This is a genomic window from Burkholderia sp. BCC1988 (assembly GCF_905339895.1).
GTDB lineage: Bacteria > Pseudomonadota > Gammaproteobacteria > Burkholderiales > Burkholderiaceae > Burkholderia.
Genome location: NZ_CAJPHA010000019.1, coordinates 1 through 113,208, shown reverse-complemented (window position 1 = coordinate 113,208; position 113,208 = coordinate 1). Strand labels below are relative to the sequence as shown.

Below are 113,208 nucleotides of genomic sequence, written 5' to 3'. Positions count from 1 at the left end.
CTGCGCACGACCGGCCTGTGGCGCGGCGCGCTGTCGTGGGGCGCAGGCGCGCTGGTCGCGTGGGGTCTCGTTTATACGCTGCTGCTGCCGTGGCTCGACGTCGCGAAGAGCTACCGATCGGTGTTCGACGACCTGAACGCGCATCTCGCGCTCGAGTGGAGCGACGGCGACTGCATGGCGAGCCTGCACGGGCTCGGCGAATCGGAAGCGCCGATGCTGTACTACTTCTCCGGTATCCAGCACACGCCGATCGACGACGCGAAGACGACGCGCTGCACGTGGATGATCGTCCAGGGCGTGCGGGCCGTCGATCCGGCACCGGGCAGCGAATGGAAACTGTTCTGGACCGGCGCCCGCCCGGGCGACGACGAGGAGCTGCTGCGCGTCTACGTGCGCACGCCCGAAGCGCACGAAACGAAGTAATGCAAGGCGGCGCCGCGAAACGGCGCCGTCGTCATTTCCGCAAGACCAGGCAAGCGGCGCGCGAGCGCGGCTTCATGCCCGCCATCCCGCCACCCTGCCCGTCAAAACGACGAGCCGGGCTCGCGCAGGAATGCCGCCTCCGCATCGGTCGATGCACGACCGAGAATCGCGTTCCGGTGCGGAAAACGGCCGAAACGCCCGATCACGGCCGCATGACGCAACGCGAAGTCGTGATAGCTCGCACACCCGGCCTCGCCGCGAATGCCAGCGCACAGGCGCACGGCCTCGCGCTGGCTCGCGTCCGACTCGTCATGTTCGAACGGCAGGTACGCAAACGCGCGGTGATGGCCGCTCGGCAACTGCGCGTCCCACCCGGCCGCGACGACGCGCCGCGCAAGCGCCAGCGCTCTCGGATCGGCGGCGAACGCGCGCGGCGTGCCGCGATGAATGTTGCGCGAGAACTGGTCGAGGACCACGATCAGCGCGAGCGCGCCGAGCGGCGTGTCGGCCCAGTGATCGCACGCGCCGTCGCACGCGGCGTCGAGCACCGCACCGTAGCGCGTACGAAGCACGTCGTCGAACGCCTCGCCGCCGTTGAACCACACCTTGCGCGCGTGGCCGAACGCCGCCGAATCCGGTTCGCCGAACCAGAAATCGAGAATCTCGCGCGCTTGCGGATCGAGCGCCGCGGCGCTGTCCGTCAGGTTGTCGATCGTCATGCAAACTCCAGCACGAGGCGCCGTGTCCGCGCACTCTTCTTTTCAAGTCTGGCGACCCGCAGGTCGCCGATTTCCGACGTATTGCGCACATGCGTGCCGCCGCACGGCTGCAGATCGACACCTTCGATGCGCAGCAGCCGTACGCGGCCCAGCCCCAGCGGCGGCTTCACGCTCATCGTGCGCACGAGTTCGGGGCGCTCGGCCATCTCCGCGTCGGTGATCCATTCGGTCGTGACCGCATGCGCGCCGTGGACCAGTTCCGCGAGACGGCGCTCGACGTCGACGCGGTCGATCGTGTCCGACGTCGCGAAATCGAGCCGCACGTAGTCGGCCGTCACGCTGCAGCCGTCGACCGGGTAAGGCAGCACCGCGCACATCAGGTGGGCGGCCGTATGCAATCGCATGCGCCGGTAGCGGCGCAGCCAGTCGATGTCCGCGACCACGCGCGCGCCGGGTGCGAGCGCCGCGACGCGCGCTTCCTGGCCCGCCTCGGGCACGTGCACGGCATCGTCGGGGGTTGCGCCTTCGAACTTCGCCTTGCGCGTGTCGACGATCGCGATCGTGCTGCCGTCGGGCAGCGTCAGCGTGCCGCTGTCGCCGGCCTGCCCGCCGCCGAGCGGATAGAACACGGTGCGGTCGAGCCGGATGCCGTCTTCGCCGACGGCCGCGACGACGGCCTCGCACTGCGTCAGATAGGCATCGTCGCGAAACAGGGCCTGGGTCATCATCGGGCGAACCTCGTATCGATGGGGAAACGACCAGTGTCGCGCTGCACCGCGCCGGCCGCCCAGACGCAGTTCGCCCGGCGTCCGGACAGCGGCGTACCGGTCGATCAACCGGGCCGGTTGCGCATCCAGTCGGCCGTGTCGTAGAACGAATGCATGAGCCGTTCGCGCAGCGGCTCGGGCAACCCGACGTCCTCCATCGCCCACGCCATGCAGCGCAGCCACTGATCGCGCTCGACCGACGCGATCGGGAACGGCAGGTGCCGGGCGCGCAGCCGCGGATGGCCGAACCGGCTGATGTAGTGATCGGGGCCGCCGAGCCAGCCGCACAGGAACCAGAACAGCTTGTCGCGCGAGCCGTCGAGCGACGCCGGATGCAGCGCGCGAATCTCCGCGAACTCGGGCTCGAGGTCCATCAGGTCGTAAAAACGGTCCACCATCTCGCGCACGCGGGCTTCGCCGCCCACGAGCTCGAACGCCGTCGGCTGCGACGGCGCTTCATCATTCACATCGGTCATACGGATAATCGGAAACGGGATAGTCGGGGCCGCCGGCGACGCTCAGGCGTCGCGCAGCGACTGCAGCGCCGGGCGCCGCAACACATTATGCAGGCTCAGCCAGCCGGCCGCACCGGCGCACGCGACGCCGGCCGCGATGCCGGCCGGCACGAGCCACGGATCGACGGCGAGCCGGAACTCGAACACGCGCGACGCGAGCACCCAGCCGACCGCGATCGCCCCCGCCGCAGCCAGTGCGCCGGCCAGCGCGCCGACGACGATGAATTCCGCGCGCTGCACCGCATTGACCTGCGCGCGCGACGCGCCGAGCGCGCGCAGCAGCGCGGCCTCGCGCACGCGCTCGTCGCGCGAGCCGGCCAGCGCCGTGTACAGCACCAGCACGCCCGCCGCGAGCGTGAACGCAAACAGGAACTGCACCGCGCCGACGACCTGCAGCATCATCCTTTGCAGCTGCGCGAGGATCGGCGCGATGTCGATCGCGGTCAGGTTCGGGTAGCGCGCGATCAGCGGATCGAGCAGCGCCGCCTGCTCGGCCGGCAGGTGGAAGCTCGTCAGGTAGACGGCCGGGAAATCCTTCAGCACCGGCGGCGGCATCAGCACGAAGAAGTTGACGCGGGACGTGCCCCAGTCGAGCTTGCGCACGCTGGTGATCGGCGCATCGACCGTCAGCCCCGTCACGTCGAAGCGCAGCGTGTCGCCCGGCTTCACGTTCAGCGTCTGCGCCAGCCCGGCCTCGATCGAGATCTGCGGGCTGGCCGAATTGCCGAACCAGTCGCCTGCGACGATCCGGTTGTCGGGCGGCAGCTCGGTCGTATACGACAGGTTGAACTCGCGGTCGACGAGCCGGCGCGCCTCGTCGGACGGATACGCGTCCGGGTTCACCGGCTTGCCGTTGATCGCGACGAGCCGGCCGCGCACCGTCGGCGCGGGCACCGCATCGCGCACGCCGTGCGCGGCGAGCCACGCCGCGACGTCGTCGCGCTGGTCGGGCTGGATGTCGATCAGGAACTGGTTCGGTGCATCGGGCGGCATCGACTGCCGCCAGCCGGCGACGAGATCGTTGCGCGTGATCGCGATCAGCAGCAGGCACATCAGGCCCAGCGCGAGCGCGGTGATCTGCAGCGCGCTCGCCGTGCCGCGCCGGTGCAGCGACGCGAGCGCATAGCGCCAGCCGATGCCCGCCGCCACGCGCGCATCGCGCACCGCGCGCGCCGCCGCGTACAGCACGAGCCGGGCGATCAGCGAGAAACCGACCAGGGCGCCGGCGAACCCGCCCGTGACGATCAGCCCGAGCTTCAGGTTGCCCGCCGCGACGATCAGCAGCCCCGCAAACAGCACGACACCGAGCGCATACGCGGCCCACGCGGTGCGCGACGCGTCGCCCCAGTCGCGCCGCAACACGCGCACCGGCGGCACGCGCGTGAGCGGCGCGAGCGGCGGCAACGCGAAGCCGAGCAGCAGCACGAGCGCGGTGCCGATACCGACGAGCGCGGGCCAAAGCGTCGGCGGCGGCAGCGCGACGTCGATCAGGCCGCCGAGCGCCGCCAGGAGCGCCCAGTGGCCGCCGTAGCCGAGCACCGCGCCGGCGACGCCCGAGACGATGCCGAGGCCGGCGAATTCGAGCGCGAACAGCGCGCCGAGCGTGCGCCGGCTCACTCCGAGGCAGCGCATCGTCGCGCAGCCGTCCAGATGGCGCCGCATGTAGCGCTGCGCGGCCATCGCGATCGCGACCGCCGCGAGCAGTGCGGTCAGGAGCGCGACGAGCGTCAGGAAATGGCGCGCACGATCGAGCGTCTGGCGCACTTGCGGCTGGCCTTCCTGCAGCGATTCGAGACCGACGCCGCGCAGCTTGCCGCCGTCGACGCGCCCGTGCGCATAGGCCTCGAAGCGCGCGACGGCCGCCGGGTCGCCGGCGACCAGCAGCCGGTACGTGACGCGGCTGCCGTAGCCGGTGAGCCCGGTCGCGGCAAGCTCGTCCGCGCGCATCATCAGCCGCGGCGAGAAATTGACGAACGAGAAGCCGCGATCGAGTTCGCGGGAGATCGACGCGGCGACCGTGAACGTGCGCAACCCGACACGCACGGTATCCCCCGCCTTCAGATGCAAAGCATCGAGCAGCGCGGGATCGGCCCACACGGTGCCGGGCGCGGGAATCGCGGCCGCCTTGTGCGCGGCGGCGGTGCCGGCCGGCACGATCTCGACCGCGCCGCGCAGCGGATAGCCGGGCGACACGGCCTTCACGGCCGCGAGGCGCGCGGGCGCCGCGTCGCTCGCCTGCCCGCCGGCGGCCGACGCGATCATGCTCGGGAAGATCGCGGTCGTCGCGGTGCGCAGGCCGAGTGCGCGCGCCTCGCGATCGAACGACGGATCGACGGGATGGTCGGCACGCACGACGAAATCGGCGCCGAGCATCTGGCGCGCGTCGCGCTCGAGCCCCTGGCGCAACCGGTCGGCGAGGAAACCGACGCTCGTCAGCGCGGCGACCGCGAGCACCAGCGCGAGCACCAGCAGCGTCAGTTCGCCGGCACGCCAGTCGCGTGCGGTCATCCGTGCGGCCTGGCGGATCAGGTCGTGCCAGCCGAAGCGGCCGGCATGGCCGGGCCGCCCGGCCGGCGAAGGGTCAGGATGCTGCCGCTCGGCGGTTGACGGCGCCTTCAATCGCGCTTGCCCCCGATCGAGTTGAGCCGCGACACCATGTGGTTCGCCATCCCGCGGAAGCCGCCCGACACGCCGCGCCACAGACGCGGCAGCGCCCAGGCCGACGCCGCGATGAACGCCGCGAGCAGCACGAGGAATGCGAGCGGAACGAAGAACGCGAGTGCGAGGCCGCCGAACACGAGGCCGTCTTCGGTGGACGATGCGACCCAGTTCGAGATCGGCTCGGGAGACAGGTTGATCAGCGCGCGCGTGCCGGCCTTCGCGACGTGCGCGGCACCGGCGAGCGAGCCGCCGGCCAGCCCGGCGACCGCGAGCACGGTCGGGTCGGCATGGCCGAGCGCACCGGCGGCCAGCACCGCGCCGGCCGGAATGCGGATGAAGGTGTGGACGGCGTCCCACAGCGAATCGAACGCGGGAATCTTGTCGGCAAGGAATTCGGTGACGGCGAGCACGGCGGCGGCGCCGATGACCCACGGCGACGTCAGCACCGCCAGCGTGTCGGGCAAATGGAGCCAGCCGACCCGCGCGAGCACGCCGGCGATCAGCACCGTCAGGTAAAGGCGCAGCCCGCTCGCCCACGCGAGCCCCGCGCCGAGCGAAATGGCTTCGATCATGGCCCTCTCCTTGCACTTTCCGTGCGCTTTGCCGATTGATCGGATCGAGTCGGTATGACCGGCCGCGCGGCGCGTGGCAACCGGTGCCGCCTGCCGGGAACGGCGCAGCGGCATTCAGGCCCGAATGCGTTCCATTATAGACAGGCTGGCAGGCGGGCCGCCGCAATTCCGCAGTGCGTCACGGCCGGGCGCGGGCGCCGGCCGGCACGGCGGCGTCACGCAGCCGACGACAGCTTCAGGCCGATCAGCCCGAGCACGATCAGCGACGCGCTCGCGACGCGGGCGGCGGTGAGCGCCTCGCCCATCATCACGATCCCGAACACGAACGCGCCGACCGCGCCGATGCCCGTCCATACCGCATACGCGGTGCCGAGCGGCAACTGGCGCATCGCGACCGCGAGCAGCCCGAAGCTGGCGAGCGCCGCCACGATCGTCACCACCGACGGTCCGAGCTTCGTGAAACCCTCGGACGATTTCATGCCGGCCGCCCAGGCCACTTCCAGCAAACCGGCGATCAACAACCATACCCACGCCATCTCGACGTACTCCGGATCGGATGGGGCCGTCCCCGTTGAAGCGAATGGCCCGGGGTCGTCCCCGGGCGGCGCCGAGTATAACAAGACGCTTACGGGCATGCCGGATGCACCGGCCGGGGGCGAACGGAGGGATCGCTGCGACGCATGGCCCGCGCGCCGCCGCCCGGCCTGCCCGGTCTCAGTTCGACACGCGTTTGGCGCCGCCGCCGCCGACGCAGCGGTCGTCGCGGTACAGCGCCCATTCGTCGCACACCCGGCCGTCCTTGAACACGCACATGCCGACCTGCCCGCTCGACAGGTTGCGGATCACGTGGCGGCCGCCGAGCTTCTCGCAGTTGACCGACGCGGGATTGGCGAGCGCCTGTTGCGGCGCCGAAGGCTGCTGCCCGGGCGGCAGCGGCTGAGCAAACGCGCCGGGCGCAGCGAGCGCCAGCGCACAGATGACGACCAGACGGACGGACATTGCACGCTCCTCGATTTCGTTCGCGGAACGGTCAGCATAGCGGGGAATCCGTGGCCGGTGTGCGCGGCCCGCTCATGCGGCGGCAATGTCGCGCCGAAGCAACTTCACCGGCGTGCGGCCTTGCATTCCGGCCGCATCGCGCGGCATGCCGCGGACGTCACGCAGCGCCGACGAGCCGGTAGCCGACGCCCGTTTCGGTGACGATATGCTCGGGTTGCGCGGGATCGCGCTCGAGCTTCTGGCGCAGGTGCGCCATGTAGATGCGCAGATAGTGATGGCTCTCGACGTGCGACGGCCCCCACACGTCGCGCAGCAGCTGGCGATGCGTGAGCACGCGCCCCGCGTGCCGCACGAGCGTCGCGAGCAACCGGTACTCGAGCGGCGTCAGGTGCACGATCTCGCCGTCGCGCCACACCTGGCGCAGCGCGAGATCGACGCTCACCGTGCCGAAGCTCACCTTCGGCGACTCGTTCGCGCCGCCCTGGTTGCGCCGGCGCAGTTGCGCGCGGATCCGCGCGCGCAGCTCGGACACGCCGAACGGCTTGGTCAGGTAGTCGTCGGCGCCGGCATCGAGCGCGGCGACCTTCTCCTCTTCCTGGGTGCGCGCGGACAGCACGATCACCGGCACCTCGGACCAGCCGCGCAGCTCGCGGATCACGTCGAGGCCATCGGTGTCGGGCAGGCCGAGATCGACGATCACGAGATCGGGCTTGCGGGTCGCCGCGTCGATCAATCCCTGCTTGCCCGTCTCCGCCTCGAACACGGCGATGTCCTCCTCTTCGAGCGCGGCGCGCACGAAGCGGCGGATCTGTTTTTCGTCCTCGATCAGGACGACGGTCAGGCTCGGTTCACTCATGATCTGGCAATGGCTCGGAGGGAGACGACGCGCCGGGCACGTCGATTTCGTCGTCGGGTACGGCAGGCACGGCCGGCGGCGTGTCGACCGGCAGCGTGAACCAGAAGCGCGCGCCCGTCACGCGGCCGTCGGGCGCGGTACGGTTGAGCGCGCCGATTCTACCGCCATGCGCCTCGACGATCGCGCGGCAGATCGCGAGGCCGAGCCCGATGCCCGGCGTCGCCGATTCCTTCTCGCCGCGCGTGAACTTGTCGAAGATCCGCGTTTCCATCCCGGCCGGCAGGCCCGGGCCGTGATCGTCGACGTGCACGCGCACGAAGGGCTGGCCGTCGTCGGTCACGCGTTCGGCGCCGATGTCGATCGGCGCGTCGGCCGGTGTGTACTTCGCCGCGTTCTCGAACAGGTTGGTGAACAGCCGCTCCATCAGCACCGCGTCCATCTGCAGGAGCGGCAGGTCGGCCGGCAGCGACACGCGCGCCGGATGCCGCGCGAGCACGCGCTTGCATGCGGCGAGCGCGGCGCCGACGGTTTCCTCGAGCAGCGACCACTGGCGCTTGAGCTGCAGGCTGCCGGCCTGCAGCCGCGCCATGTCGAGCAGGTTGGTGACGATGCCCGTCATCCGCAGCGCCTCGTCGTGGATCGCGTCGACCAGCTCGCCCTCGCGCTGCGCGAAGCGTTCGGCCGCCGCGGCGTCGCCGTCCTGCGCGGCCGCGCGACCGTTCGCGAGCATCGACGAAAAGCCGACGATCGTCGTGAGCGGCGTGCGCAGGTCGTGCGAGATCGCCGACAGCAGCGAGTTGCGCAGCCGCTCGGATTCCATGTTGACGAGCGCGTCGCGCGCGATCTCGACGTAGTGCACGCGTTCGAGCGCAAGCGCGATCTGCGCGGCGAACGCGTCGAGCATCCGCTGCTGCTCGGGCACCTCGAGTTCGCGCGGCTCGCGCGACGCGACCGCGAGCACGCCGCGCGTGCGCATCGGCGCCTTCAGCGGCAGGTACAGCGCGGCGGCGGCGGGCAGCGTGTCGGTGCCGCGGCCGGCCGGTTTCTGCTGGTCGTACACCCACTGGCCGACGTCGCTGTCGAGATCCGCGCCCGTCAGCGTGACGGCCGCGTCGGGTTCCTCGATCTTCTGCCGCACCTGGTCCGCGCTGTCGGGCAGCAGGAACGCGACGCGCGCGCGGAACACCTCGCCCACGTGGCGGCTGCCGATCTCGACGATCTGCTCGGTCGTCAGCGCCGCGCCGAGTTCGCGCGCCATCGCGTAGATCGCGCCGGTGCGGCGCTCGCGGCGCTGCGCGATGCTCGCCTGGCGCGTCAGCGTCGACGTCAGGTGGCTGATCACGAGCGACGTCAGCAGCATCCCGAAGAAGGTCAGCAGGTACTGCGTGTCGCTGACCGAGAACGACATGCGCGGCGGCACGAAGAAGAAATCGAACGCGGCGACCGACAGGAACGACTGCAGCACGCCCGGGCCGCGCCCGAGCCGCACGGCCGAGAACACGACGCCGAGCAGGTACAGCATCACGAGGTTCGTGAGGTCGAGCCGCTCGGACACGACGCTCGCGACACCGGTGATCGCCGCGCAGATCGCGGCGGCGTACAGGTAGTGGCGCGGCGGCGAACGCCGCAACCCGAATTGCGCGAACGCGTCGCGCCAGTCGCGTGCGCGCGCGTCGAGCGGCGCCGCGCGCACTTCATCGCTCGCCGACGCGCGGATCAGCATCAGGTCGACGTCGCCCGCGCGTTCGGCGAGCTGTTCGCCGAACGGCCGCGCGAAGCGGCGCGCGAGCCCGACCTTCGGCGAGCCGCCCGCGACGAGCTTCGACACGTTGCGCACCTTCGCATAGCCGATCAGCGCGGCGACCGCGTCGTCGCCCGCGAGCGTGGCCGTCTCCGCGCCGAGCTCGGCCGCGAGTTTCAACGCGTCGAGCGTGCGCTGCCGCCGCGCGTCGGGCAGCCGCTGCAGCCGCGGCGTCTCGACGTACACGGCGATCCAGTCGGCCTTCAGGCTCGCCGCGAGCCGCGCGGCCGCGCGCACGAGCGTCGGCGCCTCGGGGCCCGGCCCGACGCACACGAGCAGCCGCTCGCGCGCCTGCCAGATGCGCTGGATCGAACGGTCGGCGCGGTACTCGCGCATCTGCGCGTCGACGCGATCGGCCGTGCGCCGCAGCGCCAGCTCGCGCAGCGCGATCAGGTTGCCCTTGCGGAAGAAGTTGCGCACCGCGCGCTCGGCCTGCTGCGCGAGATAGACCTTGCCGTCGCGCATCCGCTCGAGCAGCTCCTCGGCCGGCAGGTCGACCAGCGTGACTTCGTCGGCCGCGTCGAACACGCGGTCGGGCACGGTCTCCCACACGCGGATGCCGGTAATCGCGCCGACCACGTCGTTCAGGCTTTCGAGGTGCTGCACGTTGACCGTCGTATAGACGTCGATGCCCGCGTCGAGCAGTTCGTAGACGTCCTGCCAGCGCTTCAGGTGGCGCGCGCCCTGCACGTTCGAATGCGCGAGTTCGTCGACGAGGATCAGTTGCGGCGCGCGCGCGAGCGCGCCGTCGAGATCGAATTCGGCGAGCGTGCGGCCGCGATACTCGATGCGCGCGAGCGGCAGCACGTCAAGGCCGTCGAGCAGTGCGGCGGTTTCGCCGCGGCCGTGGGTCTCGACGATGCCGACGACGACGTCGACGCCGTCCTGCAGCCGCTGGCGCGCGGCCTGCAGCATCGCATAGGTCTTGCCGACGCCGGCGGAAGCGCCGAAGAAGATCTTCAGCTGGCCGCGCCGCTGCTTTTCTTCGTCGCGCTGCAGCTTGTCGAGGAGTTGGTCGGGATCGGGGCGGTTCATGCGTCAGGAAGGCGAAACGCGGGATGGCGAACGAGTACTGTCATTGTGGTTCCAAATCGACGCAAAAGGCAAAGACGGCGCATGCGCCGTCGGACAAGCGCGTGCGGCGCGGATCGGGCCGCGCCGCACGCCGGTTGCCGCGCCGGGAGCCCGGCCGCGCGTTCAGTGCGCGGCCTGCGCCGCGTCGAGCGCGAGGTTCAGCTTCAGCACGTTCACGCGCGGCTCGCCGAGCACGCCGAACTGGCGGCCCGCCGTGTTCGCGGCGACGAGCTGCGCGACCGCGTCGGCGGTCAGCTTGCGCGCCTTCGCGACGCGCTCGACCTGGTACGCGGCGGCGGCCGGCGTGATCTCCGGATCGAGGCCGCTCGCCGACGCCGTCACGAGGTCGACCGGCACGGGCTTCGACATGTCGGTGCCGGCGTCGCGCAGCGCGGCGATGCGCGCCTTCACCTGGTCGGCGAGCGACGGGTTCAGCGGGCCGAGGTTCGAGCCGCCGGAGCCGGTCGCGTTGTACGGCATCGGCGCGGTGGCCGACAGGCGGCCCCAGAAGTACTTCGGCGCGTCGAACTGCTGGCCGATCAGCGCGGAGCCGACCGTGCGGCCGCCCTGCTCGATCAGGCTGCCGTTCGCCTGCGACGGAAACACGGCCTGGCCGAACACGGTCATCACGGCCGGATAGGCGAGCCCCGTCACGGCGGTCAGTACGACAAAGATCACGACGAGCGGGCGAATCAACGTTTTCATGATGGTTCCTTCAAATGCGGCGCATCAGGCCCAGCCGAGCGCGGCGAGCGTCATGTCGATCAGCTTGATGAACGGGAACGGCAGCAGCACGCCGCCGAGGCCGTACACCAGCAGGTTGCGGCGCAGCAGCGACGCGGCGCCGAGCGGCCGGTAAGTGACGCCCTTCAGCGCGAGCGGGATCAGCGCGACGATGATCAGCGCGTTGAAGATCACCGCGGACAGGATCGCGGAGGCCGGCGACGTCAAATGCATGATGTCGAGCACGCGCAGTTGCGGGTACGTCGTCACGAACGCGGCCGGGATGATCGCGAAGTACTTCGCGATGTCGTTCGCGATCGAGAAGGTCGTCAGCGAGCCGCGCGTCATCAGCATCTGCTTGCCGATCTCGACGATCTCGATCAGCTTCGTCGGGTTCGAATCGAGGTCGACCATGTTGCCGGCTTCCTTCGCCGCCTGCGTGCCGGTGTTCATCGCCACCGCCACGTCGGCCTGCGCGAGCGCCGGCGCGTCGTTGGTGCCGTCGCCCGTCATCGCGACGAGGCGCCCCGCCGCCTGATGCTCGCGGATCGTCGCGAGCTTGGTTTCCGGCGTCGCTTCCGCGAGGAAGTCGTCGACGCCCGCTTCCGCCGCGATCGCCGCGGCCGTCAGCCGGTTGTCGCCCGTCACCATCACGGTCTTGATGCCCATCTTGCGCAGTTCCGCGAAGCGCTCCTTGATGCCGCCCTTCACGATGTCCTTCAGCTCGATCACGCCGAGCACGCGCGCCACGCCGTCGTGCAGGTCGGCCACGACGAGCGGCGTGCTGCCGCGGCGCGCGACGTCGTCGACCGCGCGGCGCACTTCATCCGGGAAGCGGCTGCCGTGCGTCTCGACGTAGCGGCGGATCGCATCGGCCGCGCCCTTGCGGATCTCGCGACCCGGGAGATCGACGCCGCTCATCCGCGTCTGCGCGGAGAAGCCGAGGAAGGTCGCATGCAGCTGCGCCATGTCGCGCTGACGGATGTTGAAGCGTTCCTTAGCGAGCACGACGATGCTGCGGCCTTCCGGCGTCTCGTCGGCGAGCGACGACAGCTGCGCGGCATCGGCCAGTGCCTCCTCGCTCACGCCCGGCGCGGGCACGAACATCGACGCCTGGCGGTTGCCGAGCGTGATCGTGCCGGTCTTGTCGAGCAGCAGCACGTCGACATCGCCGGCCGCTTCCACCGCGCGGCCCGACGTCGCGATCACGTTCGCCTGCATCATCCGGCTCATCCCGGCCACGCCGATCGCCGACAGCAGCCCGCCGATCGTCGTCGGGATCAGGCACACCAGCAGCGCGACGAGCGCGGTGATCGTCACTACGTGGCCGGCCTTCATCGCTTCGACCGAGAACATCGAGAACGGCAGCAGCGTCGCGGTCGCGAGCAGCATCACGATCGTCAGCGCGACGAGCAGGATCGTCAGCGCGACCTCGTTCGGCGTCTTCTTGCGCTTCGCGCCTTCGACCATCGCGATCATCCGGTCGAGGAACGCCTCGCCGGGGTTCGCGGTGACCGTCACGACGATCCAGTCGGACAGCACGCGCGTGCCGCCCGTCACCGACGAGAAGTCGCCGCCCGACTCGCGGATCACGGGCGCGGATTCGCCGGTGATCGCCGATTCGTCGACCGACGCGACGCCGTCGACGACTTCGCCGTCGGCCGGGATCACGTCGCCGGCCTCGACCAGCACGACGTCGCCTTTACGCAGGTCCGACGCGGTCGTGATGCGGATCGGCGACTTCGGATGCGGCTCGTTGAGCTTCTTCGCCATCACGTCCTTCTTCGCGCTGCGCAGCGACGCGGCCTGCGCCTTCGAACGCCCTTCGGCGAGCGCTTCGGCGAAGTTCGCGAACAGCACGGTGAACCACAGCCACAGCGCGATCGCGAGGATGAAACCCGCGGGCGCCTCGGCCTGGCCGGCGAGCGCCGCGATCCACAGGATCGTGGTCAGGATGCTGCCGACGTACACGCAGAACATCACCGGGTTGCGGAACTGCGTGCGCGGCGTGAGTTTCTTGAACGAATCCACGATCGCCGGGCGCAGCAGCGCCGGATCGAACATGGACCGTGTTGCGGAATGTTGAGTCATTGCGATCTCTTCAATCTCTTCAGTCTTTGCAAGGTGTCGCCATGCGCTCGTGCGTCATGCGCCCAGCCACATCATCAGATGCTCGACGCCCGGGCCGAGCGCGAGCGCCGGCACGTAGGTCAGCGCGCCCACCAGCATCACGGTGCCGAGCAGCAGCACGACGAACAGCGGGCCGTGGGTCGGCAGCGTGCCGCTCGTCACCGCGATGCGCTTCTTCGCGGCGAGCGAGCCGGCGATCGCCAGCACCGGCACGATCGTGCCGAAGCGGCCGAACCACATCGCGATCGCGGTCATCCAGTTGTAGAACGGCGTGCCGACCGTCAGGCCCGCGAACGCGCTGCCGTTGTTGTTCGCGGCCGAGCTGAACGCGTACAGGATTTCCGAGAAGCCGTGCGGGCCCGGGTTCGCGATGCCGGCCTTGCCTGCATCGGCCAGCACCGCGATCGACGTGCCGACCAGCACCAGCAGCGGCGTGAGCAGCACGACGATCGACACCATCTTCATTTCGTACGACTCGATCTTCTTGCCGACGTATTCCGGCGTGCGGCCGATCATCAGGCCCGCGACGAACACCGCGAGCAGCGCGAACACCAGCATCCCGTAGAGACCGGACCCGACACCGCCGTAGATCACCTCGCCGAGCTGCATCAGCAGCATCGGCACGAGACCGCCGAGCGGCGTCAGCGAATCGTGCATCGTGTCGACCGCGCCGCACGACGCGGCCGTCGTCGCGACCGTGAAGATGCCGGTCTGCGCGATGCCGAAGCGCGTTTCCTTGCCTTCCATGTTGCCGCCCGGCTGCAGCGCGCTCGTCGACTGGTCGACGTGCAGCGCGGCGAGCGTCGGGTTGCCGGCCTGCTCGGCGCTCACCTCGACGCCGATCGCGACCGCAAACGCGACCGTCATCGCCGCGAGCACCGCGATGCCCTGCCGGCGGTCGCCGATCATGCGGCCGAACACGAGGCACAGCGCCGCGGGAATGATCAGGATCGCGAAGATCTGGATGAAGTTCGCGAACGGCGTCGGGTTCTCGTACGGATGCGCGGAGTTCGCGTTGAAGAAGCCGCCACCGTTGGTGCCGAGCATCTTGATCGCTTCCTGCGACGCGACCGGGCCCATCGCGAGTGTCTGCTTCGTCAGCTGCGTCGGCACCGTGACCGCGTTACCCTTGTCGTCCTTCATCGGGTTGCCCTGCGCGTCGAGCTTCGGCGCCGCATAGGTGCTCGTCTGCAGCACCGGCACGTCCTGGTAGGACTTCATGTTCTGGATCACGCCCTGGCTCATCAGCAGCGCGGCGATCACCACCGACATCGGCACGAGCACGTACATCGTCACGCGCGTGAGGTCGACCCAGAAGTTGCCGATCGTCTGCGCGGTGTGACGCGCAAAGCCGCGGATCAGCGCGATCACGACGACGATGCCGGTCGCGGCCGACAGGAAGTTCTGCACGGTCAGGCCAAGCATCTGCGTCAGGTAGCTGACGGTCTGCTCGGGCGTGTAGTCCTGCCAGTTCGTGTTGGTGACGAAGCTGACGGCCGTGTTGAATGCGCCGTCAGTCGTCATCGCGCCGAACTGCTGCGGATTGCCGGGAAGGAAACCCTGCAGGCGCAGCAGGCCGTAGAGAAACAACGCGCCGAGCGCGTTGAATGCGATCGTGGCGACTGCGTAGCGCTTCCAGTTCATCTCGGTGCCGGCGTCGACGCCGGCGATGCGGTACAGCGCGCGCTCGAGCGGTCCGAACACGCGCACGACGCGCGAGCTGCCGTCCATCACGGCCGTCAGGTAGCGCGCGACCGGCACGGCCGCCGCAAGCAGCACGACGATGAACAGCAGCGTCTGCAACAGGTTGTTCGCGTTCATTCGATGTCCTCCGCGCGCAGCAGCGCAAAGACGAGATACGCAAACAGCAGGGCCGTCGAGGCACCCGCCAGCCAAAGCATCCAGGTCATGCGCGCCCCCCGCGGCCGTATTGCACGAGCTTCTCGCAACCGGCAAGCAAACCGAGGATCAGCGCTGTGAACAGCACCAGTGCGCCGATGAAAACCCCATCCATTTTTGTGTTCTCCGTCGTCGAAATCGGACGACTAGAACCTTATGGGAACGCGCGTAAAGGACGGGTCAAAGGTCATCGGGCCGGTATAAAAAACGCGTAAACGCGTGCGGCGCGGGACGGCGGGTGGAACGGCGGACGGGACGGCGGCGGGACAGCGGGCGGGACGTCGGGCGGAACAGCGGACCGAACGTCGGTCGAGACGAAGACTGGACGGACGGCGACCGTCGCCGCCCGCCAGGGTGCGCGCCGGCGCGGTGCCGGCGCGAAGGGATGCGTCAGGGAACGAGGATCGTCGAGCCGGTCGTCTTGCGCGACTCGAGGTCGGCATGCGCGCGGCCGACTTCCGCGAGCGGATAGCGCTGGTTGATGCTCGTCTTCACCTTGCCCGACAGGATCACGTCGAACAGCTCGGCGGCCGCGGCTTCGAGATCGGCGCGCTTCGCGATGTACGAGAACAGCGTCGGCCGCGTGAAGAACAGCGAACCGCGCGACGAGAGCTCCTTCGAGTCGATCGGCGGCAGCGGGCCCGACGCGTTGCCGAAGCTGACGAACAGCCCGAGCGGCGCGAGGCAGTCGAGCGAACCGATGTAGGTGTCCTTGCCGATCGAATCGTAGACGACCGGCACGAGCGCATCGCTCGTGATCGCCCTCACGCGCTGCGTGAAGTTCTCGCGCGTGTAGACGATCGGGTGGTCGCAGCCGTGCGCTTTCGCGAGTTCGGCCTTCTCGTCGGAGCCGACCGTGCCGATCACCGTTGCGCCGAGCGCCTTCGCCCACTGGCAGACCAGCAGGCCGACGCCGCCCGCCGCGGCATGGATCAGGATCGTGTCGCCGGCCTTGACCGGATACGTGCGGCGCAGCAGGTAGTGTGCGGTCAGGCCCTGCAGCATCACCGACGCCGCTGCGTCGTAGCTGACGCCGTCCGGCAGCTTGACGAGGCGGTCGGCGGGCAGCACGCGCTCCTGCGCGTACGCGCCGGGCGACGACCACACATAGGCGACGCGGTCGCCGGGCTTGAATGCGGTCACGTCATCGCCGACCGCCGTCACCTCGCCGGCCGCCTCCATCCCGAGCCCGGCGGGCAACGGCTGCGGATAGAGGCCGGTGCGGAAATACACGTCGATATAGTTGAGCCCGACCGCATGCTGCTTGACGCGGACCTGGCCCGCCTGCGGCTCGCTGACCTCGACGTCGACCCACTTCATCACGTCCGGGCCGCCTGCCTGGTCGTATCGGATTGCTTTCGGCATCGTTTCGCTCCTCGCTTGTCTGGAAATTCGGTTCGGCAAATACGTCGCTGCCCCCGAACGGCGAGGCGGGCAGACGCGGGACACTGCGCGTGATTTTCGCGCGTCGCGCGCGCTCGTGCTGCACGCCGCGGCAATCCCTTCACGACCGTAGGGTCTTCGCGAAAAACGATCGGCACGTGACGTGCATTCCGGCGGATGGCGCGGCATCCGGTCCGTCGCGACCTTGCGCTCGTCTCGCGTGCGGCACGTGCCCCACGTGCAACATTTCGCCACGTTCAAGGAATCATCTTCGGGTCGGACGAATGGCTGTCCATTCAGCGATGGCAAAGCGTCGCCACCCATTGCACCGTGCGGTCCCCCCGCGAAATCATGCGGTCCATGGAGATTTCCGGGATGGTGACCGTGCTATTTTGCTTTGCGCCGAATTCACGAACCCCATGCCATGAACGCCCTTTTCATCCGCAATGCATTTGTTTTCGCATCGTTGTCGGCAGGTATCGGCATCGCGAACGGAGCCGCGCTCCCACGCGTCGACGGTGCGCGGCTGCTCAATGGCATCAGCCGTACGGACAACAATCCGTACGCCGACGCCGAGCGCCACGTCATGACCGGTTATCTGGCCGGCGTGGCCGACATGACCGAAGGCAAGGACTGGTGCGACAACGGGCGCATCAAATCCGGAGAGATCGATTCGGAAGTGATCGGCGGTCTTCGAAAACTGCCGAACGATGCGCTGCGCACAAACGCAGCAGGCCTGATCGCCCGCATCCTGCAGCAGAAATATCCGTGCCGTTGATCGGGGACGATCTGCTTGAAACCACACTTCTCATTACTGAACAGCCACTATCCGGACAACAGGACGGTATCCAGGGAAGCGCTATACGAGGAACTAGGCTGGCAAGACCTGGTCGCCAATCCGGCGTATGCAAATACGTGCGCCATTCGGATCAGCCTGGCACTCGTCAAGAGCGGAATGACATTGCGCGGCGGCCTCGTCATTCAGAAGGGGCCGCACCGTGGACGGCGAATTGAAGCCGGCCAGGCGAGGCTGGCCAACATGCTGGCGGAGCCGGCCTATTTCGGCAAGGCTGAAGTGTTCCGGCGAGACGATGCGACGACCGGCATTGCCGCCAGAAAGGGCGTCGTGGCCTTCTGGAACATCCCCGGATACATGAACGGCCGCGGCGGACACATCGACCTGATCGATGGCGCCCGCGCCCTCTGCAGTTCGGATTGCTACTGGGCTGCATCAACCGTGTGGTTCTGGTCGTTACGATGAGCGACCGGCCGCGATCTCGGGCATCGCAATCCGCGCCTGTTTCGGCGCTATCAACGCTCACCGCCATCCGTCACATGTCATCCACACGACGGATGGCGGCAAGCACGCACACTCACGCGTGCAGAACGCCTAGCAAACGTCCTGCATGTTGCGCGCCAGATCGTCGAGCAGCATCCGCGCGGTCGCGACATTCGTCGCGACCGGCACGTCGTGCACGTCGCATGCGCGCACCAGCGCGGTGATGTCCGGGTCGTGCGGCTGCGCGGTCATCGGGTCGCGCAGGAACACGACGATGTCGACGCGGCCTTCGGCCAGCTCAGCACCGATCTGCAGGTCGCCGCCTTGCGGCCCCGACAGCTTGCGCTCGACCTCGAGCCCGTGCGCGGCGGCGATGCGGCCGCCCGTGGTGCCGGTCGCGACCAGCCGGCATTGCGCGAGCGTCGCGCGGTACTGGCCCGCGAGCGCGACGATCTCGTCCTTCTTCGCGTCGTGCGCAATCAGTGCGATGCGGGGTTTGCTCATCTCCGTTTCCTTCGTGGGTCGATTGTTGTCGTATGTTTGAACGGCGGTGCGCGCGTCAGAACGTGCCCGGATACGCGCCGCCGTCGAGCAGCCAGTTCTGCCCGGTGATATAGCCGGCATGCACGCTGCAGAGGAACGCGCACGCCGCGCCGAATTCGGCGCGCGTGCCGAGGCGCCCGGCCGGGATTTCCTTCGCGCGCCGCGCGCGCATCTCGTCGACGCTCACGCCCTGCGCCTTCGCCGACGCGGCGAGCGTCGTCGCGATCCGGTCGGTGTCGAACAGCCCGGGCAGCAGGTTGTTGATCGTCACGCCCTGCCCCGCGACCTTGCGCGACAGCCCCGCGACGAAGCCGGTCAACCCCGAGCGCGCGCCGTTCGACAGCGCGAGCACGTCGATCGGCGCCTTCACGGCCGAGCTCGTGATGTTGACGATCCGGCCGAAGCCGCGGCCGATCATCCCGTCGACGGTCGCGCGGATCAGCTCGATCGGCGTCAGCATGTTCGACTCGAGCGCGCGGATCCAGTCGTCGTGCGAGAAATCGCGGAAATCGCCGGGCGGCGGCCCGCCGGCATTCGTCACGAGAATGTCCGGCTGCGGGCACGCGGCGAGCGCGGCCGCGCGGCCGTCGGGCGTCGTGATGTCGCAGGCGACGGCGGTGATCGACACGTTCGACCCGGCGCGGATCTCCTCCGCGGTTTCCTCCAGCGTGTCGCGCGTGCGCGCGACGATCACGAGGTTCACGCCCTCGGCGGCCAGCGCTTCCGCGCAGCCGCGCCCGAGCCCCTTGCTCGCCGCGCACACGAGCGCGGTCTTTCCTGCGATGCCGAGATCCATCGTCGATTCCTTTATGGCGACGCGCGCCGGACGGGCCGGGTCGCCGACGGGTCGCAGGCCGGTTCGCCGGGCGGGCGAACGGTCGCGAACGCAGGCGAGCGGGCGAACACGGCGCGCGGATTGTCGTGAGACGTCGATAATATCCGGATCACGTGGCGCGCCTTGGTAAAATTGCGGCTATGAGCGGCGGCCGGCCTGGCGCCGGCGCCGCCCCCGATCCCCTTTTGCCGCCAAGGCACTCCGTCATGAAACAGGACAGCCGTTTCCCGAATCTCTTCATCACCGATCACCCGCTGATCCAGCACAAGCTGACCCACATGCGCGACAAGGACACGTCGACGCGCACGTTCCGCGAACTGCTGCGCGAGATCACGCTGCTGATGGGCTACGAGATCACCCGCAACCTGCCGATCACGACCAAGCGGGTCGAAACCCCGCTGGTGGCGGTCGACGCACCGGTGATCGCGGGCAAGAAGCTCGCGATCGTGCCCGTGCTGCGCGCCGGCATCGGGATGTCGGATGGCCTGCTCGACCTGGTGCCGTCCGCGCGCGTCGGCCACATCGGCGTGTACCGCGCGGAAGATCACCGCCCGGTCGAATACCTGGTGCGCCTGCCCGATCTCGAGGATCGCATCTTCATCCTGTGCGACCCGATGGTCGCGACCGGCTATTCGGCCGTGCACGCGGTCGACGTGCTCAAGCGCCGCAACGTGCCGGCCGCGAACATCATGTTCGTCGCGCTGGTCGCCGCGCCCGAGGGCGTGCAGGTGTTCCAGGACGCGCACCCGGACGTGAAGCTGTTCGTCGCGTCGCTCGACTCGCACCTGAACGAGCATGCGTACATCGTGCCGGGCCTGGGCGACGCGGGCGACCGCCTGTTCGGCACCAAGAACTGACAGACGGCGCCGCCGGGCCGCGCGGCCCGGCACGCCGCAACGGCCCGCCCGGCCGTTCGGCCATGCGCGGCGGCCCCGAAGCGACGGTCGCCGCGTGATAAAATCACGTTCCACTCGACACGCGCGGCCCCGCGGCTTCATGCCCGCCCAGACGGCCGCCGATTCAACGACACATTGGCACAATCGCCCGCGCAGCGCGCCCGGGCACGGAGAAAGGTATGGCTGGTCATTCGAAATGGGCCAACATCAAGCATAAGAAGGCAGCGGCCGACGCGAAGCGCGGCAAGATCTGGACCCGACTGATCAAGGAAATCCAGGTCGCGGCCCGCCTCGGCGGCGGCGACGCGAGTTCGAACCCGCGCCTGCGTCTCGCGGTCGACAAGGCGGCCGACGCGAACATGCCGAAGGACAACGTCAAGCGCGCGATCGACCGCGGCGTCGGCGGCGCGGACGGCGCGAACTACGAAGAAATCCGTTACGAAGGCTACGGCATCAGCGGCGCGGCGATCATCGTCGACACGCTGACCGACAACCGCACCCGCACAGTCGCGGAAGTCCGTCACGCATTCTCGAAGTTCGGCGGCAACATGGGCACCGACGGTTCGGTCGCGTTCATGTTCGATCACGTCGGCCAGTTCCTGTTCGCGCCCGGCACGTCGGAAGACGCGCTGATGGAAGCGGCGCTCGAAGCCGGCGCGGACGACGTCAGCACGAACGACGACGGCTCGATCGAAGTGCTGTGCGACTGGCAGGCGTTCTCGGCAGTGAAGGACGCGCTCGAAGCCGCGGGCTTCAAGGCCGAACTCGCCGAAGTGACGATGAAGCCGCAGAACGAAGTCGAATTTACCGGCGACGATGCGGCGAAGATGCAGAAGCTCCTGGACGCGCTCGAGAACCTCGACGACGTGCAGGAGGTGTATACGAACGCCGTCATCGTCGAGGAATGAGATGCCGGCCGCCGAGCGCAGCGTTGCGACGGCGGCCCGACCGATTTCGCGGCCGGCGCGCCTGAGCGTGCCGGCCGCCCTGTTTTCTAGTCTGCGGGGAATCCCATGAAACTACTCGTCGTCGGTTCCGGCGGTCGCGAACATGCACTGGCGTGGAAGCTCGCGCAGTCGCCGCGCGTCCAGATGGTCTACGTCGCGCCCGGCAATGGCGGCACGGCGCAGGACGAGCGTCTGAAGAACGTCGACATCACGTCGCTCGACGCGCTGGCCGATTTCGCGGAAAGCGAAGGCGTCGCGTTCACGCTCGTCGGGCCGGAAGCGCCGCTCGCGGCCGGCATCGTCAACCTGTTCCGCGCGCGCGGCCTGAAGGTGTTCGGCCCGACCCGCGAAGCCGCGCAACTCGAAAGCTCGAAGGATTTCGCGAAGGCGTTCATGAAGCGCCACGGCATCCCGACCGCCGACTACGAAACCTTCTCCGACGCGGCTGCCGCCCACGCGTACCTCGACGCGAAGGGTGCGCCGATCGTCGTGAAGGCCGACGGCCTCGCGGCCGGCAAGGGCGTCGTCGTCGCGATGACGCTGGAAGAAGCGCACGCCGCGGTCGACATGATGCTGTCGGGCAACAAGCTGGGCGACGCCGGCGCGCGCGTCGTGATCGAGGAATTCCTCGATGGCGAGGAAGCGAGCTTCATCGTGATGGTCGACGGCAAGCACGCGCTGGCGCTGGCTTCGAGCCAGGACCACAAGCGCCTGCTCGATGAGGACCGCGGCCCGAACACGGGCGGCATGGGCGCCTACTCGCCCGCGCCGATCGTCACGCCGCAGATGCACGCACGCGTGATGCGCGAAATCATCATGCCGACGGTGCGCGGGATGGAGAAGGACGGCATCCGCTTCACGGGCTTCCTGTACGCAGGCCTGATGATCGACAAGGAAGGCAATCCGCGCACGCTGGAATTCAACTGCCGGATGGGCGACCCCGAGACGCAGCCGATCATGGCGCGCCTGAAGAGCGATTTCTCGAAGGTCGTCGAACAGGCGATCGCGGGCACGCTCGACACGGTCGAGCTCGACTGGGACCGCCGCACCGCGCTCGGCGTCGTGCTGGCCGCGCACGGCTATCCGGACGCGCCGCGCAAGGGCGACCGCATCAACGGGATCCCGGCCGAGACCGAACAGGCCGTGACGTTCCATGCGGGCACGACGCTCGACGGCGACAAGCTGACGACGTCCGGCGGCCGTGTGCTGTGCGTGGTCGGCCTCGCCGATTCGGTGCGCGAAGCGCAGCAGCATGCGTACGACACGATCAACCAGATCAATTTCGAAGGCATGCAGTACCGCCGCGACATCGGCTTCCGCGCGCTGAATCGCAAGAACACGTAACGCCCTGACCGCCGCTTTGCCGTCGCAAACGGCGGCCTCCTCTGCCGGGGTTCGATAGAATGCCCGGCAGATGCCTTTTTTACGGCCCCCGCTTCGCGCGGGGGCAGCCAGTCCAGACATGACCGATTCGACCTACGACGTGGCGCGCGTGCGCACGTATCTCCAGGGCCTGCAGACACGCATCGCCGACGCGCTCGGCGCGCTCGACGGCACGCCGCTCGCGACCGACGCGTGGCAGCGCGGGCCCGAGGAGCGCCTGCGCGGCGGCGGCTGCACGCGGATTCTCGAAGGGGGCCGCGTGTTCGAGCGCGCGGGGATCGGTTTTTCCGACGTCGCGGGCGATGCGCTGCCGCCGTCGGCGAGCGCCGCGCGCCCGCAGCTGGCCGGCCGTGGCTTCGAGGCGCTCGGCGTGTCGCTCGTGCTGCATCCGCGCAACCCGTACTGCCCGACCGTGCACATGAACGTGCGGATGCTGATCGCGACGAAGCCCGGCGAGGCGCCGATCTTCTGGTTCGGCGGCGGCATGGATCTGACACCGGTTTATCCGTTCGAGGACGACGCGCGGCATTTCCACCAGACCTGCAAGGACGCGCTCGATCCGTTCGGCGCCGAGCTCTACCCGCGCTTCAAGACGTGGTGCGACGAGTATTTCTTCCTGAAGCACCGCAACGAGACGCGCGGCATCGGCGGGATCTTCTTCGACGATTTCTCCGAGCCCGGATTCGAACGCTCGTTTGAGATGATGCAAAACGTCGGCGACGCGTTCCTGAACGCGTACCTGCCGATCGTCGAACGCCGTGTCGCGCTGCCGTACGGCGAGCGCGAACGCGACTTCCAGGCTTACCGGCGCGGCCGCTACGTCGAATTCAACCTCGTGTTCGACCGCGGCACGCTGTTCGGGCTGCAAAGCGGCGGCCGGACCGAGTCGATCCTGATGTCGATGCCGCCGGTCGCGCACTGGCGTTACGACTGGCAGCCTGAGCCGGGCTCGCCGGAAGCGCGCCTGAGCGAGTTCCTCGTGCCGCGCGACTGGGTCTGAGCCCGTCGCGCCCCGCCGCCTCAAGAACAGGACACGTTTTTCTGGACACCACCACCCGCCCCGCCCCGCAGCCGCTGTCACGTCGTATCGGCCTGCTGGGCGGCACGTTCGATCCGATCCACGACGGCCACCTCGCGCTCGCGCGCCGGTTCGCCGACGTGCTCGGCCTGACCGAGCTCGCGCTGCTGCCCGCCGGGCAGCCGTACCAGAAGCGCGACGTGTCGGCCGCCGAGCACCGGCTCGCGATGACGCGCGCCGCTGCCGGCTCGCTGTCGCTGCCCGGCGTGACGGTCACCGTCGCGACCGACGAGATCGAGCACGCGGGGCCGACCTATACGGTCGAGACGCTCGCACGCTGGCGCGAGCGGATCGGCCCCGATGCGTCGCTGGCGCTGCTGATCGGCGCCGACCAGCTGGTGCGGCTCGACACGTGGCGCGACTGGCGCAAGCTGTTCGACTACGCGCACGTGTGCGCGTCGACGCGCCCGGGCTTCGACCTCGGCGCGGCGCCGCCGGACGTCGCGCAGGAAATCGCGCGGCGGCAGGCCGGTGCCGACGTGCTGAAGGCGACGCCGGCCGGCCACCTGCTGATCGACACGACGCTGGCGTTCGATATCGCCGCAACCGACATCCGCGCGCACCTGCGCGAATGCATCGCGCGTCACGCGCAAATGCCCGATGCGTCGGCCGAGCATGTGCCGGCCGCCGTCTGGGCCTATATTCTTCAACATCGTCTCTACCATTCCTGATTCCATGGATATCCGCAAACTGCAGCGCGTGATCGTCGACGCTCTCGAAGACATCAAGGCGCAAGACATCAAGGTGTTCAACACCAGCCACCTGACCGAACTGTTCGACCGCGTGATCGTCGCGTCGGGCACGTCGAACCGCCAGACCAAGGCGCTCGCATCGAGCGTGCGTGACAAGGTCAAGGAAGCCGGCGGCGACATCGTCAGCTCCGAGGGCGAAGACACCGGCGAATGGGTGCTGGTCGACTGCGGCGACGCGATCGTGCACATCCTGCAACCGGCGCTGCGCCAGTACTACAACCTCGAGGAAATCTGGGGCGACAAGCCCGTGCGGATGAAGCTCGGCGGCGGCAAGGGTCCGAACGGTCTCGCTACCGCCAGCGAAGACGAGGACGACGAGGAAGAAGCGCCCGCACGCCCGGCGCGCAAGACGGCTGCCCGCCGCCGCTGAGCCGCAGCGAGTCGCCCCGATGAAGCTTTTCATCCTCGCGGTCGGCCACAAGATGCCCGGCTGGATCGCGTCCGGCTTCGACGAATACACGAAGCGGATGCCGCCCGAGCTGCGCATCGAGCTGCGCGAGATCAAGCCCGAACTGCGTTCGGGCGGCCGCAGCGCGGAAAGCGTGATGGCGGCCGAGCGGCAGAAGATCGAGGCCGCGCTGCCGAAGGGCGCACGCATCGTCGCGCTCGACGAGCGCGGCCGCGACTGGACCACCATGCAGCTCGCGCAGGCGCTGCCCGGCTGGCAGCAGGACGGCCGTGACGTCGCGTTCGTGATCGGCGGCGCCGACGGGCTCGATCCGGAACTCAAGGCGCGCGCCGACCTGCTGCTGCGCATCTCGAGCATGACGCTGCCGCACGGAATGGTGCGCGTATTGCTTGCCGAACAGCTTTACCGCGCGTGGAGCATCACGCAGAATCACCCCTACCATCGCGCATGACGTGCCGTCCTCGGGACGCGCGCCGCGCGCGCTCAACGAGATAACGACACCATGCCGTCCAGCACGCCCCCTGCCCTTTTCCCGACCCTTTACCTCGCTTCGCAAAGCCCGCGCCGCCAGGAGCTGCTGCAGCAGATCGGCGTGCGCTTTGAATTGCTGCTGCCGCGCCCCGACGAGGACGCCGAGGCGCTCGAAGCCGAGCTGCCCGGCGAAGCCGCCGATGCGTACGTGCAGCGCGTGACCGTCGCGAAGGCCGAGGCCGCGCGCTCGCGTCTCGTCGCGAGCGGCAAGCCGGCCGCGCCGGTGCTGGTTGCGGACACCACGGTGACCATCGACGGCGCGATCCTCGGCAAGCCGGCCGATTCCGACGACGCGCTCGCGATGCTGACCCGCCTCGCAGGCCGCGAACACGAGGTGCTGACCGCCGTCGCGGTGGTCGGCGCCGACGGCGAACTGCTGCCGCCCGCGCTGTCGCGCTCGTCGGTGCGCTTTTCGGCCGCGCCGCGCGACGCGTTCGAGCGCTACGTCGAGACCCGCGAACCGTTCGGCAAGGCGGGCGCCTACGCGATCCAGGGACGCGCGGCCGAATTCATCGAGCGAATCGACGGTTCCCATTCGGGTATCATGGGTCTGCCCCTTTTTGAGACTGCCGCGTTGCTGCGCACCGCGCGCGTCGCCTTCTGAATCGCACCATGAACGAAGAAATCCTGATCAACCTCACGCCGCAGGAAACGCGGGTCGCACTCGTCCAGCAAGGCGCGGTGCAGGAGCTTCACGTCGAGCGCACGCTGTCGCGCGGGCGGGTCGGCAACATCTACCTCGGCAAGGTCGTGCGCGTGCTGCCCGGCATGCAGTCGGCGTTCATCGACATCGGTCTCGAGCGCGCGGCGTTCCTGCACGTCGCCGACATCTGGCATCCGCGCCTCGCGGGCGAGCCGCAGTCGGGCGCGCCGCACCAGCCGATCGAGAAGACCGTGTTCGAAGGCCAGACGCTGATGGTCCAGGTAATCAAGGATCCGATCGGCACGAAGGGCGCCCGACTGTCGACGCAGGTCAGCATCGCGGGCCGCACGCTCGTCTACCTGCCGCAGGAGCCGCACATCGGCATCTCGCAGAAGATCGAGAGCGAGGCCGAGCGCGAGGCCGTGCGTGCGCGGCTGACCGCCGTGATCCCGCCGGACGAGAAAGGCGGCTACATCGTGCGCACGATCGCCGAGGACGCGACCTCCGACGAACTGGCCGGCGACGTCGCCTACCTGCGCAAGACCTGGACGACCATCGTGGCCCAGGCGCAGCGGCTGCCGGCGACGAGCCTGCTGTACCAGGATCTCGATCTCGCGCAGCGCGTGCTGCGCGATTTCGCGAACGACGACACGACGCGCATCCAGGTCGATTCGCGCGAGACGTACCAGCGCCTCGCGGAATTCGCGAACGAATTCACACCGGCGGTGAGCCCGAAGCTGCATCACTACACCGGCGAGCGGCCGCTGTTCGACCTGTACAACATCGAGACGGAGATCCAGCGCGCGCTGTCGCGCCGCGTCGACCTGAAGTCGGGCGGCTACCTGATGATCGACCAGACCGAGGCGATGACGACGATCGACGTGAACACCGGCGGCTACGTCGGCGCGCGCAACTTCGACGACACGATCTTCAAGACCAACCTCGAGGCCGCGCATACGATCGCGCGGCAGCTGCGGCTGCGCAACCTCGGCGGGATCATCATCATCGACTTCATCGACATGGAGAACGCCGAGCATCGCGACGCGGTGCTGTCCGAGTTGAAGAAGGCGCTGTCGCGCGACCGCACGCGCGTGACGGTCAACGGCTTCTCGCAGCTCGGGCTCGTCGAGATGACGCGCAAGCGCACGCGCGAATCGCTCGCGCACGTGCTGTGCGAGCCGTGCCCGACCTGCCAGGGCAAGGGCCAGGTGAAGACGTCGCGCACGGTGTGCTACGACATCCTGCGCGAGATCCTGCGCGAGTCGCGCCAGTTCAATCCGCGCGAATTCCGCGTGATCGCCGCGCAACAGGTGATCGACCTGTTCCTCGACGAGGAGTCGCAGCATCTCGCGATGCTGATCGACTTCATCGGCAAGCCGGTGTCGCTGCAGGTCGAGTCGAACCTGAGCCAGGAGCAATACGACATCGTGTTGATGTAAGGTCATGCGCGGCGATCTCCGAATCGGGAGATCGCCCCCCACCCTTGCCGCGGGCATCGAGCAAAAATATCAATTGGCACGCCGAGCTTCGAGGGCTCGGGCAACGTAAGCGCCCCCGGGCGAGCGAAGCACGGCCGCTTGATTTCAACTTTGGTCACTGAGCATTTGACGCACCGCAGCAGTGTCACTATAATTCGCGCCGCGGGGTGGAGCAGTCTGGCAGCTCGTCGGGCTCATAACCCGAAGGTCATAGGTTCAAATCCTATCCCCGCAACCAAACATCGAAGCCCGCTTTGCGACAGCAAGCGGGCTTTTTGCATTTCGCCGATTCGCTGGTTCGTATCGCTCGACTCGAAGCCGCCGGCGCTGGCAAAGCCGAAGACGCTCGCCATCCCTGTATCATTCGGTCACGCGTGCAATCAGCCGCCGGCCGAGCCGCACCGCGAAAGCCAAGTCGATCGATTGTTCAACGATGGTTTTCTGATCGGCCGCGCGACAGCACGAGATCGCGACGACGCAACGCTCGCCCCTTTCGCGACCGGCCGGACCGCGCGGCACGTCGGGACAGTGCCCGCAGCGGCCGCCGCGCTATCCTTTCCCACCTCACATTCACTCACCACACACCATGAGCCAACGCCACAACCGCCGCCAGCGCAAGAAACTCCACATCGCCGAGTTCCAGGAACTCGCGTTCAACGCGGCCGCGCAATACCGCAACGAGCTGTCCGACCTCGAGCGTGGCCAGCTGATCGATGCGTTCATCGATTTCGTCGAAGCGAACGGGCTGCTGACCGTCGCCTCCGCTGACGAAGGGATCGGCGCCTACGTGATCTCCGGCGCGCCGCGCGGCACGACCACCGACGCCGACCGCGAGAACGTGCGGGCGTGGCTGGCCGCACGTCCGGAGCTGACCGACGTCCGGGTCAGCGAATTCACCGACGCGTGGTATCCGGACGCCTGACGCTCCGTTTTCTCCCTGCTTCATGCAGCGCCCGCGCCCGCCCGCCATGACGGCGGCGGGCCGGGGCGGCACCCGTGTGAGCCGCCCCTCATCCGCCGGCCTTCCCCGTCGCCCGACTGCGACGCGACGGCCGCCGATCCCTACCTTTCCCCGACAGTCCGCCTCCAGCAAGCCATCGAAATCGGCCCTGAAAGGAAGACACGTTAAACTCTCACCTCGCGTGGTGCGCCGCCCGCACCCGCCATCCATCGCCAGCCGCGCGCCTCCGGGCCCGGCCCCCGACCCATGGAGTGAGTGTCAATGAGCGGCGGATTTCCGTTTCCCGCATCCCGCATGTCGTTCCCGTCCTCGACGGTCTTCCTCGTTCTCGCCGCCGCGCTGCTGTCCGGCTGCGGGCTGCTGCCGACGCAGAATCCGCCCGCGCCGATCAGCGAAGCGCTCGTCGAGCCCGTCGAGGAAACCGCCGGCGAACCGCTGACGATGCCGCCCGTGCCGGCGCCGACGCAGCCGGAAGCGCCGGAAGCACCGAAGAAACCGCACCGCGAAGTGACGCGGCCGAAACCCGTGCAGCGCCCCGAAACACCGACGCCTCCGCCACCACCGCCCGCCCCGATCGTCGCGACGCGCCCGCTCGACCGCACGCAGATCCATGCGCTGCTCGACAGCGAGGTCGCGCGCCGCAACGGCAAGGTGATCGGCCGCGCGGTCGACATGGTGGCCGACGCGAGCGGCAAGCCGCGCGAGATGATCGTCAACCTGCAGGGCTTCATGGGTGTCGGCGACCGCAAGGTCATCTTCCCGTGGAACGTGTTCCGCTTCACGCCGGGCGGCAAACAGGAGCCGATCGTGCTCGACGTGCCGTCGGGCGACCTGCCTCCGGCCGCGCGGCCGAAGGCCGTGCCGCTGTCGGGTTCGGCCGCGGCGTCGCCCGCGACGCGACTGCCGATGCTCGACAGCGATGTCGAGCGCCCGAACGGCACGAAGATCGGCCGGATCGTCGACGTGCTGATCGACCGCGCCGCGCAGCCGCAGGCGGTCGTGCTCGACCTCGGCGGGCTCGTCAATACCGACCGCCGCTCGATCGCCGCGAGCTGGGGCGCGCTGCGCTTCGTCACGCGCGACAAGGCGCTGCATCCGCAGCTCGACCTGAACGATGCGCAGATCAAGGCGTCGCCACCCTACGCGGCCGACAAGCCGATCATCGCGGTCTTCCCGCCCGTTGCCCCGGCACCGGTGCCGGCTTCGTCTGCGAGTGCCACCCGATGACGATCAAGCATTCCGTCAGCGTGCGCAGTCTGCGGTCCCTCGACTGGCTCAACTTTTTCGTTGCAAACGTTCAAACCGGGTTCGGTCCGTTCATCGCGTCCTACCTCGCGTCGCACAAGTGGACGCAGGGCGAGATCGGCATGGTGCTGTCGATCGGCACGATCAGCGCGATGGTCAGCCAGGTGCCGGGCGGCGCGGCCGTCGATGCGCTGAAGAACAAGAAAGGCGCGGCCGCGTGGGCGATCGCGGCCATCATCCTGTCCGCGGTGCTGCTCGCGTCGAGCCCGACGATCGTGCCGGTGATCGCGGCCGAGGTGTTCCACGGCTTCGCGAGCTGCATGCTCGTGCCGGCGATGGCCGCGATCTCGTTCTCGCTGGTCGGCCGTGCCGATCTCGGCGACCGGCTCGGCCGCAACGCACGCTGGGCGTCGATCGGCAGCGCGGTCGCGGCGGGCCTGATGGGGCTCACCGGCGAGTATTTCTCCGCGCGCGCGGTGTTCTGGCTGACCGCCGTGCTGGCGTTGCCCGCGCTGTTCGCGCTCGCGATGATCCAGCCGACCCACGAAGTGATCCCGCAATCGTCGAAACCCGACGATCACGACGAAGGCGAGCACCGCGAGACGCTGCTCGAACTGCTGCGCGATCGCCGGATGCTGATCTTCGCGGCGTGCGTCGTGCTGTTCCACCTGTCGAACGCGGCGATGCTCAACCTCGCGGCCGGCGAAGTGACGGCCGGGATGGGCGAGAACGTGCAGCTCGTGATCGCCGCGTGCATCATCGTGCCGCAGGCGATCGTCGCGATGCTGTCGCCGTGGGTCGGCCGTTCCTCGCAACGCTGGGGACGCCGGCCGATCCTGCTGCTCGGCTTCTCCGCGCTGCCGGTGCGCGCGCTGCTGTTCGCCGGCGTGAGCAGCCCGTACCTGCTCGTGCCGGTGCAGATGCTCGACGGCATCAGCGCGGCCGTGTTCGGCGTGATGCTGCCGCTGATCGCGGCCGACGTCGCGGGCGGCAAGGGCCGCTACAACCTGTGCATCGGGCTGTTCGGGCTCGCGGCCGGGATCGGCGCGACGCTCAGCACGGCCGTGGCCGGCTATGTCGCCGATCACTTCGGCAATGCGATCAGCTTCTTCGGGCTCGCCGCTGCTGGCGCGCTCGCGGTCCTGCTCGTCTGGCTCGCGATGCCCGAAACGCGCGTCGAGAACGGCGACGCACCCGAGGGCACGCCGGCCGCCGCCTCGTCCGAACAGGCGCACTGACACACGCACCGCCGCCCCGCTTCTTGGCCGACACGATGGATACGATCAGGACCCTCAACGAAGCCCGCCAACAGATCCAGCAGTCGATCTTCGATCTGTTCAAGGGGCTGACTTTCGGCGAACGCCTCACGCAAGGCGCGCTGATGGCGCTGCAGGCCGTGTGCGGCGCGTGCCTCGCATACGCGATCGGCCGCGCGTTGCACACCGAGCAGGCCGTGTGGGCGGCGATCACCGCGATCGCCGTCACGCAGCACAACTATTCGGACACGATGTCGCTGTCGCGCGACCAGTTCATCGGCGCGATGATCGGCGGCGTGGTCGGCTTCGCGGGGGCCGCGCTCGGCGGCGATCGCCTCGTCGCCTATGCGATCGCGGTCGCGATCACGATCGTCGGCTGCTGGTGCCTGAACGTCGGCAGCGCGGCGCGGCTCGGCGGCGTCACCGCGACGATCGTGCTGCTGTTTCCGGGCAACGGCCCGCTGTGGGACATTCCGCTGATGCGGCTCGGGGAAGTCGCGCTCGGCACCGTCTGCGCGCTGGCGGTGTGCTGGGCAATGTCGCGGATCGAGCGACGCTGGTTCCGCCGGGCGGCGAAGTCGGACCAGGACAAGTGACGCGGATGCCGGGACGCACGCCCCGGCATCCGGATGAAGCGATGAGCGGCGGCAGGTGTGGCCGGTATGGCAGGTGTTATGGACCGACCCGCAGCACGATGCCCGAGCCGATCTGCACGAGCAGATAGTCGCCGCCGACGCCGACCCAGTGATAGCCGCGCGGCGGCGGGCTCAGCCGATAGCCGCGCCAGTCGTCGACCACGTACTGGCGATCGCGGAATTCGTCCGGGAGCCGGTCGCCCTTGTGCCAGTCGCGGCGCGGCTGGTCGGCCCAGCGCGGCGGTACGTCGTCGTCGCGATGCATCGCCTGGCCGGGCGGCATGTGCTTCGGACCGTGACCGCGGTGCATGCCGTGATTGCCGTGGTCACCGTGGTTGTCGTCGTTGCCGTGCCCCTGCGCCATCGCGACCGGCGCGGCGAAACCCGCCGCAACCAGCGCGGCCAGCATCATCCCGTGCATCTTCCTCATCGTCCTTCCCTCCGTGTTGTCACGTCGAACCGAAAACAACTGGACTTGCCCGATCAAGACTAGCACACGGGTGCGACCCGACTTTGTGTCACGCCGCCTGCTGCTGGTACTGGATCCGGTGCAGGTGCGCGTACAGCCCGCCGTGGCGCAGGAGTTCTTCGTGGCTGCCCTCTTCGACGATCTTGCCGGCTTCGAGCACGAGGATCCGGTCCGCGCGCTCGATCGTCGACAGCCGGTGCGCGATCACGAGCGTCGTGCGCCCTTCCATCAGCCGCTCGAGCGCGGCCTGCACGTGACGCTCGGATTCCGAATCGAGCGCGGAAGTCGCCTCGTCGAGGATCAGGATCGGCGCGTCCTTGTAGATCGCGCGCGCGATCGCGAGCCGCTGCCGCTGACCGCCCGACAGTCGCATCCCGTTGCCGCCGACCAGCGTGTCGAGCCCGTCGGGCATCGCGGCGACCGCGTCGGCGAGGTTCGCGGCCTCGAGCGCCGCCTGCACGCGTGCGCGGTCGGGCGTCTGCCCGTACGCGACGTTCGCGGCGATCGTGTCGTTGAACAGCACGACGTCCTGGCTGACCATCGCCATCTGCCCGCGCAACGCATGGATGTCGTAGTCGGCCACCGGCACGCCGTCGACCAGGATCGCGCCGCCCGTCGGATCGAAGAAGCGCGGCAGCAGGTTCACGAGGGTCGTCTTGCCGCTACCGGACGGCCCCGCGAGCGCGATCATCTCGCCCGGCGCGACCTTGAATGAAATGCGGTCGAGCGTCGGCCGCTCGGAGGCGCCGTAGTCGAACGACACGTCGCGGAATTCGATCTCGCCGCGCGCGTGCGCGAGCGCCCGGCCGCCGCCCTGCGGCTCGGCGGGCTCGTCGATCAGCCCGAAGATCAGCTCGGCGGCCGTCATCCCGCGCTGCAGCGGCTGGTTGACGTCGATCAGGTGCTTGAGCGGCGAAATCACCAGCAGCATCGACGTGACGAACGCGACGAAACCGCCAACCGTCGTCTGGTCGTTGGTCGACTGCACGACCGCGATCGTGATCACGACCGCGAGCGCGATCGACGCGAGGAACTGCGTCAGCGGCTGCGCGAGCCCGCCCGAGATCGTCATGCGCATCGCGTAGCCGCGCAGGCGCTTGCTCATCGTCGTGAAGCGGTCCATCTCGTATGCTTCGCCGTTGTGCACCTTGACGACCTTGTAGCCGCCGACCGTCTCCTCGACGATGTACGACAACTCGTTGGTCAGCGTCTGGTGCTCGCGGTTCAGGCGGCGCAGGCGGCGGTTGATCTTGCTGACGAGCCAGCCGATGCCCGGCAGGATCACCGCGACGATCAGCGTGAGCCGCCAGTTCAGGTAGAACAGGTAGCCGAGCAGGAACACCACGGTCAGCGAGTCGCGCACGAGCGTGACCATCACGCCGGTCAGCACCGACAGGATCTGGTTGACCTCGAACACGATCGCGTTGATCACCGTGCTCGCGGTCTCGCGCTGGAAGAACGACGCGCCGGTGTGGAGCATCCGCTGGAACATCTCGAGCCGCAGCTGCAGCAGGATGCGGTTCGATACGTAGTTGAGCAGGTAATTCGACGTGTACTGCGACACGCCGCGCACGAGCGCGAGGCCGATCACCGCGATCGGCACGTACCATTTCGCGCTGTCGCTGCCGTGCGAGCCGAAGCCGTGGTCGAGCAGCGGCTTGAGCAGCGCCGGGATCCCGGCTTCCGTGGCCGCGACGACGCCCATCGTCATCACGGCGAGCAGCACGATGCCGATGAGCGGCCGGATGTACGGCCACAGGCGCTTGAGGACCGTGAGCGGCGAGGTACCGGTGCCGTCCATCGGTTTGCGAAGAGTGTTCTGGGTTTCCAAGGCAATCCTTCTTGAGCCGCGACGCGGCGCCCGGGGCGTGACTGCCCGGGATCCGCCCCGTCCGGCGGGTGCCGAAAAAGGCCCAACATTATAGCTGGACCGTCCCCGCCGGCATGGCCGTCGCCGAAGCGGCCGGCTGCCTGCGCGCGGGTATACTGCCGCTCACCGTTTTCTCCGCCTTTTCGACGATTTCATGGCAGAACCCACCCTCGGCGTCGCCCTCATCGCCCTCAACGCGGCCGCGCGGCTCGCGCAGTGCCTCGACGCGCTGACCTTCGCCGACGACGTCGTCGTGATCGACGGCGGCAGCACCGACGATACGGTCGAGATCGCCCGCGCGCACGGCGCCCGCGTGATCGTCGAGCGCGACTGGCCGGGCTTCGGCCCGCAGAAGAACCGCGCGCTCGACGCGCTCGACACCGACTGGATCCTGTCGCTCGACACCGACGAGGTCGTCAGCCCGGAACTCGCGCAGTCGATCCGCGCGGCCATCCGCACACCGGCCGCGCAGGTCTACGCGCTCGACCGGCTGTCGAGCTTCTGCGGCCAGTGGATCCGCCATAGCGGCTGGTATCCGGACTGGGTGCCGCGCCTGTTCCGGCGCGGCACCGCCCGCTTCTCCGACGACCTGGTGCACGAACGGCTCGTCTTCGACACGCCCGCGCAGCGGCTGCCGGGCAAGCTGATGCACTATTCATACGAGGATTTCGAAACCGTCGTGCGCAAGCTCGATGCGTATTCGACGGCCGGCGCGCGCCAGCGCCGCGCGGCCGGCCAGCGCGGCGGCTTCGGCAAGGCGCTCGCGCGCGCCGCGTGGGCGTTCGTGCGGACCTACGTGCTGCGGCGCGGGTTTCTCGACGGCCGCGCGGGCTTCATGATCGCCGTGTTCAACGCGGAAACCGTCTACTACCGGTTCCTGAAGCTCGGCCACGACGCGGCCCGCTGAGCGCGCCCCGCCCTGCCGCCACCCTGACGCCGCCGGCATGCGGCCGGCCCGGCGTTACAATGCCGGGCTGCCCGCGCGCCATGCGCGTCCGAGCACGGCGCAGCGCTGCGCGCCGCCGATACGACGACCACCGAATCCGACCGCCATGTTCTCCATCATCATCCCGACCTGGAACAACCTGCCGTACCTCAAGCTCGTCGTCGACAGCCTGCGCCGTCATTCGGCGTACGACCACCAGATCATCGTGCACGTGAACGACGGCGCGGACGGCACGCTCGACTGGGTGCGCAGCGAAGGCATCGAGCACACCGCGTCGCCGGCCAACATCGGCATCTGCCACGCGGTGAACCTGGCCGCCGCCCGCGCGACGCGCGACTACGTCGTCTACATGAACGACGACATGTACTGCTGCCCCGGCTGGGACGCGGCGCTCGTGCGGCGCATCGAGCAGATGCCGACCGACCTGTTCATGCTGTCCGGCACGATGGTCGAGCCGGTCGACACGCGCAACCCGTGCGTCGTCGTCAGCAACTTCGGCCGTGACGCCGAACAGTTCGACGCGGCCGGCCTCGTCGCGGCCACGCCGCGGCTCGCGCGCGCGGACTGGCTCGGCTCGACCTGGCCGCCGACGCTCGTGCACCGCGACTGGTGGAACCGCATCGGCGGCTACAGCAGCGAGCTGTCGCCGGGGATGAGCAGCGACAACGACTTCTCGATGAAATTCTGGGACGCCGGCTGCCGGATCTTCCTCGGCGTGGGCGACAGCCTCGTCTATCACTTCCAGCAGAAGAGCACCGGCAAGATCGTCAAGAACGACGGCCGCCGCCAGTTCCTCAACAAATGGGGCATGACGCAGGCCACGTTCGACCGCTATTACCTGCATCGCGGCGAACCGGCCGGCGCGCGCGTCGCGCTCGACACGCCGGCCGTCGAAGGCCGCCTGAAGCGTGCGCTGCTGCGCTCGCGGATCAAGCGCGCGTTCAGCTGACCCGACCCCGGAAACGGCACGGAAACGCCCGCGGCTTCGCGTATACTGCGCGCTTCGTCCCGCGCGGTGCCGCCGGGACGCGCGGCGCGCAGCACGGTGCCCGCATGCCGCATTCGTCCATTCGACAGGTTCCGATGCTTTCGTTTTCCGCTCCCGCCTCGCGGCGCCTGACCGCCGCCCGCGCCTTCGCCGTCGTCGCGCTCTGCATGGTGCCGGTCTCGACCGCGCTGACCAACGTGTTCTGCGGGCTGTTCGCGGCCGCGCTCGTCATCTCCCCCGAATTCTGGCGCGACCTGCGCACGTTCGTCACCGAACCGGCGTCGCTCGCGGCGCTCCTGATCCTCGCGGCACTGGCCGCGAGCGTCACCTATACGGTCGCGCCGCACCCGAAGGCGTGGAACTGGGTCGCCAAGTACGACAAGCTGTTGCTGCTGCCGTTTGCCGTGCTGGCCTTCCGCCATTCGAACTGGGCGCCGATCGTGCGGCGCGCCTGGTTCGGCACGCTGTGCGTGATCCTGCTGCTGTCGACCACCAACTATCTCGGGCTGACCGCGATCGGGCCCGCGCATTCGAGCGAACTGCCGCTGTCGCGCGCCTGGGTGTTCAAGAACCACATCGCGGCCGGCATGTTCGGCGCGCTGCTGTTCTACCAGGCGGCCGACCTCGCGCTGTCGGCCCGCACCGCGCTGTCGCGTGCCGCGTATGCCGCCGTGGCCGCATGGTCGCTGATCAACGTGTTCGTGATGCTGCAGGGACGCACCGGGCAGGTCATCGCGCTGCTGCTGATCCTTGTCGTCGCGGTGCGCTTCGTGCTGCTGCTGCGCCGCCAGTCGGCGCTGCGCGCGGGGCTCGCCGCCGGGGCGCTGGTCCTGGCCGGCGTCGCGCTCGTCGTCGCCGCGTGCACGGTGCACGACGGCCGGCTCGTGAAGGTCGTGTCGGAAGTGCAGCAGTATCGGCAGAGCGATGCGGTCACGTCGACCGGGCTGCGTCTCGAGTGGTACAAGAAGGGGCTCGAACTGTATCGCCAGCGCCCGCTGATCGGCTACGGCGCCGGCGGCCTCGAGTTCGAGTTCGAGAAGCTCACGGCCGGCAAGACGGCTGCCGAAGGCCAGCTCACGTCGAATCCGCATAACGAATACCTGCTGATGGCCGTGCAGCTCGGCACGCTCGGCGTATTGCTGTTCGTGAACCTGATCGTGCAGATCGCGCGCGGCAGCCGCGCGCTCGACCCGCGCTCGCGGCATGTGCTGCTCGCGTGGCTCGCGATCTTCGCGATCGGCAGCCTTGCGAATTCGCTGCTGCTCGATTTCGCCGAAGGTCACCTGCTGGTGCTGCTCGCCGGGATCCTGCTCGGCTGCGGCACGCGCACGGAAGCGCTGCCGCGCGAAACGTCGGCGATCCGGCGCAGCGCGTAGCGCATCATCCGGCGGGCCGGCGCGCAGCGCGCGTTGCCGCCTGCCGCCGGTTCGGCTTCTACGGCTTCAATGGCGGCGCATGCGTGCCGCTTGTCGGAAGCACGGCCGCGCGGCGCCGACGCGTCGCCACTCCCCGCTTTTCGACTCAGGAAACGTACGGCTTTCGCGCGTCAGTCCGGGCGCGCGCGATGCAGTCGCGACGTGTCGACGACCGCATCGGCGGCGCCTGGCGGATTCAGTCCGAGCATCTCGGCGGCCGCCGCCTTCACGCGCTGCGCGCCGAGATTGACGAGACAGTCGCTGTGGCTGTCGACATGGCGCTCGCAGCCTTCGTGCCGGCACGGCACGCAATCGCCCTCGCCCTGCAGCAGCCATACGTTGCCGTGCCGCGCGGAGCCGCGCAGCGCCCACGGGTTCTCGGTCGCCGGCCAGTGCTGCGGCCACGGCCCCCAGCGCACCGGATCGGACGGACCGAACAGCGCGATCGTGTCGGTGCCCGTCGCGGCCGCAACGTGCGTCGCGCCCGTATCGGGCCCGATGAACAGCCGCGCGCGTCGCACCAGCTCCGCGCTTTCGCCGAACGTGAGGCGGCCGACCAGGTTCAGCACGTCGCCGCCCGCCTCGGCCGCGACCTGCTCCGCGTACTCGCGCTCGCGATCGGCCGGGCCACCCGACAGCGCGATCGCAAACCCCTGCGCGCGCAGCCATTCGATCATCTCGACCCAGCCTTCGAGCCGCCATTGCTTGTAGCGGAACATCGGATACGGATGCAACACGACGAGCGGCTTGCCGTCGCGGATCGCCGGCGATTCGGCGAGCCACGCGTCGAAACGCGCGCGCCGCGCGGGATCGTCGCCGATGCCCGGCGCGACCACCTCGGATACCGGCTCGATGCCGATCACCGGCGCGAGCGCGAGCGTGCTGACGACCGTATGCGCGGACTCGTGATGATTGATCGCGATGCCGTTCAGCATCATTCGAGTCAGCCACGTGACGCGGTTCGGATCGACGAGGCCGACGCGCTTGCGGCCGGCGAACCAGCTATAGAAGCGCGGCCGGTCGGAGCTCAGTGCCGCGCATGCGAGATCGTAGCGGCGCCACATCGACAGCGCATCGCGCAGCCGCTCGCGGAACCCCGCGCGCTGCGCGACGACGATCACGCGCCGCACGTCGGGGTTGTGCTCCAGCACGCCCTCGGTGCCGCGAAACACCAGCATGTCGATCTGCGCATCGGGCCAGCGCGCCTTCAGCGAACGCACGAGCGGCGTCGTCAGCAGCACGTCGCCGATACGGCGCGGGGCTGCGACGAGGATGGTTCGGGGCGGGCGGGCGGAAGAAAACAGGGCCACGGCGATCGTTCCGTCTAGCTGGCTGGACAAGGCTCGCAATGTACAGGATTTTGCGGCCGGTGGCGTGGCGTGGAGTCGGGTGCGGGCGTCGGCGAAGTGCCGCGGTTGGCGGTTGGCGGTTGGCGGTTGGCGGTTGGCGGTTGGCGGTTGGCGGTTGGCGGTTGGCGGTTGGCGGTTGGCGGTTGGCGGTTGGCGGTTGGCGGTTGGCGGTTGGCGGTGGGCGGTGGGCGGTGGGCGGTGGGCGGTGGGCGGTGAGCGGCGGCCAGCGGGCGGCGGCCGGTCGCCGGTGGCCGGCGGTTGGCAACGCGGCAGGCAACGACGCACGGCGGGGCCTGCCGCCGCCGCGCCGCGTGGCCCCGTTTGCGCGTCCGATGGCGGTGCCGGCAATGCAGGCGCCGCCGGCCTTCCGGGGGCTACGAAACGATCGCGCCGACCGCGGGTGCCGCGAGCGTCGCGGCCGCAAGCGGCATCGCACCCCCCATCGCGTCGTCGAGCTGTCCGGCCTGCGTCAACAGATGAAGCACCGCGCGCTCGAGCGCGTCGACGCCGATCGCGTCGACCGTCGCGCCGGCCCGCAGGATCATGTGCGGCACGCCGAGCGGATGCCAGCGCCGGTATTTCTCGGGGCGGTCCTCGAACAGCGCGGCGACCGGCACGCCGAGCGCCGACGCGAGATGCACGGGGGCGCTGTCGGCCGACACGATCGCGTCGAGCAGGCTCGCGGCGGCCACCAGTTCGACGACCGACGACGGCGCGACATGCCGGGCGTTGACGTCCCGCCACGCATCGCGGTCGGCGTCGGCCTCGGCCGACACGGCGGAATCGCGGAACACGATCACGTCGGCGAACGGTGCGAGCCGCCGGCCGAGGTCGCGCCATCGATCGGCCGGCCAGCGCCGCTCGGCCGCCTTGTTCGACACGAACAGCCCGACGCGCGGTTTCGTGCGCGGCCCGAGCAGCCGATACCACGTGTCCTGCAGCGCGCGGTCCGGGTGGACGGACAGCGCGAGACCGTCGAGATCGGCGCGGCCAAGTTCGGGCACGAGCCGGAATCCCGACAGCGCTTCATGGCAAATCGGCCGCGACGCGACATGGTCGGGCTTGCGGTCGTCGAATTCGGAATCGGCATCGTGCCAGCGGCAATCCTTCACGCCGAGCTGCCGCGCGAACCGGATGCTGCTTCGATGCATGCCGCCGTTCGGCACGACCACGAGGTCGAACCGCAGGCGGCGCAGCCGGCGCACGAGCCGCAGCCGGTCGAAGAACGCGCGCATCCGTCCGGGGCGGTCGTTGCGCTCGCACTGACGGCTGTACACGTAGGTATGGACCGTGTGCACGTCCGGGTTGCCGGCCAGCGCGGCCGCGTTGTAGCGGTTCGCGACCACGTGCAGCTCCTTGCCCGGCCAGCGCTGTTTCAGCGCGCCGAGAAAAGCGGTCGTGCACAGCATGTCGCCCAGAAAATCAATCCGGATCACGAGGATCCGCCCCGTCGGTTTCCCGTTGGCCATCGTTGTTGTGATGCTGTCGATTTTTTATCGTCGCGCACCAGCCGGCATCCTGGCGTTCTTTACCGTGCCGGCTTCGTCGCGTGGTCGCTCGCGGCACCGCGACTCATCGCGTGCCGCGCGGAACCGTCCCCGTCTGATTCGCGCGCGCGATGTCGCCGCCGGCCGGCGGACAGACCGCAACCGGCGCCGTATCGGCGTCGCGCGACGGATTGTATAGCGTCCGGATGACGGCCCCAAGCATCCGCCGACATGAAAACGGCCCGCCGCACCGCACGATGGCGATGCGACGGGCCGCGCAGGCAACGACCGTCCGGCGGGGACCGTCAGTACGTGATTTCGACGATGCTGCCGTCGAACGTCGCGCGCAACTCCGCGAGCAGCGTGTCGCTCGGCTTCACGCGCCACGCGTCGCCGAGACGCATTTCCCCTTGCGCGCGCGCGTTGCTGTAGTGAACCTGGACCGCGAGCCCGTTCGGCAGCGGCGCCTGCGGGCGACGCCCGCCGTCGCGCCCGCCGCCGCGCGGCGCGGGTACCTCGACCGCGGGCGCGGCCGAATCGTCCTTCGACACGTGCGGCTCGAGCACGCGGCGCAGCGCCGCCGCATCCGCATTGCCGTTCATCGTGAGCCGCACCGCCTGCGCGTAGCGGCTACGCGCGCGTTCGAGATCCATCACCGTGTCGGCCGTGAAGCGGATGCCGCCGGTGAACGCATCGTTGCGCGCCTGCCCCTGCACGATCAGCAGTTCGTCCTCCTTGAACAGCGCCTTGTTCGCCTCGAACTGCTCGTTGAAGATCGTGATCTCGCACTGGCCCGAGCCGTCGTCGAGCAGCGCGATCAGCATCTTGCCGCGCTGGGTCATCTGCGTGCGCAGCGATGCGATGATGCCCGCGACGAGCTTGTCGCGCCCTTCCTTCAGGTCGCCGACCTTCTGCCGCACGAACCGGCGCACTTCGTCGCGATACGCGTCGAACAGGTGGCCGGACAGGTAGAAGCCGAGTGCGCCCTTCTCCTCCTGCAGGCGGCGCTTGTCGTCCCACGCGGGTTCGTCGACGAGCGCATGCGCGTGCGGCGACTCGGCGCCCATGTCGAACAGCCCGGCCTGCATCGCGTTCGCTTCGGCCTGGTCGGCCGCTTCCATCGCGAGCGGCACCGACGCAATCAGCTGCGCGCGGTTCGCGTTCAGCGAATCGAACGCGCCGGCGCGGATCAGCGCCTCGACCGTGCGGCGGTTGACGACGCGCCGGTCGATCCGCTCGCAGAAGTCGAACAGGTCGGTGAACGGCTTTTCGTCGCGGGCGCGCAGGATCTCCTCGATCGCGTTCTGGCCGCTGCCCTTCACCGCGCCGAGACCGTAGCGGATCGTGCGCGAGCGCTTGCCGTCGGCTTCGGCGACCGGCTCGAACCGGTAATGCGATGCGTTGATGTCCGGCGGCAGCACGGCGAGGTTGTTCACGACGCAGTCGTCGTACAGGATCTTCACCTTGTCGGTGTCGTCCATCGCGAGCGTCATGTTGGCCGCCATGAATTCGGCCGGATGGTGCGCCTTCAGCCACGCGGTGTAATACGCGAGCAGCGCATAGGCGGCCGCGTGCGACTTGTTGAAGCCGTAGCCCGCGAACTTCTCCATCAAGTCGAAGATCTCGTCGGACTTCTCGCGCGTCAGGCCGTTCTTCGCCGCACCCTCGGCGAAGATCTCGCGGTGCTTGGCCATCTCCTCGGGCTTCTTCTTGCCCATCGCGCGACGCAGCAGGTCGGCGCCGCCGAGCGAGTAGCCGCCGATGATCTGCGCCATCTGCATCACCTGCTCCTGATAGACCATGATGCCGTAGGTCTCTTTCAGGACGGGTTCGACGCGCGGATCCGGATAGTCGACCTTCTCGCGGCCGTGCTTCCGTGCGCAGAAGCTCGGGATCAGGTCCATCGGGCCCGGACGGTACAACGACACGAGCGCGATGATGTCCTCGAAGCGGTCGGGCTGCGCATCCTTCAGCATGCCCTGCATCCCGCGGCTTTCCAGCTGGAACACGGCGACCGTATTGGCCTTCTTCAGGATCTGGAACGACGTCGGATCGTCGAGCGGCACCTGCGCGAGCGACCAGTCGGCCTTCGACGCATCGAGGCGGCGAATGTAGCGCTCGGCCCAGTCGAGGATCGTCAGCGTCGTGAGACCCAGAAAGTCGAACTTCACGAGGCCGACGGCTTCGACGTCGTCCTTGTCGTACTGGCTGACGACGCCGCCGTCGTCGCCCTGCGTGTACAGCGGGCAGAAGTCGGTCAGCTTGCCGGGCGCGATCAGCACGCCGCCCGCGTGCATCCCGACGTTACGCGTCAGGCCCTCGACGCGCTGCGCGAGATCGAGCAGCTGGTGCACTTCGTCCTCGTGGTCGTAGCGCTCCTGCAGCTGCGGCTCTTCCTTCATCGCGTCGGCGATGGTCACGTGCTTGCCCGGCTTGAACGGGATCAGCTTCGCGACGCCGTCGGTGAACATGTAGCCGAGATCGAGCACGCGGCCGATGTCGCGCACGGCCGCCTTCGCGGCCATCGTGCCAAAGGTGGCGATCTGCGACACGGCATCCGCGCCGTATTTTTCCTTCACGTACTGGATCACGCGATCGCGTCCGTGCTGGCAGAAGTCGATGTCGAAGTCGGGCATCGACACGCGTTCCGGATTCAGGAATCGCTCGAACAGCAGGTTGTAGCGCAGCGGGTCCAGATCGGTAATGCCGAGCGCGTACGCGACCAGCGAACCGGCACCCGAGCCGCGGCCCGGACCGACCGGCACGCCGTTGTTCTTCGCCCAGTTGATGAAGTCGGCCACGATCAGGAAGTAGCCCGGGAAGCCCATCTTCGTGATGGTCCCGCACTCGAACTCGAGCCGCTTGTAGTACGTGTCGCGCTGCGCGTCGCGCTCCGCCGCATCCGGATACAGCTGTTCGAGGCGCTTCTCGAGCCCCTCCTTCGACAGCTGGACGAGGTAGTCGTCGAGCGACATGCCGTCCGGCGTCGGGAACAGCGGCAGCTTCGGCTTGCCGAGTTCGAGCTTCAGGTTGCAGCGCTTCGCGATCTCGACCGTGTTCGCGACCGCCGACGGCAGGTCGGCGAACAGCGCGACCATCTCGTCCTGCGTGCGGAAGTACTGATCGGTCGTGAAGCGCTTCTGGCGCCGCGGATTCGCGAGCATGTCGCCTTCCGAGATGCACACGCGCGCTTCGTGCGCGGTGAAATCGTCGTCGGTCATGAACTGCGTCGGATGCGTCGCGACGACCGGCAGCTTCAGCGACGCGGCGAGCGTCGCGGCCTGCTGGATGTACGCCTCGGCGCCCGGCTGGCCGTAACGCTGCAGCTCGATGTAGAAGCCACCCGGGAACACCTTCGCCCAGCGCTCGGCGTGCCGGCGCGCGGCCTCCTCGTTACCGGCCGCGAACGCGAGCCCGATGTCGCCCTGCTGCGCGCCCGACAGCGCGAGCAGCCCTTGCGACAGCTCGCCGTCGAGCCAGCTCGCGTCGAGCTCTGCGCGGCCGCGGTACTGGTTCGTGAGCCATGCCTTCGACAGCAGTTCGCACAGGTTCAGGTAGCCGGTCTTGTCCTTCACCAGCAGCAGCAGGCGCGACGGTTTGTCGCGATCGTCCGGATTGGTGATCCAGACGTCGCAGCCGGCGATCGGCTTGATGCCCTTGCCGCGGGCTTCCTGGTAGAAACGGACGAGGCCGAACGCGTTGCCGAGATCGGTGAGGGCGAGCGCGCCCTGGCCGTCCGCGGCCGCCGCCTTGACGATGTCGTCGAGACGCACGATGCCGTCGGCAATCGAGAATTCGGAGTGAACGCGAAGATGGACGAAGCGGGGATCTGACATGGGCGTTATTGTAGCCGCGTCGCCGCGCAGGCTGCCCAAAAAATCCCCGCGCCCGGCCGTTCGGCCGATGCGCGCGACGCCGGCCGAACGGCCGGGTGCCGGCAGACGTGCAGTTTGCGGGATAATACGGGTTTTCGAATCACCGCCCCGGCTTCGCACCCTTTTTTTGCGGGGCCACCGTGCGCCCGCCGCACGGTCGCGGCCGTTTTCCCGTCGGACCATCATGACCATCGTCAACCTCGCCGCCTACCACTTCGTGTCGCTCGACGCGACCGAGCAATGGCGCCCGCTCGTCACCGCCCGCTGCAACGAACTCGGCCTGCGCGGCACGATCCTGCTCGCGCCGGAAGGCATCAACCTGTTCATCGCCGGCCCGCGCGACGCGACCGACGCATTCATCGACTACCTCCGCCACGATCCGCTGTTCGAAGGCAAGTTCGCGACGCTGCAGTTCAAGGAAAGCCTGTCCGACTCGCAGCCGTTCCGCCGGATGCTCGTGCGCCTGAAGCGCGAGATCATCACGATGAAGAAGCCCGCGATCAAGCCGGAGCTCGGTCGCGCGCCGTCGGTCGACGCGCACACGCTGAAGGCGTGGCTCGACCGCGGCCACGACGACGCCGGCCGCCCGGTCGTGATGCTCGACACGCGCAACGCGTTCGAAGTGGACGTCGGCACGTTCGACGACGCGCTCGACTACCGGATCGACAAGTTCAGCGAGTTCCCGGAAGTGATCGACGCGAACCGCGCCGATCTCGAGGGCAAGACGGTCGTGTCGTTCTGCACCGGCGGCATCCGCTGCGAGAAGGCGGCGATCCACATGAAGGAAATCGGCATCGAGAACGTGTACCAGCTCGAGGGCGGGATCCTGAAGTACTTCGAGGAAGTCGGCGGCGCGCACTATCACGGCGACTGCTTCGTGTTCGACTACCGCACCGCGCTGAACCCGCAACTGCAGCCGACCGAGAACGTCACGTGCTTCGCGTGCCGCGCGGTCGTCACGCCGGAAGCCCAGCAAGCGCCGAGCTACGTGCCCGGCAAGTCGTGCCCGGCCTGCGCGCAGGCAGCCAGCGCCGCGTAAGCGCGCGTCGCACCGCGTCCCGATGAACGGCTACCGCGGCCGCTTCGCGCCGTCGCCCACCGGCCCGCTGCATTTCGGCTCGCTGGTCGGCGCGCTCGCGAGCTGGCTCGACGCGCGCGCGCACGGTGGCGCATGGCTCGTGCGCATCGAGGACATCGACGGCCCGCGCACGGTGCCCGGCGCCGCCGACGACATCCTCGCGACGCTCGCGCATTTCGGCATGACGCCCGACGAGCCGCCCGTGTGGCAAAGCACGCGCGAGGCCGCCTATGCGGCCGCGCTCGAACGGCTCGTCGCCGCGGGGCTCGTCTATCCGTGCGGCTGCACGCGCAAGGAAATCGCCGATTCGCTGCGCGCCGCGCACGAGCGCCACACGACGCTCGCGTACCCAGGCACCTGCCGCACCGGCCTGCACGGCAAGCCCGCCCGCGCGTGGCGGCTGCGCGTGCCGGACGGCGACGCGGCGCTCGTCACGTTCGACGACCGCTGGCAGCACACGCAAGCGCAGAACCTCGCGACCGAGGTCGGCGATTTCGTGCTGAAGCGCGCCGACGGCCAATGGGCGTATCAGCTCGCGGTCGTGGTCGACGATGCCGACGCGGGCATCACGCACGTCGTGCGCGGCGCCGACCTGCTCGACTCGACCGCGCGCCAGATCTACCTGCAGCGCTGTCTCGGCGTGCCGACGCCGGCGTACCTGCACGTGCCCGTCGTCGTCGACGCGAACGGTGAAAAGCTCAGCAAGCAGACGGGCGCGATCGCGCTCGAGCGCGACGATCCGCTGCCGGCGCTGCGCGCCGCCGCCGCGCATCTCGGCCTGTGGGCCGATGGCGATCCGTCGATCGATACGCTCGATGCGTTCTACGCGGCCGCGACCGATGCGTGGGCGCGTCGCTTCGGGCCACGCGCCGGTTGAGAGGCGCTCGCGGGACACCCGTTCGTGTCGACCGCGTTCCTGCGTCCGTCAGCGGTGAGTCCGGTCGCATGCAAGCGTGATGGCAGCCTGAACGGAACGCCCGCCGGCGACACGGCATCGGAGTAGTCCCGCAGGCTGACCCGCCCCACGCGGCAAGTTGTCGCCCATCTCGCCCACTCCTTCACGAATCGTCTCGCCCAATGAAAAACGGGCACATGCTCATCGCATGCACCCGTTTCCGCGGCAGCGCTCGCGCGCCGCACCGACCGCCTGAACCGTCCGCTTATGCCGACGGCTTGCGCGGCATCCCGAAGCCGCCCAGCAGCGCGGCGACCTGACGCTTCGGCCCCTTCTTCTCGGGCTGCTGCGCGGACTTGGTCTCTTCCGGCTGTTTCGCCGGCGCCGACGGTTCGTACGGCTTCAGGAAGAAGTCGTCGACCGGCGCCTCGTGGCGACGGTGATGGCCGCGCTCGGACCCGCCCGGACGACGCCCCGACGCGCCGCGATGCTCGTCGCGATCGCGACGGCCGCCGCGATCACCGCGCTCACTACGATCGCCCCCGCGCTCGCCGCCACGATCGTCGTGACGATGGCGCGCCGGCTTGTCGAGCGCGAGCGTCTGCACTTCGAGCGGACGCTTGATCAGTTTTTCGATATCGGCGAGCTGCTTGCGCTCGTTCGGGCTGCACAGCGACAGCGCATCGCCCGTCGCACCCGCGCGGCCCGTGCGGCCGATCCGGTGCACGTAGTCTTCCGCGTTGAACGGCAGGTCGAAGTTGATCACGGCCGGCAGTTCGGCGATGTCGAGGCCGCGCGCGGCCACGTCGGTCGCGACCAGCGCCTCGATCTCGCCGCGCTTGAACGCGTCGAGGGCCTGCATCCGCTCGATCTGCGTCTTGTCGCCGTGGATCGCCGAAGCGACCACGCCGTCGCGCTCGAGGTTGCGGGCCAGCCGGCTCGCGCCGATCTTGCTGTTGCAGAACACGATCACCTGCTTGAGCCCGCGATCGCGCAGCAGCTGCACGACGGCGGCCTGCTTGTCGCCTTCGGCGACGTCATAGACGATCTGCGTGACGTTCGCGTTCGTCGAGTTGCTGCGCGCGACCTCGATCGTCTGCGGGTTGCGCAGGTAAGTGGATGCGAGCTTCTTGATTTCCGGCGAGAAGGTGGCCGAGAACAGCAGCGTCTGGCGTTCCTTCGGCAGCAGGTTCAGGATGCGCTGCAGGTCCGGCAGGAAGCCCATGTCGAGCATCCGGTCGGCCTCGTCGAGCACGAGCATCTGCACCTGCCCGAGGTTCGCGGTCTTCTGCTGCACGTGGTCGAGCAGGCGGCCCGGCGTCGCGATCAGGATCTCGACGCCGCGGCGCAACTCGGCCATCTGCGGGTTCATGTCGACGCCGCCGAACACGACCGCGCTGCGCAACGGCGTGTGCTTGCCGTATGCATGCACGTTCGCGGCGACCTGATCGGCGAGCTCGCGGGTCGGCGTGAGGATCAGCGCGCGCACCGGGTGGCGCGCGGGTGATGCGCTCGTGTTGGCCTGCGGCAGCAGGCGCTGGAGGATCGGCAGCGAGAAACTCGCGGTCTTGCCGGTGCCCGTTTGCGCGGCGCCCATGACGTCGCGGCCGGCGAGCACGACCGGAATGGCCTGCGCCTGGATCGGCGTCGGCGTCGTATAGCCCTGCTCCGCAATGGCTTTCAGGATATCGGCGGCAAGGCCGAATTGATCGAAGGTTGCGTCGACTGGCTTGGCGACAGAATCGGACATGGTGGCGTTTCGCTCAAAAGGCGCGGCGGGGACTTCGTGCGTCAGGCCGGCCGGGCCTGCGCTCATCACATTTCGGAAGTAGACGGAGCCGCGGCGCGCCGCGCGGCGCCGCTCTGGCGCTCGGGACCGGTTCAATTCGAACAGCGGGCGCCACAGGCCGTGCGGACTCCGTTCGGCGCGAATGCCGGCGGAAAGGGCCGTATTGTAGCACTGCGCAGCAATCTGTCCGTGACAACGCCGCGAACGGCCCCGGCGGCGGCTCGCGGCGTGCACCGGCAGGCCGGCGCGGGGCGGATGCGTCGTGCGATCGGGCTATCTCGATCGGCTGATGGTGGAAATACGGGGTCGAATCTCGGGCATCTGCCGCGGGGCAGCTGCCGCGAGGAATCAGCCGGCGGCCGGCGAGCCCGGGCGCCGCCGGCGCCACCTTCCGGTCCGAGGTCGAACCCGGCTGCCCGCATCGATCGCGGCGACCGGCACGCCCGCGCGGCGCAGCCGATCGCGCGCCGCGTTCAACCCTTCTTCTTTTTCTTCTTCTCGACCTGCACGCAGTCGCCCAGCAGCGGTGCCGCGTTCTGGTCGGCGATCTCGTCGCGCAGCGTCCCTTCCTTGCCCTTCGTCCACCAGGTATAGCGTCCGGCCTGGTAACGCGCGCCCGACGCCGAAACGGTATCGACGAACAGCAGCTGCTGCCCGTTGACCGGCACCAGCGCGAAGCTCTGGCCGTTGCCCGCGCGCCAGTACGACACGCGTACCGGCTGCTTCTGGTTCGCGCACTGATAGAGGGTCTGCACGCGCGCATCGGCGTCGATCTCCTCGACGGTCAGTTGCGCGGCGTGCGCGACGGAAACGGCGGTGCCGGCCAGCGCGAGCGCGGCGAGGGTGTGGCGAATCATGCAGTTCCTCTCACGAGACGGGTGGAAACGCGCCCTCGCGGGACGCGCGATTGTCGTTGGTTATGGTTGGCTACGGATCGAGGGTTCGCCGCTCAGGGATCGATGACGTCGGCGCACGCGTCGGTCGGCGCGGCCGCGACGTGGCCGACGAGCGGCACGATCTTCAGCCCGGCCGATGCGACCCGGCACGGCGCGGCCGCGAGGCCGCACCCAGCGAGACTCGCGACCAGCGCCAGCGCGGCGCCCAGCTTGCCGAGCCGTCCGATCCGCTGCCATGTCGACGCCATCGCGCTCTCCTGGTCCGGTCAGCGTGCCGACACGGGCCGCACGGCCGCCGCGGCGCGCTTCGCGCGTTCGCGGGCTTCGTCGACGGTCGCGCCGGTCGCGAGCGCGACGCCCATGCGCCGCTTCGCGAAGCTTTCCGGTTTGCCGAACAGGCGCAGGTCGGCGCCCGGCACGGCCAGCGCGTCGCGCACGCCCTCGAACGCGATACCGCGCTCGTCGAGCCCGCCGTAGATCACCGCGGACGCGGCCGGCGAGCCGAGCGTCGGATCGACCGGCAGCCCGAGAATCGCGCGCGCGTGCAGTTCGAACTCCGACTGGCGCTGCGATGCGAGCGTGACGAGGCCGGTGTCGTGCGGCCGCGGGCTCACCTCGGAGAACCAGACTTCGTCGCCGCGCACGAACAGCTCGACGCCGAACAGCCCGCGCCCGCCGAGCGCCTCGGTCACCTTGTGCGCGATCTCGCGCGACTTTTCCAGCGCGACGGCGCTCATCGGCTGCGGCTGCCACGATTCGACGTAGTCGCCCGCCACCTGCACGTGCCCGACCGGCTCGCAGAAGTAGGTGCGCGTCTCGAGCGTCGCGGGTTCGATCGCGCGCACCGTCAGCTGCGTGATCTCGTAGTCGAAATCGACGAAGCCCTCGACGATCACGCGGCCGTGGTTCACGCGGCCGCCCGCCATCGCGTAGTCCCAGGCGGGCTTCACGTCGGCCTCGGTCCGCACGACCGACTGTCCCTTGCCCGACGACGACATCACCGGCTTCACGACGCACGGCATGCCGATCTTCGCGACGGCCGCGCTGAACGCGTCGAACGAGTCGGCGAACGCGTACGGCGAAGTTGCCAGCCCGAGTTCCTCGGCCGCGAGACGGCGGATGCCTTCGCGGTTCATCGTGAGCTGCGTCGCGCGTGCGGTCGGGATCACCTCGGCCAGGCCGGCCGCCTCGATCGCCGCGAGCGCATCGGTTGCGATCGCCTCGATCTCCGGCACGATCAGGTGCGGACGCTCGGCCTCGACGACCGCGCGCAGCGCGGCGGCGTCGGTCATGTCGATCACGTGCGCGCGATGCGCGACCTGGTGGCCCGGTGCGTCCGGATAGCGGTCGACCGCGACGACTTCGACGCCGAGCCGCTGCAACGCGATGATGACTTCCTTGCCGAGTTCGCCCGCGCCGAGCAGCATGACGCGCGTGGCCGAGGGTGAGAGCGGCGTACCGAGCCGCTGACCGATCTGCATGTGATTTCCCGCTGGTTCTGTTGGAGGACGAAAACGGCTTCGATGTTAACACGCACACCCGACGCACACCTCACGCGCACCCGCGCCGGTCCGGCCGGTTTCGTCGCATCGCCCCCCGCCGCGCGAGGCTCGCGGGCGGATTGCGAACGTTTTCACGCGCGAAGTGTCGGCTCGCCTCGCGCGGGGCGGGTGCGTTACTCTTACGCCTTGATCAGAATCCGATGAGGAACGAGGCTCATGTCCCACCTGTCCGCCGCCGCACGCGCACGCACCGGCCTGCTTCGCCCGCTGCGCGCGCCGCTCTGCGCGTTGACGCTTGCCACGCTTCTCGCCGCCTGCGCGATGCCGACCCACCCCGATTCCGCCGCCCCCGCACCCGACCCGTACAACCCCGCCGCCGTCCAGCTGCTCGACGACACGAGCTGGGAGCTCACGAGCTGGGTGAACGCCGACGGCACGCCGCGCACGATTCCGCACGGCGACAACGGCGAGCCGATCAAGCTCGCGCTGTCGACCGAAGCGGGCGTCCGACGCGCCAGCGGCTTTTCGGGCTGCAACCGCTATACGGGAACCTATGCGCTGAAGAACGGCCTGCTGAGCTTCGGGCCGCTCGCCGGCACGCGCATGGCATGCACGAACACGCTCGGCGGCCAGCTCGAGCACGCGTACCTCGATGCGCTCGCGCACATCGGGAAGACCGGCGTGCAGATGCGCGAGCCGCAGCAGTTGCAGATCGTGACCGAAGCCGGCGCGACGCTGACCTTCACGCGCCGGAGCCCCTGATGCAGCGCGCGGGCGAAGGCCGATCGGCCGCCTTCGCCGCGCGCGGATCCCGGACGCATGCGTCCCGCGGCCTGGAAGCGCATCGACGCCTTCAAACTGCCTTAGAGTCCTGCTCGTCGGCCGGTTAAACTCGGCGGGTCGCGCACCGCGCTCCCCGCCCTCTTCCTGTTTCATCAAAGCATGCACACGGTTGTCTTCGGCTGGTTCGGCATCTCCGCCGTCTGGTTCCTCCTTCTCATCTGGCGTCTCGTTCAGGCGATGCTGCCCGGCGGCGGCGGACTCGCCGGCCGCGGCTCGATTCGCCTGTGGCTCGGCTTCGCGGCCGTGTTCGTCGCGAGCTGCGCGCTGACGAGCCCGCTGTCGGGCCCCGACTCGAATGCGCTCGGCCACGCGTTCTCGAACGGCTTCGCGCATGTGCTCGGCCCGATCGGCACGCCGGTCGCGATGGTCGTGCTGTTCTTCGCGGGCCTGCCGTGGCTGACCGGCATCGGCTGGCGGCAGTTCGCCGCCTGGGTCGACACGTCGTTCGGCGTCAAGCTCGCGCGCGACGTCGACGACGACGACGTGCGCGGCGTTGCCGACCTGCCGCGCAGCGCGCTGCATCGCGACGACGACATCGTGCAGCCGACCACCGCCCATACCGTCAACTCGATGGCGCCGCGGCAAAACGGCCGGTATTCGCGCCCGACATTGTGGAAGCCCGATCCGCAGGCGCGGCCGAAGCCGCGCAGCAAGCCCGCGCCGCGTCCGCTCGCCGAGCCGGTCGCGCCGACGGGCTGGCTGAAGCCGACGTCGGCCAATCGCATGCCGCCGCCCGCACCGGGCGCGACGAGCGCCATGCCGCCCCCGACGACCGGCAGCACCGCCAGCCTCGCGCGCGCCGCCGCGAACAGCCAGGTGCCGCGCCCGAGTCCGGCCCCGCTGCCGGCCGGGTTCGAGCCCGTTCGGCCGCAACCGACCGCCGCGCGACAGGCCGCAGCCGCGCTGAAGCAACCGGCCGCGCCGCGCACCGCGGTCACGCCGCGCCCGGCCGCCGCGACGCCGCCGCGCACGCCCGCCCGCCCGGTGACGGGCGCCGGCGCCGCCGGCCAGTCGCCGGACGCCGCACGACGCCGCCCCGCGCCGCCGGCCCCGGCACGCGCGCCGCTCTACGCGTGGGTGCAACAGCCCGCGGAGCCGATCACGCCGGCACCGAGCGTTCACGACACGCTGCGCTCGATCGAAGCCAGTACCGCGCAGTGGGCGACGCTGGACGGTGTGCGGCAGGCCGATGCGTCGTCGGCGCCGGCCGCCGCGGCGACCGTGGCCGGCGCGGTTGCAGCGGCGGGCAGCGTCGCCGCGTCGGCGTCGACGGCCGTACCGGCCGGGATCGTTGCGGACGCGCATCAGGCCGCGCCCCGCGACGCAGTCCGTCCGGACTCGCACGAAGCCGCGCCGGCCTATGACGACGCACCGATCGTGCTGGATGCATTCATGCCGGCGGAGCCGAGCATGCGCGTGCCTGCCGTCGATACGGATGGCGCGGCATTCGACGGGGCCGTGCTGCCATCCGACGACGCACCGATCGTGCTGGATGCATTTATGCCGGCCGAGCAGGGCGTGCGCGTGCCTGCTGTCGATACGGGTACCCCGGCGTTCGGCGAGACCGTGCGGCATGCCATGCCGGATCCCGGCGTCGAAACCGATGCGCCGACGCGTCACGCGGACCGCGAGCATCGGCATGGCGCCGATGCACCAGCCGCGCCGGCATTCGATGCTCCGATCGACTTTGCGCCTTGGGAAGACATCGTCAGCCCGCCGGTTTCCGGGCTCGGCGCGTCGCATGAAAGCCCGATTGCCGCGCCACCGTCGGACGCGGACGAGTCGGTGGCCGCGAGCGCAGCGGTCGGTACACCTTCGGCCGCTGTCACGTCGACCGTGAGCGCCACGGGCCGCACCGTCGATGCGAAGGATGCGGCAACGGCCGCCGGAATTGCCGGCCAGGTCCAATCGCAAGCTACGGCGCTTGCCGATACCGCCGTATCGGTCGTCGCGAAAGAACACGCGCACGCGACGCAGGATGTCGTGAATCCGGTCCAGCCGGTCACGCCGCCTCCCCTCTCCGCTTCGTCGATCGCGGCAACGCCGACGCAGCCGCGTGCCGATGCAGTGCCCGTCGCCGCAGCGACGACGGCAGCCTCGGCCGCGTCGAACACGGCACCGGCCGGCGCCGTGACGGGAACGGTCTGGCACGCGGCAGCAGAGCACGGTGGCGAAACCGCTCCGTTGCCTGCAGGCATGCAACGCGCCACGCCACCGGCACCGGCGGCACCGGCCACCGCGGTCATGGAACCTGCGTCCGTCGACGCCGCGCCCTCCTCCGCATCATGGTCGAAGCCTTTGTCCGCTGAGCCCTTCGCTGGTACGCAGACGACCTCGGCAGCTGACGCGTCGTCGCCCGTCGGCAACGCATCCGGTTCTGCCGAGCCGGTGCCCGCGAACACGCCGAACAGCACACCTGTCGCCGCAGCGCCTGCGTTTACCGGCATGACAAACCCGGGCGCCGGTTCGCTGTCGCGACCGGCCGCATCGGAATCGTCTGTTGCGCCTGTTGCGCCTGTTGCGCCTGTTGCGCCTGTTGCGCCTGTTGCGCCTGTTGCGCCTGTTGCGCCGGCTGCTCCCATTGCACCGTCCACGCCGGTGAGTGTCACGGGTACTGCGTACGGTTCCGGCATTCACGCGCCGGCTGCCGCGGCGTCGACGATCGACGCCACGGATCCGGCATCGAGCATGGTCACGCCGGCGCCCGCACCGACGACGCCTGCCCGGACGCCGTCGACGGTTGCCTCCATCCCGGCCGCCGCGCAGGCGTCCGCATCCGCTCCGACCGCGGCAGCGGCGACATCCGCCCCCATGCCCGTGACTGGCGCCTCCGGCCTCACAACGGCACAACCTTTTGCGGCCGCGCCAAACGCAGCGGCTGCGGCTTCCGCCCTGACGTCTGCGGCGAGCGCTTCCGGCCCGGCCACCGCGCAGCCTTTCGCATCCGCGCCAACCGTGGCAGCCGCCACGGCGCCCGCATCGACCGGCACGTCCTTCAGCGCAACCGGATCGCAACCTGCGCAACGCACGCCGGTGTCGCCTGCCGCCGCGTCTTTCGCCTCGTCGGGCAGCGCATTGGCCGCAACGTCGACCGCATCGGCGACGCCTTCGGCAGCATCGACCACCCGCATGCCTGACGCTTCGGGATTCGGTGTGCCGGCCGCGACGACTGGAGCGACGCAGACGACAACCGGCGCCGCGCCTGTCGCTGCCACTGCCATCGCCCCGACACCGTCTTCCGGCACACTCGCCCCGACGAACACGGTCGCCGTTGCCGCGCCCGCCGCGTTCGGCGCCACGCCTGCCGCGACAAATGGCGCGCCGGCCTCCTTCGCCGCTGCCCCGGCCACGACGGCACCGGCCGCGTCGCCGACTTCCGCGCCCCCGTCGGTCTCGGCATTGCCGACCTACTCCGCGCCGGGCGGCTCCGTCGACACGGCGACACCGGCGCAATCCATCGCGTCCGCACCGCTGCCGCAGGCCCCGTCGTTCACCACCCCGCCGGCTCCCGCCGCTGCGCCGGCGAGTTGGTCCATGTCCGACATCGGCACGACGCCCGCGACAACCGGCATCACGATCCCGGCCGCCACGATCGCACCGCTTCCGGACGCAACGCCTCCCGCGGCCACCGTGCCGCCGGCACCGGCGGAATCGGGCGCCCCGGCCGCCGACGCATCGGCCGCGCCCGCGCGCCAGCCGCGCCCGAACGCGTTCGAATTCCACGCACCCGCGTCGTTCAACGTGGAGCTGCCGACGCTCGACCTGCTCGAGCCCGCGTCCGACGACGTCGAAACGATCACCGAGGAACACCTCGCGCAGACGGCCCAGGTCATCGAGCAGCGCCTGCAGGAGTTCAAGGTGCCGGTGACGGTGGTCGGCGCATCGGCCGGCCCGGTGATTACGCGCTTCGAGATCGAACCTGCGCTCGGCGTGCGCGGCAGCCAGATCGTCGGCCTGATGAAGGACCTGTCGCGCGGCCTCGGCCTCACGTCGATCCGCGTCGTCGAGACGATTCCCGGCAAGACCTGCATGGGCCTCGAGCTGCCGAACGCGAAACGCCAGATGATCCGCCTGTCGGAAATCCTCGAGTCGCGCCAATACCAGCATTCGGCGTCGCAGCTGACGATCGCGATGGGCAAGGACATCACCGGCCACCCGGTCGTCACCGATCTCGCGAAGGCGCCGCACATGCTGGTCGCCGGCACGACGGGTTCGGGCAAGTCGGTCGCGATCAACGCGATGATCCTGTCGCTGCTGTACAAGGCGACGCCCGAGGACGTGCGGCTGATCATGATCGACCCGAAGATGCTCGAGCTGTCGGTCTACGAAGGCATCCCGCACCTGCTCGCGCCGGTCGTCACCGACATGAAGCTCGCGGCGAACGCACTGAACTGGTGCGTCGGCGAAATGGAGAAACGCTACCGGCTGATGTCGGCCGTCGGCGTGCGCAATCTCGCGGGCTTCAACCAGAAGATCCGCGACGCGGAGGCGAAGGAAAAGAAGATCGGCAACCCGTTCTCGCTGACGCCCGACGATCCCGAGCCGCTGTCGAAGCTGCCGCTGATCGTCGTCGTGATCGACGAGCTGGCCGACCTGATGATGGTCGCCGGCAAGAAGATCGAGGAGCTGATCGCCCGTCTCGCGCAAAAGGCGCGCGCGGCCGGCATCCACCTGATCCTCGCGACCCAGCGCCCATCCGTCGACGTGATCACCGGCCTCATCAAGGCGAACATCCCGACGCGCGTCGCGTTCCAGGTGTCGTCGAAGATCGACTCGCGCACGATCCTCGACCAGATGGGCGCCGAATCGCTGCTCGGCCAGGGCGACATGCTGTTCCTGCCGCCGGGCACGGGCTACCCGCAGCGCGTGCACGGCGCGTTCGTCGCGGACGAGGAAGTGCACCGGATCGTCGAATACCTGAAGCAGTTCGGCGAGCCGCAGTACGAGGAAGGGATTCTGGACGGCCCGGCTGCCGACGGCGCGACGCAGGACCTGTTCGGCGAAGCGCCGGATGCGGAAGCCGATCCGCTGTACGACGAAGCGGTCGCGTTCGTCGTGCGCACGCGGCGCGCGTCGATCTCGTCGGTGCAGCGCCAGTTGCGCATCGGCTACAACCGCGCCGCGCGCCTCGTCGAGCAGATGGAGGCGGCCGGACTGGTGTCGCCGATGGGCATCAACGGCAGCCGCGAGGTGCTCGTGCCGGCCGCGGCCGACTGAGCATGGCGGCCGCACGGCCGCCGACGATCGATCCGGGCGCCCCGCGCAAGCGGCCGCCCGAACGAACAAGGGCGCTGCCTCGGCAGCGCCCTTTTTTCATGAACGGCGATTTACAGCGCCGCCGGCACCAGCTTGAAGTCGACCGGGCTGCCGACCGCCACCTTCTGCGGGTTCGCGCCGAGCTGCCCCGTCTGGACGTCGCGGCTGAACACGTAGAACGTGTCGCTGTCCTGGTTGCCGACGATCAGCCACTTGCCGGTCGGATCGATCAGGAATTCACGCGGCGTCCTGCCGAGGCTCGACTGGCGCCCGACGGTCTTCAGCCGGCCGTCGGCCTGGTTCACCGCGTAGATCACGATTTCGTTCACGTCGCCGCGATTGCTCGCGTACAGGAAGCGGCCGTCCGGCGACAGGTGGATCGCGCCGCCGCCGACCTTGCCCTTGAAGCCCGGCACCGTCATCGGCAGCGTCTCGACCGGCGTCAGCTTGCCGTCGCGGTAGCCGAACACCTCGACCGACGCGTTGAGTTCGCTCGTCACGTACGCGAACCGGCCATCGGCGCTGAATACCATGTGACGCGGGCCGGAGCCGGCCTTCACCGGCGTGTAGCGCGTGTCGGTCGGGCTGATCAGCCCGCGGCTGCCGTCCACCGTGTAGCGGTAGCCGTAGAGCTTGTCCGCGCCGAGGTCCTGCACGAACAGGTAGCGGCCGTCGGGCGAGAACACCGTCGAGTGCACGTGCGCGCCGTCCTGGCGCCCCTTCACGGGCCCCGTGCCCTCGTGATGCACCGTCAGCACGGCCGGGCCGGCCGCACCGCCGTCGCGGATCGGGAACACGGCGAAGCTGCCGCCCGGATCGGCCGCGACCGAGTAGTTGGCCGTGACGAGGTACTTGCCGTCCGGTGACAGCGCGAGATAGCAAGGATCGTTCCCTTCCGACGACACGCGGTCGATGAACGTGAGCGCCCCCGTCCTCGGATCGAAGCCGAACGTGCTGATGCCGCCGCGCTGCGTGGCCGGCCCGTTGTCGCCGGGCAGTTCGTTGACCGCGTAGACGGTGCGACCGTCGCGGCTCGGCAACAGGTAGGACGGATTCACGGTCTTCGCCGACGACACGGGCGCGATGCTGCCCGTTTTCGTATCGAAGCGGTACACGTAGATCCCGTCGCTGCCGTGCCCCGTATAGGTGCCGACGAGCAGGTTGTAGACGCCGTCGGCCGGTGCCGGCGATTGTTGCGCGAAGGCGTGGGTCGCGGACAAGGAAAGCACGAGCGCGAAACCTTTCATCCAGTGAGCGAACCTAAGCGGGAACCCTCGTGTCGAAGCGCGCGCGTCACGCTCGCGTAAACGGTTGGGCATTGAATCCTCCTTGCATCGAGTCGCTTCAAGTGTTGAGATAGGACGAAACGCCGGCCGTTCATGCGCTCCGCCGCCCGGGCGAGTATACGGGGCGCGACGCCGGCGCGTGAAGCCCGGGCGCCGCAGCCCTGCATCGTGAACTCGAATATCCAAGGACCGCTTGCCCATGCCCGCCCTGATCGAAGACTACGCCCTCGTCGGCGACGGCCACACCGCCGCGCTGATCTCGAAAGACGGCTCCGTCGACTGGCTGTGCTGGCCCCGCTTCGATTCGGGCGCCTGTTTCGCGGCGCTGGTCGGCACGCCCGAGCACGGCCGCTGGCTGCTCGCGCCGGCCGCCGACGCCGCGATCACGCACACGACGCGCCGCTATCGCGGCGACACGCTGATCCTCGAAACCGACTACGAAAGCGCCGACGGCGCGGTCACCGTGATCGACTTCATGCCGCCCGGCAACGGCTGGTCCGAACTGGTGCGGATCGTCGTCGGCCGCCACGGCACGATGAAGATGCGCATGGAACTGGTGTTGCGCTTCGACTACGGTTTCTCGATCCCGTGGGTCACGCAGCTGACGCGCGAGGACGGCATGAAGGCGATCGCCGGCCCCGATACCGTCGTGCTGCGCACGCCGGTGCCGCTCACCGGCAAGAACCTCCATACGCTCGCGGAATTCACGGTGAGCGCCGACGAACGTGTGCCGTTTTCGCTCAGCTATGCGGCGTCGCACCTGCGGCTGCCGCCCGCGCGCGATCCGCTGTCGATGCTCGCGCGCACCGAGAACTACTGGCTCGAATGGTCGGGCCGCTGCCAGGTGCAGGGCCGCTACGCGGCCGCCGTGCGCCGTTCGCTGATCACGCTGAAGGCGCTCGCGTACGAGCCGACCGGCGGCATCGTCGCGGCGCCGACCACGTCGCTGCCCGAGAAGATCGGCGGCAACCGCAACTGGGACTACCGCTACTGCTGGCTGCGCGACGCGACGATCACGCTGCTCGCGCTGATGCGCGGCGGCTATTACGACGAGGCGCGCGCGTGGCGCACGTGGCTCGGCCGCGTGATGGCCGGCTCGCCCGAGCAGATCCAGATCATGTACGGGATCGCGGGCGAGCGCCGGCTGCCGGAAATGGAGCTCGACTGGCTGCCCGGCTACCAGGATTCGAAACCGGTGCGCGTCGGCAACGGCGCCGCGAACCAGCTCCAGCTCGACGTGTTCGGCGAAGTGATGGCCGCGCTGCACCTCGCGCGCGTGGGCGGCCTGCAGGCCGACGACACGGTGTGGTCCGTCCAGTGCTCGCTGCTCGACCATCTCGAGAAGATCTGGCGGGAACCCGACGAGGGCATCTGGGAAACGCGCGGCGGCCGCCGCCACTTCACGTTCTCGAAGGTGATGGCGTGGGTCGCGTTCGACCGCGCGATCAAGTCGGCGGAGATGTTCCGGCTGCCCGCGTCGCTCGACCGCTGGCGCGCGCTGCGCGACCGGATCCACGCGGACGTGTGCGACAACGCATGGCATGAAGGCAAACAGGCGTTTGCCCAGAGCTACGGCAGCGACGAGCTCGACGCGAGCGTGCTGCTGCTGCCGCTGCTCGGCTTCCTGCCGCCGGAAGACCCGCGCATCGTCGGCACGGTCGACGCGATCGAGCGGGAATTGCTGCACGACGGCCTCGTGATGCGCTACCGCACGACCGAGTACGACGACGGCCTGCCGCCGGGCGAAGGCACGTTCCTCGCGTGCAGCTTCTGGCTGGTCGACAACTACGCGCTGCTCGGCCGGATCGACGACGCGCACCGGCTGTTCAGCCGGCTGCTCGCGCTGTCGAACGACCTCGGGCTGCTCGCCGAGGAATACGATCCGGTCGATGGCCGGCTCGTCGGCAATTTCCCGCAGGCGTTCTCGCACGTGGCGCTCGTGCATACCGCGATGAACCTGATGCACCATGAAGAGGCGATGGCGCGCGCGGCCGGCCAGCCGGCGCCGGCCGTGGCGACGGGGCGCTGACCGGGGGTGGAGCGGCTTCTTCAGAGATCGTCAATTCGCAAACGTTTGATGAAAAAACGGAAAAATGTTGCATTGCAACATTGATCGTTGTCCGATATGATCGACTCGATTGTCCGGCCGCACTGCAACATGGCCGGTCGCTGACCCACACGGCACGCCGCGACGCCACACGCCCCTGCGCACCGTCCCCCAAGCGGGAGTAGTCTGCATGCTTTACCAACTGCACGAATTCCAGCGGGCGATGCTGAGCCCGCTCACGGCCTGGGCCCAGGCCGCCTCCAAGTCGTTCGCCAATCCGTCCAGCCCGTTCTCGCTGATGCCCGGCGCGCCGCGGATGGCCGCCGCGTACGAACTGATGTACCGGCTCGGCAAGGATTACGAGAAGCCCGAATTCAACATTCACCAGATCGTCAAGGACGGCCACAACATCCCGATCGTCGAGCAGACGATCATCGAGAAGCCGTTCTGCCGGCTGCTGCGTTTCAAGCGCTATTCGGACGACGCCGATGCCGTCACGCAGCTGAAGGACGAGCCGGTCGTGCTGGTCTGCGCGCCGCTGTCGGGCCACCACTCGACGCTGCTGCGCGACACCGTGCGCACGCTGCTGCAGGATCACAAGGTGTACATCACCGACTGGATCGATGCGCGGATGGTGCCGGTCGAGGTCGGCCCGTTCCACCTGCACGACTACATCGCGTACATCCAGGAATTCATCCGCCACATCGGCGCGCGCAACCTGCACGTGATCTCCGTGTGCCAGCCGACCGTGCCGGTGCTCGCGGCGATCTCGCTGATGGCGAGCCGCGGCGAGGACACGCCGCTCACGATGACGATGATGGGCGGCCCGATCGACGCGCGCCGCAGCCCGACGTCGGTGAATTCGCTCGCGACGCAGCACTCGACCGCGTGGTTCGAGAACAACGTGATCCACACGGTGCCCGCGAACTATCCGGGCGAAGGCCGCCACGTGTATCCGGGCTTCCTGCAGCACACGGGCTTCGTCGCGATGAACCCGGAACGTCACGCGCAATCGCACTGGGACTTCTACCAGAGCCTGCTGCGCGGCGACGAGGACGACGCCGAGGCGCACCGCCGCTTCTACGACGAGTACAACGCGGTGCTCGACATGGCGGCCGAGTACTACCTCGAGACGATCCGCGTCGTGTTCCAGGAATTCCGGCTCGCGGAAGGCACGTGGGATGTCGAAGGCGAGCGCGTGCGTCCGCAGGACATCAAGCACACCGCGCTGATGACGATCGAGGGTGAACTCGACGACATCTCGGGCAGCGGCCAGACGCACGTCGCGCACGAGCTGTGCACGGGCATCCCGCAGGACGACCGCCGCAGCCTGACCGCCGAGAAGTGCGGTCACTACGGGATCTTCTCCGGCCGCCGCTGGCGCACGATCATCTATCCGCAGTTGCGCGACTTCATCCGCGAGCATGCGCCGGAACCGAAGAACGGCACGACGAAGTTGCCTCCCGATGCACAGGACGCGACCACGATCGGCGCCGTGCCGGCCGCCACGCCGCAGCCTGAAACGACGGCGCGCGCCACCGCCGCGAAACGCACGCGCCCGAAAGCGCCGGCCGTGACGGTCGCACCCGCCAGGACGGCCGTCGCGAAGGCCGCCCCTGCCGCGAAACGCGCAGGCAGCACGCGCGCCAAGCCCGCGCGGGCGCGCAAGGCCGCCTGACGCACCGCGTCCCGACGCAAAAACGCCGCCGTTGCTTGCGCACGGCGGCGTTTTTTTTATCTGGCGGTCGCCGTCGCTGCGACTCATCGATTCATCGACGCGTCGGTTCATCGGCGCGTCGGTTCGACGGTTCGTCGACTCAGCGCCGCAGCAGATACGCGAGCAGCAACTCGGTGTTCATCCTGACCATCTCCGCGCGCTCGTCGGCTTCGCTGAAGTCGCGGCCGAGCGTCGCGGCGAGCGTGAAGCGGTTCGACACGATGTAATAGCCGAGCCCCGACAGCGTCACGTAGAAGCGCAGCGGATCGACGTCGCTGCGGAACAGCCCGGCCTTCTGGCCGCGCATCAGCACGTTGCCGAGCTTCGCGACGATCGGCGACATCATCTCGCGGATCCGCGTCGACTTGTGCAGGTAGCGCGCTTCGTGCAGGTTCTCGTTGTTGATGAGCCGCAGCAGTTCGGGATGATCGCGGTAGTAGTCCCACACGAAATGCGCGAGCCGCGTGACGGCCTCGACGGGCGCGACGCCATCCAGATCGAGCACGCGCTCGGCCTCGGTCAGCGCGGAGAACGCGTGTTCGAGCACGGCCGTAAACAGCTGCTCCTTGCTGCCGAAGTAGTAATAGAGCATGCGCTCGTTGGTCTCGGCCCGGCGCGCGATCTGGTCGACGCGTGCGCCGAACAGCCCTCCACCCGCGAACTCTTCGGCTGCCGCCATCAGGATGCGGCGGCGTGTACCTTCAGGATCTCTTTTGATTTTTGGCTGATTCATGGTGGCGTTTTGCTATGTGAGCCGCGTGATCCTGATCCGGACCGGCACCCCCACCGCCTCGGCGCCGGCTGCCCTGGAACGAGCGCGCCGCATGCGGCCGCCCTCCTGCTGAGCCCCTGCAAAAAAGCGGTTCGATTATGCGCACAGACAGCGTCCAGCGCAATGCGGGAAATCGGCGATAATCAAGGTTTGGCAAACCTTTCCGGCCGCGCCAGACGCGGCCGAGAGCCATTCGGCGCTGCTGCGCCCGTTGTCACCGTGACCGATTCCAAGACCCTCGCGGATCGCATCGAAGATCTGCTTCCCCAGACGCAATGCACGAAGTGCGGCTATAGCGGCTGCCGTCCGTACGCCGAAGCGATCGCCGCCGGCGACGCGAACTACAACCAGTGCCCGCCCGGCGGCGCCGAAGGCATCGCACGCCTCGCGCGCCTGCTCGGCAAGCCCGTGATCCCGCTGAATCCCGTCAACGGCGCCGAGCATCCGCGCGCCGTCGCGTTCATCGACGAAAGCCTGTGCATCGGCTGCACGCTGTGCATGCAGGCGTGCCCGGTCGACGCGATCATCGGCGCACCGAAACAGATGCACACGATCGTCGAATCGCTGTGCACGGGCTGCGACCTGTGCGTACCGCCCTGCCCGGTCGACTGCATCGCGATGGTCCCCGTGACCGACGAGCGCACCGGCTGGGACGCGTGGTCGCAGGAACAGGCGGACGCCGCGCGCGAGCGCCACGACCGCCGGCTCGCGCGCCAGCGTCGCGAACGCGAGGCCGCCGAGGCGCGCGCCGCCGCCCGCCGCGCGGCCAGCGCCGGCGCCAGCGCGGCCAAGGCTGCGCCGGCCGCGGAACAGCCGGGCGCACCGGGCGCGGCACCAGCCGACGACGCCGACGCGAAGAAGCGCGCGATCATCGCGGCCGCGCTCGAACGCGCCCGCAAGAAGAAGGAAGAACTGTCCGGGCAAGGCGCCGGGCCGAAGAACACCGAAGGCGTGAGCGCGGCCGTGCAGGCGCAGATCGACGCGGCCGAAGCCCGCCGCAAGCGGCTCGCCGAACAGCAGGCGCAGCGCGACGCCGAGGCCGCCGGCGACACCCCCGGCGATCCGGACCACGACGACCGGAACGGCCCGTCCGCGCCGCCCGACAAGAACCGCCCATGAACGCCACGAAACGACGCGCGATCTACGAAACGCTGCAAAGCCTCAATCCGCATCCGACCACCGAGCTCGAATACACGACGCCGTTCGAGTTGCTGATCGCGGTGATGCTGTCCGCGCAGGCGACCGACGTGTCGGTCAACAAGGCGATGCGCAAGATGTTCCCGGTCGCGAACACCCCGCGACAAATCGTCGCGCTCGGTGAAGAAGGTGTCGCCGACTACATCAAGACGATCGGCCTGTACCGCACCAAGGCGAAGAACGTGATCGCGACGTGCAACATCCTGCTCGAGCGCTACGACGGCGAGGTGCCGGCCGATCGCGAAGCGCTCGAGAGCCTGCCGGGCGTCGGCCGCAAGACCGCGAACGTCGTGCTGAACACCGCGTTCGGCCAGCCGACGATCGCGGTCGACACGCACATCTTCCGCGTCGCGAACCGCACGGGGCTCGCGCCGGGCAAGGACGTGCGGGCCGTGGAGGCCGCGCTCGAGAAGTTCACGCCGAAGGAATTCCTGCAGGATGCGCATCACTGGCTGATCCTGCACGGACGCTATGTGTGCAAGGCGCGCAAGCCCGAATGCTGGCACTGCGCGATCGAGCCGCTGTGCGAATTCCGGCCGAAGACGCCGCCGCCGAACGAGTGAGCGTCAGCCGCGGCTGACGCACTGCACGGCCGCTCGTGCCGTTCGAGCCGTTCGAGCCGTTCGAGCCGTTCGAGCCGTTCGAGCCGCTCGAGCCGCTCGAGCCGTTCGAGCCGCTCGTGCCGCGCACTGCGCGCGGTACGACCCGCGGACGCCATTTCGGCGCCCGCGCCTTGTCCCTGCCCTGCTATGCGTTGGACGTCGCCGTCGCGTCGTCGGCCGCCGCGCCGCCCGCGCGCACGAGTGCGAGCACGGCCGCGAGGATCGCGACGCCGCCGATCCACTGCAACGGCGACAGCGCCTCGCCGAACAGCAGCGCCGCGAGCGCGACCGTCACGACCGGCTCGAGCGTCGACAGCATCGACGTGCGCGCGGCCCCCAGCCGCTCGAGCCCGGCGAAGAACGCGAGCATCGCGGCGACCGTCGACACCAAGGCGATCGCGAGCATCGACGCCCAGCCGCCGGCCGTCGCCGGCCAGCGCGGCGGCGCGCCGAACGCCGCGGTCCGCACGATCGCGATCGCGACGAGCGTCGCGGTCGCCGACAGGCAGATGATGGCGGTCGTCGCGAGCGGATCGACGCCGCGCGTCGCCTTCGTGCCGCCGACGATGTACAGCGAATAGATCACCGCGGCGGCCAGCGCGAGCGCGATGCCGAGCGGCTCGCCGTGGCCGCCGCCGACCATCAGCGCGGAGCCCGCGACGCAGAGCACGAGCGCGACCGCCTTCGCGCGCGTGAGGCGCTCGCCGAGCCACCATGCGGCCAGCAGCGTGACGAAGGCCGGATACAGGTACAGCAGCAAGGCGACGAGGCTCGCCTGCGCATGCTGGAGCGCACTGAAATAGCAGAACGACTGCCCGACGTAGCCGAGCGCTCCCATCGCGACGAGCGGCGCGAGCGTGCGGCCGCGCGGCCATGCGACGCGGCGGTGCCGCGCGATCGCGGCAAGGATCGCACCGCCGATCGCGAAGCGCACGATCAGCAGCCCGAGCACGTCGACACCGGCCGCATACGCATAGCGGCCGAAGATCGCCATCGCGCCGAACGCGGCGGCGGACAGCGCGACATAGAGCGCGCCCTGTAGCGCGGCGGACGATGAGCGGACGGTGGCGGACATGATGGAGCGGTGCGAGCGCGACGACGGGAATCGTCGGAGTGTAGCGGCGCGGCGGCCGGCAGCCTAGCCCGCGCTTACCCGTTGCGCGGCGGCCAGCGCCGCACGCCGACCCGGCGTACAATGCGCGACGCGGCATGACGCCGCCCGAATCACGACGTTTCCCCACCATGTTCAATCCGAGTCGCGACGAAGTCCGTCGCTTTTTCACCGAGACCTGGCGCAAGCAGCGCGCCGGCGAGATCCTGACGCCGCTGGAAGCGATGGCAGCCGACTGGATCGTCGAGCATCCGGAATACCACGACGACCTCGCGGACGCCGACGGCGCCGCCGCGCGCAACTACACGCCCGAGGAAGGCCGCACGAACCCGTTCCTGCATCTGTCGATGCACCTCGCGATCAGCGAGCAGCTGTCGATCGACCAGCCGCCCGGCATCCGCGCCGCGCACGATAAGCTGGCCGCGAAGCTCGACTCGACCCACGAGGCGCAGCACATGATCATGGAGTGCCTCGGCGAGACGATCTGGGAAGCGCAGCGCACCGGCACGCCGCCCGATACGGACGCGTACCTGCAGCGCATCCTGCGCCGCGCGTCGCGCGACTGAGCGCCGCGGACAAAAAAATACCCCGCCGCGGCGGGGTATTCCGGCTGCACGGACCGGCAAGGTCCGGCGCGCTTACTTCTTGAAGACGAGATCCGTCTCTTTCAGCGACTCGATGTAGGCCGCGATGTCCTTCATGTCGCTGACCGACAGGTTCTGCACCTGCGCCTGCATGATCGCGTTGTTGCGACCGAGCAGCGGGTTCGTCAGCCCCATCTGGTACTGGCGCATCGCCCACACGAGGTAGTCGGCGTGCTGGCCCGCGAGGCGCGGATATTCTGCGTTGATCGGCTTGTTCAGCTGCGCGCCGTGGCAGGCCGCGCAGTTGTGCGACTCGACCAGCTCCTTGCCCTTCGTGGTGTCCGCCGCATGCGCGGTACCGATCGCGAGGCCGGCCGCCAGTGCAACCGCCGCCGTCTTGAATGCGTTGTTCATGAATGCTCCTGTCCCGCCGGTCAGATCGGCGGCGCGCGCTTTACTTGTAGGGATTGTCCTTCGTGTCGGCCTTCTGGACGGCGTAGTAAGCCGCCAGATCCGCGATGTCCTGGTCCGTCAGCGAACCGGCGATCGCGTTCATCGACGGGAAGTGACGATCTTTCTTGCGGTAGGCCTTCAGCGCGTTCTCGAGGTATTGCTGGTTCTGGCCGCCGAGGACGGGCACCCGGTAGACCTCCGGATACGCCGCGCGGTAATCCTGGATGCCGTGGCAACCGATACACATGGCGGCCTTGCTTGCCCCGTCCTTCGGGTTGCCGACCACACCGGCCGCCTGCGCGCTGCCCGCGAGCGCCACGAGCGCTGCGACAACGACGTGTTTGCCGACGAATTTGTTCATAGCTCTTGTAACCTAGCTTGAGGGGAAACTGGCGCCGAAGCGGCAACGGCCCGCGCCGTTTTGCTTGTCGGTCGCCACGCAGGCCAAAAAAAACGGCCAGATTGTACCGCGTCGGCGGGGAATGCGTCCATACGGCGCCCCGGTCCGCCCCGCCGCAGCCCCGCAACGATACGCGGCCCCGGCCCAACCGGACAGCCCTTCTGACTTATACTGGGTTTTTTTGCGACCAGGAAAGAGCGCCGCCATGCGTTTCGAAGGATCCTCGCACTACGTCGCCACCGACGACCTGAAGCTCGCGGTCAATGCCGCGCTGACGCTGCAGCGCCCGCTGCTGATCAAGGGCGAGCCCGGCACCGGCAAGACCATGCTCGCCGAGGAAGTGGCAGCCGCGCTCGACATGCCGCTGTTGCAGTGGCACATCAAGTCGACGACGAAGGCGCAGCAGGGCCTGTACGAATACGACGCGGTGTCGCGGCTGCGCGACTCGCAGCTCGGCGACGCGCGCGTGAAGGACATCGCGAACTACATCGTGAAGGGCGTGCTGTGGCAGGCGTTCGACGCCGAGCGCCCGAGCGTGCTGCTGATCGACGAGATCGACAAGGCCGACATCGAATTCCCGAACGACCTGCTGCGCGAGCTCGACCGGATGGAATTCCACGTGTACGAGACGCGCGAGACCGTGCGCGCGAAGCACCGCCCGCTCGTGATCATCACGTCGAACAACGAGAAGGAGCTGCCCGACGCATTCCTGCGCCGCTGCTTCTTCCACTACATCCAGTTTCCCGATCCGTCGACGATGCAGCAGATCGTCGCGGTCCACTTCCCGGACATCCGCGAGGAACTGCTGCGCGCGGCGCTCGAGAGCTTCTTCGAGCTGCGCGCCGTGTCGGGATTGAAGAAAAAGCCGTCGACGTCCGAGCTGCTCGACTGGCTGAAGCTGCTGCTCGCCGAGAACATCCCGGCCGACGCGCTGCGCGGCGTCGACGCGAAGCAGATCGTGCCGCCGCTCGCGGGCGCGCTGCTGAAGAACGAGCAGGACCTGAGCCTGCTCGAGCGGCTCGTCTACATGAACCGGCACAACCGGTAACCCACCCGCGAAGGCCCGGCCATGCTGCTCAATTTCTTCTACGCGCTGCGCGCAGCCAAGCTGCCCGTCTCGGTGAAGGAATACCTGACGCTGCTCGAATCGCTGAAGGCCGGGCTGATCTCGCCGTCGATCGACGCGTTCTACTTCCTCGCGCGGATGACGCTCGTCAAGGACGAGCAGTACTTCGACAAGTTCGACCAGGCGTTCGGCGCGTATTTCCACGGCGTGTCCGCCCTGCCTTCCGAGGCGTTCGACGTTCCGCTCGACTGGCTCGAGAAACGCCTCCAGCGCGAGCTGTCGCCGGAGGAAAAGGCGCAGATCGAAGCGATGGGCGGCCTCGACAAGCTGATGGAGCGCCTGAAGGAACTGCTCGACGAGCAGAAGGAACGCCACGAAGGCGGCAACAAGTGGATCGGCACCGGCGGCACGTCGCCGTTCGGGCACGGCGGCTACAACCCCGAAGGCATGCGCATCGGCGGCCCGTCGAACGGCAACCGCACCGCGGTCAAGGTGTGGGAAGCGCGCGTCTATCGCGACTACGACGATTCCGTCGAGATCGGCACGCGCAACATCAAGGTCGCGCTGCGGCGCCTGCGCCGCTTCGCGCGCGAAGGCGCGGCCGAGGAGCTCGACCTGCCCGGCACGATCCGCAGCACGGCCGCGAACGCGGGCTGGCTCGACCTGCGGATGGTGCCCGAGCGCCACAACAACGTGAAGGTGCTGATGCTGCTCGACGTCGGCGGCTCGATGGACGACCACATCAAGCGCACCGAGGAGCTGTTCTCGGCCGCGAAGGCCGAGTTCAAGCACCTGGAGTTCTACTACTTCCACAACTGCGTGTACGACCACCTGTGGAAGAACAACCGCCGCCGCCACGCGGAGCGCACCGCGACGTGGGACGTGCTGCACAAGTTCACGCCCGACTACAAGCTGATCTTCGTCGGCGACGCGACGATGAGCCCGTACGAGGTGCTGCAGCCCGGCGGCTCGGTCGAATACAACAATCCGGAAGCCGGCGCCGTCTGGCTGCGCCGCCTCGCCGACCAGTTCCCCCACCATGCATGGCTGAACCCGGAGCCCGAGCGGCTATGGGAATACCGGCAATCGGTCTCGATCATTCGCGACGTGCTCGGTCAGCGCATGTACCCGCTCACGCTCGCGGGCCTCGAAACCGCGATGCGCGCACTCAGCAAGTAACGAACCCACCCTGCAGACACGAAGGCCGCGTCCAGGCGGCCTCCCCCGGAGATAGCATGAACCCTTCGCCCACCGCGAGCGCTGGCCGCGCCGGCGGCCGCCGCTTTTTCACCGATACGTCCGTCTCGGCGCTCGTCGCCGGCTTCGTCGCGATGATGACGGGCTACACGAGCTCGCTCGTGCTGATGTTCCAGGCCGGCCGCGCCGCGCACCTGACCGACGCGCAGATCTCGTCGTGGATCTGGGCGCTGTCGATCGGCATGGCGCTGACGACGATCGGCCTGTCGCTGCGCTTTCGCGCGCCCGTCGTGGTCGCGTGGTCGACGCCCGGCGCCGCGCTGCTGATCGCGTCGCTGCCCGGCGTACCGTATCCCGAAGCCATCGGCGCGTTCGTCGTGTGCGCACTGCTGCTGACCGCGGTCGGCCTGAGCGGGCTGTTCGACACGCTGATGCGGCGCATTCCGGCCGGCATCGCCGCCGCCCTGCTCGCGGGCATCCTGTTCGAGATCGGCATCGAGATCTTCCGCGCCGCGCAGTTCCAGACCGCGCTCGTGCTCGCGATGTTCTTCACCTACCTGATCGTCAAGCGGCTCGCGCCGCGCTACGCGATCGTCACGACGCTGCTCGTCGGCACCGTGGCGGCCGGCGGCCTCGGCCTGCTCGACTTCAGCCGCTTCCACATCGCGCTCGCGCAGCCCGTGTTCACGATGCCCGCGTTCTCGATCGCGTCGATCGTCAGCATCGGCATTCCGCTGTTCGTCGTCGCGATGGCGTCGCAGAACGTGCCGGGCATCGCGGTGCTGCGCGCGGACGGCTATTCGACCCCGTCGTCGCCGCTGATCGCGTCCACCGGCCTCGCGTCGCTGCTGCTCGCGCCGTTCGGCTCGCACGGCGTGAACCTCGCGGCGATCACCGCGGCGATCTGCACGGGCCCCGAAGCGCACGAGGATCACGCGAAGCGCTACACGGCCGCCGTGTGGTGCGGCACGTTCTACCTGATCGCCGGGATCTTCGGCGCGACGATCGCCGCGCTGTTCGCGGCACTGCCGAAGGCGCTCGTCGTGTCGGTCGCCGCGCTCGCGCTGTTCGGCTCGATCATGAGCGGGCTCGCGAACGCGATGCAGGACGTGAAGCAGCGCGAAGCCGCGCTCGTCACGTTCATGGTCACCGCGTCGGGTCTGACGCTGTTGTCGATCGGCTCGGCGTTCTGGGGCCTCGTCGCGGGGATCGTCACGCAGGTGATCCTGAACGCGCGGCGCCCCGCGTGATGCGGCGCGACGCCCGCCACGGCAGGCGCCGGACCCGCCAAAACGTGCCCGACACGAATCGGGCCTAAAATGATGGATCGAAGGCGGTGCCCGGCGCCGCCTCGCTTCGCCGCCGCGCTCGCGCGGCCCGTGAGAACCCGGCGCGCCGCGCCCTTCTTCCGAATCGCCATGACTACCGCACTCGACCAGCTGAAGCAGTACACGACCGTCGTCGCCGACACGGGCGATTTCCAGCAGCTTGCGCAATACAAGCCGCAGGATGCGACCACGAACCCGTCGCTGATCCTGAAGGCCGTCCAGAAGGACGCGTACAAGCCGATCCTCGAGAAAACCGTCCGCGATCATCGCAACGAAAGCACCGATTTCATCATCGACCGCCTGCTGATCGCATTCGGCACCGAGATCCTGAAGCTGATTCCGGGCCGCGTGTCGACCGAGGTCGATGCGCGCCTGTCGTTCGACACGCAGCGCTCGATCGACAAGGGTCGCGAACTCATCGCACTGTACGAAGCCGCCGGCGTCGGCCGCGAGCGCATCCTGATCAAGCTCGCATCGACGTGGGAAGGCATTCGCGCGGCCGAGGTGCTGCAGAAGGAAGGGATCAAGTGCAACATGACCCTGCTTTTCTCGCTCGTGCAGGCCGCCGCGTGCGCGGAAGCCGGCGCGCAACTGATCTCGCCGTTCGTCGGCCGCATCTACGACTGGTACAAGAAGCAGGCCGGCGCCGACTGGGATGAAGCGAAGAACGGCGGTGCGAACGATCCGGGCGTGCAGTCGGTGCGCCGCATCTACACCTACTACAAGACGTTCGGCTACAACACCGAAGTGATGGGCGCGAGCTTCCGCACGACGAGCCAGATCACCGAGCTCGCGGGCTGCGACCTGCTGACGATCAGCCCCGATTTGCTGCAGAAGCTGCACGACAGCACCGACACGGTGGCGCGCAAGCTGTCACCGGACGCGCTGCAGGACAAGCCGACCGAGCGCGTCGCGATCGACGAGGCATCGTTCCGCTTCCAGCTGAACGACGAAGCGATGGCGACCGAAAAGCTGTCCGAAGGCATCCGCGTGTTCGCCGCCGATGCGGTGAAGCTCGAAAAGCTGATCGACGGGCTGCGCTGAACCACGCCGCACGTGACGTGACGACCGTCAGTTGAACTGTCAGCAACCCTGACAACAGCCGTCAGCAGCGTGACGAACGGCCGCGAACCGCGTGTTCGCGGCCGTTTTTATTTTTCATTCCATCGTCAGACGCGCGCACTACAATCCACGTCACGAGTGCGCCGGCCGCATCCCGGCGTGCTCTTCCCGGTCAATCTTGGAAGTACCCGCGCCGGCACCGACACGCCGGCCCGGTCAACAGGAGACAACGATGCAAGTCCAACCGTATCTGACGTTCTACGGCCGCGCGGAAGAGGCCCTTCAGTTCTACGAAAAGGCGCTCGGCGCGAAGACGATGTTCAAGATGCGCTTCAAGGATGCGCCGCCGAATCCCGAACACGCGATCACGCCCGAGATGGCCGACAAGGTGATGCATGCGAGCTTCACGATCGGCGACTCGATGATCATGTGCTCGGACGGCGACTGCAGCCAGCCGGGCGGCACGCACGCCGGCTATTCGCTGTCGCTGAACCCGGCGACGGTCGAGGAAGGCCAGAAGCTGTTCGATGCGCTCGCCGACGGCGGCGAAGTGACGATGCCGTTCGGCAAGACGTTCTGGGCGCTCGGCTTCGGGATGGCGAAGGACCGTTTCGGCGTGCACTGGATGGTCAACGTCGAAGACCTGTCGCAACGCGAGGATCTCGTGAAACGCGCGCAGGGCTGACACCCGCGAAAACGCCCGCCACTTCGCAGTGACGGGCGTCGTTGCCGCTGCGCGATGCGCGGCCCGCGACACGCGGCCGCGCCGCCCGCATCAACCCTCGACGACGTCGAGATAGTCCTCCGGCCGCGTGCGATCCTCCGCATGCGCCATGCCCATCGCGCGCACCAGCACGCTCACCGCCACCGCCACCACCAGGTTCACGACCAGCGACCACACGGCCGCGTAGCCGGGAATCGCGAGGCCGAACAGGTGGATCGTGAAGATCGAGCTCGCGAGCTTCAACGACACCGCCATCCACGTGCCGCACACGATGCCTGCCGCCCAGCCGGCCAGCAGGCCGCGATGGTCGAGCAGCCGCGTGTACAGGCCGAGCACGATCGCGGGCAGCGTCTGGATGATCCAGATCCCGCCGAGCAGCTGCAGCTGGATCGCATAGGTGAGCGGCAGCCCGAGGATGAACGCGACCGCGCCGACCTTCACGATCAGCGACGTGAGCTTCGCGACGTGCGTCTCCTGGTCGTGCGTCATGTCGCGGTTGATGAACTCGCGGTGGATGTTGCGCGTATAGAGGTTCGCGGCCGCGATCGACATGATCGCCGCCGGCACCAGCGCGCCGATGCCGATCGCCGCGAACGCGACGCCGACGAACCACGACGGGAAATACTCGAGGAACAGCGCGGGCACCGCGAAGTTCGGGCCGAACGCCTTGAAGTACGGCGCGTACTGCGGCATGTCCTTCACGCCCGCTGCAAGCGCCATGTAGCCGAGCAGCGCGAGCAAGCCGAGCACGAACGAGTACGCGGGCAGCATCGCCATGTTGCGGCGGATCGAGTTGCCGGACGACGACGACAGGATCGCCGTGACCGAGTGCGGATACAGGAACAGCGCGAGCGCCGAGCCGATCGCGAGCGTCACGTACGCGCTGTAGCCGTTCAGGCTCGCCGCGTCGGGTGCCTTCAGCAGCAGCTTCGCGGGCGGCACGCTCGCGAAGATGTGGCCGAAGCCGCCGAGCTTCGCCGGGATCACGATGACCGCCGCGGCGATCGTGATGTAGATCAGGATGTCCTTCACGATCGCGATCATCGCGGGCGCGCGCAGCCCCGACGTGTACGTGTACGCGGCGAGGATCGCGAACGCGATGATCAGCGGCAGGTCGCCGACGAAGCCCGTCGTGTCGAAGCCGAGCGCGCCGATCACGACTTCGATGCCGACGAGCTGCAGCGCGATGTACGGCATCGTCGCGAGGATGCCCGTCACCGCGATCGCGAGCGCGAGCATCCGGCTGCCGTAGCGTGCGTTCACGAAGTCGGCGGCCGTCACGTAGCCGTGACGCTTCGCGATGCTCCACAGCTTCGGGAACACGACGAACGCGAACGGGTAGATCAGGATCGTGTACGGCAGCGCGAAGAAGCCCATCGCGCCGGCGCCGAACACGAGCGCGGGCACCGCGACGAACGTATAGGCCGTGTAGAGGTCGCCGCCGAGCAGGAACCACGTGACGATCGTGCCGAAGCGGCGGCCGCCGAGGCCCCATTCGTCGAGATGGGCGAGATCGCCGCGCCGCCAGTTGGCGGCCAGGAAACCGATGATCGTGACACCGATGAACAGGAGCACGAAAACGAAGGTCGCGCCGAGATTCATCGCGCACCTCCCTGCGGGCCGCTCGCCTTCCACGCGTTCTTGGTCTTGAAATAGACGAACGCGGTAATCACCGCGCTAATGAAGACCCAAAGGAGCTGGTACCAGTAGAAGAACGGAAATCCGAACCATTGCGGTTCGATCTTGCTGTACGACGGTACCCACACCATCGCGATTAGCGGCAGTACCAGCAGCCAGAGCCAGCGCTTGGCGGCCCGATTGGCGTCGGCATCGTGAGCCATGACGTCTCCTCATCTTTCCCGGTTATCGATCTTGTCAAGCGGGTGCGGCGGCGAGAGGAGCGGCAAAACGGGTAAGCTGCGGCTCCCCTGGCTTCGCGCCAGTATAGGAGCCGCGAACGCGCGGTCAAGCGGGGGCGAACCCGAGGTGATCCGCCCCCAGTCATGCGGTTGCACCGGCATGCGGCCGGCGCATGAGCGTCAGATCGCGAACGAGGATTCGCGTGCGCCGATCGTTTCTTTCAAAGCTTTCACCCACTTGCGCGCGGGCAGCTTCAGCGTGTCCTCGATCAGTTTCGCGCGGGCTTCCAGCTGCGCGAACGACACGTCGAGCGCGGGGCCCGAGAACGCGATCGCGATCCGGTTGCCGTCGTGCACTTCCGGCAGCGCGATCACGCGATGGTCGAACGCCGCGTTCAGGTGCTTCATGTTGCGCACGAAGCTCGGATGGTCGCCGAACAGGTTGATCGTCGCGATGCCCGCGTCGGCGAGGCAGCCGCGCACCGCGCGGTAGAACGCGACGCTGTCGAGCACCGGGCCGCGTGCGGTCGCGTCGTACAGGTCGATCTGCAGTGCGCCCGTCGTGCCGCGGTTGGCCGGATCGTTGACGAAGTCCCACGCGTCGGCTTCGTGCACGACGAGGCGTGCGTCGTCGGGCGGCAGCGCGAACATCGTGCGTGCGGCGACGATCACGGCCGGGTTCAATTCGACGGCCTCGACCTTCGCGTGCGGCAGGAAGCGGTGCGAGAACTTCGTCAGCGCGCCGGTGCCGAGCCCGAGCTGGACGATCCGTTCGGGCGTTTCGAGGAACAGCAGCCACGCCATCATCTGCTGCGCGTATTCGAGCTCGATGGCGAGCGGCTTCGAAATCCGCATCGCGCCCTGCACCCATTCGGTACCGAAGTGCAGGAAGCGCACGCCGCGCTCTTCCGAGAACGTGACGGGCGCGAAGCGCGGCTTGCGCGGTGCGTCGAGGACGGGCACGTCGTCGTGTTCGTCGATCTCCGGGCGGCGCTTCACGCGCGGCGGCTGGAGCTGTTCGGAGCCGTTGTAGGCGGACGGCTTGCGTTTTTTGAACGCGCGCGCCTCGGCGGACGCGCGCTTGATCAGTCGGGTCATGATTGAATCTCGCTGGGTGACGCTGGATGAGCGGACGAGAGGATAGCATTGGTGGCGGTGGGAACCGTACCGAACGCTTGGTGATGCACGACTTCACCGCGCCGTTGGCGCTACGCCGCGTTCATTGATCGAAGGCGGACGCATGACCTCGAACGGCAAGAAGATCTGGTTTCCCGCGAAGCGCTACGGCTGGGGATGGGGTTTGCCTGTCGCGTGGCAAGGTTGGGTCGTGCTGCTGCTGTTCGCGACCGGGATCATCGCGAGCGCGTGGCTGGTGCCGCCGCAGCAATCGCCGATCGCATACGGTGCCTGCATCGTGGTACTGGTCGCGCTGCTGACTGCCGTTTGCTGGCTCAAGGGCGAGAAGCCCGGGTGGCGATGGGGCAAGGACGATTGATCGTCCGGCGCGACACGCACGCACGTACGATCGCCGTTCTTCGGCAACGAACAACCCGCTTCCCGCCGTCATCGCCCCAAATCGATCGCCCTCTGTCGAACGGCTGAATTGCCCCGGTCTCCCCGCGACGCAAAGATGTGAAGGAACGGCCATCGGCCGGAAGATCACGCGCGCGCTCGCCTTCGTCAACACGCACCGCGGTGCCGCCGGCATCGCCCGTCGGCGTTCACCTCCAGCCTGCCCCGCCCTCACACCGCATGCGAACGGTCGCACCGGGTTCCTGCGCGCACCTTGAAAATATACCCAAATAGGGATAAATTCATCGATGGATCCGTACATCAAACCGCTGTATTGGCTCGGCTCGGCGCGCAAGGACCTCAAAGCGATGCCCGAAGCCGTGCAGGACACGTTCGGTTATGCGCTGTATCTGGCGCAGACCGGACGCAAGCACGAGCAGGCGAAACCGTTGCGAGGGTTCGGATCGGCCGGCGTGCTCGAGATCGTGGAATCGGAAGACAACGGCACGTACCGCGCCGTCTACACGGTGAAGCTCGGGAGCAGCGTCTACGTGCTGCACTGCTTCCAGAAGAAATCATCGTGCGGCATCGCGACGCCGAAGCCGGACGGCGATCTCGTTCGCGCACGCCTGAAAGCAGCCGAAGCACACGCACAAGGAGCAAGACGATGATCGAAATCGAACCGGGCAGCGGGAACGTCTACGCTGATCTGGGCATGCGCGATGCCGACGAAATGCGCGTGAAGGCTCAACTCGCCGCCAAGATCGCGGAGATCATCAAGGCACGCAAATGGACGCAGCAGCAGGCGGCCCGGCTGCTCGGCATGACGCAGCCGAAGCTGTCGAACATGCTGCGCGGGCAGTTTCGCGGCGTGAGCGAAACGAAGATGCTGGAATGTCTGGCGAAGCTCGGACGCGACGTGCAGATCGTCGTCGGGCCTGACCGTCAGTCCGAAGTCGAAGGGCATATCGAAGTCGTATTCGCCGCCTGACGGCAACGTCGTGCCGATGTTCCGGATTGCAGGGCGAGCGACGCGATCGCGTACTGCTGCGTCGCGACGCGCCTCTCCTGGCATCCTTGGTATGTCGATCGGGAGGATCGATGGATCGCCGCCATTTCCTCAAGTCGTCGACCTTTTTCACGGTTGCGGCAGCCACCGGTACGCTCGTCGCTCCGCTGTCGGCCCGATCTGCCGGCACCGCGCGCAAGGGCCGGTATCGGTTCCCGCAAGGCGTCGCCAGCGGTGATCCGCGCGATCGCTCCGTCGTGTTCTGGACGCGCTGCGTGCCGGTTTTCGAGAACACGCGGCACCGCGCGAAAGGCGTCGCGCACACGATCCCGTTACGACTCGAAGTATCGACGCGGCCGGATTTCTCGACGCTCGTCGCCAGCGTACCGTTGGGAGCACGCGCCACCTATGACTTCACCGTGCGCGCGAAGGTAACGCAGCTCGCACCGAATCTCACGTACCACTACCGGTTCGTCGCCGGCGGCGACGTGAGTGCCACCGGCGTCGCGCGCACGGCTCCGGATGCCGACGAGGCCAACCACCGCGTTCGCTTCGCATGGCTCACCTGCCAGGACTGGAGCATCAATCACTGGCAAGCCATGAGCCTGCTGGCAGCCGAAAGCGAACTCGATTTCGTCGTGCATGTGGGCGATTACATCTATGAGACGGTTGGGGCCTCGAAACCCGGCACGGTCGAGGCGGCGCACCCTCCGCTGCGCCTGCCTGACGGAAAGCCGCTCGCCGATGGCCGCGTGTATGCCGATACGCTCGAAGACTATCGGACGCTCTATCGCACCTATCGTACCGACGCGCGCTTGCAGACGCTGCACCAGCGCCTGCCGATGATCGCGATATGGGACGACCACGAGTTTTCCGACGACTGCTGGCAGGATCATCAGGTCTACACCAACGAGGAAAGGCAGGAGACGCAGCGCCGCCGCAACGCCAGTCGCGCGTGGGCGGAGTACATGCCGGTGGACTGGAGCGACGTGCGCTTCGAACCGGACAATCCGTCGTACACCAACATTCGTATCTATCGCGAATTTCGCTTCGGCACGCTGATGCATCTCGTGATGACGGACGAGCGGCTGTATCGCGACGACCATGTCGTCAGCGAGGCGTCTGTCGCGCGTACACGCGGGCACGACCCGGTCAACGGCGACGACGCGGCCGGCTCGCGCTACTTCGTCAACCAGGGTGTGCTGCAGCGCCTGGAGGCGCAGGCTACCGCGCAGCTTGGTCGCGCGCCGTCGATGCTCGGCCCGGAGCAGACGCAATGGTGGAAGGCCACGATGAAGGGTTCGCCTGCGACCTGGAAGGTGTGGGGCAACGAGGTGATGTTGAACCGGCTGTGGGCGGTGATGCCAGGCGCGCCGCAGACACCGGCGGCACGCCTCGTGATCGATTGCGACGCATGGGACGGCTATCCGGCGCACAAACGCGAGCTGCTCTCATACCTGAACGAGCAGGGAATCCGCAACGTCGTCGCTATAAGCGGGGACCTGCATGCGTTTCAGTGCGGCGTCGTGCGGGACGACCCCGACCCTGCAAAAGGCACGCCCGTGGCCGTCGACTTCGTCTGCGCAGGCATCAGCAGCGCGTCCTTCTATTCCTACCTGAAAGCCGCATGGAGCGGCACGCCGTTTGCATCGCTGGCCTCCACCCCGGCCAAACTCGACACCTTCCTGACGACGAACAACCCCGATCTGCGCCACGCCGACCACGACGCACAGGGCTATGCGTCAGCCACCGTCACGCCGGAGCGTTTTTCCGTGGTGTTCAACAAAGTGAGGCCGCTGAACCCGGACGCCACCGTGCCCGCGGAGGCCCTGCTCGACCGCACGCGGCTGACCGTGCCCAAGGATTCGGTCGAGGTGCGCGTCGAGCGCTTCTAGGTTCACGCTTCAGCGAAGGCGCATGCTGGCGCTGCCATTTTGTTCAGTTTGACATCGGCGTCGAACAGACAGCATGCTGCTGTCGCACCTGCATATTCTTTCGACGTGACCTGTTACGCCGTAACGTCATCGAAGCCTGCCAACATCCGTTCCGGCCATACCTGCTCCATCACACGGGATTTCGTAATCATGAGTCACATCCACTTCATCGGCGGGGAAAAAGGCGGCGTCGGCAAATCGCTCGCCGCCCGTGTGCTGGCCCAGTATTTCATCGATCGGAGCGTGCCCTTCATGGGCTTCGATACCGACCGATCGCACGGCGCGCTACTGCGGTTCTATGCCGATTTTGCCGCGCCTGCCGTGCTCGACCAGCATGACAGCCTCGATCCGGTCATGGAATCGGCGCTCGAAGATCCGCAGCGGCGCATACTGGTCGACCTCGCGGCCCAGACGCGGCAGTCGCTCGCAAGATGGCTCGACGATTCGGACGTGCTGGATTTTGCCGAAGAACACGGCCTCACGTTGACGTGGTGGCACGTGATGGACACCGGACGCGATTCGGTCGATCTGCTGCGGCAATGGCTCGACGAATTCGGTGGACGCATCAAGCTGGTGCTGGTACTGAATGAAGTCCGCGGCGATCGCTTCGAGATTCTGGAGGCGTCCGGCGAACGCGAGCGGGCCGAGGCCCTCGGCGCCAGCGTGATTACGCTGCGCCGCCTGCCCGACACGACGATGCAGAAGATCGATCGTCAAAGCGCGAGCTTCTGGGCGGCGGTCAATCATCCCGACCGCGCCGCCACGGGGCTCGGCTTGCTGGAGCGGCAGCGCGTCAAGGTCTGGCTGCATCGTACTTATGAGGAGCTGGGCACGCTCGCGTTGTAGTGCGGGCCCCTGCGACGGCGCGGAGGGTGCGGCGCGTTGCCGGAATGGCTCATACACGGAAACCTGGAGGTTGCGATGGCCGATCACGACAGACTGCATCCACTCCGTCCGTTCCTGAAGAATTGGGTTTGGGAGCACGGCCGAATCGGGACGCGCTATCTCGACTGCGTCGATGGCGAAATCAAGTTCGATGCAGGCAAGAAATCGCATTTCGCTGCCGAGAAATATATCTACGTGCCGCTGGGCAAGAACCCTGACGACGACGCATCCGCGGAGGGTCCTGCGATCCACGAGGAAGGACTTGCCCGCTTTTTGCGGGCTGCGCAACTGGGCACGCCAGGGGAAGCCGGTTCTGTAGCGGAGGTTCAGCGCGCGGTGCAGGACTGCGTGGAGATCGGCCTGTTCAGCGCGTATCAACGGGAGGCTCGACAGGCATTTGCCCGCTACGCGCAGGAAGCCATGTTCGACGACGAGATCCGCGCGGCGGTTGTCGACGACATCCGGCGAATGTACGTCGCCATGCGAGAGCAGCTGGCGCTGTACGATTTCAGTGTGCTCTACGGCTTGCCTATGCCGCTGCTGATCAGCGACACACCGTTCATCGACTGGCGCGTGAGCGCCAGTCCGGCACTTCCGTTCGTATCGCTTCCGCTGGGACCTTACTGCCTGCTGGTAGGCGCGCCGTCGGGCAGGAGTAGCCGAATCGGACCGGTGGTCTGGAAGGCCGCTGCCGCGATGGGTCCGTTGAAGGACCACAACCGCCGGATCGAGGAGCACGCACGTCTGTGGCTGGTGGCGACCACCGACGACCAACTCGTCGCAGCACAAGGTCGCATTGCCGCGGCCAGGGGCGCCAAGCACCTGCCGCCGCCCACCTGATACCGCTTCACCGAATCCTCGGAATCCGGCGCGCCTCAGGTGCGAAGGGCGCGCCAGAGCACCAGTTTCTGTTCGAACGACAACGTCGCATTCGCCGGACTCGACGAAGGCAACACGAGCGTTTCATAACCCGCCGCGCCGATCACATCGGCAAACCGCCCTGCCGTCTTGCCGTTGAAGCAGACTTTCTTCAGCAACGGCGCATGCTCGCGCAACGAAGCAAAGTCGTTCGGCTTCGCATTCCGGATCGCCGAATCGAGACTGCCTTTGCGATGGCATGCATCGAGCACGTCCCAGATGCCGATGCCGTGCGCAAGCACGCGTTCGAGCCGCGCGTCATACACGAGTTCGTGCAGGCCGGGTTCGCCGAGCACCGCACCGAGCAACCGCCAGAACTGGTTGCGCGGATGCGCGTAGTACTGCGCGGCATCGAGCGACGCCTCGCCCGGAAAGCTGCCGAGAATCATCGTATGCGTATGCGGCCCGACGACCGGCGGAAAGCCTTGCAGCATCACGCTGCTCCGCGCGGTCCGACGGAGCGCGGCCCGTCGCCGTGCGCATCGAGATGGCGCCACAGCGCGGGCAACATGCATTCGGTGACCATCAGCGGCTTGCCGCGCCGCTGGAACACCGAGCGCCGCGCGGCGAACGCATGCGGCGCGCGCACGCCCGCGCCGAGCGCATGGCTCGCGAGCGCATACAGCGGATGACCTGCGATCACGCGCCGGCTGACGAGCGCGGAGCGCTCGACCTGCGGATCGCTGTACAGCAGCTCCGCGAGCGGCCGCGTGCGCAGCCGCCGCATCGCCTGCCACACGCCCTTGCTGGCCGCGAGCGGCGCGATGCTGTGCGCGGCGACGTACGGCGTGCCGTCGACCGACAGGATCACCTCGCGCACCCACATCGGCGCGCGCGGCGCACTGTCGAGCGCGTCCGGCTCGTCGAACCACGGACAGTCGACGGCCTCGCGCGTCACGCGCACGCTCACGCTGCCGAGCCGCGCGAGATGCGCGGTCAGCGAACCGCCGCGCGTGAGCCAGTCGCGCTGGTCGAGCGTGCAGCCGGGCCGGGGCGTGTCGCGCCAGCCCGCCCGTGCGCCGTCGAATCGCATCCGCGCGTTCACGCGCTGCGCGACAGCAGCAGCGCGTTGGTCCGCTTCACGAAGCTCGCCGGATCGTCGAGCATCCCGCCTTCGGCCAGCAACGCCTGGTCGAACAGCAGATGGCACCAGTCGCCGAAGTTGGCGCTATCGGCGTTCAGCTGCTTCACCAGCGCATGCTCCGGATTGATCTCGAGGATCGGCTGCATCGCCGGCGCGTTCTGGCCGGCCGCCTTCAGCATCCGCTGCAGATAGCCGCTCATGTCGTTGTCGTCGGCGACGAGGCACGACGGCGAATCGGTCAGGCGGAACGTGACGCGCACTTCCTTCACCTTGTCGCCGAGCGCTTCCTTCATCTTCTCGACGACCGGCTTGATTGCCTCGCCCGCCTGCTCCTGCGCCTTCTTTTCCTCGTCGTTCAGCTCGCCGAGGTCGAGATCGCCGCGCGCCACGCTCGCGAGCGGCTTGCCGTCGAATTCGTGCAGGAACGACAGCATCCATTCGTCGACGCGATCGGTCAGCAGCAGCACCTCGACACCCTTCTTGCGGAACACCTCCAGGTGCGGGCTGTTCTTCGCGGCCTGCCACGTATCGGCGGTCACGTAGTAGATCTTGCTCTGCTCGGGCTTCATGCGCGACACGTAGTCGGCGAGCGACACGTCCTGCGCGTCGGTGTCGCCGTGCGTCGACGCGAAGCGCAGCAGCTTCGCGATGCGCTCGCGGTTCGCGTGATCCTCGCCGAGGCCTTCCTTCAGCACCTGGCCGAACGCGCTCCAGAACGTCTTGTACTTCTCCTTGCCGGCATCCTCTTCCGCGTTCGCGAGCTCCTCGAGCATCGACAGCGCGCGCTTGGTCACGCCTTCGCGGATCGCCTTCACGTCACGGCTTTCCTGCAGGATTTCACGCGATACGTTGAGCGGCAGGTCGGCCGAATCGACGACGCCCTTCACGAAGCGCAGGTATTGCGGCAGCAGCTGCTCGGCGTCGTCCATGATGAACACGCGCTTCACGTACAGCTTCAGGCCGCCGCGGTAGTCGCGGTTCCACAGGTCGAACGGCGCGTGCGCCGGCACGAACAGCAGCTGCGTGTATTCGCTGCGGCCCTCGACGCGGTTGTGGGTCCACGTGAGCGGATCCTGGTGGTCGTGCGCGATGTGCTGGTAGAACTGCGTGTACTGTTCGTCGGTGACGTCGCTCTTCGAGCGCGTCCACAGTGCGCTCGCCTGGTTGACCGTCTCGTCCTCGTCCTTCAGGACCATCTCGCCCTTTTCCTGATCCCACTCTTCCTTCTGCATCAGGATCGGCAGCGCGATGTGATCGGAATACTTCTGGATGATCGACTTCAGGCGGTGCGACGACAGCAGCTCGTCCTCGCCTTCGCGCAGGTGCAGCGTGATCTTCGTGCCGCGCTGCGCGCGCTCGATCGCGTCGATCGTGAAATCGCCCTCGCCCGCGCTTTCCCAGCGCACGGCTTCGTTCGCGGGCAGGCCCGCACGGCGCGTCTCGACGGTGATCTTGTCCGCGACGATGAAGCCCGAGTAGAAGCCGACGCCGAACTGGCCGATCAGCGCCGCATCCTTCTGCTGGTCGCCGGACAGCTTCGTGAAGAATTCCTTGGTGCCCGAACGCGCGATCGTGCCGAGGTTCGCGATCGCCTCGTCGCGGCTCATGCCGATGCCGTTGTCCTCGATCGTGATCGTGCGTGCCGCCTTGTCGAAGCCGATGCGGATGCGCAGGTTCGGATCGTTCTCGTACAGCGCGTTGTCCGCGAGCCCTTCGAAACGCAGCTTGTCAGCCGCGTCGGACGCGTTCGACACCAGTTCGCGCAGGAAGATTTCCTTGTTGCTGTAGAGCGAATGAATCATCAGGTGGAGGAGTTGCTTGACCTCTGCCTGAAAGCTCATCGTTTCGTGTGCCATGGATGCTGTTTCCTCTTACTTGAACTTGAATGGTGTAGCGCGGGTGCGCCGGCGCGCGATGCCGGCGGGCCCGTCAAGGACGACCGCCTGGCGCAGGCGGTTTGCGCGGGTATCTGGGGACGGGCGAGCGGATTTCAAGGGCGGCGTGCCGCCCGCCGTCACGACGCGCGCCGCGCCGCCGATTCGATATAGCGCGCGAGAAACCCCGGCAGCGCCGGATCGCCGCAGTTCGCGACATTGAAGCGCGTCCATGTCGACGACGACTGCTGCGGCGAGAACAGGCTCCCCGGCGTCAGCAGGAAGCCTTCCTCGTGCGCGGCGGCCGCGAGCGCATCCGAATCGACGCCCGTGTCGGCCCACAGGAACATCCCGGCCGCCGGCATCGTGAAGAGCCGCAGCCCGGTACGCTCGAGCATCCGCGCGGTCTTGTCGCGCACGCCGTCGAGCCGCGCGCGCAGCCGCTCGACGTGGCGCCGGTAGTGCCCTTCGGTCAGGATCTTGTACAACACGCGCTCGTTGAGCTCCGGCGTCGTCATCCCGACCAGCATCTTCTGGTCGGTGACCGCCTTCGCGATCTCCGGCGCGCAGGCGACATAGCCGACCCGCAAATTCGCCGCGAGCGTCTTCGAATAGCTGCCCAGGTAGATCACGCGCTTCAACTGGTCGAGGCTCGCGAGCCGCGTGGCCGAATAGCTCGGCGGGCACAGGTCGCCGTACACGTCGTCCTCGACGACGAGGAAATCGTACGCCTCCGCGAGCTTCAGGATCCGGAACGCCTGCGCGGCCGACAGCGACGTGCCGGTCGGGTTCTGCAGCACCGAATTGATCACGAGCATCTTCGGCCGCCACATCTGCACGAGCGTTTCCAGCGCGTCGAGATCGGGGCCGTCGGGCGTATAGGGCATCCCGACCAGTTGCGCGCCCTGCGACGCGAAGCGGCCGAACATCTGGAACCACGCGGGATCGCCGACGATCACCGCATCGCCGGGACGCACGTAGATCCGCGAGATCAGGTCGATCGCCTGCGTGATGCCCGACACCAGCACGAGCTGCTCGGGCTTCGCGCCGATCTCGACTTCCGCGAGCCGCGTCTGCAGCTGCTGACGCAGCGGCAGGAAACCCTGCGCGGTGCCGAAACCGAGCATCTGCGCGCCGGACTGGCGCCCGAGCGCGCGCAGCGCACCGGTGATCAGCTCGCCGTCGAGCCAGCGGCCCGGCAGGTAGCCGAGACCCGGCCCTTTTTCCGGGCTGGCGGTATGCAGCATGTTGCGCAGCAGCCAGACGACGTCGATCGTGTTGTGCACGGGCGCGGCCTCGGCCACGCGCACCACGTTGTCGGCCGGCAGCGGGCCGGTGGCCGTGCGCTCGCGCACGTAAAAACCCGAGCCGCGCCGCGAGTCGAGGTAGCCCTGCGCGACGAGCCGTTCGTACGCTTCCACCACGGTGAAGCGCGACACGCTCTTGTCGAGCGCGAGCTTGCGGATCGACGGCATCCGCATGCCGGGCCGGAACACGCGTTCGTCGATGCGGCGCCGCGCCCACTGGACGAGCTGGTCGACGAGCGTGAGCGTGGCCGTATCGTGCGGCGCGGGAATCTGGGCGAGTGGGACGGTGGACATGGGCGGCGGCTCCAACTGTACCGAAGGCTATCGCGCCGATTGTACCGTTACTGTGCCGGTGCCGACGATTACAGTTGACCGGAATGGCGATCGTGCGGCCGCCGTTCCGGCCCTGCCGTATGCGGCGCAGCCCCGTCCGGCCTGCATTCGCGGCCGGGCACCGGCCGGCCGCCCAACCGTCCCGCGCGTCGCCCGCCCACCATGACACTTTCGCTTCCCGACCGACGTTCATGCCAGCCCGCTCCCTGACCCTCGACCATCTCGTGATCGCCGCGCGTACGCTCGACGAAGGCGTGCGCCACGTCGCCGACGCGCTCGGCATCGAACCGGCCGGCGGCGGCCGCCATCCGCTGATGCGCACCCACAACGCGCTGTTCGGCGCGTGGGGCGGGCTGTACCTCGAAGTGATCGCGATCGATCCCGACGCGCCCGCGACAGGCGACGACGCCACGCCGCCGCGCGCGCGGCTCTTCGCGCTCGACGATCCGGCGATGCACGCGCGGCTCGCGCAGGGCCCGTTCCTCGCGCACTGGGTCGCGCGCGTCGACCGCCCGCGCCGGCTCGCGCTGTGGCAAAGCCAGTACCCGACGCGCATCGCACCGGTCGTCGCGATGCGGCGCGGCGACCTGAGCTGGGGCCTCACGGTACCCGACGACGGCGCGTTCCCCGCGTGGCAGGGCGCCGGCGACGGCCTCGTGCCGTCGCTGATCCAGTGGGACAGCCCGCGCCATCCGGCCGAATCGCTGCCGGACAACGGCGTCGCGCTGAAGGCGCTCAAGGGCGTCCACCCGCGTGCGGACGCCGTCCGCGAGCAGCTCGACTGGCTCGGCGCCGGCCATCTGCTCGACCTCGACACCGGCGACGGCCCGCCGGCGCTCGTCGCCGAATTCGACACGCCGCAGGGCGCACGCACGCTGCGCTGACCGCCCTGGCGCCCTTTCGATTACCCGAACCCTGCAATACGGAGACACCCAGTCCATGAATTCGCGCGAAACCCGGGGCATGCTGCTCGGCCTCATCGGCGTGATGATCTTCAGCCTCACGCTGCCGATGACGCGTATCGTCGTCTCCGAACTCAACCCGCTGCTGAACGGGCTCGGCCGCGCGCTCGCCGCGTCGGTGCCGGCCGGCCTGCTGCTGTGGTGGCGCCGCGAGCGGCTGCCGACCCGCGCGCAGCTGAAAAGCCTCGCGGTCGTGTCGGCCGGCGTGATCATCGCGTATCCGGTGTTCTCCGCGTGGGCGATGAAGACCGTGCCGGCGTCGCACGGCGCGGTCGTCAACGGCCTGCAGCCGCTGTTCGTCGCGCTGTACGCGGCGTGGCTGTCGCATGAACGGCCGTCGAAGGCGTTCTGGGCCAGTGCGCTGGCCGGCAGCGCGCTGGTGATCGCGTTCGCGCTGCGCGACGGCGGCGGGACGGTGCAGGCCGGCGACGCGCTGATGCTCGTCGCGGTCGGCATCGGCGCGCTCGGTTATGCGGAAGGCGCGCGCCTCGCGCGCCAGATCGGCGGCTGGCAGGTGATCTGCTGGGCGCTCGTCGTGTCCGCGCCGTTCCTCGTGCTGCCGGTCGGCTGGCTCGCATGGACGCAGCACGTCGCGCACCCTGCCCCGCTCGCGCTGCGCACGTGGCTCGCGTTCGGCTACGTGACCCTCTTTTCGCAATTCATCGGCTTTTTCGCGTGGTACGCGGGGCTCGCCATGGGCGGCATCGCGCGCGTCGGCCAGGTGCAACTGCTGCAGATCTTCTTCACGATCGCCTTTTCCGCGCTGCTGTTCGGCGAAACGGTGACGCCGTCGACCTGGCTGTTCGCGGCCGCCGTGATCGCGACCGTGATGCTCGGCCGGCGCTCGGCGGTGGCCACGGCCCCGCGTCCCGCTCGCGCCGGTTGATGAGGTGCGCCATAATGTCCGTTTTGCCTGAACGGTTTTGCCCACCCGGCCGCGACGGCCCGATCGCGCTCCCGCACGCCCACCCGGCTGCGTCGACGCAATCTGCCTGACCGACCTTTCTTGACTGACCACGATATCCGAACGAGGAGACTATGAATCCGAGCGACCTGCATCCGCCGCACTGGCAGCTTTCCGAACGCGCCCGCAAGCTGACGAGCTCTGCGATCCGCGAGATCCTGAAGGTCACGGAACGCCCCGAGGTCATCTCGTTCGCAGGCGGCCTGCCCGCTCCCGCGACGTTCCCGGCCGAGCGCATGCGCGCCGCGGCCGACCGCGTGCTGCGCGATGCGCCCGCGGCCGCACTCCAGTACAGCGCGACCGAAGGCTACCTGCCGCTGCGCGAATGGATCGCCGAGCGCTACAGCGTGCGCGTGTCGCAGGTGCTGATCACGACCGGCTCGCAGCAGGCGCTCGACCTGCTCGGCAAGGCGCTGATCGATCCGGACAGCCCGATCCTCGTCGAAACCCCGACCTACCTCGGCGCGCTGCAGTCGTTCTCGCTGTACGAGCCGCGCTACGTGCAGGTGCCGACCGACGAGCAGGGCCTGCTGCCCGAAGGCCTCACGCCCGCGCTCACGCAAGGCGCGCGCCTCCTGTACGCGCAGCCGAACTTCCAGAACCCGACCGGCCGCCGCCTGCCCGTCGAGCGCCGCCGCGCGCTCGCCGCGTTCGCGCAGTCGAGCCCGTTCCCGGTGCTGGAAGACGACCCGTACGGCGCACTGAACTACCAGGGCGAGCCGCTGCCGACGATGCTGTCGATGGCGCCGGATCACGTCGTGCACCTCGGCACGTTCTCGAAGGTGCTCGCGCCGGGCCTGCGGATCGGCTACATCATTGCCCCCGAGGAACTCCACTTCAAGCTCGTGCAGGCCAAGCAGGCCACCGACCTGCACACGCCGACGCTCACGCAGCGCATCGCACACGAAGTGATCAAGGACGGCTTCCTCGACGAGCACATCCCGACGATCCGCCAGCTGTACGGCGCGCAATGCGAGGCGATGCTCGCGTCGCTCGCGCGCCACATGCCGGAAGGCGTCACGTGGAACCGCCCGGACGGCGGCATGTTCATCTGGGTGAACCTGCCCGCGCAGATCGACAGCATGAAGCTGCTCGAGGCCGCGGTCGCCAACCACGTCGCCTTCGTGCCGGGCGCGCCGTTCTTCGCGAACGACCCGCAGCAGAACACGCTGCGCCTGTCGTTCGTGACGGTGCCGCCGGAGAAGATCGAGGAAGGCGTCGCGCGCCTCGGCAAACTGCTGCGCGAGCGTCTCTGATCCGCTTTTTCCCTGTCACGACTCTCTACGATCCACGAGGAATCGAATCCATGGCTAACGTCTACGACAAGCTGAAGTCGCTCGGCATCGAGCTCCCGACCGCCGGCGCACCGGCCGCCGCCTACGTGATGAGCGCGCAAAGCGGCAACACGGTCTACCTGTCGGGCCACATCGCGAAGAAGGACGGCAAGGTCTGGGCCGGCAAGCTCGGCGCCGACCTGCAGACGGAAGACGGCAAGGCGGCTGCGCGCGCGATCGCGATCGACCTGCTCGCGACGCTGCACGCGCACACGGGCGATCTGAACAAGGTCACGCGCATCGTGAAGCTGATGAGCCTCGTCAACTCGACGCTCGACTTCACCGAACAGCACGTCGTGACGAACGGTGCGTCGGAACTGATCGCCGAGGTGTTCGGCGACGCCGGCAAGCACGCGCGTTCGGCGTTCGGCGTCGCGCAGATTCCGCTCGGCGCGTGCGTGGAGATCGAACTGATCGCCGAAGTCGCGTAACGGGGGCATCGAGGTGACCGGTCGTCTCGTCCGCTTCAAGCAGGTCGACGTGTTCACGTCGGTGCCGTTCAAGGGCAACCCGCTCGCCGTGGTGTTCGACGCCGACTCGCTCGGCGACGACGCCATGCTCGCGATCGCCCGCTGGACGAACCTGTCGGAAACCACGTTCGTCTGCACGCCGACCGATCCGGACGCCGACTACCGCGTGCGGATCTTCACGACGGCGGGCGAGCTGCCGTTCGCCGGCCACCCGACGCTCGGCACCGCGCATGCGTTCCTGGAAAGCGGCGCGCGGCCGCGCACGCCGGGCCGGCTGGTCCAGCAATGCGGGGTCGGCCTGGTCGAACTGCGCGAACAGGCCGATGGCTGGGCATTTGCCGCGCCGCCGGCACGGTTCACGCCGCTCGACCGTTCGGACTACCCGGCACTGGTGGCCGCGTTGCGCAGCGACGCGATCGACCTGGAAGCCGAGCCGTGCGCGATCGACAACGGCGCGCCGTGGCTGGTCGTGCGGCTGAAGTCAGCCGACGCGTGCATCGGCCTGGCGCCCGATCCGGCCGCGCTGGAGGCGCTCACGCGCCGCTACGGCACGGACGGCCTCGCGGTCTACGCGCCGCATGCCGAAGGCGGTCCCGCGACCTTCGAAATCCGCTGCCTGATGACGGGCGGCGACTTCGGCTTCGGCGAGGACCCGGTCACCGGCAGCGCAAACGCCGCGCTGGCCGGGCTGCTGACGCGGCAGGGACGCCGCCCCGGCCAGTCGTATACGGCCCGCCAGGGCACGGCGATCGGCCGCGACGGCCGCATCTTCGTCAGCTATGCCGAAGACGGCACCACGTGGATCGGCGGCCACGTCGTCACGGTCGTCGACGGCACCTTCCGGTCCCCCGTGTAACATTTCGCGATGTGCGATGGCGCCGGCCCGGCCGGCGCCCTACGATTCCCCCGGCTATCGCAAAAACGTTCCAGCCAGTAATATCGGGCCTAATCCGTCGCTTCGGCGGGTCTGTCCATGGTTGCGCATCCCGCGTACGAACAGACGCCGGTGCGACCCCAACCATAGCCGGCCATCCCGACGCGGGATGGCGCACGCGAGCAGGACGCCGCCCTCTTCGATGAGCTCCGCCCGGTCAAACCACCCGCCGCCGAACCGGCCGCTACGCGCGCCACGCAAGTCGCGCCGGCGCGCGCTGTTCGCGATCCCGCTGCTCGGGATGCTCGCGCTCGCGCTGCTGTGGGCCGTGATCATCGCGCGGCTGTCGGTCGAAAAGGACAGCGCGTACAAGGAAGCGGCGGCTTCCGCGGCGATCCTGTCGTCCGCGCTCGAACAGCACACGGTCAAGGCGATACACCAGGTCGACCAGATCACCCGCTTCGTCAAGTTCGAATTCGAGAAATCGCCCGCGCGCTTCAACCTCGCGAGCACGGTCGAAAAAGGCGTCGTGCCGAGCGACACGCTGATCCAGGTTTCGCTCGTCAACGCGAAGGGCATCCTGTTCGCGAACACGGCCGAACTCCACCCGAAACCGATCAACCTGTCCGACCGCGAGCACTTCAAGGTCCACCTCGCGCACAACGACGATCGCCTGTACATCAGCAAGCCCGTGCTCGGCCGCGTGTCGAGCCACTGGACGCTGCAGATGACGCGACGCCTGAACAACCCGGACGGCAGCTTCGCCGGCATCGTCGTGGTGTCGGAAGACCCGAGCTACTTCACGAACGACTTCTACAACAACGCGGCGATCGGCAAGGAAGGCGTGATCTCCGTCGTGTCGGATACGGGTGCCGTGCTCGCGCGGCGCACCGGCTCGCTCAACAACGCACCGGGGGCGTTCTCCGCATCGGGCGTCTATCCGATCGCCGAGCGCGTCACGGGCACGATCATCGACCCGATCGACGGCGTCACGCGCATCGTGTCGTACCGCCACCTCGACGGCTACCCGCTCGCGGTGATGGTCGGGCTGTCGCAGACCGAGGAATACGCGGACTACTACCATACGCGCAACGTCTACCTGCTGATGACGAGCTTCATCACGCTCGCGATGCTCGCGTTCTTCGGCGTCGCGACGGGGCTGATCGGCAAGCTGCTCGGCCGCGAGCGCGAGATGACCCAGCTCGCCGAATACGACCTGCTCACCGGCCTCGCGAACCGTTACGCGACCCTGCGCGGGCTGCGCAACGACGTGTCGATGCCGGCCAGCCTGTCGCGGCTCGGCCTGCTGTTCATCGACCTCGACAACTTCAAGACCGTCAACGACACGCTCGGCCACAACGCCGGCGACATCGTGCTGCAGATGACCGCGTCGCGGCTGTCGGATGCCGTCGGCGACGAAGGCTCGCTCGCGCGGATCGGCGGCGACGAGTTCGTCGTCGTGATGAAGGGCGACGACGTCGAACGGCGCGCGGTGCGGCTCGCGGAAGCGATCATCCGGATGTTCGGCGAGCCGTTCGACGTGCGCGGCAGTTCGTTCGTGCTGCATGCGAGCATCGGCATCGCGCTGCACACCGTCGCGAACGAAAGCGAAATCGACCTGCTGAAAAAGGCCGACCTCGCGATGTACAGCGCGAAGGATGCGGGCAAGAACTGCTACCAGTTCTACGCGCCGCACCTGTCGCATCGCGCGGATCACCTGATGCGCTGGGAACAGCAACTGCGCGTCGCGCTCGCCGAGGGGCAGCTGTTCCTCGCGTACCAGCCGAAGATCGACCTGACGCACCGCACGATCACCGGCTTCGAGGCGCTCGCGCGCTGGGACCACCCCGAGCACGGGGTCATCTCCGCGAACGAATTCATTTCGATCGCCGAATCGACGGGCCTGATCGTGCCGATCGGCGACTTCGTGATCCGCACCGCGTGCGAGCAGATCGCGCGCTGGCGCGACGACGGCCACGACACGCTGACACTCGCGGTCAACATCTCGCCGGTACAGTTCTGGCGCGGCGACCTGATCGAGACGATTTCGCAGGCGCTGCAGGACACCGGCATCGACGCGAACCGGCTCGAGCTCGAGATCACCGAGACCGCGATGATGGAATATCCGGAGCTCGTGTCCGAGAAGATCGTCGCGTTGAAGAAGCTCGGCATCCGGATCGCGCTCGACGACTTCGGCACCGGCTACTCGTCGCTGTCGTACCTGCACCGCTTCTCCGTCGATACGTTGAAGGTCGACCGCTCGTTCGTGCAGGCGATCCCGAACGATCGCAGCGTGTGCGTGATGGTGTCGTCGATCGTGCATCTCGCGCGCTCGCTCGGCCTGACGGTCGTCGTCGAAGGCACCGAAACCGAGGAGCAGATCGCATGGCTGTCCGCGCTCGGCGAGATCGAGGCGCAGGGCTTCCTGTTCTCGCGCCCCGTGCCGGCCGACGCGATCCCCGCGCTGATCGCGCGCTTCGGCGTGCGCGGCAACCGGCCGAACGTCCTCGCGCACCGCGCGACCGGGAGCACCGGCGCCTGAACCCGCAACCTGCAACCCGCACGGCCCATGTTGCGCGGCACATCGATCATTTCGGCTTCCGATGCGGTTGTTTAGTTCATTTACTAGCGTTTTCGCGCATGGCAGTGTCATGACTCGCGGCGGACAATCGGGAGGGCCATCGTGTCGGCGGGCCGCCGGCACGTCCCTATGCGCGAGACCAGGCCCGGCGCCAACCGCAACACCATCATGACCACCGTCGAAGTCGAAGCGGCCGAACGTGTCGAACAGGCACAGGCATCCCTGTGGGCCTTGTTCAAGGTCGTCGCCGGCATTTCCGCGCTGTCGTGGGGTGGGCTTTCGATGATGGCGCAGCTCGAACGCCACTACGTCGAGCGGTGGCAGCGCATCGAGCCGCACGTATTCGCCGATCTCGTCGCCCTTGCATGGCTCGTGCCAGGCCCCGTCGGCTGTAATGTCGCCGTACAGGTCGGCCAGACGCTGCACGGCCGCGCGGGCGCCTGGGTCGCCGGCATCGCGAGCGTCCTTCCGTTCTCCGTGCTGATGACGCTGTTTGCGATCTTCTACCGCACGCCGGTCGTGCGCTCGCTGGCCGCGCCGGTGCTGATCAATCACTTCGGGATGGTGCTTGCCGCGCTGATCGGCGTCACGTGGGTCAAGCAGTGGCGCGCGCTCGCGCGCACGCGGCTCGAACAGGTGATCGCCGCGCTGTCGACGATTCTGCTCGCTTTCGCGCATAGTCCGGCCGCTTTCGTCGGGATTCTTTTCGCGGCGTTTGCAGCAGGCTGGCTCACCGGGCCGCCGCAACACGCCACGGTCGACGTCACGCTGTCGAAACGCGACCGCAACCTGCTCGTGCTGCTGGCCGTACTCGTCGCGGTATTCGCACTGCCGCTGCCCGGCGACTACCAGGAGACGCTGCTGTGGCCGCGGCTCGCCGGCGCCGGCATGACGCTGTTCGGCGGCGGATTCTCCGCGCTGCCCGTGCTCAAGACGCTGTTCGTGTCGCCGGCCACCGGCATCTCCGATCGCGACTTCACGCTCGCGTTCGCGCTGTCGCCGGTGGCGCCCGGCCCGCTGCTGAACGTCGTGCCGTTTCTCGGCTACCTGACCGACGGCTGGAGCGGTGCGCTGCTCGCGACCGCCGCGCTGTTCATTCCGTCGGGATGTCTCGTCGTGTTCGCGCAGAACCATCTGTTCCGGCTCAAGCGCCATTCGCGCTTCGAGCACGGGATGCGCCTGCTGCGCGCGGCGACGACGGGCTTTCTCGTCGTCGCCGTCGTGAAGATCCTGCATCGCGAACCGGCCGATCCCGTCTATTGGCTCACGGGCGCCTTCGCGACGCTGTGCTTCACGCGCTTCAAGGTGCCCGTGTATGCCGTCTACGGTGCGGTCGCGATCGCATGCGGCGTGTGGCTGTGGGCCGTCGCGCACTGACGGCCGGCCCCGGTCGCCGCCCGCGCCGCCGGACGCTTGCCGCTCAGCCCGCCGGTACCGCGACGCGGCGTGCGGCCCAGCGTGCGCGCAGCGCGTCGTACGCGAGGTTGAAGCAGAACGTGTAAGGCAGGAAGAACAGCACGATGCCGAGGTCGAGCAGCAGCGCCTCGACGAGGCTCACGTTCAGCCACCACGCGGCGACCGGCACCACCATCGCGACGAGACCAAGCTCGAACGCGACCGCATGCGCGATCCGCATGCCGAGCGTGCGCGTGAGGCCCGCCCGCCGCTCGAAGCGGTCGAACAGCGTGTTGAACGTCATGTTCCAGGCCATCGCGATCAGCGACACCATCACCGTCAGCACGCCGACGTGCGACACCGGCATGTCGAGCAGCCACGCACCGATCGGCGCGCACAGCGCGATCGCCACCAGCTCGAACGTCAGCGCATGAACGAGACGTTCCGTCACCGTTTTGTTGATCTGCTTCATGGTTCCCTCCGATGCGTTCGTACAATCGATGTCGGCCATTTTGATCGGCGAAACCGCATGAATCCAGTTTGATATCATCGGTTTTACCGATATAAAGCCCTGAGACCCGCCGTATGCGCCATGCCCCCGAAGCCCTGCTCGCCTTCGCCGAAGCCGCGCTGCTCGGCTCGTTCACGGCCGCTGCCCGCAAGCTCGGCAAGCGCCAGTCGACGGTGTCCGAAGCGATCGCGAACCTCGAGATCGATCTCGGCGTGCAGCTGTTCGACCGCTCGACGCGCGCGCCGACGCTGACCGATGCCGGCCGCGCGCTGCTCCCGCAGGTGCAGCGCGCGCTGGAGGCCGGCGCGGCAATCGACCGCACCGCCGCGCGGCTCGCGCAGGGTGAGGAAGCGCGGCTGACGCTCGTCGTGTCCGACACGTACCAGTCGAAGCGTTACGAGGAAACCTTGATGGCGCTCGAGCGGCGCTTTCCGGCGCTCGAGCTCGAATGCCAGATTGCCGAGCACGAGGACGTACTCGACCTGATCCAGCAGGGTCGCGCACAGCTCGGGCTGATGGCCGCGCGCGCGGTCTATCCGCCCGATATCGGCGCGGCGACGGTGGCGGAAGAGTCGGAGATCGGCCTGTTCGTCGGGCGCACGCACGCGCTGGCGGCCTATGGCGACGCCGACGTGCCGCATGCGGCGCTGCGCGACGCGCGCGAGCTGCGCCTCAATACGTATGTGAAACCGGAGGATCGCGGCGCCGCCGACCGGATCGTCGTCGGCACGCAGCGCTGGCTCGCGCCGAGCTACCTGATGCTGCTGGAGATGGCGGTGCTGGGGTTCGGCTGGGCCGAGCTGCCGCGCTGGATGGTCGAGCACTTCGCGCGCGATCGGCTGTGCGAGCTGCGCGCGCGCGGCTGGCCGCGCCGCGTGCGGGTCGATGCCGTGTGGTCGCGCAACCGGCCGCTCGGGCCGGCCGGCGCGTGGCTGCTCGACGCGATGCTGGCCGCGTAGCGGCGCGCGGCACCGCGCCGGCGGCGGGCGCCGAACGGCGCCGCTAAATCAGAGGCCGGCGAGGCGATCAGAAGCCGCGCGACAGCACGGCCGCGCCGATCGTCACGACGCCGAGCACGAGGTTGACGACGACCAGCAGGCGCACCGTGTTCACCGCGCGCGCACCGTCCGGCCAGTTCTGCGCCTGCACCGCGCGGCGGATGCGCGGGAACAGCGCGAAGCGGATATGGCCGAAGATCAGCATCATCACGACGCCGAGCCCCGCCATCGCATGCAGCGTCCACGTCGCGTGCGCGCCGCCGAAGGCCGTGAGCAGGAAACCGCCGGACAGCAGGATCACGATCACCGAGCCCGACACCCAGTTGAAGAAGCGGCCGAACACGCCCTCGATCAGCGGCAGCCGCAGCTGTGGCGTCAGGTCGGACAGCGCCGGGCGCAGGCAGAAGTGCGCGAAGACCATCCCGCCCACCCACACGGCGACGGCCAGCAGATGAAGAAACAGCGCGACGGCAACGGCGTGGGACATGGCGGCAATCCTGTTATGAGTTGAGTGCAACGAACAGCCGCGTCACGCGCGGTCTCGAGCGACGTTCGACCGGCGGACCGCCGGTCGGTTCAGACCCCTGGCGCTATTTCACAATATTTGCAAGTTCCGTGTGACGGCGCCACGCTCGCTTTCCTGCATGCGTCGCCCCAAAAGAAACAGGCCGCACGCCCGCCGAAGCGGAGGTGCGGCCTTCGATGCCGGTCGAACCGGCGACCGGATGCGGCGTCAGCCGAGCAGCGGACGCAGCTCGTTGACGACCTTGAGCTTCGTTTCCGGCGCGCGGCCCTTGCGTGCGCGCTTGCCGACGTGCGGCGCCAGCCCCGCGTACGACAGCGTTTCGTCCTGGGTCTTGCCGCCGCGCCCGGTGCCGATCAGCACGACGCCGGCCGGGTCGATCGCGAGCGCCTGCACGAGCGTTTCCTTGTCGTCGAGCGCCATCAGGATCACGCCGCGGCCGCCGCCCGACAGCGTCTTCATCTCGTCCATCCCGAACACCAGCAGACGGCCGCCGCTCGACAGACACGCGACCTGCGTCGCGTTCGGCAGTACCGGCATCGGCGCGAGCGGCACCGCGCCTGCATCGATCGTCATGAACGACTTGCCGGCCTTCACGCGGCTCACCATGTCGCCGACCTTCGCGAGGAAGCCGAAGCCGTTGCTCGACGCGAGCAACAGTTGCTGATCGGCCGGCGCCGCGTAGTAGTGCATCAGATGCGAGCCCGATTCGAGCTCGATCAGCGACGTGACCGGCACGCCGTCGCCGCGCCCGCCCGGCAGCACCGACACGTCGACCGAGTACACGCGGCCGCTGCTGCCCCATGCGATCAGGCGATCGGGCGTGCGGCACTGGAACGCCGCGTACAGGTGATCGCCGGCCTTGAACGTGAAGCCGGCCGGGTCGAGCCCGTGGCCCTTCAGCGCACGCACCCAGCCCTTCTGCGACACGACGACCGTCACCGGCTCGTCGACGACCTTCGCCTCGAACGTCGCGCGCTTTTCCTGCTGGATCAGCGTGCGGCGATCGTCGCCGTACTGCTTCGCGTCGGCCTCGATCTCCTTGATCATCAGCCGCTTCATCGCGCTTTCGTTCGCGAGCAGTTCCTCGAGCTTCGCCTTCTCGTCGCGCAGCGCCTCGAGTTCCTTCTCGATCTTGATCTTCTCCAGCCGCGCGAGCTGACGCAGGCGGATTTCGAGGATGTCTTCCGCCTGGCGGTCGGAGAGGCCGAACGCGCTCATCAGCGCGGCCTTCGGCTCGTCCGACTCGCGGATGATGCGGATCACCTCGTCGATGTTCAGGAAGACGATCATCCGCCCTTCGAGGATGTGGATGCGGTCGTCGACCTTCGCGAGACGATGGCGGCAGCGGCGCGTCATCGTCAGCTGGCGGAACTTCACCCACTCGTCGAGGATCGTCAGCAGCCCCTTCTGGCCCGGCCGGCCGTCGGCGCCGATCATCACGAGGTTCAGCGTCGCGTTCGATTCGAGGCTCGTGTACGCGAGCAGCGTGTTCACGAATTCCGTCTGGTCGATCGTGCGCGACTTCGGCTCGAACACGAGCCGCACCGCCGCTTCCTTGCCCGACTCGTCGCGCACCGCGTCGAGCAGGTCGAGCATCGCCTTCTTGGTGTTGAGCTGCTCGGGCGTGAGCGTCTTCTTGCCGAGCTTGAGCTTCGGGTTGGTCAGCTCCTCGATTTCCTCGAGCACCTTCTGGCCCGACGTGTTCGGCGGCAGCTCGGTGACGACGAGTTGCCACTGGCCGCGCGCGAGATCCTCGATCTTCCAGCGCGCGCGCACCTTCAGGCTGCCGCGGCCGGTTTCATAGGCCGCCGCGATCTCGGTGTCGCTCGAGATGATCTGGCCGCCGCCCGGGAAATCCGGGCCGGGAATCAGGTTCATCAGCTCCGCGTGCGAAAGCTTCGGATTGCGGATCAACGCGACCGCCGCCGCCGCGACCTCGCGCAGGTTGTGCGACGGGATTTCGGTGGCCAGGCCGACCGCGATGCCCGACGCGCCGTTCAGCAGCACGAACGGCATGCGGCTCGGCAGCGTCTTCGGCTCCTCGAACGAGCCGTCGTAGTTCGGCATGAAGTCGACCGTGCCCTGGTCGATCTCGTCGAGCAGCAGCTTCGAGATCGGCGTGAGCCGCGCTTCGGTGTAGCGCATCGCCGCCGCGCCGTCGCCGTCGCGCGAGCCGAAGTTGCCCTGCCCGTCGATCAGCGGATAGCGCAGCGAGAAATCCTGCGCGAGACGCACGAGCGCGTCGTACGCCGACTGATCGCCGTGCGGGTGGTATTTACCGAGCACGTCGCCGACCACGCGCGCCGACTTCACCGGCTTCGCGTCGGGGCCGAGGCCCATTTCGTTCATCGCGAACAGGATCCGGCGCTGCACCGGCTTCTGGCCGTCGCACACGTCGGGCAGCGCGCGGCTCTTCACCACGCTGACCGCGTAGCTGAGATACGCCTGCTCCGCGTAGTTGCCGAGCGTCAGCGCATCGGCTTCCGGTGCGTCGGACCCGGCGAAGAGATCGGAAGTATTGTCGTCCATCTGTATTCCGTATTCGTAAGTGGCGTGAGGCCGGGCCGGGCGTCATGCCCGGCCGCGCGGGTTTAGATGTCCGCTTCGACGTCGTTGCCCTTTTCCTCGAGCCAGCCGCGTCGCGCGGCTGCCTCGCCCTTGCCCATCAGCATCGTCATGCGCGCAACCGTCGCCTCGTAGTCGAGCTCGCCGAGCTTCACCGGCATCAGGCGGCGCGTGTCGGGATTCATCGTCGTGTCCCACAGCTGCTCCGCGCTCATTTCGCCGAGACCCTTGAAGCGGCTGATGCTCCACTGCGTTTCGCGCACGCCGTCCTTGCGCAGCTTGTCGAGGGTCGCCTCGAGTTCGCCGTCGTCGAGCGCATAGAGCTTCTGCGCGGGCTTCTTGCCGCGCGCGGGCGCATCGACGCGGAACAGCGGCGGCCGCGCGACGTGCACGTGACCGCGCTCGATCAGCTGCGGGAAATGCTTGAAGAACAGCGTGAGCAGCAGCACCTGGATGTGCGAGCCGTCGACGTCCGCGTCCGACAGGATGCAGATCTTGCCGTAGCGCAGGTTCGACAGGTCGACGGTGTCGTCCGGGCTGTGCGGATCGACGCCGATCGCGACCGAGATGTCGTGCACCTCGTTGTTCGCGAACAGGCGATCGCGCTCGGTTTCCCACGTATTCAGCACCTTGCCGCGCAGCGGCAGGATCGCCTGGTATTCCTTGTCGCGGCCCATCTTCGCCGAACCGCCCGCCGAGTCGCCCTCGACGAGGAACAGTTCGTTGCGCGCGATGTCTTCGGTCTCGCAATCGGTCAGCTTGCCCGGCAGCACCGCGACGCCCGAGCTCTTGCGCTTCTCGACCTTCTGGCCCGCGCGCGTGCGCGCCTGGGCCTGCTTGATCACCAGTTCGGCAAGCTTCTTGCCGTGCTCGACGTGCTGGTTCAGCCACAGTTCGAGCGCCGGACGCGAGAACGACGACACGAGCTTCACCGCGTCGCGGCTGTTCAGGCGTTCCTTGATCTGCCCCTGGAACTGCGGATCGAGCACCTTCGCGGACAGCACGAACGACACGCGCGCGAATACGTCTTCCGCGAGCAGCTTCACGCCCTTCGGCTGCAGGTTGTGCAGTTCGACGAAGCTCTTCACCGCCTGGTAGAGGCCGTCGCGCAGGCCCGACTCGTGCGTGCCGCCGGCCGGCGTCGGGATCAGGTTCACGTACGACTCGCGCACGAGCGAACCTTCCTCGCTCCATGCGACGACCCACGACGCGCCCTCGCCCTCGGCGAAGGTGTCGTCGGTCGAACGCGCATCGGCGAAACGCTCGCCTTCGAACAGCGGGATCAGCAGCTCGCTGCCGTTCATCTCGTCGAGCAGATAGCCGCGCAGGCCGTCCTCGTATTTCCATGCCTGGCGCTCGCCGGTCTTCTCGTTGACGAGCACGACCTCGACGCCCGGCAGCAGCACGGCCTTCGAGCGCAGCAGACGCTGCAGTTCGCCGAGCGGCAGGTTCGGCGAATCGAAGTACTTCGGATTCGGCCACACCTGCACGCGCGTGCCGGATTTCTTCTCGCCGCGGCCCGCGCCTTGCGTCGCGAGCGGCTTCACGACGTCGCCGTCGGCGAAGCCGAGTTCGGCGATCTTGCCGTCGCGCCAGACCGTCACGTCGAGACGCGTCGCGAGCGCGTTCGTCACCGACACGCCGACACCGTGCAGGCCGCCCGAGAACGTGTACGCGCCGCCGGCGGCCTTGTCGAACTTGCCGCCTGCGTGCAGGCGCGTGAACACGATCTCGACGACCGGCACGCCCTCTTCGGGGTGGATGCCGAACGGAATGCCGCGACCGTCGTCCTCGACCGACACCGACTGGTCGGCGTGCAGCGTGACCGTGATCTGCTTGCCGTAGCCGCCGAGCGCCTCATCGGACGCGTTGTCGATGACTTCCTGGATGATGTGCAGCGGATTTTCGGTACGGGTGTACATGCCGGGCCGCTGCTTGACCGGCTCGAGGCCCTTGAGCACCTTGATCGATGCTTCGCTATAGGCCGCGCTGGGCTTCTTCGTTGACATAGGCGCTGAATTTCGTCATTCATCGGGACGTTGTCCACACCTCGTGTGGATAACGTCGTGGACAAAACGTTGAGTTCCGTAAAAAAGCGAATCGAAACAACGGTGTGCTTGGACTGCTCCGAAAGCGGGCGCGCGGCGTGCGCCGAGCGACCCGGGACGCGCGGTATTTTACTGGTTCCGCGTGGCGCGCCGTCGCAAGATCGTCGCACGGCGCTGCCGGCCGCCCGGCCGGCGCTCCGACGCGCCGGGCCGCCACGCGCGGTGCGTCAGACCGGCTTGCGCTTTGCCTCGAGCGTCTCCCACCGCTCGAGCGCGGCGAGGAGCTCGTCGTCGATCGCCGCGAACCGCTCGGTCAGGCGCGTGCCTTCCTGCGGATCCTTCGCGAAGATCGAACCATCTTCGAGTTGCGCGTTGATCGTCTTCTGTTCTTCCTCGAGCGCCGCGATCTTCTCGGGCAGCGCATCGAGTTCGCGCTGCTCGTTGAACGACAGCTTCACCGTGCGCTGCGCGTTGCGGCCGGCCGCGCCTTTCGCCGCGTCTTCCTTGACCGGCGCCGCTTCCTTCACCGCGCGCTTCGCCGCTTCCTGCTGCGCGAGCTGCTGCGAACGCTCGCTCTGGATCTGCCAGTCGGTGAAGCCGCCGACGTATTCGCGCCACTTGCCGTCGCCTTCGGCCGCGATCACCGACGTCACGACGTTGTCGAGGAACGCGCGATCGTGGCTGACGAGCAGCACCGTGCCGTCGTAGTCGGCCAGCAGCTCTTCGAGCAGTTCGAGCGTCGGGATGTCGAGGTCGTTGGTCGGTTCGTCGAGCACCAGCACGTTGGCCGGACGCGCGAACAGGCGCGCGAGCAGCAGCCGGTTGCGCTCGCCGCCCGACAGCGACTTCACCGGCGAGCGCGCACGCTCCGGCGCGAACAGGAAGTCGCCGAGATAGCTCATTACGTGCTTGCGCACGCCGCCGATCTCGACCCATTCGCTACCGGGGCTGATGGTGTCGGCCAGGCTCTTTTCCTGGTCGAGCTGCGCGCGCATCTGGTCGAAATACGCGACCTGCAGGTTCGTGCCGGTCCGGACCGTGCCCGCGTCGGGCTTCAGCTCGCCGAGGATCAGCTTCAGCAGCGTGGTCTTGCCGGCGCCGTTCGGGCCGACGAAGCCGATCTTGTCGCCGCGCATCACGGTCGTCGAGAAGGTGTCGACGACCGTGCGATCGCCGTAGCGCTTCGTCACGTCCGTCAGTTCCGCGACGATCTTGCCCGACTTCTCGCCCTGCGCGACGTCGAGCTTCACGTTGCCCTGCGAATTGCGGCGCTCCGCGCGCTCGTTGCGCATCTGCACGAGCCGCGCGATGCGGCCGACGCTGCGCGTGCGGCGCGCCTCGACGCCCTTGCGGATCCACACTTCTTCCTGCGCGAGCAGCTTGTCGAACTTCTCGTTTTCCACGCGCTCGACTTCGAGCTGCTGCGCCTTGCGCGTCTGGTACGCGGAGAAATTGCCCGGATACGACAGCAGCCGGCCGCGATCGAGCTCGACGATGCGGGTCGCGACGCGGTCGAGGAACGCGCGATCGTGCGTGATGAACAACAGGCCCGCACGCTGCGCGACCAGCAGTTCTTCCAGCCAGCGGATGCCGTCGAAGTCGAGGTGGTTGGTCGGTTCGTCGAGCAGCAGCACGTCGGGCTGCAGCACCAGCGCGCGCGCCAGCGCGACGCGTTTCTGCATCCCGCCCGACAATGCGTCGACCTGCGCGTCGCCGTCGGTCAGGCCGATCTGCGCGAGCGTCATCGATACGCGCGTGCGCCAGTTCCATGCGTCGTGCGCATCGAGCGACGACTGCAGCGCGTTCATCCGCGCGAGCAGCGCGTCGTGTTCGGCGCCTTCCGGTGTTTCCGCGAGGCGATGCGCGATCGAATCGTATTCTTCGAGCACTTCGCGCGTGTGCGTGAGCCCCGATGCCACGGCGTCGAACACGGTCGCGCCGGGTTCGAATTCGGGCTCCTGCGGCACATAGACGGTCACGAGCTCCTGCTGGCGCGTAATCAGCCCGTCATCGGGCTTCGCGAGCCCGGCGACGATCTTCAGCAGCGACGACTTGCCCGCGCCGTTGCGACCGATCAGGCCGACGCGCTCGCCGGCCTCCAGCGAGAAGTCCGCGTGATCGAGCAACGCGACGTGACCGAACGCGAGTTGCGCGCCGGTAATGGAATAAAGCGACATGGGGAGACGGCGAAGAGAGAAATCGGAAGCGCCCATTGTACCGGTGGCGGACGCCTGCGCCGGGATGGCCGGATGGACTAGGCCGGAGGGCGAATCATTTTGTGCTGCTCAAGCGTTGCGTTAGCGCTGCGTTTTTGCTGCGGTGGCATGACGGCGCGCGCTCGGCGGACGGGGCCGGCATCGCGTGCTTCGACGTCACGGGGGGCCGGCGGCGGGCATCCGGCCGCAGTTTCCCGGCCGGGCGCCCGCAGGCGGAACACGCGATTACTTCACGTTGACCGTGATCGTCGAGCTCAGCTCGGGACCGTACGAGCGGTGTGCGCCTTCGCCGAGCTGCAGCGTCAGCGTGTGCTGGCCGGGCGGCAGCTTCAGGTCAGTTTCGGTCTGGCCCTTGCCGAAGTGCAGCGAATGGTCGGTGGCGGGGATCACGTCGCCCTTCGGCACCGGCTTGCCGTCGACCAGCAGGTGATGGTGGCCCGTGTCCGGCGTCATGTCGCCGGCCGGCTTGAGTTCCATCCCTTCAAGGCCGAACTTCACGTGCACGGGGCTCGAGACCGTCGCGCCATCCTTCGGCTCGGCGAAGTACACGCGCGCCTCGGCACGCGCGAGCGTCGACGCGGCCAGCGCCGCGACACAAACCACACCCGCGATCCATTTCTTCTTGTTGAGCATCGTTTTTCTCCTTCAGATTTGAAAGGCTCACGAAGCATACACTGCGTGTCCGGCCCGCGCGATGACGGTCGTTGTTCGCGATGCGTACGTTTAAAACGACGTTGCGGAGGCGTTCGGCGAAATTCCGGTACCATTGCGCCTTTCGTCCGCCGGCCACGCCGCGGACGGCGTCACCGACTTTCATCATCCCGAGCGCCACATGAGCGAAGTAACCGAATACCAGAGCTGGGTCTGCCTGATTTGCGGGTGGGTCTACAACGAAGCGGAAGGCCTGCCCGACGAGGGCATCCCCGCCGGCACCCGTTTCGCCGACATTCCCGCCGACTGGCGCTGCCCGCTGTGCGACGTGGGCAAGGAAGATTTCGTCGTCGTCGATTTCTGATTCGGTTTTTTCGGACACGACCGGGCGCGCGCGGCACGTATCGGCACGCATTCCGTCCGCCGATGCGCGTCGCGTTTGCTATACTCTGCGCGCTGTCCACATCGCCGTCCCGGTCGCGTCTTTCGCACGCGATATCGCGGACATGGCTCTCCCCGTAGTTCAATGGATAGAACAAGCGCCTCCTAAGCGCTAGATACAGGTTCGATTCCTGTCGGGGGGACCAGCAATTTCCCGAAATTCCGCCTCAGCCTGAAAATCGCACCGTCGGCACGCACAGCGTCTGAACGTTGGATGTCCACGCTCACGCCTGGCCGCGTGTTCCGCGGAAGCCGCGTATGTCGTGCTGTGCCAGCCAATGGCCGTCAGGCCTGAGCCCTGACCGCCCCGTCACCGCATCAACCCCGTCCTGACCTGCGGCATCAGACTCGCATTCGCGCCCGTCACGGCGAACGTCCCCGTCGACGACGCCCCCGCCGGCAGCGCCAGCACACTGCCGTCCGCGAGCCGGTTCGCATCGACGACGATCTAGTTCGACACGCAGCCGTTCGTCAGCAACGAGACCGGCAACCCGGCAATCGACGAGAACGTGTTGCCCGTCACGCTGAACGAGCACACGTTTCCGTACGCCCGGAACCCCGCATATCCGGAACCCGACACGCGGTTGTTCGCCACCGTGACATCCGACACGGCTCCCGACCACGTATCCAGCTCGATCGCGCCCTGCTGCGTCGGCTGCAATCCGTTGTTCACGTTCGCGTTCTGGATGTTGGTCACGGTATTGCCCGTGATGACGACGTTCGAAGCCCCGTAGGTTTTCCAGCTGTCCTCCTGCGCGGCCAGAATCCCCGCCGCCTTCTCGACGCCGTCGACCGTATTGTTCGAGATCGTCACCGCCTGCCCGCCGACAACGGTGATGCCGCGCCCCCAAGAATTGCCCGATACCGCGTTATGGTCGATCAGCACGTTGCTGCTCAGGCGGCCGTCGCCGAGATAGCTGACCACGGCGATCAGATCGTCGCCGGTGCCGGTCACCGTATTGTTCTGCACCAGCACGTTGGTCGATCCGTAGGTCGTATGAATGCCGTCGGCCAGCGTCGCCCGCACGGTATTGCCCACGATCGCGATACGGTTGCCGCCGAACACGAAGATCCCGGCGCTCGCGCCGCCCTGGATCGTCACCCCGAGCACCTGAACGTCCGAGCCCGTGACCTCGACCTTGGTCGACTCGGGCGTCGTGAGCCGCGTGGTGCCGGTGCCGGCCAGCGTCACGCCGACGAGCGTCGAGCCGGCGCCGCTCATCACGATCGTCTGGTCGGCGGGATTCGTCGCGGCCAGCGTCGCGCCGTATCCCGAGATCACCGCCTGCGGCACCGTCACGGCAAGCGAATGCCCGACGACGTAGCGGCCCGGCGCGATGACGAGGCGCTGGCCGGCACGCAGGCTGTCGAATGCCTTCTGCAACGCGTCGGCCTGGTCGCTGCCGTCGGCAGCCGGGGAGACCGTCACATCGGCGACCAGAATCGGTTTAGCGCCACTGGACGGCAGAAGCGTCGTGCCGGACGCGGAACCGGTCGGCGCAGCGGTCGGTGACGGACTGCCGGAATTCGTCGATGCAGCCGATGCGCCGGATGCAGCGCCGGCAGGTGCGACGGACGATGTCGATGTGCCCGCAACGGTTTGCGATGCCGGAGCCGCGCTGCCGTCACCGCCGCCGCATGCAGCAAGCCAAAGGCACAGCGCGGCAAGCATCGCCTGATCGACCGTACGCATACGAAGTTCCGCTAGCCCAGATTGGCGTCATCGTAAGTACGCTTGATTACTTTGTAAATGAATTCCGCCGTGCGCCTGCAAAACCGTTCGTTATCCTCTTCCATTCATCATCGCGCCATCACGGTGACATGCGGCACACGTCACATCGCGCGTCACCCCTTACGCATTCGCCCCGCCGTCGGCCGAACGCTCGGACACGGTCCGGCAAATGCTGATCGCGATGCGCGAGCAGACCGTCACCGCGTTACACGCGCGGCTGGGCGAAGGCGTTGCGACCGGAGAGCGCTCGGCACACGAACCTCGACGCGATCGCGCGCTACTACGTGACGGTGCGACAGGGGATGTCGATTCAGGCGCGCGACGGTGCGAGCCGTCGCGATCTGGAGGCGGTCGCGCAAGCCGCGCTGGCCGCATGGCCGGCGCTCGCACACGCGAGCGGCGGAAAAAACGGCGGACCTCGGAAAGCAGCCCGCAAGCGAAACCACACGCGGTCGTGCAGCGGCAAGCGCCCCTGCACGACCGCGCCGATGCGTTACTGCGTCACGGCGTGCTGCACGTCCTTCGACGCATGCCACACGCGATAGCGCACGTCGAAACCGTCCGGCACGTACACGACGAGCGGCAGGCGGCTGTTGTAGCGCAGCAGCTGGCCGTCGCCGCGCACCTGCACGAAGCGCTGCTGCGGCGCCTGGCCCGGGCAGGCCATCAGCGTCGACGCCGGCCCCTTCACGTCGGTCAGGCGATAGTACGTATAGCCCCAACCCTTCACGTCCTCGGCGGTCAGTTCCCCGCCGAACCATTGCTGGTTGCAGTCGGTCTGCAGCGTCTTGCCGATCATCAGCTCGACGCGCGCGTCGCCTTCGTTCTCGAGCGCGGGCAGCGCGATCACCGCGCGCTGCTGGCCGGCCGTCGGCTGGGGGAACATCTTGATCGACTCGGCCGGCACGGCGGGCGCCGATGCGGGCCCGGCCGCGCAGGCGGCGGCGGTCGTCACGCAAAGGGCGGCCAGGACGGCCCGGATCGCGAATTTCATCGATGTGCTCCTGAAAAACAAATAGGCCCCGGATGCTAACACTTTCGCCCCAAGACCTTACGGCGCTGTAATTTCACGACACAATTGCATACAGCCGGCGATCCCCGCGCGCGGTACTTATACGGAAACCAACGGAGATCATCATGCTGAAGCTCATTGCTGCCGCCGGCGTCGCCACGCTGCTGGCCGGGTGCGTCGTCGGTCCGGACGCCGGATACGGCTACGGACAGCCCTACTATTCCGATCCCGGCTACGCGTACGGGCCGGCCTACGGGGCGTCGCCCGTGTACGGGACGGTCAACATATGGGGCGGTGGCGGCGGGCGCGACTGGGACCGCGGACGCCGCGACTGGGATCGCGGGCGCGACGGCTGGAATCGTGACCGCAGCGGCTGGGATCGCGACCGCGGCGAACGCGCCCGTCACGGCGGCTGGGGCCGCGGCGACGGACGCCGCGCCGACTGGAATGACGACGGCGGCGGGCGCGGCCAAGGCAACGGCGGCGGCCATCGCCACTGACGCAATTGCAACCGTTTGTATCCACGCACGGCCCGCACGAGGCCGATACGAGCCGATAGACGACCGTCAAAAAGCAAGGCCCTCGCATCACCGCGAGGGCCTTTTGTCGTCCGCTCCACCGGAAACCGGGCGGCCGGCTACGCAACGCCGAACCTGCCCGCGCCTCATGCGCGTGCCCGCTTCTTACCACCCCGCCGGCTGCGCATAGCCGCCCGACACGGGCGCGCCGCACACGTACGCGCGCTGATAACGGTCGTAGCAATAGCTCGGGCCGTCGTCCTGGTATTGCGCCTGCTGGTAGGTCGGATAAGCCGGCTGCTGGTAGGCCGGTGCCTGGTAGTACGTCGGCGGCTGATAGGCCGGTGCCTGATACACGGGCGCCTGATACGCGACGGGCGGATTCATCGCCGACGTCACGATCGCGCCGAGCACCGCGCCGCCGATCAGCGCGCCGATGACAGCGCCCCCGTCGCGGCCATGCGCGGACGCCGGGCCCGCCACGGCGAGCGAACCGGCGAGGACACATACAGCGGCAATCTTTTTCATGATGGACTCCCACGCGAAGTGGTACTGGATGCGATGCATTGTGGCCGCGCCCGGCCGTAATAGATGCAGCAAGTGGTAACGCGCCATTACGGGTATCACGCACGCCGAAACGCGGCACGGCCGTGCTACGATTTTCGGCACACTGGAGACGCCTTCATGCAGCCCGAAACCGCCCGCCGTTTCGATACCGAATTCGCGCCGCGCATCGCGCAGGCGATCGCCGCCTTCTTCGCCGATCACGTGCTGACCGACGTCGTCCCGTACGGCGGCCACGGGCAACCGACGCGCGTGCAGATCCGCAGCGCGCCGCACGAGCACGTGAGCGGCTTCGTGCATCCGCTGAACCTCGAACTGACCTGGGACACCGACGAGATCGAACGGTTGATGGAGCCCGACGGGCCCATGCGGTTCGAGCACTACCTGAGCGCGCTGCCGAGGAAGCTGAGCGCATGGGAGGGCGCACGCGACATCGACCTCGCGTCGCGCACGCAGGCCGACCCGCTCGTGCGGCTCGGCGGCCTCGATTTCGAAGGCTGAACGCGCGCCGGCCGGCGGCGGTGTCGGCGTCGCGCGATTCGGCCCGGTGATACACTCGACCGGTCCCGCGCCAGCGCCGCCAGGCCGGCCGGACCGTTCACCGCCGCCTCCACCCGCAAGCATGGTTGCGCACGCAACCGGCACCCGGGCACGCGGACAACCACGCTTTCGCTCCCGCCATGAACGCCGATACCGGCCTGCCGCTTCCGCAACGCTACTGGGCGATCGTCTGCGTCGCACTGGGCATCACGCTCGCCGTGCTCGACGGCGCCATCGCGAACGTCGCGCTGCCGACGATCGCGCGCGACCTGCACGCGTCCGATGCCGCATCGATCTGGATCGTCAACGCGTACCAGCTCGCGGTCACGATCACGCTGCTGCCGCTCGCGTCGCTCGGCGAACGCGTCGGCTATCGCCGCATCTACATCGCGGGTCTTGCGCTCTTCACCGCGGCGTCGCTCGGCTGCGCGCTCGCCGGATCGCTGCCGACGCTCGCGGTGATGCGCGTGATCCAGGGGTTCGGTGCGGCCGGCATCATGAGCGTCAACGCGGCGCTGGTGCGCATGATCTACCCGTCGTCGATGCTCGGGCGCGGACTGTCGATCAACGCGATGGTGGTCGCGCTGTCGTCGGCGATCGGCCCGACGGTCGCATCGGCGATCCTGTCGTTCGCGTCGTGGCCCTGGCTGTTCGCGGTCAACGTGCCGATCGGCATCGCCGCGGTGTTCGGCAGCCTGCGTGCGCTGCCGGCCAACCCGCTGCACGACGCGCCGTACGATTTCCCGAGCGCGCTGATGAACGCCTGCGTGTTCGGCCTGCTGATCATGGCCGTCGACGGGCTCGGTCACGGCGAAAGCCACGCGTACGTCGCGGCCGAGCTGGCCGTCGCGTTCGGCGTCGGCTACTTCTTCGTGAAGCGCCAGCTGTCGCAGCCGGCGCCGCTGCTGCCGGTCGACCTGATGCGCATCCCGATGTTCGCGCTGTCGATCTGCACGTCGGTCGCGTCGTTCACGTCGCAGATGCTCGCGTTCGTTGCGCTGCCGTTCTGGTTGCAGCATTCGCTCGGCTTCTCTCAAGTCGAAACCGGCCTCTACATGACGCCGTGGCCGCTCGTGATCGTATTCGCCGCGCCGCTCGCCGGCGTGCTGTCGGACCGCTACTCGGCCGGCATCCTAGGCGGCATCGGGCTCGCGCTGTTCGCGGCCGGGCTGCTGTCGCTCGCGACGATCGGCGCGCACCCGGGTACCGTCGACATCGTGTGGCGGATGGCGCTGTGCGGCGCGGGCTTCGGGCTGTTCCAGTCGCCGAACAATCGCGCGATGCTGTCGTCGGCGCCGCGCGAGCGCAGCGGCGGCGCGGGCGGGATGCTGAGCACGGCGCGCCTGACGGGCCAGACGCTCGGTGCCGCGCTCGTCGCGTTGATTTTCGGGCTGGCGCCCGACCGAGGTCCGACGATCGCGCTTTATGTCGCCACGGTGTTCGCGGCGGTCGCCGCGGTGGTCAGCATGCTGCGCATCGCGTCGCCACGCCCCGACGCTGCTGCCTGACGCTGCGACCTGATGCTGCGACCTGATGCTGCGACCTGATGCTGCGACTTCACGCTGCGACCTGACGCCGCCGCGCGTCGCGCCCACGGCTCACGTGGCGTCGAGCGCGTCCATCACGAAGCGCACGCGCGCCTTCACGCTCACGCGCGGCAGTTCGATCAGCCGATAGCCATACGCCGTATAGCAGTCGACCATCGCGTCGTAGGTGCGCACGGCCTCCGCGAAATCCTGCCGGCGCTCGGTGTCCTGCGTGTAGATCTCGGGCCACGGCGGCGCGATGAACACGCGCCGGTGATAGCGAAAACGCCGCGCCGCGGCCTCCGCGTGTGCGGGCACCGCAACGCCCGTCAGCCGCAGGTAACCGATCACGTCCGGCACGCCGCGATCGAAGAACACGGGCCCGCGCGCGCCTCGCGCGAGATGGTGCGAGCGCATCTCCCAGTTCAGCATCAGTTCGGCGAATGCGGCCCGGTCGCGCCACGGCAGCGCCGGGCCGTCGATCGCCATCTGGTCGCGGATCACGCCGCGCCCGGCCTCGTGCGAGCGCGCGAAACCGGTACGCTCGAGCGCATCGAGCAACGTGCTCTTGCCGGAGCCGGGGCCGCCCGTGACGATGAAGAAGCGGGCGGCCGCATCGTCCACCGCGCCACCCTCCTCCACGCGCTCGGACATCCGCTCAGACATGCGCAGCCCGCCGGCCCGCGCGCCGCGTGACCGACGCGGCCGCCGCGACGCTGCGCAGGTCGGCGACGAACGTGTCGCGCCAGACCGACAGGTTGTTCTCGCGCAGCCGCGCGAGGTTCGCTTCGTGCCGCGCCCGCCGCTCGGCGAGCGGCATCGACAGCGCGCGCTCGAGCGCATCGGCCATCTGCGACAGGTCGTACGGATTGACGAGCAGCGCGCCGCTCAGCTCGGCCGCCGCGCCCGCGAACTCCGACAGCACGAGCACGCCCGGATCGGCCGGGTCCTGCGACGCGACATATTCCTTCGCGACGAGATTCATCCCGTCGCGCAACGGCGTCACGTAGCCGACCTGCGACATCCGGAAGAACGCCATCAGCAGATTGCGCTCGTACTTGCGGTTCAGGTACTGGATCGGCGTCCAGTCGAGCTGCGAGAAGCGGCCGTTGATCCGGCCGGCCTCGCCTTCGAGCGTCTCGCGAATGCGCTGGTAGGTCTGCACGTCGGAGCGCGTCGGCGGCGCGATCTGCACGAGCGACACGCGCCCCTGCCAGCCCGGCTGGTTGGCGAGCATCCGCTCGAACGACTGGAAGCGCTCGACGAGCCCCTTCGAATAGTCGAGCCGGTCGACGCTCATCACGAGCTTGCGGCCCCCGAGCGCGTCGCGCAGCATCTTCACCGGCTTGCGCGAGCCATACTGGACGGCCGCCTCGGCGATCGCATCCGGATGCACGCCGATCGGATAGGCGGCGACCTTCACGACACGGCCGTGCGCATGCAGCATCCCGTCGTCGCTCGCCGCGCCGATGCCGCGCCGCTCGATGTAGTCGGTGAACGCCTGCTTGTCGGCATCGGTCTGGAAACCCGCGATGTCGTACGCGCACATGAACTTCACGAGCTCGTCGTGCGGCGGCACGACGCGCAGCATGTCGGGCGACGGAAACGGAATGTGCAGGAAGAAGCCGATCGGATTCCTCACGCCGAGCTCGCGCAGGCAATGCGCGAACGGCAGCAGGTGATAGTCGTGCACCCAGATCAGGTCGTCGGGCCGCAGCAGCGCGGCAAGCTGCTTCGCGAGCATCGCGTTCACGCGCAGATAGCCGGCGTACTCCTGCCGGTCGAAGCGCGCGAGATCGCTGCGGTAGTGAAACACCGGCCAGAGCGTCGCATTCGAGAAGCCGCGGTAGTACTGATCGTAGTCGCGCCGGGTCAGCCCGACCGTCGCATAGGTGACGTTGCCGTCCCGCTGGATCGCCGGTTGCGTGTCGGGCGTACCGACGATCTCGCCGTTCCAGCCGAACCAGACTCCGCCGGTTTCCTTCAGCGCATCCATCACGCCGACCGCGAGACCGCCTGCGCTCGGGCGCGTGTCCTCGCCGGCGGCGACACGGTTCGATACCACGATCAATCTGCTCATGCGGCTTCCCCTCCTCGATTCGATTGAATGACGCGCGGCGCGCGCCAAGGCGGACACGACGGCCCGAAGGCAGTCGCGCGGCGATTCAGATGAGAGCGATACAACCAGGCGCGCAATGAAATGCGGCAGCGGAATACAGCGGCGACGGGCTCAAGCGTCCTGCTCCTGGCCGAGGTCGCGTTGATAGTCGAGCCCTTCCGGGCGTGCGCCGCCCTGGTTGTGATCGCCGTCGGACGGCGTCTCGTCGGGCGCGCCAGTCGGCGCGTCGGTCTGCGGACGCGGGCGCTCGGCACCCGCATCGGGCGGCCGGGGAGAAAACCGTTTCGAACGGCGCATGGCTGGGTGTCTCATATGGCGCGCGGCTCGGAGCCGTCGTAGAAACATTCCATAACAAAACAGTCTAGGTCGCTTCCTCGCATGCCACGGTAACAATTACCTTCAATTTGTAACGCTTCGACCCCGGCTCCGCCATCTGTCCGACAATAGCGCCGCGCGTACGCGCGCGACCCGCCGCCGGCCATTTGTCAAAGCTTTGCAGTTTTCCTATGACCATTGCGAAACAATGACGCGGCAAGGGGGCGCGCATGCGTCGCCGCTCACCCAGACAGGACTTGCACTCAGGGATGAACATGGGTTTCGAACCGCCGCGCCGGGCCACGCCGGCGCGCATCGTGCTGGCCGCGCTCGCCACGGCCGCACTGCTGTCCGGCTGCAACTCGCTGTACAGCGAAGGCGCGACCGCCGGCGCCGGTATCGCGGGCGCCGCGATCGCCTCCAAGGTCACCAACAACGCCGCCGTCGCGACGGGCATCGGCCTCGGCGCCGTCGCCGGTGCGCGTGCTGGCGTCCAGTACACGCAGCGCGTCGCGCACCGCTACACGCAGGAACAGATCGCGAAGGCGGCCGGCCCGCTCGACGTCGGCGGCGTCGCGCCGTGGACGACGCACCATTCGTTTCCGATCGAGGATGACGAACAGGGCCGCGTGACGGTCAGCAGGATGATCAGCATCGGCCCGCTCGACTGCAAGGAAATCGTGTTCGCGGTCGACACGCCCGCGAAGGCCGACAAGGCCGCGCAATCGGCGTTCTACGTCGCCACGATCTGCCGCGACGGTCCCGTGTGGAAATGGGCGTCGGCGGAACCGGCGACCGAACGCTGGGGCGCGCTGCAATGAGCGTCGCGATCCGAATCGCCGCGATCGGCGCGCTGTGCGCGGCCAGCGCCGCGCTGTCGGGCTGCGGCTCGGTCGGCGCGGCGAGCGGCGCGCTCGCCGGCGCGGCGACGGGCCTCGTCACCGCGAACCCGGCCGTCGGCGTCGGTGTCGGGATCGCCGTGCAGGCGGCGACCGACGAGGCCGTCAACCGCACGATGAAACAGCTCCATCAGAACCAGCAGGACGCGATCGCGAAGGCGGCCGGCAGCCTGGCCGTCGGCGAAGTGAAGCCGTGGAACGTGAAGAACACGCTGCCGCTCGAAAACGGCGAAGGCGAGGTGCGCGTCACGCGCGCGTACTCGACGGCGCTTGCGCTGTGCAAGGAATTCGCGTTCTCGGTGAAGGACGGCGACAAGGCCGCCTGGTATTTCGCGAGTGCGTGCCAGCAAGGCACGCACTGGAAGTGGGCGTCGGCCGAACCGGCGGTCGACCGGTGGGGTAACTTGCAGTAACGATGCGATGCGCGGCGCCTGGCAGGCGCCGTGCGTGCGGATGCCGGGCCAGATGGCCCGGCTCGGCGGCTCAGGACTCGACGTCCTCGAGACTGAAGATTTCGGTCTGGTCGTTGTACGAGAAGATCTCGCCGTAACGACCCCAGTCGATCACCGCGTCGAGCGTTTCCTCCGCCGCGCCGTCCGACAGGAAATCCTCCAGCTCCTGCTCGAAACGCACACGCGGCGCACGATGGCCCGGGCGCTCGTTCAGCACCTTCTTGATCCGCGCGGCGAGCGGCACGTGCTTCAGCAGGTGATCCGCGAACATCAGCTTGCGCTCCTGCGTGCCGAATTCCGCGAACACACGCCCCGGCGGCGTCAGGAACACGTCGCCTTCGCGCACGTCGGCGAAGCCGAGGTATTGCAGCACTTCGGCGATCGGGAACAGGTCGTCGACCTCCAGATGCAGCGTGCGCGCGATTTCCGGCATGTCGGCACGGCCGTGGTACGGCGCCATCGCAAGCGTCTCGATCAGGCCGGCCATCAGGTTGGTCGACACCTGCGGCAGCCAGCTGCCGAGCTCGAGCCCCTTCTTCGTCGCCTCGCCGGTCTGGCGGGCCGTCATCTTCGCGTAGATGTCGTCGACCAGCTTGCGGAAGGCCGGGTCGAGCCGGTTGCGCGGATGCTTGAACGGCACCTTGATCTCGGCGATCACGCGGCCCGGGTTCGACGACAGCACC

Annotated in this window: 102 protein-coding genes, 2 tRNA genes and 2 pseudogenes (1 of these 106 only partly in view); 56 read left to right on the top strand and 50 right to left on the bottom strand. The window is 68.3% G+C overall.

Annotation, left to right across the window (positions count from 1 at the left end; all coding sequences use genetic code 11):
• Positions 1-423, top strand: partial view of an ArnT family glycosyltransferase gene (locus U4012_RS25580; protein WP_257772868.1) — the 3' portion only. 1,473 nt of this gene lie to the left of the window's left edge; 423 of the gene's 1,896 nt are visible here — the last part of the coding sequence; the start codon falls outside the window, past its left edge; the stop codon is at positions 421-423.
• 101 nt (positions 424-524) lie between these two features.
• On the opposite strand, the gene U4012_RS25575 is transcribed toward U4012_RS25580, so the two are convergent.
• The 14 genes from U4012_RS25575 to U4012_RS25510 all read right to left on the bottom strand — a co-directional run bounded on the left by U4012_RS25575 (position 525) and on the right by U4012_RS25510 (position 16,504).
• Positions 525-1,142 (bottom strand): DUF924 family protein, encoded by a 618-nt coding sequence (locus U4012_RS25575; protein WP_321802120.1) that lies wholly within the window; start codon positions 1,140-1,142, stop codon positions 525-527.
• Positions 1,139-1,870 (bottom strand): alanyl-tRNA editing protein, encoded by a 732-nt coding sequence (locus U4012_RS25570; protein ID WP_124487219.1) that lies wholly within the window; start codon positions 1,868-1,870, stop codon positions 1,139-1,141. The genes U4012_RS25575 and U4012_RS25570 overlap by 4 nt, the downstream gene beginning before the upstream one ends.
• 104 nt (positions 1,871-1,974) lie before the next feature.
• The gene (locus U4012_RS25565) at positions 1,975-2,385 is read right to left on the bottom strand and encodes a group II truncated hemoglobin (RefSeq protein ID WP_044844686.1); all 411 of its coding nucleotides are present in this window, start codon (positions 2,383-2,385) and stop codon (positions 1,975-1,977) included.
• A gap of 42 nt (positions 2,386-2,427) precedes the next feature.
• The gene (locus tag U4012_RS25560; RefSeq protein ID WP_415750404.1) at positions 2,428-5,043 is read right to left on the bottom strand and encodes an ABC transporter permease; all 2,616 of its coding nucleotides are present in this window, start codon (positions 5,041-5,043) and stop codon (positions 2,428-2,430) included.
• Positions 5,040-5,657, bottom strand: a complete 618-nt coding sequence (locus tag U4012_RS25555; RefSeq protein WP_040144699.1) for a DUF4126 domain-containing protein — start codon at positions 5,655-5,657, stop codon at positions 5,040-5,042. Before U4012_RS25555 ends, U4012_RS25560 begins: the two co-directional genes overlap by 4 nt.
• A gap of 215 nt (positions 5,658-5,872) precedes the next feature.
• On the bottom strand, positions 5,873-6,193 hold the full coding sequence (gene sugE, locus U4012_RS25550; protein ID WP_044844689.1) for a quaternary ammonium compound efflux SMR transporter SugE: 321 nt from the start codon (positions 6,191-6,193) through the stop codon (positions 5,873-5,875).
• A gap of 178 nt (positions 6,194-6,371) precedes the next feature.
• Positions 6,372-6,656 (bottom strand): DUF333 domain-containing protein, encoded by a 285-nt coding sequence (locus U4012_RS25545; RefSeq protein ID WP_044844690.1) that lies wholly within the window; start codon positions 6,654-6,656, stop codon positions 6,372-6,374.
• A 157-nt stretch (positions 6,657-6,813) separates the two neighbouring features.
• The gene (gene kdpE / locus U4012_RS25540) at positions 6,814-7,512 is read right to left on the bottom strand and encodes a two-component system response regulator KdpE (RefSeq protein ID WP_040127870.1); all 699 of its coding nucleotides are present in this window, start codon (positions 7,510-7,512) and stop codon (positions 6,814-6,816) included.
• The gene (locus tag U4012_RS25535; RefSeq protein WP_044844691.1) at positions 7,505-10,348 is read right to left on the bottom strand and encodes a sensor histidine kinase; all 2,844 of its coding nucleotides are present in this window, start codon (positions 10,346-10,348) and stop codon (positions 7,505-7,507) included. The genes kdpE and U4012_RS25535 overlap by 8 nt, the downstream gene beginning before the upstream one ends.
• A 162-nt stretch (positions 10,349-10,510) precedes the next feature.
• The gene (kdpC, locus tag U4012_RS25530) at positions 10,511-11,092 is read right to left on the bottom strand and encodes a potassium-transporting ATPase subunit KdpC (RefSeq protein ID WP_321802119.1); all 582 of its coding nucleotides are present in this window, start codon (positions 11,090-11,092) and stop codon (positions 10,511-10,513) included.
• Between the two features lie 24 nt (positions 11,093-11,116).
• Positions 11,117-13,201, bottom strand: a complete 2,085-nt coding sequence (gene kdpB, locus U4012_RS25525; RefSeq protein ID WP_321802118.1) for a potassium-transporting ATPase subunit KdpB — start codon at positions 13,199-13,201, stop codon at positions 11,117-11,119.
• Between the two features lie 54 nt (positions 13,202-13,255).
• Positions 13,256-15,061, bottom strand: coding sequence for a potassium-transporting ATPase subunit KdpA (gene kdpA, locus U4012_RS25520; protein WP_321802117.1), 1,806 nt, complete (start codon positions 15,059-15,061; stop codon positions 13,256-13,258).
• A complete protein-coding gene (gene kdpF / locus U4012_RS25515) occupies positions 15,058-15,150 on the bottom strand; it encodes a K(+)-transporting ATPase subunit F (RefSeq protein ID WP_006752209.1) in 93 nt (30 codons plus the stop codon). The genes kdpA and kdpF overlap by 4 nt, the downstream gene beginning before the upstream one ends.
• 379 nt (positions 15,151-15,529) lie before the next feature.
• Positions 15,530-16,504 (bottom strand): quinone oxidoreductase, encoded by a 975-nt coding sequence (locus tag U4012_RS25510; protein ID WP_321802116.1) that lies wholly within the window; start codon positions 16,502-16,504, stop codon positions 15,530-15,532.
• 442 nt (positions 16,505-16,946) lie between these two features.
• Between U4012_RS25510 and U4012_RS25505 the strand changes: the two genes are divergently transcribed.
• Both U4012_RS25505 and U4012_RS25500 read left to right on the top strand, forming a co-directional pair.
• Positions 16,947-17,300 (top strand): Rap1a/Tai family immunity protein, encoded by a 354-nt coding sequence (locus U4012_RS25505; protein WP_044844696.1) that lies wholly within the window; start codon positions 16,947-16,949, stop codon positions 17,298-17,300.
• Between the two features lie 15 nt (positions 17,301-17,315).
• The gene (locus U4012_RS25500; protein ID WP_044844697.1) at positions 17,316-17,783 is read left to right on the top strand and encodes a T6SS effector amidase Tae4 family protein; all 468 of its coding nucleotides are present in this window, start codon (positions 17,316-17,318) and stop codon (positions 17,781-17,783) included.
• Positions 17,784-17,912: 129 nt separating this feature from the next.
• On the opposite strand, the gene U4012_RS25495 is transcribed toward U4012_RS25500, so the two are convergent.
• Positions 17,913-18,305: a methylglyoxal synthase gene (locus U4012_RS25495; protein WP_044844698.1), complete on the bottom strand. Its 393-nt coding sequence runs from the start codon at positions 18,303-18,305 to the stop codon at positions 17,913-17,915.
• 55 nt (positions 18,306-18,360) lie between these two features.
• Complete coding sequence (locus tag U4012_RS25490) at positions 18,361-19,140, bottom strand: SDR family oxidoreductase (protein WP_044844699.1); 780 nt, start codon at positions 19,138-19,140, stop codon at positions 18,361-18,363.
• Between the two features lie 245 nt (positions 19,141-19,385).
• On the opposite strand from U4012_RS25490, the gene upp reads away from it, so the two are divergent.
• The 14 genes from upp to U4012_RS25420 all read left to right on the top strand — a co-directional run bounded on the left by upp (position 19,386) and on the right by U4012_RS25420 (position 31,354).
• Positions 19,386-20,036: a uracil phosphoribosyltransferase gene (upp, locus tag U4012_RS25485; RefSeq protein WP_006478229.1), complete on the top strand. Its 651-nt coding sequence runs from the start codon at positions 19,386-19,388 to the stop codon at positions 20,034-20,036.
• A gap of 218 nt (positions 20,037-20,254) precedes the next feature.
• On the top strand, positions 20,255-20,983 hold the full coding sequence (locus tag U4012_RS25480; protein ID WP_044844700.1) for a YebC/PmpR family DNA-binding transcriptional regulator: 729 nt from the start codon (positions 20,255-20,257) through the stop codon (positions 20,981-20,983).
• 105 nt (positions 20,984-21,088) lie between these two features.
• Positions 21,089-22,366: a phosphoribosylamine--glycine ligase gene (gene purD / locus U4012_RS25475; RefSeq protein WP_321802115.1), complete on the top strand. Its 1,278-nt coding sequence runs from the start codon at positions 21,089-21,091 to the stop codon at positions 22,364-22,366.
• Between the two features lie 118 nt (positions 22,367-22,484).
• A complete protein-coding gene (gene hemF, locus U4012_RS25470) occupies positions 22,485-23,405 on the top strand; it encodes an oxygen-dependent coproporphyrinogen oxidase (RefSeq protein ID WP_321802114.1) in 921 nt (306 codons plus the stop codon).
• Between the two features lie 41 nt (positions 23,406-23,446).
• On the top strand, positions 23,447-24,154 hold the full coding sequence (locus tag U4012_RS25465; RefSeq protein WP_082088490.1) for a nicotinate-nucleotide adenylyltransferase: 708 nt from the start codon (positions 23,447-23,449) through the stop codon (positions 24,152-24,154).
• A 4-nt stretch (positions 24,155-24,158) separates the two neighbouring features.
• Positions 24,159-24,605, top strand: coding sequence for a ribosome silencing factor (gene rsfS / locus U4012_RS25460; RefSeq protein ID WP_257772882.1), 447 nt, complete (start codon positions 24,159-24,161; stop codon positions 24,603-24,605).
• Positions 24,606-24,624: 19 nt separating this feature from the next.
• Positions 24,625-25,095 carry a 23S rRNA (pseudouridine(1915)-N(3))-methyltransferase RlmH gene (gene rlmH / locus U4012_RS25455; protein WP_044844705.1) on the top strand — a complete coding sequence of 157 codons (471 nt, stop codon included), beginning with the start codon at positions 24,625-24,627 and terminating at the stop codon, positions 25,093-25,095.
• A gap of 51 nt (positions 25,096-25,146) precedes the next feature.
• Positions 25,147-25,779: a Maf family protein gene (locus U4012_RS25450; RefSeq protein ID WP_321802113.1), complete on the top strand. Its 633-nt coding sequence runs from the start codon at positions 25,147-25,149 to the stop codon at positions 25,777-25,779.
• Positions 25,780-25,787: 8 nt separating this feature from the next.
• Positions 25,788-27,257, top strand: a complete 1,470-nt coding sequence (gene rng / locus U4012_RS25445) for a ribonuclease G (protein WP_044844707.1) — start codon at positions 25,788-25,790, stop codon at positions 27,255-27,257.
• 200 nt (positions 27,258-27,457) lie between these two features.
• Positions 27,458-27,534: transfer RNA gene (locus U4012_RS25440), tRNA-Met, on the top strand.
• A gap of 348 nt (positions 27,535-27,882) precedes the next feature.
• A complete protein-coding gene (locus U4012_RS25435) occupies positions 27,883-28,218 on the top strand; it encodes a YggL family protein (RefSeq protein ID WP_044844709.1) in 336 nt (111 codons plus the stop codon).
• Between the two features lie 300 nt (positions 28,219-28,518).
• Positions 28,519-29,484: a PRC-barrel domain-containing protein gene (locus U4012_RS25430; RefSeq protein WP_124487208.1), complete on the top strand. Its 966-nt coding sequence runs from the start codon at positions 28,519-28,521 to the stop codon at positions 29,482-29,484.
• Positions 29,481-30,740 carry an MFS transporter gene (locus U4012_RS25425; RefSeq protein ID WP_124487207.1) on the top strand — a complete coding sequence of 420 codons (1,260 nt, stop codon included), beginning with the start codon at positions 29,481-29,483 and terminating at the stop codon, positions 30,738-30,740. Before U4012_RS25430 ends, U4012_RS25425 begins: the two co-directional genes overlap by 4 nt.
• A 35-nt stretch (positions 30,741-30,775) precedes the next feature.
• Complete coding sequence (locus U4012_RS25420; RefSeq protein WP_044844713.1) at positions 30,776-31,354, top strand: FUSC family protein; 579 nt, start codon at positions 30,776-30,778, stop codon at positions 31,352-31,354.
• A 76-nt stretch (positions 31,355-31,430) separates the two neighbouring features.
• Here U4012_RS25420 and U4012_RS25415 read toward each other — a convergent pair whose 3' ends face one another.
• On the bottom strand, positions 31,431-31,823 hold the full coding sequence (locus U4012_RS25415; RefSeq protein ID WP_321802112.1) for an RcnB family protein: 393 nt from the start codon (positions 31,821-31,823) through the stop codon (positions 31,431-31,433).
• 88 nt (positions 31,824-31,911) lie between these two features.
• Positions 31,912-33,663, bottom strand: coding sequence for a lipid A export permease/ATP-binding protein MsbA (gene msbA / locus U4012_RS25410; protein ID WP_260426288.1), 1,752 nt, complete (start codon positions 33,661-33,663; stop codon positions 31,912-31,914).
• Between the two features lie 223 nt (positions 33,664-33,886).
• Between msbA and U4012_RS25405 the strand changes: the two genes are divergently transcribed.
• The 3 genes from U4012_RS25405 to U4012_RS25395 all read left to right on the top strand — a co-directional run bounded on the left by U4012_RS25405 (position 33,887) and on the right by U4012_RS25395 (position 37,042).
• Complete coding sequence (locus U4012_RS25405; protein ID WP_321802111.1) at positions 33,887-34,639, top strand: glycosyltransferase family 2 protein; 753 nt, start codon at positions 33,887-33,889, stop codon at positions 34,637-34,639.
• 145 nt (positions 34,640-34,784) lie between these two features.
• On the top strand, positions 34,785-35,627 hold the full coding sequence (locus U4012_RS25400; RefSeq protein WP_044844717.1) for a glycosyltransferase family 2 protein: 843 nt from the start codon (positions 34,785-34,787) through the stop codon (positions 35,625-35,627).
• Positions 35,628-35,761: 134 nt separating this feature from the next.
• Entirely contained in the window at positions 35,762-37,042 is a 1,281-nt protein-coding gene (locus tag U4012_RS25395) for an O-antigen ligase family protein (protein WP_321802110.1), read from the top strand.
• Between the two features lie 170 nt (positions 37,043-37,212).
• On the opposite strand, the gene U4012_RS25390 is transcribed toward U4012_RS25395, so the two are convergent.
• The 3 genes from U4012_RS25390 to dnaE all read right to left on the bottom strand — a co-directional run bounded on the left by U4012_RS25390 (position 37,213) and on the right by dnaE (position 43,753).
• Positions 37,213-38,391 carry a glycosyltransferase family 9 protein gene (locus U4012_RS25390; RefSeq protein WP_321802109.1) on the bottom strand — a complete coding sequence of 393 codons (1,179 nt, stop codon included), beginning with the start codon at positions 38,389-38,391 and terminating at the stop codon, positions 37,213-37,215.
• Between the two features lie 413 nt (positions 38,392-38,804).
• Positions 38,805-39,899 (bottom strand): glycosyltransferase family 9 protein, encoded by a 1,095-nt coding sequence (locus U4012_RS25385; RefSeq protein WP_321802108.1) that lies wholly within the window; start codon positions 39,897-39,899, stop codon positions 38,805-38,807.
• A gap of 323 nt (positions 39,900-40,222) precedes the next feature.
• Positions 40,223-43,753, bottom strand: coding sequence for a DNA polymerase III subunit alpha (dnaE, locus tag U4012_RS25380; protein ID WP_321802107.1), 3,531 nt, complete (start codon positions 43,751-43,753; stop codon positions 40,223-40,225).
• 223 nt (positions 43,754-43,976) lie between these two features.
• Here dnaE and U4012_RS25375 point away from each other — a divergent pair, with 223 nt between their 5' ends.
• Together U4012_RS25375 and gluQRS are read left to right on the top strand one after the other, a co-directional pair.
• On the top strand, positions 43,977-44,831 hold the full coding sequence (locus tag U4012_RS25375; protein ID WP_044844723.1) for a sulfurtransferase: 855 nt from the start codon (positions 43,977-43,979) through the stop codon (positions 44,829-44,831).
• A gap of 22 nt (positions 44,832-44,853) precedes the next feature.
• Positions 44,854-45,747, top strand: coding sequence for a tRNA glutamyl-Q(34) synthetase GluQRS (gluQRS, locus tag U4012_RS25370; protein ID WP_321802106.1), 894 nt, complete (start codon positions 44,854-44,856; stop codon positions 45,745-45,747).
• Between the two features lie 283 nt (positions 45,748-46,030).
• Here the strand turns inward: gluQRS and U4012_RS25365 are convergent, their stop codons facing one another.
• The 4 genes from U4012_RS25365 to purT form a co-directional block, all read right to left on the bottom strand.
• On the bottom strand, positions 46,031-47,581 hold the full coding sequence (locus tag U4012_RS25365) for a DEAD/DEAH box helicase (RefSeq protein WP_321802105.1): 1,551 nt from the start codon (positions 47,579-47,581) through the stop codon (positions 46,031-46,033).
• 446 nt (positions 47,582-48,027) lie between these two features.
• A complete protein-coding gene (locus U4012_RS25360) occupies positions 48,028-48,411 on the bottom strand; it encodes an MliC family protein (protein WP_044844726.1) in 384 nt (127 codons plus the stop codon).
• 92 nt (positions 48,412-48,503) lie between these two features.
• Entirely contained in the window at positions 48,504-48,698 is a 195-nt protein-coding gene (locus tag U4012_RS25355; protein WP_044844727.1) for a DUF6726 family protein, read from the bottom strand.
• Positions 48,699-48,716: 18 nt separating this feature from the next.
• The gene (gene purT / locus U4012_RS25350) at positions 48,717-49,931 is read right to left on the bottom strand and encodes a formate-dependent phosphoribosylglycinamide formyltransferase (protein ID WP_321802104.1); all 1,215 of its coding nucleotides are present in this window, start codon (positions 49,929-49,931) and stop codon (positions 48,717-48,719) included.
• Between the two features lie 237 nt (positions 49,932-50,168).
• On the opposite strand from purT, the gene U4012_RS25345 reads away from it, so the two are divergent.
• Together U4012_RS25345 and U4012_RS25335 are read left to right on the top strand one after the other, a co-directional pair.
• Entirely contained in the window at positions 50,169-50,714 is a 546-nt protein-coding gene (locus tag U4012_RS25345; protein WP_124487195.1) for an META domain-containing protein, read from the top strand.
• A gap of 180 nt (positions 50,715-50,894) precedes the next feature.
• On the top strand, positions 50,895-56,012 hold the full coding sequence (locus tag U4012_RS25335; RefSeq protein WP_415750403.1) for a DNA translocase FtsK: 5,118 nt from the start codon (positions 50,895-50,897) through the stop codon (positions 56,010-56,012).
• A gap of 110 nt (positions 56,013-56,122) precedes the next feature.
• On the opposite strand, the gene U4012_RS25330 is transcribed toward U4012_RS25335, so the two are convergent.
• On the bottom strand, positions 56,123-57,370 hold the full coding sequence (locus U4012_RS25330) for a lactonase family protein (protein WP_321802103.1): 1,248 nt from the start codon (positions 57,368-57,370) through the stop codon (positions 56,123-56,125).
• A 166-nt stretch (positions 57,371-57,536) separates the two neighbouring features.
• On the opposite strand from U4012_RS25330, the gene U4012_RS25325 reads away from it, so the two are divergent.
• Positions 57,537-59,366, top strand: coding sequence for a glycoside hydrolase family 15 protein (locus tag U4012_RS25325; RefSeq protein ID WP_044849192.1), 1,830 nt, complete (start codon positions 57,537-57,539; stop codon positions 59,364-59,366).
• Positions 59,367-59,574: 208 nt separating this feature from the next.
• Positions 59,575-61,062: a polyhydroxyalkanoate depolymerase gene (locus U4012_RS25320; protein WP_124571307.1), complete on the top strand. Its 1,488-nt coding sequence runs from the start codon at positions 59,575-59,577 to the stop codon at positions 61,060-61,062.
• A 139-nt stretch (positions 61,063-61,201) separates the two neighbouring features.
• On the opposite strand, the gene U4012_RS25315 is transcribed toward U4012_RS25320, so the two are convergent.
• Positions 61,202-61,834: a TetR family transcriptional regulator gene (locus U4012_RS25315; RefSeq protein ID WP_044849194.1), complete on the bottom strand. Its 633-nt coding sequence runs from the start codon at positions 61,832-61,834 to the stop codon at positions 61,202-61,204.
• A 162-nt stretch (positions 61,835-61,996) separates the two neighbouring features.
• Here U4012_RS25315 and rsxB point away from each other — a divergent pair, with 162 nt between their 5' ends.
• Entirely contained in the window at positions 61,997-62,992 is a 996-nt protein-coding gene (rsxB, locus tag U4012_RS25310; RefSeq protein WP_321802102.1) for an electron transport complex subunit RsxB, read from the top strand.
• Complete coding sequence (nth, locus tag U4012_RS25305) at positions 62,989-63,633, top strand: endonuclease III (RefSeq protein WP_257772907.1); 645 nt, start codon at positions 62,989-62,991, stop codon at positions 63,631-63,633. Before rsxB ends, nth begins: the two co-directional genes overlap by 4 nt.
• Positions 63,634-63,817: 184 nt before the next feature.
• Here nth and U4012_RS25300 read toward each other — a convergent pair whose 3' ends face one another.
• Positions 63,818-64,747: a DMT family transporter gene (locus tag U4012_RS25300; protein ID WP_044846446.1), complete on the bottom strand. Its 930-nt coding sequence runs from the start codon at positions 64,745-64,747 to the stop codon at positions 63,818-63,820.
• A gap of 134 nt (positions 64,748-64,881) precedes the next feature.
• Here U4012_RS25300 and U4012_RS25295 point away from each other — a divergent pair, with 134 nt between their 5' ends.
• Entirely contained in the window at positions 64,882-65,349 is a 468-nt protein-coding gene (locus tag U4012_RS25295; RefSeq protein WP_374692714.1) for a DUF1841 family protein, read from the top strand.
• A 72-nt stretch (positions 65,350-65,421) separates the two neighbouring features.
• On the opposite strand, the gene U4012_RS25290 is transcribed toward U4012_RS25295, so the two are convergent.
• Both U4012_RS25290 and U4012_RS25285 read right to left on the bottom strand, forming a co-directional pair.
• Positions 65,422-65,781: a c-type cytochrome gene (locus U4012_RS25290; protein WP_011885615.1), complete on the bottom strand. Its 360-nt coding sequence runs from the start codon at positions 65,779-65,781 to the stop codon at positions 65,422-65,424.
• 40 nt (positions 65,782-65,821) lie between these two features.
• A complete protein-coding gene (locus U4012_RS25285) occupies positions 65,822-66,181 on the bottom strand; it encodes a c-type cytochrome (protein ID WP_011352793.1) in 360 nt (119 codons plus the stop codon).
• A gap of 244 nt (positions 66,182-66,425) precedes the next feature.
• On the opposite strand from U4012_RS25285, the gene U4012_RS25280 reads away from it, so the two are divergent.
• The 5 genes from U4012_RS25280 to U4012_RS25260 all read left to right on the top strand — a co-directional run bounded on the left by U4012_RS25280 (position 66,426) and on the right by U4012_RS25260 (position 71,558).
• A complete protein-coding gene (locus U4012_RS25280) occupies positions 66,426-67,268 on the top strand; it encodes an AAA family ATPase (protein WP_044846443.1) in 843 nt (280 codons plus the stop codon).
• A 21-nt stretch (positions 67,269-67,289) separates the two neighbouring features.
• A complete protein-coding gene (locus U4012_RS25275) occupies positions 67,290-68,465 on the top strand; it encodes a VWA domain-containing protein (protein ID WP_321802101.1) in 1,176 nt (391 codons plus the stop codon).
• A gap of 56 nt (positions 68,466-68,521) precedes the next feature.
• Positions 68,522-69,733, top strand: a complete 1,212-nt coding sequence (locus tag U4012_RS25270; protein WP_044846441.1) for a benzoate/H(+) symporter BenE family transporter — start codon at positions 68,522-68,524, stop codon at positions 69,731-69,733.
• Positions 69,734-69,901: 168 nt separating this feature from the next.
• Positions 69,902-70,855 carry a transaldolase gene (gene tal / locus U4012_RS25265; protein ID WP_321802100.1) on the top strand — a complete coding sequence of 318 codons (954 nt, stop codon included), beginning with the start codon at positions 69,902-69,904 and terminating at the stop codon, positions 70,853-70,855.
• Positions 70,856-71,105: 250 nt separating this feature from the next.
• A complete protein-coding gene (locus tag U4012_RS25260) occupies positions 71,106-71,558 on the top strand; it encodes a VOC family protein (RefSeq protein ID WP_321802099.1) in 453 nt (150 codons plus the stop codon).
• Positions 71,559-71,648: 90 nt separating this feature from the next.
• Here U4012_RS25260 and mctP read toward each other — a convergent pair whose 3' ends face one another.
• From mctP to U4012_RS25245, 3 genes are all read right to left on the bottom strand, one after another.
• Positions 71,649-73,199 carry a monocarboxylate uptake permease MctP gene (mctP, locus tag U4012_RS25255; RefSeq protein ID WP_044846438.1) on the bottom strand — a complete coding sequence of 517 codons (1,551 nt, stop codon included), beginning with the start codon at positions 73,197-73,199 and terminating at the stop codon, positions 71,649-71,651.
• On the bottom strand, positions 73,196-73,438 hold the full coding sequence (locus U4012_RS25250) for a DUF3311 domain-containing protein (RefSeq protein WP_011657556.1): 243 nt from the start codon (positions 73,436-73,438) through the stop codon (positions 73,196-73,198). The genes mctP and U4012_RS25250 overlap by 4 nt, the downstream gene beginning before the upstream one ends.
• 198 nt (positions 73,439-73,636) lie before the next feature.
• The gene (locus U4012_RS25245; protein ID WP_124487185.1) at positions 73,637-74,554 is read right to left on the bottom strand and encodes a spermidine synthase; all 918 of its coding nucleotides are present in this window, start codon (positions 74,552-74,554) and stop codon (positions 73,637-73,639) included.
• Positions 74,555-74,696: 142 nt separating this feature from the next.
• Between U4012_RS25245 and U4012_RS25240 the strand changes: the two genes are divergently transcribed.
• The 6 genes from U4012_RS25240 (at position 74,697) to U4012_RS25215 (ending at position 79,636) form a co-directional block, all read left to right on the top strand.
• Positions 74,697-74,951, top strand: a complete 255-nt coding sequence (locus U4012_RS25240) for a hypothetical protein (protein ID WP_321802098.1) — start codon at positions 74,697-74,699, stop codon at positions 74,949-74,951.
• Between the two features lie 325 nt (positions 74,952-75,276).
• Positions 75,277-75,639: a type II toxin-antitoxin system RelE/ParE family toxin gene (locus U4012_RS25235; RefSeq protein ID WP_044846435.1), complete on the top strand. Its 363-nt coding sequence runs from the start codon at positions 75,277-75,279 to the stop codon at positions 75,637-75,639.
• Positions 75,636-75,959, top strand: a complete 324-nt coding sequence (locus U4012_RS25230) for a helix-turn-helix domain-containing protein (protein WP_039319579.1) — start codon at positions 75,636-75,638, stop codon at positions 75,957-75,959. The genes U4012_RS25235 and U4012_RS25230 overlap by 4 nt, the downstream gene beginning before the upstream one ends.
• 110 nt (positions 75,960-76,069) lie before the next feature.
• Positions 76,070-77,872 (top strand): alkaline phosphatase D family protein, encoded by a 1,803-nt coding sequence (locus U4012_RS25225; RefSeq protein ID WP_321802097.1) that lies wholly within the window; start codon positions 76,070-76,072, stop codon positions 77,870-77,872.
• A 189-nt stretch (positions 77,873-78,061) separates the two neighbouring features.
• A complete protein-coding gene (locus U4012_RS25220) occupies positions 78,062-78,757 on the top strand; it encodes a mobilization protein (RefSeq protein WP_321802096.1) in 696 nt (231 codons plus the stop codon).
• Positions 78,758-78,832: 75 nt separating this feature from the next.
• Positions 78,833-79,636, top strand: coding sequence for a hypothetical protein (locus tag U4012_RS25215; protein WP_321802095.1), 804 nt, complete (start codon positions 78,833-78,835; stop codon positions 79,634-79,636).
• A 35-nt stretch (positions 79,637-79,671) separates the two neighbouring features.
• Here U4012_RS25215 and U4012_RS25210 read toward each other — a convergent pair whose 3' ends face one another.
• From U4012_RS25210 to U4012_RS25195, 4 genes are all read right to left on the bottom strand, one after another.
• Positions 79,672-80,148, bottom strand: coding sequence for a DNA-deoxyinosine glycosylase (locus U4012_RS25210; protein WP_044846432.1), 477 nt, complete (start codon positions 80,146-80,148; stop codon positions 79,672-79,674).
• Positions 80,148-80,747, bottom strand: coding sequence for a chorismate--pyruvate lyase family protein (locus U4012_RS25205; RefSeq protein WP_044846453.1), 600 nt, complete (start codon positions 80,745-80,747; stop codon positions 80,148-80,150). The genes U4012_RS25210 and U4012_RS25205 overlap by 1 nt, the downstream gene beginning before the upstream one ends.
• A gap of 8 nt (positions 80,748-80,755) precedes the next feature.
• Positions 80,756-82,654 carry a molecular chaperone HtpG gene (htpG, locus tag U4012_RS25200; protein WP_044846431.1) on the bottom strand — a complete coding sequence of 633 codons (1,899 nt, stop codon included), beginning with the start codon at positions 82,652-82,654 and terminating at the stop codon, positions 80,756-80,758.
• A gap of 158 nt (positions 82,655-82,812) precedes the next feature.
• Positions 82,813-84,273: a PLP-dependent aminotransferase family protein gene (locus U4012_RS25195; protein WP_124487178.1), complete on the bottom strand. Its 1,461-nt coding sequence runs from the start codon at positions 84,271-84,273 to the stop codon at positions 82,813-82,815.
• A 230-nt stretch (positions 84,274-84,503) separates the two neighbouring features.
• Between U4012_RS25195 and U4012_RS25190 the strand changes: the two genes are divergently transcribed.
• From U4012_RS25190 to U4012_RS25160, 7 genes are all read left to right on the top strand, one after another.
• Positions 84,504-85,196: a VOC family protein gene (locus U4012_RS25190; RefSeq protein WP_257772920.1), complete on the top strand. Its 693-nt coding sequence runs from the start codon at positions 84,504-84,506 to the stop codon at positions 85,194-85,196.
• Between the two features lie 55 nt (positions 85,197-85,251).
• Positions 85,252-86,160 carry a DMT family transporter gene (locus U4012_RS25185; protein WP_006752871.1) on the top strand — a complete coding sequence of 303 codons (909 nt, stop codon included), beginning with the start codon at positions 85,252-85,254 and terminating at the stop codon, positions 86,158-86,160.
• A 152-nt stretch (positions 86,161-86,312) separates the two neighbouring features.
• Entirely contained in the window at positions 86,313-87,494 is a 1,182-nt protein-coding gene (locus tag U4012_RS25180) for a PLP-dependent aminotransferase family protein (RefSeq protein WP_321802094.1), read from the top strand.
• Between the two features lie 50 nt (positions 87,495-87,544).
• The gene (locus U4012_RS25175; RefSeq protein ID WP_034190720.1) at positions 87,545-88,003 is read left to right on the top strand and encodes a RidA family protein; all 459 of its coding nucleotides are present in this window, start codon (positions 87,545-87,547) and stop codon (positions 88,001-88,003) included.
• Between the two features lie 13 nt (positions 88,004-88,016).
• Entirely contained in the window at positions 88,017-88,898 is an 882-nt protein-coding gene (locus U4012_RS25170; protein WP_321802093.1) for a PhzF family phenazine biosynthesis protein, read from the top strand.
• A 220-nt stretch (positions 88,899-89,118) separates the two neighbouring features.
• The gene (locus tag U4012_RS25165; protein ID WP_321802092.1) at positions 89,119-91,458 is read left to right on the top strand and encodes an EAL domain-containing protein; all 2,340 of its coding nucleotides are present in this window, start codon (positions 89,119-89,121) and stop codon (positions 91,456-91,458) included.
• 207 nt (positions 91,459-91,665) lie between these two features.
• A complete protein-coding gene (locus U4012_RS25160) occupies positions 91,666-92,874 on the top strand; it encodes a chromate transporter (protein WP_321802091.1) in 1,209 nt (402 codons plus the stop codon).
• 43 nt (positions 92,875-92,917) lie between these two features.
• On the opposite strand, the gene U4012_RS25155 is transcribed toward U4012_RS25160, so the two are convergent.
• Positions 92,918-93,364 carry a multidrug/biocide efflux PACE transporter gene (locus tag U4012_RS25155; RefSeq protein ID WP_321802090.1) on the bottom strand — a complete coding sequence of 149 codons (447 nt, stop codon included), beginning with the start codon at positions 93,362-93,364 and terminating at the stop codon, positions 92,918-92,920.
• A gap of 113 nt (positions 93,365-93,477) precedes the next feature.
• Here U4012_RS25155 and U4012_RS25150 point away from each other — a divergent pair, with 113 nt between their 5' ends.
• The gene (locus U4012_RS25150; RefSeq protein WP_124521587.1) at positions 93,478-94,362 is read left to right on the top strand and encodes a LysR family transcriptional regulator; all 885 of its coding nucleotides are present in this window, start codon (positions 93,478-93,480) and stop codon (positions 94,360-94,362) included.
• A 67-nt stretch (positions 94,363-94,429) separates the two neighbouring features.
• Here U4012_RS25150 and U4012_RS25145 read toward each other — a convergent pair whose 3' ends face one another.
• The 5 genes from U4012_RS25145 to U4012_RS25125 all read right to left on the bottom strand — a co-directional run bounded on the left by U4012_RS25145 (position 94,430) and on the right by U4012_RS25125 (position 102,389).
• Positions 94,430-94,888, bottom strand: coding sequence for a CopD family protein (locus U4012_RS25145; protein WP_044846424.1), 459 nt, complete (start codon positions 94,886-94,888; stop codon positions 94,430-94,432).
• A gap of 246 nt (positions 94,889-95,134) precedes the next feature.
• Entirely contained in the window at positions 95,135-97,456 is a 2,322-nt protein-coding gene (gene parC, locus U4012_RS25140) for a DNA topoisomerase IV subunit A (RefSeq protein ID WP_321802089.1), read from the bottom strand.
• 62 nt (positions 97,457-97,518) lie between these two features.
• Positions 97,519-99,501, bottom strand: a complete 1,983-nt coding sequence (locus U4012_RS25135; protein WP_321802088.1) for a DNA topoisomerase IV subunit B — start codon at positions 99,499-99,501, stop codon at positions 97,519-97,521.
• A 266-nt stretch (positions 99,502-99,767) separates the two neighbouring features.
• On the bottom strand, positions 99,768-101,753 hold the full coding sequence (locus tag U4012_RS25130; RefSeq protein WP_185500430.1) for an ATP-binding cassette domain-containing protein: 1,986 nt from the start codon (positions 101,751-101,753) through the stop codon (positions 99,768-99,770).
• Positions 101,754-101,981: 228 nt separating this feature from the next.
• Positions 101,982-102,389 (bottom strand): DUF4399 domain-containing protein, encoded by a 408-nt coding sequence (locus U4012_RS25125; protein WP_124487169.1) that lies wholly within the window; start codon positions 102,387-102,389, stop codon positions 101,982-101,984.
• Between the two features lie 199 nt (positions 102,390-102,588).
• On the opposite strand from U4012_RS25125, the gene U4012_RS25120 reads away from it, so the two are divergent.
• On the top strand, positions 102,589-102,771 hold the full coding sequence (locus U4012_RS25120) for a rubredoxin (RefSeq protein ID WP_006478164.1): 183 nt from the start codon (positions 102,589-102,591) through the stop codon (positions 102,769-102,771).
• A gap of 148 nt (positions 102,772-102,919) precedes the next feature.
• A tRNA-Arg gene (locus U4012_RS25115) sits at positions 102,920-102,994 on the top strand.
• 164 nt (positions 102,995-103,158) lie between these two features.
• Here U4012_RS25115 and U4012_RS25110 read toward each other — a convergent pair.
• A pseudogene (locus U4012_RS25110) lies at positions 103,159-104,316 on the bottom strand (right-handed parallel beta-helix repeat-containing protein).
• A gap of 406 nt (positions 104,317-104,722) precedes the next feature.
• Between U4012_RS25110 and U4012_RS25105 the strand changes: the two are divergent.
• Positions 104,723-104,981, top strand: a pseudogene (locus U4012_RS25105) (TetR/AcrR family transcriptional regulator); the annotation flags it as partial.
• 92 nt (positions 104,982-105,073) lie between these two features.
• Here U4012_RS25105 and eco read toward each other — a convergent pair.
• Positions 105,074-105,574 (bottom strand): serine protease inhibitor ecotin, encoded by a 501-nt coding sequence (eco, locus tag U4012_RS25100; RefSeq protein WP_044846395.1) that lies wholly within the window; start codon positions 105,572-105,574, stop codon positions 105,074-105,076.
• A 143-nt stretch (positions 105,575-105,717) separates the two neighbouring features.
• Here eco and U4012_RS25095 point away from each other — a divergent pair, with 143 nt between their 5' ends.
• On the top strand, positions 105,718-106,092 hold the full coding sequence (locus U4012_RS25095; RefSeq protein ID WP_321802087.1) for a hypothetical protein: 375 nt from the start codon (positions 105,718-105,720) through the stop codon (positions 106,090-106,092).
• A 183-nt stretch (positions 106,093-106,275) separates the two neighbouring features.
• Here U4012_RS25095 and U4012_RS25090 read toward each other — a convergent pair whose 3' ends face one another.
• A complete protein-coding gene (locus U4012_RS25090; protein WP_044846393.1) occupies positions 106,276-106,677 on the bottom strand; it encodes a hypothetical protein in 402 nt (133 codons plus the stop codon).
• A gap of 117 nt (positions 106,678-106,794) precedes the next feature.
• Here U4012_RS25090 and U4012_RS25085 point away from each other — a divergent pair, with 117 nt between their 5' ends.
• Together U4012_RS25085 and U4012_RS25080 are read left to right on the top strand one after the other, a co-directional pair.
• Positions 106,795-107,175 carry a DUF5594 family protein gene (locus U4012_RS25085; RefSeq protein ID WP_044846392.1) on the top strand — a complete coding sequence of 127 codons (381 nt, stop codon included), beginning with the start codon at positions 106,795-106,797 and terminating at the stop codon, positions 107,173-107,175.
• A gap of 179 nt (positions 107,176-107,354) precedes the next feature.
• The gene (locus U4012_RS25080) at positions 107,355-108,722 is read left to right on the top strand and encodes an MFS transporter (RefSeq protein WP_044846391.1); all 1,368 of its coding nucleotides are present in this window, start codon (positions 107,355-107,357) and stop codon (positions 108,720-108,722) included.
• A 90-nt stretch (positions 108,723-108,812) separates the two neighbouring features.
• On the opposite strand, the gene U4012_RS25075 is transcribed toward U4012_RS25080, so the two are convergent.
• The 3 genes from U4012_RS25075 to U4012_RS25065 all read right to left on the bottom strand — a co-directional run bounded on the left by U4012_RS25075 (position 108,813) and on the right by U4012_RS25065 (position 111,156).
• Positions 108,813-109,394, bottom strand: a complete 582-nt coding sequence (locus U4012_RS25075) for an AAA family ATPase (protein ID WP_321802135.1) — start codon at positions 109,392-109,394, stop codon at positions 108,813-108,815.
• A 4-nt stretch (positions 109,395-109,398) separates the two neighbouring features.
• Positions 109,399-110,820: an alpha,alpha-trehalose-phosphate synthase (UDP-forming) gene (gene otsA / locus U4012_RS25070; RefSeq protein WP_321802086.1), complete on the bottom strand. Its 1,422-nt coding sequence runs from the start codon at positions 110,818-110,820 to the stop codon at positions 109,399-109,401.
• A gap of 150 nt (positions 110,821-110,970) precedes the next feature.
• Positions 110,971-111,156, bottom strand: coding sequence for a hypothetical protein (locus tag U4012_RS25065; protein WP_321802085.1), 186 nt, complete (start codon positions 111,154-111,156; stop codon positions 110,971-110,973).
• A 287-nt stretch (positions 111,157-111,443) separates the two neighbouring features.
• Here U4012_RS25065 and U4012_RS25060 point away from each other — a divergent pair, with 287 nt between their 5' ends.
• On the top strand, positions 111,444-111,995 hold the full coding sequence (locus tag U4012_RS25060) for a hypothetical protein (RefSeq protein WP_044846387.1): 552 nt from the start codon (positions 111,444-111,446) through the stop codon (positions 111,993-111,995).
• On the top strand, positions 111,992-112,486 hold the full coding sequence (locus U4012_RS25055; protein ID WP_321802084.1) for a hypothetical protein: 495 nt from the start codon (positions 111,992-111,994) through the stop codon (positions 112,484-112,486). The genes U4012_RS25060 and U4012_RS25055 overlap by 4 nt, the downstream gene beginning before the upstream one ends.
• Positions 112,487-112,556: 70 nt before the next feature.
• On the opposite strand, the gene U4012_RS25050 is transcribed toward U4012_RS25055, so the two are convergent.
• On the bottom strand, positions 112,557-113,208 hold a 652-nt coding region (locus tag U4012_RS25050), incomplete at its 5' end, for an AAA-associated domain-containing protein (protein ID WP_182670566.1).

Excerpts from the sequence above, each read along its gene's own strand:
- mctP (WP_044846438.1), bottom strand. The coding sequence starts at position 73,199 with ATGAATCTCGGCGCGACCTTCGTTTTCGTGCTCCTGTTCATCGGTGTC.
- nth (WP_257772907.1), top strand. The coding sequence starts at position 62,989 with ATGAACGCCACGAAACGACGCGCGATCTACGAAACGCTGCAAAGCCTC.
- U4012_RS25450 (WP_321802113.1), top strand. The coding sequence starts at position 25,147 with ATGCCGTCCAGCACGCCCCCTGCCCTTTTCCCGACCCTTTACCTCGCT.
- U4012_RS25375 (WP_044844723.1), top strand. The coding sequence starts at position 43,977 with ATGACCATCGTCAACCTCGCCGCCTACCACTTCGTGTCGCTCGACGCG.
- U4012_RS25195 (WP_124487178.1), bottom strand. The coding sequence starts at position 84,273 with ATGTCCACCGTCCCACTCGCCCAGATTCCCGCGCCGCACGATACGGCC.
- U4012_RS25160 (WP_321802091.1), top strand. The coding sequence starts at position 91,666 with ATGACCACCGTCGAAGTCGAAGCGGCCGAACGTGTCGAACAGGCACAG.
- rsxB (WP_321802102.1), top strand. The coding sequence starts at position 61,997 with ATGCGGGAAATCGGCGATAATCAAGGTTTGGCAAACCTTTCCGGCCGC.
- U4012_RS25360 (WP_044844726.1), bottom strand. The coding sequence starts at position 48,411 with ATGATTCGCCACACCCTCGCCGCGCTCGCGCTGGCCGGCACCGCCGTT.
- U4012_RS25155 (WP_321802090.1), bottom strand. The coding sequence starts at position 93,364 with ATGAAGCAGATCAACAAAACGGTGACGGAACGTCTCGTTCATGCGCTG.
- htpG (WP_044846431.1), bottom strand. The coding sequence starts at position 82,654 with ATGGCACACGAAACGATGAGCTTTCAGGCAGAGGTCAAGCAACTCCTC.
- U4012_RS25320 (WP_124571307.1), top strand. The coding sequence starts at position 59,575 with ATGCTTTACCAACTGCACGAATTCCAGCGGGCGATGCTGAGCCCGCTC.
- U4012_RS25085 (WP_044846392.1), top strand. The coding sequence starts at position 106,795 with ATGCAGCCCGAAACCGCCCGCCGTTTCGATACCGAATTCGCGCCGCGC.
- purD (WP_321802115.1), top strand. The coding sequence starts at position 21,089 with ATGAAACTACTCGTCGTCGGTTCCGGCGGTCGCGAACATGCACTGGCG.
- U4012_RS25235 (WP_044846435.1), top strand. The coding sequence starts at position 75,277 with ATGGATCCGTACATCAAACCGCTGTATTGGCTCGGCTCGGCGCGCAAG.
- U4012_RS25060 (WP_044846387.1), top strand. The coding sequence starts at position 111,444 with ATGAACATGGGTTTCGAACCGCCGCGCCGGGCCACGCCGGCGCGCATC.
- U4012_RS25425 (WP_124487207.1), top strand. The coding sequence starts at position 29,481 with ATGACGATCAAGCATTCCGTCAGCGTGCGCAGTCTGCGGTCCCTCGAC.
- U4012_RS25335 (WP_415750403.1), top strand. The coding sequence starts at position 50,895 with ATGCACACGGTTGTCTTCGGCTGGTTCGGCATCTCCGCCGTCTGGTTC.
- U4012_RS25295 (WP_374692714.1), top strand. The coding sequence starts at position 64,882 with ATGACGCCGCCCGAATCACGACGTTTCCCCACCATGTTCAATCCGAGT.
- U4012_RS25145 (WP_044846424.1), bottom strand. The coding sequence starts at position 94,888 with ATGTCCCACGCCGTTGCCGTCGCGCTGTTTCTTCATCTGCTGGCCGTC.
- U4012_RS25075 (WP_321802135.1), bottom strand. The coding sequence starts at position 109,394 with ATGTCCGAGCGCGTGGAGGAGGGTGGCGCGGTGGACGATGCGGCCGCC.
- U4012_RS25355 (WP_044844727.1), bottom strand. The coding sequence starts at position 48,698 with ATGGCGTCGACATGGCAGCGGATCGGACGGCTCGGCAAGCTGGGCGCC.
- U4012_RS25435 (WP_044844709.1), top strand. The coding sequence starts at position 27,883 with ATGAGCCAACGCCACAACCGCCGCCAGCGCAAGAAACTCCACATCGCC.
- U4012_RS25315 (WP_044849194.1), bottom strand. The coding sequence starts at position 61,834 with ATGAATCAGCCAAAAATCAAAAGAGATCCTGAAGGTACACGCCGCCGC.
- rlmH (WP_044844705.1), top strand. The coding sequence starts at position 24,625 with ATGAAGCTTTTCATCCTCGCGGTCGGCCACAAGATGCCCGGCTGGATC.
- U4012_RS25395 (WP_321802110.1), top strand. The coding sequence starts at position 35,762 with ATGCTTTCGTTTTCCGCTCCCGCCTCGCGGCGCCTGACCGCCGCCCGC.
- U4012_RS25275 (WP_321802101.1), top strand. The coding sequence starts at position 67,290 with ATGCTGCTCAATTTCTTCTACGCGCTGCGCGCAGCCAAGCTGCCCGTC.
- U4012_RS25345 (WP_124487195.1), top strand. The coding sequence starts at position 50,169 with ATGTCCCACCTGTCCGCCGCCGCACGCGCACGCACCGGCCTGCTTCGC.
- eco (WP_044846395.1), bottom strand. The coding sequence starts at position 105,574 with ATGAAATTCGCGATCCGGGCCGTCCTGGCCGCCCTTTGCGTGACGACC.
- U4012_RS25165 (WP_321802092.1), top strand. The coding sequence starts at position 89,119 with ATGAGCTCCGCCCGGTCAAACCACCCGCCGCCGAACCGGCCGCTACGC.
- U4012_RS25555 (WP_040144699.1), bottom strand. The coding sequence starts at position 5,657 with ATGATCGAAGCCATTTCGCTCGGCGCGGGGCTCGCGTGGGCGAGCGGG.
- U4012_RS25135 (WP_321802088.1), bottom strand. The coding sequence starts at position 99,501 with ATGTCAACGAAGAAGCCCAGCGCGGCCTATAGCGAAGCATCGATCAAG.
- U4012_RS25225 (WP_321802097.1), top strand. The coding sequence starts at position 76,070 with ATGGATCGCCGCCATTTCCTCAAGTCGTCGACCTTTTTCACGGTTGCG.
- U4012_RS25260 (WP_321802099.1), top strand. The coding sequence starts at position 71,106 with ATGCAAGTCCAACCGTATCTGACGTTCTACGGCCGCGCGGAAGAGGCC.
- U4012_RS25430 (WP_124487208.1), top strand. The coding sequence starts at position 28,519 with ATGAGCGGCGGATTTCCGTTTCCCGCATCCCGCATGTCGTTCCCGTCC.
- U4012_RS25270 (WP_044846441.1), top strand. The coding sequence starts at position 68,522 with ATGAACCCTTCGCCCACCGCGAGCGCTGGCCGCGCCGGCGGCCGCCGC.
- U4012_RS25420 (WP_044844713.1), top strand. The coding sequence starts at position 30,776 with ATGGATACGATCAGGACCCTCAACGAAGCCCGCCAACAGATCCAGCAG.
- purT (WP_321802104.1), bottom strand. The coding sequence starts at position 49,931 with ATGCAGATCGGTCAGCGGCTCGGTACGCCGCTCTCACCCTCGGCCACG.
- U4012_RS25415 (WP_321802112.1), bottom strand. The coding sequence starts at position 31,823 with ATGAGGAAGATGCACGGGATGATGCTGGCCGCGCTGGTTGCGGCGGGT.
- U4012_RS25400 (WP_044844717.1), top strand. The coding sequence starts at position 34,785 with ATGTTCTCCATCATCATCCCGACCTGGAACAACCTGCCGTACCTCAAG.
- msbA (WP_260426288.1), bottom strand. The coding sequence starts at position 33,663 with ATGGACGGCACCGGTACCTCGCCGCTCACGGTCCTCAAGCGCCTGTGG.
- U4012_RS25535 (WP_044844691.1), bottom strand. The coding sequence starts at position 10,348 with ATGAACCGCCCCGATCCCGACCAACTCCTCGACAAGCTGCAGCGCGAC.
- U4012_RS25480 (WP_044844700.1), top strand. The coding sequence starts at position 20,255 with ATGGCTGGTCATTCGAAATGGGCCAACATCAAGCATAAGAAGGCAGCG.
- kdpB (WP_321802118.1), bottom strand. The coding sequence starts at position 13,201 with ATGACTCAACATTCCGCAACACGGTCCATGTTCGATCCGGCGCTGCTG.
- U4012_RS25285 (WP_011352793.1), bottom strand. The coding sequence starts at position 66,181 with ATGAACAAATTCGTCGGCAAACACGTCGTTGTCGCAGCGCTCGTGGCG.
- U4012_RS25175 (WP_034190720.1), top strand. The coding sequence starts at position 87,545 with ATGGCTAACGTCTACGACAAGCTGAAGTCGCTCGGCATCGAGCTCCCG.
- hemF (WP_321802114.1), top strand. The coding sequence starts at position 22,485 with ATGACCGATTCGACCTACGACGTGGCGCGCGTGCGCACGTATCTCCAG.
- kdpE (WP_040127870.1), bottom strand. The coding sequence starts at position 7,512 with ATGAGTGAACCGAGCCTGACCGTCGTCCTGATCGAGGACGAAAAACAG.
- U4012_RS25055 (WP_321802084.1), top strand. The coding sequence starts at position 111,992 with ATGAGCGTCGCGATCCGAATCGCCGCGATCGGCGCGCTGTGCGCGGCC.
- U4012_RS25490 (WP_044844699.1), bottom strand. The coding sequence starts at position 19,140 with ATGGATCTCGGCATCGCAGGAAAGACCGCGCTCGTGTGCGCGGCGAGC.
- kdpC (WP_321802119.1), bottom strand. The coding sequence starts at position 11,092 with ATGAAAACGTTGATTCGCCCGCTCGTCGTGATCTTTGTCGTACTGACC.
- sugE (WP_044844689.1), bottom strand. The coding sequence starts at position 6,193 with ATGGCGTGGGTATGGTTGTTGATCGCCGGTTTGCTGGAAGTGGCCTGG.
- U4012_RS25180 (WP_321802094.1), top strand. The coding sequence starts at position 86,313 with ATGAATCCGAGCGACCTGCATCCGCCGCACTGGCAGCTTTCCGAACGC.
- upp (WP_006478229.1), top strand. The coding sequence starts at position 19,386 with ATGAAACAGGACAGCCGTTTCCCGAATCTCTTCATCACCGATCACCCG.
- U4012_RS25215 (WP_321802095.1), top strand. The coding sequence starts at position 78,833 with ATGGCCGATCACGACAGACTGCATCCACTCCGTCCGTTCCTGAAGAAT.
- U4012_RS25290 (WP_011885615.1), bottom strand. The coding sequence starts at position 65,781 with ATGAACAACGCATTCAAGACGGCGGCGGTTGCACTGGCGGCCGGCCTC.
- U4012_RS25250 (WP_011657556.1), bottom strand. The coding sequence starts at position 73,438 with ATGGCTCACGATGCCGACGCCAATCGGGCCGCCAAGCGCTGGCTCTGG.
- rsfS (WP_257772882.1), top strand. The coding sequence starts at position 24,159 with ATGGATATCCGCAAACTGCAGCGCGTGATCGTCGACGCTCTCGAAGAC.
- U4012_RS25545 (WP_044844690.1), bottom strand. The coding sequence starts at position 6,656 with ATGTCCGTCCGTCTGGTCGTCATCTGTGCGCTGGCGCTCGCTGCGCCC.
- kdpF (WP_006752209.1), bottom strand. The coding sequence starts at position 15,150 with ATGACCTGGATGCTTTGGCTGGCGGGTGCCTCGACGGCCCTGCTGTTT.
- U4012_RS25205 (WP_044846453.1), bottom strand. The coding sequence starts at position 80,747 with ATGCGATTCGACGGCGCACGGGCGGGCTGGCGCGACACGCCCCGGCCC.
- tal (WP_321802100.1), top strand. The coding sequence starts at position 69,902 with ATGACTACCGCACTCGACCAGCTGAAGCAGTACACGACCGTCGTCGCC.
- U4012_RS25080 (WP_044846391.1), top strand. The coding sequence starts at position 107,355 with ATGAACGCCGATACCGGCCTGCCGCTTCCGCAACGCTACTGGGCGATC.
- U4012_RS25095 (WP_321802087.1), top strand. The coding sequence starts at position 105,718 with ATGCTGAAGCTCATTGCTGCCGCCGGCGTCGCCACGCTGCTGGCCGGG.
- U4012_RS25330 (WP_321802103.1), bottom strand. The coding sequence starts at position 57,370 with ATGCCCAACCGTTTACGCGAGCGTGACGCGCGCGCTTCGACACGAGGG.
- U4012_RS25570 (WP_124487219.1), bottom strand. The coding sequence starts at position 1,870 with ATGATGACCCAGGCCCTGTTTCGCGACGATGCCTATCTGACGCAGTGC.
- U4012_RS25575 (WP_321802120.1), bottom strand. The coding sequence starts at position 1,142 with ATGACGATCGACAACCTGACGGACAGCGCCGCGGCGCTCGATCCGCAA.
- kdpA (WP_321802117.1), bottom strand. The coding sequence starts at position 15,061 with ATGAACGCGAACAACCTGTTGCAGACGCTGCTGTTCATCGTCGTGCTG.
- U4012_RS25565 (WP_044844686.1), bottom strand. The coding sequence starts at position 2,385 with ATGACCGATGTGAATGATGAAGCGCCGTCGCAGCCGACGGCGTTCGAG.
- U4012_RS25510 (WP_321802116.1), bottom strand. The coding sequence starts at position 16,504 with ATGCCGAAAGCAATCCGATACGACCAGGCAGGCGGCCCGGACGTGATG.
- U4012_RS25405 (WP_321802111.1), top strand. The coding sequence starts at position 33,887 with ATGGCAGAACCCACCCTCGGCGTCGCCCTCATCGCCCTCAACGCGGCC.
- U4012_RS25065 (WP_321802085.1), bottom strand. The coding sequence starts at position 111,156 with ATGCGCCGTTCGAAACGGTTTTCTCCCCGGCCGCCCGATGCGGGTGCC.
- dnaE (WP_321802107.1), bottom strand. The coding sequence starts at position 43,753 with ATGTCAGATCCCCGCTTCGTCCATCTTCGCGTTCACTCCGAATTCTCG.
- U4012_RS25280 (WP_044846443.1), top strand. The coding sequence starts at position 66,426 with ATGCGTTTCGAAGGATCCTCGCACTACGTCGCCACCGACGACCTGAAG.
- U4012_RS25185 (WP_006752871.1), top strand. The coding sequence starts at position 85,252 with ATGAATTCGCGCGAAACCCGGGGCATGCTGCTCGGCCTCATCGGCGTG.
- U4012_RS25125 (WP_124487169.1), bottom strand. The coding sequence starts at position 102,389 with ATGCTCAACAAGAAGAAATGGATCGCGGGTGTGGTTTGTGTCGCGGCG.
- U4012_RS25245 (WP_124487185.1), bottom strand. The coding sequence starts at position 74,554 with ATGACCCGACTGATCAAGCGCGCGTCCGCCGAGGCGCGCGCGTTCAAA.
- U4012_RS25505 (WP_044844696.1), top strand. The coding sequence starts at position 16,947 with ATGAACGCCCTTTTCATCCGCAATGCATTTGTTTTCGCATCGTTGTCG.
- U4012_RS25150 (WP_124521587.1), top strand. The coding sequence starts at position 93,478 with ATGCGCCATGCCCCCGAAGCCCTGCTCGCCTTCGCCGAAGCCGCGCTG.
- U4012_RS25240 (WP_321802098.1), top strand. The coding sequence starts at position 74,697 with ATGACCTCGAACGGCAAGAAGATCTGGTTTCCCGCGAAGCGCTACGGC.
- rng (WP_044844707.1), top strand. The coding sequence starts at position 25,788 with ATGAACGAAGAAATCCTGATCAACCTCACGCCGCAGGAAACGCGGGTC.
- gluQRS (WP_321802106.1), top strand. The coding sequence starts at position 44,854 with ATGAACGGCTACCGCGGCCGCTTCGCGCCGTCGCCCACCGGCCCGCTG.
- U4012_RS25230 (WP_039319579.1), top strand. The coding sequence starts at position 75,636 with ATGATCGAAATCGAACCGGGCAGCGGGAACGTCTACGCTGATCTGGGC.
- U4012_RS25220 (WP_321802096.1), top strand. The coding sequence starts at position 78,062 with ATGAGTCACATCCACTTCATCGGCGGGGAAAAAGGCGGCGTCGGCAAA.
- parC (WP_321802089.1), bottom strand. The coding sequence starts at position 97,456 with ATGGACGACAATACTTCCGATCTCTTCGCCGGGTCCGACGCACCGGAA.
- U4012_RS25130 (WP_185500430.1), bottom strand. The coding sequence starts at position 101,753 with ATGGGCGCTTCCGATTTCTCTCTTCGCCGTCTCCCCATGTCGCTTTAT.
- U4012_RS25210 (WP_044846432.1), bottom strand. The coding sequence starts at position 80,148 with ATGCTGCAAGGCTTTCCGCCGGTCGTCGGGCCGCATACGCATACGATG.
- otsA (WP_321802086.1), bottom strand. The coding sequence starts at position 110,820 with ATGAGCAGATTGATCGTGGTATCGAACCGTGTCGCCGCCGGCGAGGAC.
- U4012_RS25090 (WP_044846393.1), bottom strand. The coding sequence starts at position 106,677 with ATGCATCGCATCCAGTACCACTTCGCGTGGGAGTCCATCATGAAAAAG.
- U4012_RS25495 (WP_044844698.1), bottom strand. The coding sequence starts at position 18,305 with ATGAGCAAACCCCGCATCGCACTGATTGCGCACGACGCGAAGAAGGAC.
- U4012_RS25300 (WP_044846446.1), bottom strand. The coding sequence starts at position 64,747 with ATGTCCGCCACCGTCCGCTCATCGTCCGCCGCGCTACAGGGCGCGCTC.
- U4012_RS25365 (WP_321802105.1), bottom strand. The coding sequence starts at position 47,581 with ATGAGCGCAGGCCCGGCCGGCCTGACGCACGAAGTCCCCGCCGCGCCT.
- U4012_RS25325 (WP_044849192.1), top strand. The coding sequence starts at position 57,537 with ATGCCCGCCCTGATCGAAGACTACGCCCTCGTCGGCGACGGCCACACC.
- U4012_RS25190 (WP_257772920.1), top strand. The coding sequence starts at position 84,504 with ATGCCAGCCCGCTCCCTGACCCTCGACCATCTCGTGATCGCCGCGCGT.
- U4012_RS25120 (WP_006478164.1), top strand. The coding sequence starts at position 102,589 with ATGAGCGAAGTAACCGAATACCAGAGCTGGGTCTGCCTGATTTGCGGG.
- U4012_RS25385 (WP_321802108.1), bottom strand. The coding sequence starts at position 39,899 with ATGGCCAACGGGAAACCGACGGGGCGGATCCTCGTGATCCGGATTGAT.